The following is a 114,549-nucleotide window of genomic DNA, read 5'->3' on the forward strand; positions in this document are numbered from 1 at the left end:
CGCCCGGCCCCAAGCCCAAATTCAGCGCCCCGCCGCTGAAGCCCTCGCAGATCCCTGTCCGCATCGTCGCCAAGGCCATCGCCTCGGCCATCGAAGCCGGCTGGGAGCCGCTGTCGCGCGGCAAGCCGGTGGTGATCTACGTGGACGAGGAAGGGGCGTAGGGGCTACCGCGCCCGCAGCCCCGCCATCATCACGCTCAGCAGCCGCCGCGCGCTGAGCTCCCAGCCGGGCTGTTCGTAGCCCTGGCTCATCCCGCTCATCATTCGCATCACGTCCTCGAAGCCGATGTCGGGGCGAATGTCGCCTGACGCATTGGCGGCTTCGGTCAGGCGGCGCAGCGCCTCCACCACCGGCGCGCCCGAGGCGGCGTAGATCTTCGAGCCCTCGCCCGGATCGGCGCGCAGGGCCGGCGCGATGACGCGCTTGGTGGCCATGTAGTCGATCAGCAGGTTCAGCCAGGCCTCCAGGGCGTCGCCCGCCGAGCGTTCGGCCAGCAGGGTCTCAGCCGAGGCGGTCAGTTGCTCGACCTCGCGCGCATAGACCGCCGCCAGCAGGGCGTCGCGGGTGGGGAAGTGGCGGTAAAGCGTGCCGATGCCGACGCCGGCGCGGCGGGCGATGTCCTCCAGCGGCGCCTCGGCCCCCGTTTCCGCGAATGCGGCCTTGGCCGCCGTCAGCAGCAGTTCGCGATTGCGCAGGCTGTCGGCGCGCGGCTTGCGGGCGGCCTTTTCCAGGGGGATCGCGGAATCTTCGGGCATGGCTCTTGAAAAACGGAGGGTTCCTCCGAATATGTATCCGGAGCCTTCCTCCATTTAATCCCTCGGAGGGGCCAAGACAACAATCCTCCCCCAAGGAACGAGAGCCATGAGCGAACAATTCGGCGCCAAATCCACCACCGACGACGTCCTGGCCGGCGTCGACCTTACCGGCAAGCGCGTGCTGGTCACCGGCGTTTCGGCCGGCCTGGGCGTCGAGACCGCCCGCGCCCTGGCGGCGCGCGGGGCCAATGTGGTCGGCGCGGCGCGAGACCTGGCCAAGGCCGAGGGCGCGACGACCCTGGTGCGCGTGGCGGCCAAGGCCAGCGGCGGTTCGCTGGAACTGATCGCTCTGGACCTGGCCGATCTCGCCAGCGTCCGCGCGGCCGCCGACGCTTTGGTCGCCGACGGCCGGGCCTTCGATCTGGTCATCGCCAACGCCGGCGTTATGGCCACGCCGCTGGGCAAGACCGTCGACGGCTTCGAGACCCAGTTCGGCACCAATCACCTGGGCCACTTCGTGTTCATCAACCGCATCGCCAGCCTGTTGAAGGCCGGTTCGCGGGTGGTGTCGCTGGCCTCGTCGGGTCACCGCTTCTCGGACGTCAACCTGGACGACCCGAACTTCGAGACCACCGAGTACACGCCGTTCGGCGCCTACGGCCGCTCGAAGACCGCCAACATCCTGTTCGCCGTCGAGTTCGATCGCCGCCACAAAGCGCGCGGCGTGCGCGCGACGGCCGTGCACCCGGGCGGTATCCAGACCGAACTGGGCCGGCACATGACGCCCGAGGCGATGCAGGCCCTGGTTGCTCAGGTCCAGGCCGAAGCCGAGCGGACCGGTGTCCAGGGCTTTGAGTGGAAGACCATCCCGCAAGGCGCCGCGACCAGCGTCTGGGCTGGCGTCGTCGCCCCCGCAGAGGCGGTCGCCGGTCGCTATTGCGAGGACTGCCACGTCGCCGAAACGGTCGAGACCGACTCGATGGTGCGCGCCGACGTGCGTCCCTATGCCTTGGACGCCGCGAACGCCCAGGCCCTGTGGGCTCTGAGCGAACGCCTGGTCGGCGAGACTTTCTAACCCGGCATCCGCTCGAACGTCGTCATGCCTGGGGCCACCGCGTCCCAGGCCTGGCCGCTAGCGGTGAACATCGTCAGTTGCGGACGGTAGCGCTCGGGTTCGTCCAGGCTGCCGGCGTGGATCACGAAGATCTCCGGCATGGTCGGGAAGTTCAGATGGGTCGGTGTCCCGCAGGTCGGGCAGAAGGCGTGGCCCTTCACCGTGCCGAGATCGCCGGTGATCTCCCAGGTCGACGGCGCGCCCGAGACGGTGACCGCCGCGTCCTTGAAGGTGAGGTACGAGCCGTGGCCCGCGCCGCTGCGCTGCTGGCAGTGGCGGCACTGGCAGTCGTTCATGACGATCGGCTCGCCGGCGACGGCATAGCGGATGGCGCCGCAGGCGCAGCCGCCGGTGAAGGGTTTCTGGTCGGACATGGGCATGGGTCTCCCGTGGACCGGCGCGCGTGGCGACGGCCTGGCTTGAGGCGAGTTGTCGGAGAGGCGAGGGGGCTAGTGCTGGGTCTCGTCGCCCAGCAGGCCGTCCAGGCGCTGGACGACGGTCTTCCAGCCGTCGCTCATGTTGCGATAGGCGCTGTCGTTGCGCGGCAGGACGAAGCCGGAGTGGACGAGGCGCACGCGCGTGCCGGCCTCGGTGGGCGACAGGGTCCAGGTGACCACCGTCTCCAGCCGCGAGCCGTAGCCGACATTGGCCGGGTGGCCGCCGGTCCAGGCATAGGCGAAGCGCTGGGTCTCGATCACCTCCAGCACCTGGCAGCGGATGACGCCGTCCCACTCGCCGGCCGGCGTGGTTTTGAACGTGAAGCGCTGGCCCTCGACCGGGGCGAAGTCGGTCGGCGGCATCAGCCAGCGGGCGATCAGGTCGCCGGACGTCAGGGCTTTCCAGACCACCGAAGGCGCGTGCGGGAAGACCTCGTCCAGGACGATGTCGTGGGTGTCTTGCGCGAGGGCCGCGGTGCTCATTGGTCGATGTCCTTGAGAAGGTTGCGCAGGGCGTCGAGGCGGTCGCGCCAGAAGACGCCGTAGAAGCTCATCCAGTCGAACAACGGCGCCAGGCCCTCGGGCTGGGCACGGTAGTAGACCTTGCGGCCCTCGGGGCGCTCGGCGACGAGGCCCGCCAGCTTGAGGGACTTCAGGTGCTGCGAGACCGCGCCCTGGCTGACGCCACTGCCCTCGGTGAGCTCGGCGACGGTGATTTCCTGGGTGCGTGTGATCCGCTCGTAGACGGCCCGCCGCGTCGGGTCGGCGAGGGCGCGCATGACGGTGTCGATGGGGGCGGTGTCGATCATGTGGATCAATTAGCAATGGCTAATTCATTAGTCAATGCTAATGATTTTAGCCAAAGAAAAGGGCGCTCCGGCGAAGGAGCGCCCGTTCACGGCTCGCCCAAGGGAGGGCGAGGTCTACCCGTAGTGGATGTCGTAGCTGCCGGCGCCCGTGCCGACCGTCAGGCCGGTGACGCCGACCAGCTTGACCAGGCCATCCCCGCCGACCGAGATGTCGCCCATGTTCACCCCGACGACGCCGTCCTGGGCGTAGATGTAGGTATCGCCGTTCCAGGTGAAGATCGCGGTGGTGTTGATCGCCGTATGGGCCGAGACGTCGATCACCGCCGCCTGCAGCGAGGTTTTGCCGTCGGCATATTGCTGAACATTGGCGGTCACGGCGTGGATCATGGCGTCCAGCACCAGGTGATCGACACCCTTCTGGAAGCCGATGATCTCGGGCGGCGCGCCCAGGGTGGTCCCGTCCTTGACGTGCAGGTTCGACAGGGTGTTCGTCGAGAACTGCGGCCCGGTGGTCGGGTTCTCCAGGTATTTACCCGCCAGGATCAGGGTGTCGGTCCCGCCGCCCAGATAGATCTTGGTTGGGCTCAGGGTCAGCCAGCCTTGCGTGGCCGCGCCGAAGTTGAGCTTTACCGTGTTGGTCCCGTCGCCCAGGCGCAGCGTGTGCTGATCGACGCTGGAGTCCACCTGGTAGGCGATGGTCAGGTCGCCGGCCTGGGTGGCGTCGATGTTCAGGAACACCGCCAACTGGGCGGTCAGCTTACCGGGGCCGATGATGGTCAGGTTGGGCAGGGCGCCCTTGTAGTTGGGGCCCAGCGCTGAAGAGGTGGACCAGCCGTAGATCCAGCCGGCGGTGCTGTCGCTGTCGACATGTAGGACCAGCGTCCCGTTCGGGTCGTATGGGCCGTCGAACGACGAGAAGTTCTCCATGTAGATCGAGCCGCCAGACGAGGTCTCGGTGGCCAGCGCGCCCTGGAAGTTCTGCAGGTGGACGTCCAGCTTGCGGCCGTCGGCGCGCCCGGTGGTGTAGATGCTGACCGCGTTGGACGTGTCCTTCAGCACCACGATCTCGTTGCCGCGCGCCGAGAGGCTGACCGGGCCGGCATAGTCGGACGCCTTGACGACGTCGTAGATCACCGAGGCGCCGGCGATGGTCGGATTGCCCCCGCCGTGCACATAGACCGTCTGGAAGCCGCTGATCGTCCCTTCGTACGTGCCGCCCGGCTCGACGTGCAGGACGTTGTTCGTGCCCGTGGCCGTCAGGTTGGTCCCGGCGGCCATGCCTTCCTTGAGGGTGACGGTGTTGTTGCCGCCGCCCAGGGTGACGGTTCCGTACTGGGTGGGCACGCCCAGCGTGCCGGTGGTGACGCCCAGGCGACCCAGGACCAGGGTGTTGTTGCCGTCGCCCTCGACGATCTTGCCGTAGATCGTTCCGGTCAGGGTGATCGTGTCGTTACCCGCGCCGCCGTCGATGGTCTGGCTCGCGCCGAGGCCGGCGGTCCCGGTGATGACGTCGTTGCCGGCCGTCGACTTCAGGGCGGTGTTGGCCGAGGTCGGTGACACGGACTGGTCGGCGGTCACCGCGATCGTCGCGCCGGTCGCGCCGGTCGGCTGCGTCCCGTAGCCCGCCAGCAGGCCGCTGCGGAAGCGGGCCACGCCGTCATCGCCGAGGTCGGTCAGGAAGGCGTTGTTGGCCAGGGCATAGCTGCCGATGTTTTCCTTGGCGGCGGCCGAGAGCAGCCAGCCGACCATGGCCGCCTTGGTCCCCTGGCCCTCCAGTCCATCGCCGCCGTACGAGGCGAAGTACTGCTGGCGGGTATAGGTCCCGCCCTTGCCGTCCGGCACCTGGTCGCCCAGCAGCGAGGCGACCTTGGCCGCGTCCGGCGTGATCCCGAAGATCTCGGCATAGGCCTTGGCCACCGCCTGCGACATGGTCAGCGCGCCATAACCGGCCGCGAACGACGCCGCGCCTTCACCGCCCTTGCCCAGGTTGATGGCGAAGTTGATGTAGCGGTTCTCGACGTTGAACGACTGGTAGTAGGCGCTGTTGAGGTTGTTGGCGTTCGAGCCGGTGGTCGAGACCAGATAGTCGAAACCGCCCGCGAACGGCGTGCCGCCCGTGAAGAAGCTGTAGGCCAGGCTGGCGACCGAGGTGGTGTTGATCGCCAGGGCGCGGACCTGGGCCTGGGCGCTGGCCAGGCTGATCGCCCCGCCATCGACCTGGACCGCCAGATTGGCCAGCAAGGTCTGATGCGCCGCCGGGATGTGCGCGAAATCGGATCGCATCACATTGCCGTAGTAGGTCTTCAAGACCAGCTGGGTCGCGGCCATGGCTTACGCTCGCACTGGGTCGGCGACCGTCCCCCCAAAAAAGGAAGAGGAAGCGGCCGCCGATAAGCTGATTATCCGTAGTGAATGTCGAAGGCCCCGGCGCCGGTTCCGACGGAGTAGCCCGTGCCGATCAGCTTGATCAGGCCGTCGCCGTAGTTGGCGCCGTTGTTCATGTTCACCCCGACCAGGCCGTCCTGACTGTAGACGTAGGTGTCGCCGTTCCAGGTGAAGACGGCGGCGGTGTTGGCGGCCGTGTGGGCCGAGACGTCGATGAGCGCAAGCTGCAGCGAAGCCTTGCCGTCGGCGTACTGTTGGACGTTGGCGGTAACGCTGGTGATCACACCGTCCAGCACCAGGTGGTCGACGCCCTTCGAGAAGCCGATGATCTCGGCGGCCGAGCCGATGGTTTCCGAGCCCGCGGCGCCCTTGATGACCAGGTTCGCGAGCTTCCCGCCCGAGAATTGCGGCAACAGGTTGCTGCCCAGCGAGATCGTGTCGACGCCTTGGCCCAGATAGAACTTCGAGGCGTCCGTGGTGCTGCTCGAGGTGGCGGTCGCGAAGACCAGCTTCAGATTGTTGGTCCCGTCGCCCAGTCGGAACGTCGATGCGACCGTGCCGTCGCTTGACATGCCGACCGTGGATTTGCCCACCAGATAGGTCAGGTTCAGGTCGGCCGCCTGGGTCGCATCCACATTGGTGAAGTTGCCGTCGATCTGGGCGGTCAGCTTGCCGGCGCCCAGGATCGTCAGGTTCGAGAGCGCGTATTCCAGCTGGTAGATCACCGAATTGGATGACCAGCCATAGATCAGGCCGGCGGTGCTGTCGGTGTCGACATGCAGATATGCCGTGCCGTTCATCTTGGTCTGATCGGCGCCGGCGCCGACGAAGAACCCGATCGCGCCGCCGTCCACCTTATACAGGCCGAACGATTGCTCGGCTTGGGTCGTCACCGCGCCCTTGAAGTTCTGCAGATGCAGGTGGAGCGTCGCGGCGCCGTTCGCCAGGCCCGCCGTGCTGACGCTGGCGCCGTTCGGCGTGTCCTTCAGGACCACGACCTGACCTTCGCTGACATTGAAGCCAACCCGGCCCGTGTCGGCGGGATTGTCGATGACGCTGTAGTAGGTCGCCGCGCCCGTGACGAGCGGCCCGGAGCCCGACGAGTGGTAGTAGACGGTCTGGAAGCCGCTGACCGTGCCTTGGTAGAACGTGACGTCCGTGGCCCCGGTGCGGTCAATGTGCAGGACGTTGCCGAGACCGGTCGCCGTCAGGCTGGTGCCGGTTTCCATGCTGCCCTTGAGGTAGACGACGTTGTTGTCGCCGGCCAGGGTGACGCTGCCGTACTGGACCGGCACGCCCAGGGTCGGGGTCGTCTTCAGGATGTGGCCCAGGGTTACGGTGTCGCCGCCGTCGCTGGTGACGATCGTCCCGAACGTGCCGCGCGTGACAACGATCGTGTCGCGGCCGGCGCCGGCGTCGATGGTCACGCCGCCGGCGATGTCGCCGGTCACGGTGATGGTGTCGTTGTTGGCGCTGGACTTCAGGGTCACGTCGGTCGCGGTCGGCGAGACCGACTTGTCGCCGGCGACCGTCAGGGTGACGCCGGGCGCGCCGGTGACCGGCGAGCCATAGGCCGCGATCAGGTTCGTGCGGAACGCCGCGACGCCGTCGGCGGCCAGGTCGGCCAGGAAGGCGTTATTGGCCTGGGCGTAGGTCCCGATGTTCTCCTTGGCGGCGGCCGAGAGCAGCCAGCCGACCATGGCGGCCTTGGTGCCCAGGTCGTCGCCGCCGTACGAGGCGAAGTACTGCTGGCGGGTGTAGGTCCCGCCCTTGCCGTCCGGCACCAGGTCACCCAGCAGCGTGTTGACCTTGGCCGCGTCGGGGTTGATCCCGAAGATCTCGAAATAGGCCTTGGCCACCGCCTGGGCCATGCTCAGGCCGCCGTAGTTGGCGTTGAACGCCGCCGCACCCTCGCCGCCCTTGCCCAGGTTGATGGCGAAGTTGATGTAGCGGTTCTCGACGTTGAACGACTGGTAGTAGGCCGAGTTCAGGTTGTTCGGGTTCGAGCCGGTGGTCGACACCAGGTAGTCGAAGCCGCGGCCGAACGGGACCGCGCCCGTGAAGAAGTTGTAGGCAAGGCTGGCCACAGACGTCGTGTCGATCGCCAGCTTCAGCACCTGGGCCTGCGCCGCCGCCAGGGTCAGGCTTCCGCCGTCGACCTGGGTCGAGAGATTGGCCAGCAGCGTCTGGTGCGTCGCCGGGATGTGGGCGAAATCGGCCCGCATCAGGTTGTCGTAATAGGTCTTCAGGGCCTGAAGGGTCGTGGCCATGATACGCGTGCTCCAAATCCCTCGCCTTACCGGCGAAACTCCATCCCCGCGCACCTCCTATATAGAGTTTGCTAAACACCCTCAAGATGAGTTTGCAACCTCCGCGCGTCGGAGGGCGAGAATTACGCTATGAAAATGCGGTGGAGCTTGAAGAAAAAGCGGTGAAGCTTGAGCGGCTTAGACGCCTTGTCGACGTAGGCGCGGGATCGCCAGCGTCTGGGGCGGCGGCTCCAGCTGGCTGGAAACCGGAAACGCCGCTTCGACGATGAAGCGGCTGCCTTCGCCGGGCGTGCTCTCGGCGTCGAGGTCGCCGCCCATCAGCTCGACGATCTGGCGGCTGATGCTGAGGCCCAGGCCCGTGCCGCCTGTGCGGCCCTCGGCGTCGCCCGCCTGTTCGAACGGGCGGAAGATGGCGTCGATGTGGTCCGGCGCGATGCCGACGCCGGTGTCCTCGACCACGAACCGCAGTCGCGCCGTCTCGCCGTCCGTCGCCACGCGGGAGACGCGCAGGGTCACCTGGCCGGCCTCGGTGAACTTGATGGCGTTGCCCAGCAGGTTGATCAGCACCTGGCGCAGGCGCTTCTGGTCGCTGACGATGGCGCGGGGGACCTCGGGCGCGATCTCGATCGCGAAGACCAGGCCCTTTTCGTGCGCGGCCAGGCTGACCATCTCGCCGACCGCCGCGACGCAAGCGTGCAGGTCGAACGGAGCAGGCAGCAGCTCGAACTTGCCGGCCTCGATCTTGGCCACGTCCAGGATGTCGCTGATCATCGCCAGCAGGTGCTCGCCACTGGCCTTGATAGTCCTGGCGGCCTGGCGCTGGCGCGTGTCCAGCGCGGTGCTTTCCAACCAGTAGGCGTAGCCGATGACCGCGTTCAGCGGGGTGCGCAGCTCGTGGCTCATATTGCCGAGGAAGCGCGACTTGGCGGCGCTGGCGGCCTCGGCCTCGCCGTGGGCGACGGCCAGCAGCCGCGCTTCCATCGCTTGGCGACGCTGACGGATCTCGTACTGACTACGGACCTTCAGGAAGCGCTGGACCAGGAAGGCGGCGCTGAGCAGCAGCCACAGGCCCAGGATGATCAGGTAGAACTGCTCCGCCGACAGGTAGTCGCCTTCGAAGACCAGGGCCTCGGCGGTGACCGACATCCGCTCGCCGGCCTTGGCGCCGCTGGTGGTGATGGCGATGGCCGGCACGTGGCGGAAGTCGACGGCGGTCTCCTGGGCCGACAGGCCGTGGGCGTCCACCCACCACTGCTCGGGCGCCAGCTGCTTCAGCGGCAGCCGGACCGTGTTGGCGCCCTGGACGACCGGGAAGTCGGTGGCCAGCGGGATCACCTCGCCCTTGACCCGGTCGCGGATCGCGGCGGCCGGCGCGGCCTTGACCAGCAGGCGCAGGTGGTCGGAGCGGCCGTGATAGGTGAACCGCAGGGTGACCGTCTCGAGGTGCGAGAAGTCCTGGCCCTCGGTCTTGCGACCCAGGTCAAGCTGCAGGCCGTAGCCGCAATAGGGATAGGCCACGCCGCCCTTGATCTCGCAGGACCAGGCCAGCGGCGTCTCGGGATCGGCGGCGATGGTCGAGTGGCCGCCGCTCTCGATGTCGGAGAAAAGATAGGGCTCGAACCGGCCGGACTCTGGAGACAGCAGCAAGGTCTGGCTGGTGATGGCGCTCTTGCCCAGCACGGCGGCGAAGGTGATGGCCACCAGCAGGAAGAGGATCGCCTCGAACCGCAGCTCGGCATAGCTCGGCCAGGACCGGCGACGACGCGGCGCGGCGAGACCCGCGAGCGCGAGCTCCGCCGTGGACGCGCTATGGTCCGGCCTGTTCGCCAATGTCTCTACCCGACCCCTTCTCCCGGAAGCGCTGGGCCTCTCGGGAGTACGCAAGAAATGTCGGCTACCGGATAAAGCGGTCAGGGTTGCCGCCAAGTTTAGCGCTGGGGGCGTGCGACATTCTGCCCCGGCCTAGGCGCCGAACCCCGCCGAGGCGATCGCGCGGCCGACGTCGGCCAGGATGGCGTTGCGGCCGTCGTTGTCGACCTTGGCGCCCGTCAGATAGGTCGCGACCACCACCGGCTTGCGGCCGGGCGGCCAGAGCACGGCGATGTCGTTGGTAGTGTGGCGGCCGTCGCTGCCGGTCTTGTCGCCGACCACCCAGCTCTTGGGCAGGCCCGCGCGCAGGCGGGCGTCGCCGGTTTGGTTGCGGACCAGCCAGTCGACGAAGCGCGTGCGCGACTCCGCCGACAGGGCGTCCCCGACCGCGAGGCTGTGCAAGGTCGTCAGCATGGCGTTGGGGCTGGTGGTGTCGCGCAGGTCGCCGGGCTTGTCGGCGAAGTTCAGCGCGGTCTCGATGCGGTCCAGGCGGGTGACCGTGTCGCCCAGGGCGCGGGCGAAGCGGGTGACGCTGACCGGCCCGTCGACCGCGTCCAGCAGCAGGTTGGCGGCGGCGTTGTCGCTGACCGTCATCACCGCCTCACACAGGGCCCCAACCGTCATGCCGGGGCCGATGTGCTTCTTGGTCTCGGGGGAGTTGGCGACCAGCACTTCGGGACCGTAGGCGATGCGGCGGTCCAGGCGCTCGCGCTTCTGGTCGACGCGGCGCAGGACCAGGCCCGCCAGCACGGCCTTGAAGGTGCTGCACATCAGGAACCGCTCGTCGCCCCGAGCGGCGAAGCGCCGGCCGTCGTGGGTGTCCAGCACCGCCACGCCCAGGCGACCGCCGCAGCGGCGCTCTAATTCGTTAATACGTGAGCTAAGGGCTGTGGGCGGCGTGGCGGCCAGCGAAAGGGCAGGCAGGGCGGCGGGCGCGGCCGCCAGGGCCGTCAGAAGCGTTCTGCGGTCGAGCATTCTTGGGGTCTCCTTGCCCGCGAAACCTGCCGGGGACTGGCCTTGGCCGCAAACGACGATACCTTGGCGGAGCCATTAGCTGAATTTGGGTCTTGTCCATGAGCCGCGCCCAGCTGCCGCTGAACGCCCTGCGCGCCTTCGAGGCCTCGGCCCGGCACCTGTCGTTCACGCGGGCCGCCATCGAGCTGTGCGTGACCCAGGCCGCCGTCAGCCATCAGGTGAAGGGACTGGAAGCGCGTCTGGGCGCGGCGCTGTTCCGCCGTCTGCCGCGCGGCCTGGCCCTGACCGACGAGGGCCTGGCTCTATTGCCGTCGGTGCGGGACTCGTTCGATCGCCTGGGCGACACCCTGGCGCGGTTCGAGGGCGGCCGGGTGCTGGAGGTGCTGAGCGTCGGCGTGGTCGGCACCTTCGCGGTCGGCTGGCTGCTGCCGCGCCTGCCGGCCTTCCGCGAGGCGCATCCGTTCGTCGATCTGCGGCTCTTCACCAACAACAACCGCACCGACCTGGCCGGCGAGGGGCTGGACTGCGCCGTGCGGTTCGGCGACGGCGCCTGGCACGGCACCGAGGCCGCGCCGCTGTTCGAGGCGCCGATGAGCCCGCTGTGCGCGCCGGCCGTGGCCGAGCGGCTGAGCGATCCGACCGCCCTGCTGGCCGAGACCCTGCTGCGCAGCTACCGGGCCGCCGACTGGCCGGACTGGTTCGCCGCCGCCGGCTTGTCGCCGCCGCCCATCCGGGGCCCGGTCTTCGACAGCTCTTGGGTCATGGTCGAGGCGGCCCTCCAGGGCGTCGGCGTGGCCCTGGCGCCGCCGATGATGTTCGAGCGCGATCTACAGCAGGGAAGACTTGTCAGGCCCTTCGCGACAGAGGTCAGCGCGGGGCGTTACTGGCTGACCTGGCTGAAGTCCAAGACGCCGAATCCGGCGCTACGCGCCTTCAAAACCTGGCTTTCAGAGGCTTCCGAGCGATAAAAAAACTTCGGAACCAAATTGATTTCGATGCGTATGCGCGCGGTATAAATGTGTTGAATATCAAAGGTATGGGTGGGCTTCGAAGGGTCTAAATCGCGCCTATCTTTGGCCAAGTTTGACTTGACGAAATGCAGTTGCGAGCGTTGCAGGACGCATCGCATCCCCTACTACGGACGAGACACACCACAATGATATCCACCACCAAGACCATGATGGTCGCCGCCGCTCTGGTCATGGGCGGCCTGTCGGTCTCCGGCTGCGCGACCAAGGACTTCGTCAGGAAGTCGGTTGCGCCGGTCGAGGCCCGGGTCGGCGATAACGAATCCAAGCTCGGCGCCCAACAGGCTCAGCTCGGCGAACTCGACAAGACGGCCCGCGACGCTCTCGAGCGTGCGACCGCCGCTGGCAAGCTGGCCGAAGGCAAGTTCCAGTACGCCCTGGTCCTCAGCGACGACTCCGTGAAGTTCCCGGTCAACGCCGCGACCCTCTCGCCGGAAGCCGAGCAACGCCTCTCGGAGTTCACCGAGAAGCTCAAGGCCGACAACAAGAACGTCTATCTCGAGATCCAGGGCCACACCGACAATTCGGGCGCCCCGGCTTTCAACAACGAGCTGGGCGAGAAGCGCGCCGAAACCGTGCGCAAGTTCCTCAGCATGCACGGCGTGGCCCTGAACCGCATGGCCACGATCTCGTACGGCGAAGACGCCCCCGTGGCGCCGAATGACACGCGCGAAGGCCGGGCTCAGAACCGCCGCGTCGTCGTCATGGTCCTCAGCTAGTTTCGCGTTCCAGGTGGACTTCCGGGCGGCATCAACCCGGAAGAACCATCAGGGCGGACTCGCCGGCGTGGGAGTGAGCGCCTCGCCGGCGAGCTTTCCGCTCTTCAGTAAAAGCGTCCAGTAAGCTTATGCGGCCTTGAACCTGTCAGCCGGGAACCGGCGCGACAGGTTCGGGGCCAGCTTGCCGCGCGCGGCCTGATAGGCGTCCCAGTCGGCCGCATCGGGCAGCGACGGGATCGTCACCAGTTCCCCTTGATCGAAGCCCGAGAGGGCCGCGTCGACCAGGTCGTCGACGTCCATCACCATGTTCGGATCCAGGGCGTTGATGTCGTGGCCGGCCCGCTCCCAGATCTCCGTGCGCGTGGCGCCGGGCAGCACGGCCTGCAGGCGCACGCCGGCGGGCAGTTCCTCGCGCAGGGCCTGGGTCAGATACAGCACGAAGGCCTTGGTTGCGCCGTACACCGGCGAGCGGAACTCGGGCAGCAGGCCCACCACCGAGGCCAGGTTGATGATCGTCCCACGCTCGCGCGGCGCGAAGGCCGAGGCGGCGGCCTGGGCCAGGCGGGTGACAGCCGTGACGTTCAGCTGGATCAGGCGGTCGATCGCATCGCGGTCGCTGGTGGCGAAGCCGGTCTCGCCCGCCGCGCCGGCGTTGTTGACCAGGATGTCGATGGCCGGGTCGCTCGCCAGGCGCTCTTCCAGCGCCACCAGGTCGGCTTTGTTGGTCAGGTCGGTCTTGATCACCTCGACCTTCACGCCGGTCTCGGCGCACAGGCGTTCGGCCAGGGCGTTCAGCCGGGCCTCGTCGCGGGCCGCCAGGATCAGGTCATGGCCGCGCTTGGCCAGGCGATCGGCATAGACCGCGCCGATGCCGGTGGAAGCGCCGGTGATCAGGGCCACGCCCTTGGCGTTCTTCTCGCTCATGGTGGTATTCCTCGTATCCCTCGCCGAGGCCCCTGCGGTCCGGCTTTCCACCTAGCTGGGAAGTAACTTGCAAATCGCAAGTAACTCGCCAAATTATTCTCATGAGCAAGCCCGAACGCCCACCCACCCAATGTCCTGTCGGCCGCACGCTGGAGCGGGTGGGTGACGGCTGGACCTTCCTGATCCTGCGCGACGCCAGCCACGGGCTGACCCGCTTCGACCAGTTCGAGAAGAGCCTGGGCGTGGCGCCCAACATCCTGACCAAGCGCCTGGCGGCTCTGGTCGAGAATGGACTTCTGGAAAAGCGCGCCTACAGCACGCGGCCGCCGCGCTACGAGTATGTGCTGACCGACCTGGGCCGCGACTTCGGCGGGGTGCTGACGGCGATGCTGGCCTTCGGCAATCGCCACTTCGCGCCGGAGGGGGCGGCGGGGCAACTGGTGGATCGCGAGACGGGCAAGGTCGCCGAGCCGATCCTGGTCGACCGGGTCAGCGGCAAGCCGATCACCGAAGCCGGCTTCGCCTATGCGCCTGGGCCGATGGCGGGGCCGGAGGTGCTGAACCGGGTGGCGTTCATCGCCGAGCGGGCCAAGGGCTGATCCGCAGGCGGAAAATGGCTTGCGCGGGGTGAGCGTGACCTGAAACCTGCGCGCCTTGGATTTTCCGTGCTGTCCGGAGCCTGAATGCGCCTGTCCCTAGCCCTCCTCGCCAGTCTCGCGGCGGCCAGCGTCGCCCACGCCGAAGCTCCCGCGCCCTCGACCGACCAGCCGCTGCTGCGGACCATCGCCGCCGATGTCGATCCCAAGGCGCTGGAGAGCACGATCCGCTCGCTCGTCGGCTTCGGCACCCGCCATACCCTGTCGGACACCAAGTCGGACACGCGCGGCATCGGCGCGGCCCGTCGCTGGACCAAGGCGCGCTTCGAGGCGATCTCCAAGGACTGCGGCGGCTGCCTGACCATCGAGACGCCATCGCAGGTGGTCACCGGCCGCCGCGTGCCCAACCCGACCGAGGTCATGGACGTCCTGGCCATCCAGAAGGGCACGAGCGATCCGAACCGGGTGATCATCATCGCCGGCCACATCGACAGCCGCGTCACCGACGTCATGGACTTCACCAGCGACGCGCCGGGCGCCAATGACGACGGCTCGGGCACGGCGGCGGTGATCGAGGCCGCGCGGGTGCTCTCCAAGCACAAGTTCGCGGCCACCCTGGTGTTCGCGGTGCTGTCAGGCGAGGAGCAGGGCCTGCTGGGCGGCAAGGTGCTGGCCGACTACGCCAAGGCCAATGGCTGGAGGGTCGAGGCCGACCTCAACAACGACATCGTCGGCAACAGCCGGGGGATCAGCGGCCTGATCGACAACACCCACGTGCGCATCTTCTCGGAGGGCACCAAGGCGGTCGAGACGCCCGAGCAGGCCAATGGCCGCCGCTACAATGGCGGTGAGGTCGACAGCCCCTCGCGCAACCTGGCCCGCTACATGGACGTGCTGGCCGACCGCTACCTGACCAATTTCGACGTGAAGATGGTCTACCGCACCGACCGCTTCGGACGCGGGGGCGACCAGGTGCCGCTGCTGGAAGCCGGCTTCCCGGCGGTGCGGGTCACCGAGGCCGTCGAGAACTACGACCACCAGCACCAGAACCTGCGAACCGAGAACGGCAAGGTCTACGGCGACACCATCGAGGGGGTGGACTTCACCTACCTGGCCCAGGTCACGCGCCTGAACCTCGTCACCATGGCGACCCTGGCCTCGGCGCCGAAGCCGCCGTCCGACGTCAAGATCGCCGGCGCGGTCGGCGCGGACACCAAGGTCTCGTGGGCGCCGACGCCGGGCGCGGCAGGCCACCGCGTCTGGTGGCGCGGGACCACCGAGCCGAACTGGACGTTCAGCCGCTGGGTTCCGCAAGGCGAGACCGTGACGTTGAAGGACGTGGTGATCGACGACTACTTCTTCGGCGTCTCGTCGATCACCGCCGATGGCTGGGAAAGCCCGGTGGTGTTCCCGGGGCCGAACGGCGCCTTCGAGAACCTGGCGCCCCCGCCGGTTCCGGCGGCTCCGGCCGCGCCGAAGTAACTAGGCGATCAGGTCCGGATCGTTCCGCCGGAGCCAGGCGGCGGCGTAGGAGCAGAGCGGGGTGATCCGCATGCCCTCGGCGCGCGCCGTCTCGGCCACCTTGCTCATCAGCCGTCCGGCGGCGCCGGTGCCACGCAGGGCCATGTCGGCCTCGACGTGCGGGATCACCAGGCGGTGCCCGGCGCGCTGGTAGTCGGCCACGGCCAGCAGGCCATCGACCTCCAGCTCGTAGCGGCTGTGTTCGGGGTTGTGGCGGAAGGTGTCGGTCATGGGGAGGGAACGCGCCTTCAAGGCAAGGGATGCCGATGAGGTGGTCGTTCGGGGCAAGTAGGGCAAGGCCCCGCAAAGCTTGTCATCCCGGGCGAAGCGTAGCGTAGACCCGGGACCGCTACAGGCTCAGAGCTTCCGGCGGTCCCGGCTCGGCGCGCTTCGCGCTTGGCCGGGATGACAGGAGCGTTGAGCTCTAGACCAGCTCGATCGCCATCGCGGTGGCTTCGCCGCCGCCGATGCACAAGGACGCAAGGCCCCTCTTGCCGCCACGCGCCTGCAGCGCCGAGATCAGGGTGCACAGGATCCGCGCGCCCGAGGCGCCGATCGGGTGGCCCAGGGCGCAGGCGCCGCCGTTGACGTTCAGCTTGTCGGGATCGATGCCCAGGTCCTTCTGGGCGATCATGGCGACCACGGCGAAGGCTTCGTTGACCTCGAACAGGTCGACGTCCGAAACCTCCCAGCCGGCCTTCCTCAGCGCCTTGCGCATGGCCGGCACGGGGGCGGTGGTGAAGAGGCCCGGCTCGTGGGCGTGGGCGGCGTGGCCGACCACCTTGGCGACGATGGGCAGGCCCAGGGCCTTGGCGACGCTCTCGCGGGTCATGACCAGGGCGGCGGCGCCGTCGCTGATCGAGGAGCTGTTGGCCGCCGTGATGCCGCCGTCGCGGCTGAAGGCCGGGCGCAGGGTCGGGATCTTGGCCGGATCGGCCTTCAGCGGCTGCTCGTCGGTGTCGACAACCTCGGTCCCCTTGCGCGAGACGACCGTCACCGGGGTGATCTCGGCCTTGAAGGCGCCGCTCTCGATGGCGTGTTTGGCCTTGGCCAGGCCGCGCGTGGCGTAGTCGTCCATGGCCTCGCGGGTGAACTGGTATTCGGCCGCCGTGTCCTCGGCGAACGCGCCCATCAGCTTGCCGGGCGTGTAGGCGTCCTCCAGGCCGTCCAGGTACATGGAGTCCCACATCTGGTCGTGGCCGATGCGGGCGCCAGCGCGGTGCTTGGACATCAGGTAGGGCGCGCCCGTCATGCTCTCCATGCCGCCGGCGACCACGACGTCGACCGAGCCGGCCGCGAGGGCGTCGTGAGCCATGATCGCGGCCTGCATGCCGCTGCCGCACATCTTGTTGACGGTGGTGGCCTCGACCGAGAGCGGCAGGCCCGCGCCCAGCGCCGCCTGGCGGGCCGGAGCCTGGCCAAGCCCGGCCGGCAGCACGCAGCCCATGATGATCTGCTCGACCTTGTCGCCCGCCACACCGGCCCGCTCGATGGCCGCCTTGACCGCCGCCGCGCCCAGGTCGGTCGCCTTCACCCCGCCCAGAGCGCCCTGGAAGCCGCCCATCGGCGTGCGGGCATAGGAAACGATGACGACGGGATCAGCGGACATGGATTGGGCTCCCAGGACAGATTTTGAGGTGAGATAAGCCTTCATCGTCTCGCCATGCGCAAGAGGCTTGCGAGAATGTGATGAGAGAGGGGCGAGGCGTCGCCAACGGGGGATCGTGGGCTCGCCTCGCCAGTTTGCAATAACCGAGAGAGTCAATTGCGAATAAAAACCTACTATGGTTCATCTTCAAACGCAACGGTCTCTTGCTTTCCCTCGCGGAACGCCGCACCTTCGCGAAATGGGCCGCACCGCTGACTATACGAACGAACGTTGCTCGGTCGCCGCCACCCTCGAAGTCGTGGGTGATCCGTGGACCTTGCTGATCCTGCGAGACGCCTTCGCGGGGGTGAAGCGCTTCGAGCAATGGCAGGAGCGTCTGGGCGTGGCCCGCAACGTCCTGGCCGCGCGGCTGAAGACCCTGGTCGGTCACGGGGTCATGGAGACCCGTCGTTACTCCGAGCGCCCGCCGCGTCACGAATACTGGTTGACCCAGAAGGGCTTGGCCCTGTCGCCGGTGCTGCTGACCATGGCCGAATGGGGGGATCGTCACGTCTACGGGCGCGACAAGTCGCCTGTCCTGTTCCGCCACAAGACCTGTGGCTGCGCCTTCCATCCGGTGCTGGCCTGCGAGGAATGCGGCGAGGTCGTGCAGCGCCGCGACCTGGAGCGGGCGTTGCAGGATGAGCCCGTGCCCACGGTCGGCGAGGCCCTGGAAGCGGCCCGTATCGCCGCCGAATAGCGCCTGGAGCGTCGGAAACCGGCACCCAACTTGGGTAGCGAGCCCATGGTTGCGACACTTTGGCGCGAGCCCGGGTAAGGACCTGGAAAGCCGCATGCGCGCGTGATGGGGACGAAAAGCGGCCCTCCCAGCCGTCCTGTCCAGGCGTTCCCATGTTCCTCAAAGACCTGAAGATCTCGCGCAAGCTGATGGCGACCTTCGCCGTGTTGATCGCCGTGTCGGTAATCAGCGACGGCCTCGTGTTCCTGAAGCTGGACCAGATCCATGACGCCGCCCAGAAGAACGACAAGACCTACGACCTGTCGCTGGATGTCGAGGCCATCACCCAGGGCCTGGTCGAGCAGCAGAACGCCATAAGAGGTTACGTCATCGCCGATGACGCCTCGCACCTGGAAGCCTACGAGAAGCACGTCCAGGCGGTAGACAAGGCCCTGGACCGGTTCATCGCCGACACCTCCAGCGTCCGTCAGCGCGAGCGCGCCAAGAAACTGGAAGGGATGGTCGACGCCTGGCGACGCGACTACGCCGACCGTCCGCTGGAACTGGCCAAGCAGGGCAAACACGACGAGGCCGTCGCGCTGATGGGGCAGAACACGCTGCACGAGATGCAGGGCTCGCTGAGCGAGATCGCCGAGGCCCAGCACCTGCTGCAGGACGAGCGGATGGAGTCGCAATCCAGCGCCATCCTGATGGGCAAGGTCTATCTGGTCGGCAGCGCCGTCCTGGCCGTGGTCCTGGCCGCCGCCCTGGCCCTGGCCCTGACCCGCCTGGTGGCCGGTCCGGTCAGCGCCATGACCGCCGTCATGCGTAAGCTGGCCGCCGGCGACAACGGCGTCGCCATTCCGGGCGTCGGCCGCAAGGACGAGATCGGCGAGATGGCCGGCGCGGTGCAGTCGTTCAAGGACGCCGCGATCGAGAAGCTGCGGCTGGAAGGCATGACCGAGGAGCAGCGCCGCGCCGCCGAGGCCGAACGCGCCCGCGTCGAGGCCGCCAAGGCCCTGGCCCAGAAAGAGCAGGCCCTGGTCGTCAGCTCGATCGCCGAGGGCCTGGAGAAGCTGTCGACCGGCGACCTGGTGTTCCGCCTGAAGACGCCCTTCGCCCACGACTACGAAAAGCTGCGCGAGGACTTCAACCGCGCCGTCGAGACCCTGCAGTCGACCATGTCGGTCCTCTCCGATTCCAGTCGCGGCATCCGGGCGGGCACCGACGAGATCAGTCAGGCCTCCAGCGAACTGTCGCGCCGCACCGAGAACCAGGCCGCCAGCCTGGAGGAAGCCGCCGCGGCGCTGGATCAGATCACCGCGACCGTCCGCAAGACCGCCGAGGGCGCCAACCATGCCCACGACATCGTCGGCCAGGCCCGCAACGACGCCGAAAGCTCGCGCCGCGTGGTGGCCGACGCCGTCTCGGCCATGAGCGAGATCGAGGCCTCGTCGCGCGAGATCAACCAGATCATCGGGGTGATCGACGAGATCGCCTTCCAGACCAACCTGTTGGCCCTGAACGCGGGCGTCGAAGCGGCTCGGGCCGGCGAAAGCGGCAAGGGCTTTGCCGTCGTGGCCCAGGAAGTCCGCGCCCTGGCCCAGCGCTCGGCCGAGGCGGCCAAGGACATCAAGCGCCTGATCAACGCCTCGGGCGGCCAGGTCGGGCGCGGTGTCGCGCTGGTCGGCGAGACCGGCGAGGCCCTGACGCGGATCGTCGAGCGGGTCAGTCAGATCAGCGGCGTGGTCGCCACCATCGCCGCGGCCGCCAAGGAGCAGTCCACGGGCCTCGTGGAGGTCAACACCGCCGTGAACCAGATGGACCAGATGACCCAGCAGAACGCCGCCATGGTCGAGGAATCGACCGCGGCCGCCCACGGCCTGGCGCGCGAGACGGCGGAACTCTTCCGCCTGATGACGCGATTCAAGGTCGAGGACGGCGTGGCGGTTCGTCCGGGACGGGCGGCTTAAGGCGGCGGGGCCGACCTCGTCCTTCGACCAGTTCAGGATGAGGACTACTTTTCACGCCAGATCCGTAGAAACCTCACCCTGGGCTGGTCGAAGGACGAGGTTTCGCTAGTCCGCTACCCCGCCGCGCAACGGATCCTCCCCGTCCAGGTCTTCGATGTGCTGCCGCTGGCGCCGAACGCCGTCTGCCGTGGTGTCCGCCTCCGGGGAAGGCGTCATCTCCGGCTCCACGGGCTCCTTGTCCTTGCGTTCCATCATCGCAAGGCTCGCGTGACCAGTTGGGCCGCGCCGACGGTGAGGGCGTCCTCGACCAAGCCGCTCGGGGTCTGGCCGAAACGGCGCAGGGCCTTCATGCGAAGATGGAAGGTCACGTATGCCGCCGCCACCGCAGCGCCGGCCGCGACCGCGCCGCCCAGCAGCATCTGCTTGCGCGGCGCCAGGGCGGCGCCGGCCAGGCCCGCGGTGATGATGCGCGCGGCGATGCCCAGCGGCACGATCCGGTCCGGCGCGGAGGGCAGCTTGTCGCCCCACAGCTCGCCGGCCGCCAGGGCCTTGGAGCCCGCCGCCGCCCAAGGATGGGCCAGAAGGCGCGCCGCCCGGTTATCGTGCGACAGATGGCCGGCGTGAGCGGCCTCGCTGACGGCCGCCAACGGCGTCATGGAACGGGAGCCGGCCGAAAGGCCGATGAGCAGGGACTGGAGCATGCGGGCGTTTCCGTGTTCGGGGTCTCAGAGAGAACCCCGTCCGGACCGCTTCGATCCCCTGGGTGTCAGGTCTGGGCCAGGTCCATCGTTCGGGTCGTGCCGGCGATGAAACCGCCGCCCAGCACCCGCTCGGGATCGGCCGGATCGTAGAGCACGCAGGCCTGGCCCGGAGCCACCCCTTCCTCGGCGCCGTCGAACACGACCGCGATCTGGCCATCCCGCACCGCCAGATGGCCGGCGACGGGTTCACGGGTGGAGCGGACGCGGGCCAGCACGGGCTGGCCGTCCTCGGCGGCGGCTTCCAGGCTGTCCTGGCCGCCCAGCCAGCTGCCTTCTTTCAGCGTCAGGGACGCGGTCAGCAGCGCCTCGCGCGGGCCGACGATGACCTGGCGCTTGTCGGCGTCGATCTTGACCACGAACAGCGGGTCGCCGACGGCGATGTTCAGGCCCCGGCGCTGGCCGATCGTGTAGCGGGTCACGCCCTCGTGGCGGCCCAGCACGCGGCCGTCCAGGTGCACGACATCGCCCGCTTCGGCGCCTTGCGGACGGATGCGGTCGATGACGGTGGTGTACTTGCCCTCGGGCACGAAGCAGATGTCCTGGCTGTCGGGCTTGTCGGCGATCGACAGGCCCAGGCCGAAGGCGACGGCGCGCACGGTCGGCTTGTCCATCCCGCCCAGCGGGAAGCGCAGGAAGTCCAGCTGGTCGCGGGTGGTGGCGAACAGGAAGTAGCTCTGGTCCTTGGCCGGGTCGGCGGCGCGGCGCAGTTGCGGGCGATTGCCGCCACCCGCGAAGGCGCGCTGCACATAGTGCCCGGTCGCCATGGCGTCGGCGCCCAGGTCGCGGGCCACGTCCAGCAGGTCGCGGAACTTAACGGTCTGGTTGCAGCGCACGCACGGGATCGGCGTTTCGCCGCGCAGATAGGCGTCGGCGAAGTCCTCGATGACCTGCTCGCGGAAGCGGCTTTCGTAGTCCAGCACATAGTGCGGGATGCCGATGCGCTCGGCGGCCATGCGGGCGTCCAGGATGTCCTGGCCGGCGCAGCAGGCGCCCTTCTTGGTGATCGCCGCGCCGTGATCGTAGAGCTGCAAGGTCACGCCGACCACGTCATAGCCGGCGCGGGCCAGCAAGGCGGCGGTGACGGTGGAATCCACGCCGCCGGACATGGCCGCGACGATCCGCGCGCCCTCCGGCAGACCGACGGCCGCGCGCACCTGTTCGACGGCGCGCGCGATGAGGGCGTCGGCGTCGTTCGTGGCGGCAGGGGTCAGCAGGTCGGCGTTCATCCGCCGCCATATAGCGGCTGAAGCTCGGTTTTGCGAGGTCGCGGCGGAGCGGCGCTCTGCCGCTCCCCTACTTCAGCACGTTCAGCAGCGACGATTGCTGCAGGCTGGTGAACACCTGGGCCGAGGCCTGGACGGCCAGCTTGGCGGATTCCAGGCGGGTCACGGCGTCGGCCATGTCGACGTCGGTGATGCCGCCGACCATGACCGTCAGGGTGTCGGCCTGGTTCGACAGGTCGGTCTCGGCGCTCTCGAAGCGCTTCTGGGTGACGCCGTTCTTGCCCTGGGTGTCGACCACGCCCTTGTAGGCCGCGTCGAAGGTCGGCAGCAGGCCCTTCAGGAAGCTGACCTGGGTGTCGTCGAGCTTGCCGGTGAACGGGCCGTTGGCGTCGATATAGGCCTGCACCTGCTTGAACGCGTCGAACACGTCCGTGCCCAGGGCGTCGCCCAGCACGCCGGTTTTGGCGTTGGTCTGCTCGTCGATGCGGTTGGTGGTGATGTACTGGTCGTTCTGGAACAGCGAGGCGGTCGACGGCGCGGCCGTCAGGTCGGCCATGCTGGTCGCCGTCGTGGTCGGCGTATCGGTCCTGGCGCCCGAGAAGACGTAGAGCCCGTTGTTCTTGGTGTTCACGCCCTGGACGACCTCGCCGAAATTGGCCGTGAGCTGCTGCATCAGGGTCGTGGCGTTGCCGGCGGCCAGGGCGTTGGCGATGGCGTCGCGGGCGTCCTTGGTCGCGTCGGCGACGCGGCCTATGCCGGTGTCCTGCATCTCCAGGCGGTTGGTCACCAGCTTGGTCTGGTCGAGCAGGCCGTTGATCCGCGTCTGGGTGCCGCGCATGGCGGTCAGCACCTCGGCGTTCTTGGCGTAACCCTTGAAGTCCGTCGCCACCTTCTGGCTTGAGACCTGAGCGCCGACCTCGTTCTGCCGGATCTGCGCCGACATGAGGTTGGACGTCATGATGTTGTAGTTCTGGACGGTCGAGACGCGGGTCATGGCTTACCCCATAATTCCGACGAGCACGTCGAACATGTCCTTGGTCGCCTGGATCAGGCGGGCCGAGGCGTTGAAGGCTTGTTGGTAGGTGGTCAGGTTGATCAGTTCTTCGTCGAGGTTCACGCCCTCTTCGGACTGACGTTGGGCGCTGACTTCGCTGGTCACCGCTTCGGCGGCGTCCTTGCGGCTTTCAGCGGTGTTGGCCTTGCGGCCGATCGAGCCGCCAAAGTCGGAGGCGTAGCGCGAAATGCTCATGCTGACGGCCGAGGCGTCGCCGGCGGCCGAGAAGCTGGTGGTGTTCTCGCTGGCCTTGGCCAGGGCCAGGGCGCCGCGACCGTCGCCGATGGCCAGCGCCGGCAGGCCGCCGACCGTCTGGGCCAGGTCCAGCTTGGCGAAGGGCAGCAGCTTGGGGTCCTGGTCCATCGCCTTGTTGACGAAGAACTTCTCGCCGCGGGTGCTGCGCTCGGCCGGGCCGATGCCGAAGAGTTGGCTGGCCGAGGGGCCGCCGACGCCGCGTTCGGTGGTGTCGGCCACGACCGACATGGTCACCGGCGTGGTGCTGTTCGACGCGAAGCTGATCTGGCCCTTGCCGTTCATCGAGAACTGGCCGTAGAGGCCAACGCCCGAGGCGCGCGAGTTCAGGGCGTCCAGCATGTCCTGCATGTTGCCGCCCACCGGCGGGGTCACGAGAATGTCGCGGATCCGGCCGCCTTCGACGTCGGTCAGGCGGATGGTCATGGCGCCGGACGTGAAGCCGTTGGGATCGCCCGGCTGCAGGCCCGTCTCGTAGGGCGAGAAGCCGTTCGTGCGGACGATGTCGTTCAGGCCGAAATAGTGGCTGAAGCCCTTGCCGGCCTTGATCGACGGCGTGGTCGCGTCGTCCTGGATGGCCACGCCCAGGCCGCCGCTGCCGGTCAGGGTCAGGGCGCCGGTCGAGTAGCCGGCCGTGCCTTGGCCGCCGAGGGCGGTGTTCAGCTTGGAGACGAAGTCGGCCGGGCTGAAGGTCGGGCCCGCGGCGCCGTTGACGGACATGGTCCCGGTGTCGAAGTCGATGTCGATCCGCCGCTGGATGACGCCGCTGCTGTCGGTCAGGGCGATGGTCGTCTTGCCGGTAAAGCCGGTGACCGCCGCTTCCGAGTCCAGGCCGGTGTTGCGGCCCGTCATGATGGAAGGCGCGGGCACCGAGGAGGCGGCGTTGGCGGCCCGGTTGATCTCCTCGGCCGCGCGGGTCGTGAACTCGCCCAGCTGGTCGGACAGGTTGACCAGCTCGATGTTGCGCACATCCAGCAGGCCCTTGATCTCGCCGCTGGAGATGTTCAGCGGCGTGGGCATCACCGAACCATTGGCCAGCTGCACGGTCAGATAGCCCGTGGCGGTCGGCGAGGTCTGGTAGGTGACCCGGGCCGCGCCATCGCCGGCCAGGTTCAGGCCTTCGGTCGAGCGCACGACCACGCCGCCCATGGTGCGCGGCGAGATCTGGACGTTCATGAGCTTGGAGAGCTCGTCGACCAGGCCGCTCTGGACGTTCTCGGCGCCCGTGGCGTCGGCCCCAGCCACGCGGGCGCGGGTGATATCGGTGTTCAGGCCGTCGATCTGGCTGAGCAGGTCGTTGACGCGCTCGACATCGGCCGAGATCCGGGTGTCGGCGTCCTTGCCCAGCTTGGACAGCGACGAGGTGATCCGGCTCGACTCGCTGAGGAAGTCGTCCATGCGCGTGAGCGCCTGGGTGCGCAGCAGAACGGAGGACGGATCGTCCTGGGCCGAGGAGAAGGCCGCGAAGACGTCGTCGAGGGTCGAGAAGAAGCTGGTCTCGCCGCTGGGGTCGCCGAACAGCTGCTGGGCGCTGTTCAGGGTGCTGGCGACGACCGAAGCCGCCCCGCTGTCCGAAGAGGCGTTCAGGGTGGCCGACTGCAGGAAGCGGTCGGTGGCGCGCTTGATGGCGTCGATATTGACGCCGACGCCCATGCCGCCGGACAGCAGGTTCGACTGGGCGATCGTCTTGCGGACGTAGCCCTTGGTGTTGACGTTGGCGATGTTGTCCGACGTGACGCGCAGACCCGTCTGCGCGGCCATCATGCCGGACGTCGCCGTGTTCATGATCGCGTTCAGCGACATGCGGAGACTCCTTCTAGCTCGGCAAACCGCGCAACGCACAGCGCGCCCTTGCCCGGCGAAACTTGCCGAGCGGGGGAGGAGGTCACGCCCCGGATATGAGCCAAGCCATTGAAATTCATGGCGATATGTTCCGACGGTCGGAAATTCGACAACTGACCATGCGCAAGGACGGCGCCAACTGGCCCAGGGGCGCCCTTGCGACGCGCCGACGCGGCAACTCACGTCCTTAACGACCGGAAGGACTCGGCAAAAAGCGCCGCACAAGGCCGATTTTTCTTCGTAAACAAGCCATTAAAATCAATGAAAACAAATGGTTGCTGCGAATTTCCGAGTTGGCCCGACCGTTGCTCTAGGAAGACCCGACCAGGGCGCATTCGTCATGAAGCGCCGCATCAACCGAGCAACGACTGCGAATGACCGCGATCGCCGCATCCACCGCCGCTCTCCCCGCCGCGCCGACCCCGGCCGGTGGCGCCAAGGCGTCCAGCGACGGCTTCGACGCCCTGCTGGCCATCGCCGGCAAGAACGACGATGCGCCCGCGCCCCGCGCCCAATCCTCTTCTCGCACCGAGGCCTCCTCGCGTACGGAGTCCAAGAGCGACGCCCGCGACGACGACCGTGACACCAGGGCCGCCGCCAAGTCGGCCAAGGCTGACGCCAAGAGCGACGCCAAGGCCGCCGCTCGCGCTGACAAGGCCGCCGACAAGGCCGATGACGCCCAGGGCGCCGATCGCGCCGACGCGGCCAAGGACACCAAGACCGACGCCACGACCGACAAGGTCGCGACCGACGGCGACGACAAGGCTTCCGCCAAGGCCGACGCCGATGCGGACGCTCAAGGCGACAAGCCGGCCGCCGAGACGGTCAATGCGACGGACGCCGCCGCTCAGGCCGCCGCCACCCTGATCGCCGCCATGACGGCCCCCGTGCAAACGCCGGTCCAGGTCGTCGCCGACGCCGAACTGACCGTCGAGCCGGCCGCCGTCGCCGTTTCGGCCGACCAGGCCGCTGCCTTCGCCGCCGCCGTGGAAACGGTCGAAGCCGCTCCGGTCGCCGCCGAGCCTGTCGCCGTCGACGCCGCGCCGATCGCCGATGTCGCCCCGACGGCCCAGCCGGTCGAGGTCCTGACGCAGGCTCAGGCGCAAGTTCAAGCTCAGGCGACGGTCCAGACCCAAGCCCAGCCCTTGGCCGCCGAGCCGACCGCTCCGGTCGCCGAGGCCGTTCCGGTCGCCCAATCGCTCAAGACCGATGCTCCAGTCGCCGCGCCGGTGGCGGAAGCCGCGCCGGCCGAGGCCCAATCGATCCCGGTCCCGGTTCAGGCCCCCGTCCAAACGCAAGCCCTTGCGCCGCAAGTCGCCGTCCAGGCCCAAGCGGCCCCGATCGTCGCCGCTCAACCGGCCGTTCAAACCGTCCAGGCCCCGGCCGCCGAAGGCCAGGCCATCGACGCCTCGGCCCTGGAAGCCCTGGCCCAGCTGGCCACGGAAGAGGCCGCGCCGGTCGTCGCCGAGGCTCCGGCCGCGCCGAAGGCCGTCGAGACCAAGACCGCCGACACCGCCCAGCCGGCCGAAGCGCCCAAGGCCGCCGTGGCTCAACAGCCCGCCGCCGCCCCGGCTCCGGTCGCCGCGCCTGTCGCCCAGGCCGCGCCCACTCCGGTCGCTGCTCCGGTCGCCGAAGCCGCGCCCGTCGCCGTCGCTGTCGCCGCCGCCGCTGCTGATGCCGCCGCGGACGTCGCCGTCGCCGCCGAAACGGTCGCGCCGGAAGCGGTCGCCGAGGTCGCCGCCGAAGTTGTCGCCTCGGACGCCAAGCCCGCCGCCAAGACCGCCGAGGCTCCCAAGGCCGCGCCGGCTCCGCTGGCCGCCGAGGTCAAGGCCGCCGACGCCGTCGCCGTCGAGACCGCCCAGGCCGTGACCGCGGTCGCCGCCGGTTCGGGCTCGAACGAGACCAGCACGGACGCCAAGGGTTCGGACGCCGCCGCCATCACCGTCGCTTCGGTCGAGGCGCCGGTCGCCCCGCTCGACACCAACGCCCTGGCCGCTCCGGCCCCGACCGTCCAGGCCCTGGCCGCCAAGGCCGAGGCCCAGGCCGCCGCCCCGGCGCCGGTGCGCGGCTCGCCCGAGACGGTCGCCGCCCTGTCGGCCGAGATCCTCAAGCGCGCCGACAAGGCCACCCGCTTCGACGTCGCCCTGACGCCGGACGGCCTGGGCAAGGTCGACGTTCGCATCGAGATCGGCCGTGACGGCGTCATGACCGCCTCGATGAAGTTCGACACCATCCACGCCGCCCAAGAGCTGCGCGGCAAGGCCAACGAACTGCGCCAGGCCCTGAACGACGCCGGCTTCACGGTCTCCGAGAACGGCCTCTCCTTCGACGTCTCCAGCCAGAACAACGGCCAGAACCAGAACCCCTTCTTCGCCTTCCAGGACTGGAACGACCAAGGTCAGCGCGCCTTCTCCGGCCGCGCTTTCCAGGCCACCCTGACCGGCGAGGAAGAGATCGCCATCACCCCCGAACTGCTGCCCGGCCTGAAAACGGTCGCGGACAGTGGTTTGGACATCCGTATCTAAGGAAGGACCGAGCCATGGCTACCGCCGTCTCGTCGCAGAACACCTCGTCCATCCTCGACAAGATCAACAACTCGCGCACGTCGCTCGCCAACAACGAGCAGACGTTCCTGAAGCTGCTGACCACCCAGCTGAAGAACCAGGATCCGCTGTCGCCGACCGACACGACCCAGATGACCCAGCAGATCACGTCGATGACGGGCGTCGAGCAACAGTTGGTCACCAACGACCTGCTGGCCGCCCTGGTCGGCATGAACACCGGCACCGGCCTGTCGGAAGGCGTCAACATGATCGGCAAGCAGATCACCGCCACCAGCGCCAACTCCACGCTGAAGGACGGCAAGGCCACCTTCTCGTGGACGCAGCCGGGCGCTTCCAGCTCGCTGACGGTCGAAGTCAAGAACCCCGCCGGCAAGGTGGTCCGCACCCTGACGCCGGACGACCAGAAGAGCGGCGATCACACCCTCACCTGGGACGGCAAGGACGACAGCGGGGCCCAGCTGCCCGACGGCGGCGTCTACACCATCAACGTCATCGCCAAGGGCGGCGACGGCAAGGAACTCAAGGCGACGAACGTCAAGGGCCGCACCGAAGGCGTGGTCACGGCGGTCGACAACTCCACCGGCCAACCGCAGGTCGTCGTCAATGGGGTCGCCATCCCCGTCGACAGCGTCATCGGCATCACTTCCGCACCCACCCAGACGGCCCAGGCCGCCTGATCCACCTATCGAACGGGCGCCAGAATGGCGCCGACGCGGTCCCCGGAAGACGGTCTTCCCTCGGACCCAAACGCAAACAGCGCTGAACCCTTCGAACCCCATTTAGAAGCAGGAATTCAGTCATGAGCATCAACAGCGCCATGCTCGCCGGCGTCTCCGGCCTGATCGCCAACTCGTCGGCCCTGGCCGCGATCTCGGACAACATCGCCAACGTCAACACGGTCGGCTACAAGCGCTCGACCTCGAACTTCTCGACCCTGGTCACGTCCGGCAGCAAGAACCAGACGTACAGCGCCGGCGGCGTGAAGGCCCAGACGCACCAGTTCATCAGTCAGCAAGGCCTGACGCAGTCGACGACGTCGAACCTCGACCTGTCGATCTCGGGTTCGGGCTTCTTCGTCACGACCGAGAAGCCGGAAGGCCTGACGGCCACCGACACCCGCTCGTTCACCCGCGCCGGTTCGTACCAGCTGGACAGCCTGGGCTACCTGCGCAACGACGCCGGCCTCTATCTGCAAGGCTGGCTGGCCGATCCGGTCACCGGCACGATCACGCCCGACCCGTCGGACCTGATGCAGCTGTCGTCGATCAACGTCGGCACCGTCGGCGGCACCGCCGAAAAGACGACCCGCGTCGGCGTCAACGCCAACCTGCGCTCGGAGCAGCCGGTGGCCGCGGCCGTGTCGTACAAGGTCGGCGGCGGCACCACCCCGTCGTTCACCAACGTGCCGGACTCGGCCTCGGCGGCCGTGCCGCCCTCGCTGCCGCACAACTACGACGTCGTGTTCAGCTCGACGGGCGTCGCCAATCCGGCCGCCTCGGGCAACAATGAATACCAGGTCGACATCAAGGAAAACGGCGTCGTCGTCGCCACGGGCGTCGTCGGCTACAACCCGGGCACCGGCGTGATCGCGACGTCGACTCTCGACTACAAGGGCTCGCCGACCCCCACCGGTACGCTGACGACGGTGCGGATCAATGCGGCCGGCGACACGGTCAACCTGTCCGCCATCGGCGTCATCGGCGGTACGGTGACGGACCCGACGGACGCCGGTAACGCAAAGGCCGGCAAGCTGTACGACCCGGCCACCTGGTCGATGTCGGACTACGCCCTGGACAACACCAAGGGCGTGAAGCCGGACTTCGAGATCCAGATTCCGCTGTCGGACTCCAAGGGCGGTCAGCGCACCGTCACCGTCTCGCTGCTGAAGGCTCCGGGCCCGAACCAGTGGTACGCCGAACTGCGCGCCAAGCCGGGCGACCTGGCCACCAACGCCAACGGCCTGATCAGCACGGGCACGATCACCTTCACCACCGACGGCAAGCTGGCCAACACCGGCAGCCTGTTCGGCACCACCAGCCCGACCTCGATCACGGTCCAGGCCTCGGGTACGCCGTTCGTCGTCCAGCCGCCGCTGCCCGCTCCGCAGCTGCCGCAGCCGCCGATCTGGGCCGACGCCCTGGGCATCGACACCCAAGACGTCCAGATCGACCTGGCCAGCGCCGCCGGCGGCCTGACCCAGTACAACAGCCAATCGGTCGTCCAGTCGGTCAACACCAACGGTACGGCCTTCGGCAACCTGACCAACATCGAAGTGGATGAAGACGGCTACGTCTCGGCCATCTTCGACAACGGCGTGACCCGCAAGATCGCCCAGGTCGCCATCGCCACCTTCTCGAACCCCAACGGCCTGAAGGGTGTCAACGGCAATGCTTACCGCGTCACCAACGAAAGCGGCACCTACAGCCTGAAGGCTCCGGGCGCTGGCGGCGCAGGTTCGCTGGCTCCTTCGACCCTGGAAGCTTCGACGGTCGACCTGTCGACGGAGTTCACGGGCCTGATCACGACCCAGCGTGCTTACTCGGCTTCGTCGAAGATCATCACGACCGCCGATCAGATGCTTGAGGAGCTCTTGAATATTAAGCGCTAATCATAGGGATTAACGCTCTTTAATTCTTGTGTTTCACACTGAGACACTATGGACTGCTAGGGAGCCATCTTGTTTAGGCCTTTCTTTACTATTGGAATTAAGCCGCTGTTATTAGGCGGCGCCTATAGTGGCCTTCAACAGTGATGGTTGTGGGAAAGGCGTAAAGCCATGTTGCAGCAGCAGCGCACGAACAGCCGGGGTGAGAAGTACGTGATCGGTCCGACCGGCGCGCCTCTGACTCTCTCCGACTTGCCGCCGCCGGAAACCCAGCGTTGGGTGATCCGTCGTAAGGCCGAGGTCGTCGCCGCCGTCCGCGGGGGTCTGCTCTCGCTCGATGAGGCGTGTGATCGTTACAAGCTGACGAACGATGAGTTCCTCAGCTGGCAACAGTCGATCGAACGGCACGGCATGGCGGGCCTGCGGACCACTCGGATCCAGCAGTACCGTTAAGACCGGACAGTGGAGTGTTTCGGGGGTGCGTTAATGTGACCACCCCCTCTCGCTCCAAAAGCCCCGCGAGCCTTGCGCTACAAGGGTTTGAAGACGTTCAGCGGCCGCTCCCGAAAGGGGGCGGCCGCGACGTTTTGGCGCCTCTGCCAGCCCCTCGGAGGGCCAAATATAAACACCCTGTTTACCTTGTACTGGGTAAATCCTGCCTACCGACGGGCGGCTCTCGCTTGTTCGCCGGTCGCTCTCGAAAAGAGCGTTGGGATCAGGGGTGAGGCTTCGTGGAAAGCTTTCTGGCTTCGATTAGGCAGTTTGGCGTGGGCCGGTTGGCCGCGATGCTCGGCGTTGGCGCCGGTGTGGTCGCGGTCCTGGTGGCGCTCGTCATGTTCATGGGCAAAGAGCCCAACGAGCTGCTTTATTCGAACCTGGACCTGAAAGAGGCCTCGGAAGTCACCGCGGCGCTCGACCAGGCCGGCATCAAGTATGAAGCCAAGGGCGACGGCTCGACGATCATGGTGGCGCGCGACAAGGTCGCCAGCGCCCGTCTGATGGTCGCCGGCAAGGGCCTCGTGAGCTCGGGCTCGATCGGTTACGAAATTTTCGACGGCAGCAGCGCCCTGGGTCAGACCGACTTCGTGCAGCAGCTGAACCGTCAGCGCGCCCTGCAGGGCGAGCTGGAACGCACCATCAAGGCCATGCAGGGCGTCAACAGCGTCCGCGTTCACCTGGTGCTGCCCAAGCGCCAGCTGTTCGAGGAAGACGCCGAGCAACCGTCGGCCGCCGTGACGATCGGCGTCGGCGCTCGCGAGCCCTCGTCGGACATGGTCCACGCCATCCAGAACCTGGTGTCCTCGTCGGTCCCGAACATGAAGGCCGAGAAGGTCGCGGTCATCGACCAGCACGGCAAGACCCTGTCGGCCCCGTCGGACGAAAGCCTGGCCGGCAAGGAAGCCCAGGACCGCCGCACCGAGGCCGAAGCCCGCATCGCCAAGACCGTCAAGGACATGATCGAAGGCGTCCTCGGCCCGGGCAAGGCGCGCGTCAACGTCACGGCCGACCTGGACCTGAACCGCGTCACCACCCAGGAAGAGAAGTTCGATCCCGATGGCCAGGTGATCCGTTCGGAAAGCACGAACGAAGCCGGCAACAGCGAAACGAAGAACGACGACACCTCGGGCGTCACCGCGGCCGCCAATGTGCCGGGCGGCCAGGGCGCCAATGGCTTCCAGCAACTGGGCTCGCGTTCGAACCAGAACGAGAGCGTCACCAATTACGAGATCTCCAAGTCGGTCACCACGACCGTCCGCGAGCCGGGCACGATCCGCAAGGTCGCCGTGGCCGTGGCTATCGACGGGATCACCGCTCCCGCCGGCAAGGACGGCAAGCCGGGCGCCTATACCCCGCGCACCGCCCAGGAGATCGCGCAGATCGAAGAGCTGGTGAAGACCGCCGTGGGCTTCGACGCCCAGCGCGGCGACCAGGTCAAGGTCACCAACATCAAGTTCCCGCAGCCCGAGGATCAGGGCCTGGAGAAGCAAGGCCTGCTGTCGGGCTTCGACAAGAACGACATCATGCGCGCCGCCGAACTGGGCGTCCTGGGCGTGGTGGCCCTGCTGATCCTGCTGTTCGCGGTCCGTCCGTTCATCAAGAACCTGTCGGCTCCCGCGCCGGCGCAGATGGCCCTGGCCGGTCCGGGCGGCCCGACGGTGACCCGCATGGTCACCCTGTCGGACGGCACCCAGCAGCAGGTCGTGATCGACGCGGCGGGCGAGCCGATCGCCATCGCCGGCCCGGTCAGCAGCGGCAGCGACATCGACTCCCGTATCGACATCGCGAAGATCGAGGGTCAGGTTAAGGCCTCGTCGATCAAGCGGGTTTCCGAGTTCGTCGAAAAGCACCCCGACGAGTCGGTCGCCATTCTCCGTAACTGGCTGCACGAGTCGACCTGATGGCCATGAAAGCCGCCGTCACCGATATCAAGAACCTCTCGGGGCCGGAAAAGGCCGCGATCGTTCTGCTCGCGCTCGGTGAAGACCACACCAAGATCTGGGAAGCCCTGGACGACGAGGAGATCAAGGAGGTCTCCCAGGCCATGGCCGGCCTCGGCACGATCTCGGCCAGCGTCGTCGAAGAGCTGCTGGTCGAGTTCGTCTCGGGCATGAGCTCGACCGGCGCGATCATGGGTTCGTACGAACAGACCCAGCGCCTGCTGATGTCGTTCATGCCCCAGGAGAAGGTCGACGCCCTGATGGAAGAGATCCGCGGTCCCGCGGGTCGAACCATGTGGGACAAGCTGGGCAACGTGAACGAAGCCGTTCTGGCCAACTACCTGAAGAACGAATACCCGCAGACCGTCGCCGTCGTGCTGTCGAAGGTGAAGTCCGACCACGCCGCCCGCGTGCTGGCCTGCCTGCCGGAAGACTTCGCCCTGGAATGCGTCACCCGCATGCTGCGGATGGAGCCGGTGCAACGCGAGATCCTCGACAAGATCGAGATGACCCTGCGCACCGAATTCATGTCGAACCTGGCGCGCACGTCCAAGCGCGACAGCCACGAGATGATGGCCGAGATCTTCAACAACTTCGATCGCCAGACCGAAGCCCGCTTCATTGCCGCGTTGGAAGAGCGCAACCGCGAGGCGGCCGAACGCATCCGCGCCCTGATGTTCGTGTTCGAAGACCTTTCGAAGCTGGATCCGGGCGGCATCCAGACCCTGCTGCGCGCCACCAGCAAGGAACAGCTGGCCCTGGCCCTGAAGGGCGCCTCGGACAAGCTGCGCGACCTGTTCTTCTCGAACATGTCGGAGCGCGCCGCCAAGATCATGCGCGAGGACATGGAGAGCATGGGCCCCGTGCGCCTGAAGGACGTCGACGCCGCCCAGGTGGGCATGGTGCAGGTCGCCAAGGATCTGGCCGCCAAGGGCGAGATCATGCTGGCCGGCTCCGGCGGCGACGACGAGCTGATCTACTGAGGAGGATGGCATCATGATGGACACCCCTCACCGCAAATTCGGCTTCGACACGGTCTTCGACGACCGCGGCGGGGTCGCCTACACCGCGCCCAAGGTGAAGAAGCACTTCACCGCCGAGGAGGTCGAGGCCGCGCGCCAGCAGGGCTTCCAGGACGGCGAACGCTCGGCCGTGGCCCGCGCCGAGCAGGAAGCCGCCCACGCCCTCAACGAGGTCGCCCAGGCCGTGCACCAAGCCTTCGGCGGCCTGTTGCACCTGGCCCACGAGCACCGCGAAGGCTCGGCGATGCTGGCCCTGGCCTGCGCCCGCAAGATCGCCGACGCGGCCCTGACCTATTTCCCCGAGGCGCCCGTCGCGGCCGCCCTTGAGGCCCTGGCCCGCGAGGTCGAGGCCCAACCGCGCATCTTCGTCCGGGTCTCCCCGGAGCTGGAAGAACGCACGCAAAACGCGCTGGAGCACGTGGCGGCCCAGATCGGCTACCAGGGCCAGATCGTCGCCCGCGCCGACGGCGCCATGGCCCCCGCGGCCTTCACTTTCGACTGGGGCGACGGCCGCGCGGCCTTCGACCCGGAAGGCGCGGCCAACCGCGTCACCGAGGCGCTGGAGGCGGCGATCGCCGCCGAAGGCCTCCACGCCGAACCCATGTTCTCCTGAGAAGGCTGACCGAAGATGTCCGAAGACAATCTGACCCTGGACGAATTCGGAGGCGCGATGCTCGCCTCCGAAATGCCGGTCGAGCTGAGCGACAAGACCGCCTCCGACCTGGCGCCGGTCTTCGACGTACCGGTCAATATCTCGGCCGTGCTGGGCCGCGCGAACATGTCGGTCGCGCAGCTGCTGCAGCTGGGCCAAGGCTCGATCCTGGAGCTGGACCGCAAGGTCGGCGAGGCGATCGACATCTACGTCAACAACCGTCTGGTCGCCCGGGGCGAGGTCGTCGTCGTCGACGAGCGCCTGGGCGTGACCATGACGGAAATCATCAAGGACGGCGACCAGGGCTAAGGCCCCCTGGTCTGAGGGAGTGTAAGAAATGCGTCTTCTGGTCGTCGGAAAACTGAACGGACAGCTCTCGGTCGCCGTGAAAATGGCGATGAACGCGGGGGCGAAGGTCTCGCACGTCGAGTCGACGGAGCAAGCGACCAATGCGTTGCGCGCAGGGCAGGGCGCCGACCTCCTGATGGTCGAGTACTCGCTGGACATCGCGGCGCTGATCGCGGCCAACGAGGCCGAGCGGATGCGGGTGCCGGTGGTGGCCTGCGGCGTCGATGCCGATCCGATGCGCGCGGCCGCCGCCATCAAGGCTGGCGCCAAGGAATTCATCCCGCTGCCGCCGGACGCCGAGCTGATCGCCGCCGTCCTGGCCGCCGTGACCGACGACGAAAAGCCGATGGTGGTCCGCGACCCGGCCATGGAGTCGGTGATCAAGCTGGCCGACCAGGTCGCCCCGTCCGAAGCCTCGATCCTGATCACCGGCGAAAGCGGTTCGGGTAAGGAGGTCATGGCCCGCTACGTCCACGGCAAGTCCCGCCGGGCCAAGGCGCCGTTCATCTCGGTCAACTGCGCCGCTATCCCCGAGAACCTGCTGGAAAGCGAGCTGTTCGGCCACGAGAAGGGCGCCTTCACCGGCGCCATGGCCCGCCGCATCGGCAAGTTCGAGGAAGCCGACGGCGGTACGCTGCTGCTGGACGAAATCAGCGAAATGGACGTCCGCCTGCAAGCCAAGCTGCTGCGCGCCATCCAGGAGCGCGAGATCGACCGCGTCGGCGGCTCCAAGCCGGTCAAGGTCAACATCCGCATCCTGGCCACGTCCAACCGCGACCTCGCTCAGTCCGTGAAGGACGGCGTCTTCCGCGAAGACCTGCTCTACCGCCTGAACGTCGTGAACCTGCGCCTGCCGCCGCTGCGCGAGCGTCCGGGCGACGTGATCAGCCTGTGCGAGTTTTTCGTGAAGAAGTACTCGGCCGCCAACGGGGTGCCGGAGAAGCCGATTTCGGCCGAGGCCAAGCGCCGCCTGATCGCCCACCGCTGGCCGGGCAACGTCCGCGAGCTGGAAAACGCCATGCACCGAGCGGTGCTGCTGTCGACCGGCGTCGAGATCGAGGAATTCGCCATCCGCCTGCCGGACGGCCAGCAACTGGCGCCGGCTCCGGACGTCCAGGTCGCCCGTGGCGCCCAGATGGCCGCCGACGCCGTTTCCCGTACTTTCGTGGGGTCGACCGTGGCCGAAGTCGAACAGCACCTGATCATCGACACCCTGGAGCACTGCCTGGGCAACCGCACCCACGCCGCCAACATCCTGGGCATCTCGATCCGCACGCTGCGCAACAAGCTGAAGGAATATTCGGACGCCGGCGTCCCCGTTCCGCCGCCGCAGGGCGGGGTCGGCGCCGCAGCCTGATCTAACCCTGTTCTCTCGGACGATGTGTCGCGGCGCCGCGACCATCCGTCAGGCTCCGAACATGGCTAATTTTGGTTAAGGACATGGCGGCGGACCGCAAATCGCTCCAAGCGAGGTCCGTACGACATCAACGGTTCAAGGTTCAGAATGGCCGACGCCGCCGCCCCGACCGCGAGTTCCATGCCCAGCGCCAAGTCGCTGCTGGACGGGTTCCTGCGCGGCGAGATGGGCCTGGCCCTGGGCGTTGTCGGCATCATCGTCCTGCTGATCCTGCCCGTTCCGGCCTTCCTGCTGGACCTGCTGCTGTCGGTGTCGCTGACCGGATCCGTGCTGATCCTGATGACGGCGATCCTGATCAAGCGGCCCCTGGAATTCACGTCGTTCCCGACCGTCCTGCTGGTCGCGACCCTGTACCGCCTGGGCCTGAACATCGCCTCGACCCGCCTGATCCTCGGCCACGGCCAGGAAGGCACCGGCGGGGCCGGCGCGGTCATCGAGGCCTTCGGTCACCTGATGATGCAGGGCAACTTCGTCATCGGGGTGATCATCTTCATCATCCTGGTGGTGGTGAACTTCATGGTCGTCACCAAGGGTTCGGGCCGGATCGCCGAAGTCGCGGCCCGCTTCACCCTGGACGCCATGCCCGGCAAGCAGATGGCGATCGACGCCGACCTGTCGACCGGCCTGATCGACCAGGAGATGGCCAAGGTCCGCCGCAAGGAGCTGGAACAGGAAAGCACGTTCTTCGGCGCCATGGACGGCGCCAGCAAGTTCGTGAAGGGCGACGCGATCGCCGGCCTGATCATCACCGGCATCAACATCGTCGGCGGCATCATCATCGGGGTGGTGCAGCACAAGATCCCGATCGGCGACGCCGCGGCGTCCTATACGATCATGACCATCGGCGACGGCCTGGTCAGCCAGATCCCGGCCCTGATCATCTCGATCGCGGCCGGTATGGTCGTCTCGAAGGCCGGCGTCGAAGGCTCGGCCGACAAGGCCCTGATGACCCAGCTGGCCATGAACCCGGTCGGCCTGGGCATGGTCTCGGCCTCGTCGGGCGTCATCGCCCTGATCCCGGGCATGCCGATCATCCCGTTCGCGATCATGTCGCTGGGCGCGGGCGCGCTCGCCTACAAGCGGATCCAGGACGCCAAGAAGCCAAAGCCCATAGACCCTGCCGCGCTCGAGGACGCCGCCGCGCCCGCCGAGGCGGAAGAGGAGCCGATCAGCGCCTCCCTGGCCATCGACGACGTCAAGATCGAGCTGGGCTACGGCCTGCTGACCCTGATCAACGACCTGGACGGCCGCAAGCTGACCGACCAGATCCGCGCCTTGCGCAAGACCCTGGCCGGTGAGTTCGGCTTCGTCATGCCGCCGGTGCGAATCCTCGACAACATGCGCCTGGCCAACCAGGGCTACGCCATCCGCATCAAGGAAATGGAAGCCGGCGCCGGCGAAGTGCGCCTGGGCAGCCTGATGGCCATGGACCCGCGCGGCGGCCAGGTCGAGCTGCCGGGCGAACATGTCCGCGAGCCCGCCTTCGGCCTGCCGGCGACCTGGATCGCCGACGACCTGCGCGAGGAAGCCACCTTCCGCGGCTACACGGTCGTCGACCCGGCCACGGTGCTGACCACGCACCTGACCGAGATCCTCAAGGAGAACATGGCCGACCTGCTGTCCTATGCCGAGGTCCAGAAGCTCCTGAAGGAGCTGCCGGAATCGCAGAAGAAGCTGGTCGACGACCTGATCCCGGGCACGGCCACCGCCGCCACTGTCCAGCGCGTGCTGCAGTCGCTGCTGAAGGAGCGGGTCTCGATCCGCGACCTGCCGCAGATCCTGGAAGGCATCGGCGAGGCCGCGCCGCACACCGCTTCGGTCACCCAGCTCGTCGAGCAGGTCCGCGCCCGCCTGGCCCGCCAGCTTTGCTGGGCCAATCGTGGCGACGACGGCGCCCTGCCGATCATCACCCTGTCGGGCGACTGGGAGCAGGCCTTCGCCGAAGCCCTGATCGGCCCCGGCGACGACAAGCAACTGGCCCTGCCGCCCTCGCGCCTGCAGGACTTCATCCGGGGCGTCCGCGACAGCTTCGAGCGCGCCGCCCTGGCCGGCGAAGCGCCAGTGCTGCTGACCAGCCCGGGCGTCCGCCCCTATGTCCGTTCGATCATCGAGCGCTTCCGCGGCCAGACCGTGGTGATGAGCCAGAACGAGATCCACCCCCGCGCCCGTCTGAAGACGGTGGGGATGGTCTAGGGATCGGAACCGCCTCCCAACTGATTGCGTTTTGCAATCGGATTGAAAGGAGGCCATCCGATGCCCCACTTCGTCACGATCGGATACGGCGACCGCGAAGGCTACGAACGTACGCCCCAGGCGCTGCGCGACGCGGCCCATGCCCAGGACGCCGAACTGCAACGACGCGGCGCCCTGATCGGCGTCGCCGGCCAGCCGACGCAGGTGCGCAACCCCGAAATGGCCGGTGTCGAGAAGACCGACGGCCCCTTCCTCTCATCAGGCCTGCCTATCGCGGGCTTCGCCATCATCGAGGCCGCCGACTTGGCCGAGGCGATCGACCTGGTCTCGAAGTCGCCGTGCGCGGTCTGCCATGGCGTCGTCGAGGTCTGGCCGCTGCAGACACCCTAGATCCGGCTTATCGGGCCCAGCGCTCGGCGTCTTCCGGCGCTGCCATGTAGCCCGTGATCGGCGCGCCGGCGACGGCGGGTGGCGTGGCGCTCCAGCAGGCCTCCAGGCGCTTCTCGGACCGGACCCACCACAGGCTGATCGGGCCGCCCCAGTCGCTGACCCTGACGCTGAACACCCCGTCGGGCGTCGGGGCCGCCGGGCCCGACACCGAGGTCACCGCGACATGGAAGGGCGGCCAGCCGGCCTGTGGCCCCTTGGGCGAGGCCAGCTTCGCGGCGGGCAGGTCGGCGATCTCGGCGATCACGTTGGCGAGGCCCGGACATGTGCGGCCGTCCACCCAGTCGTACGACGCCTGCTGCTCGGCCGCGCGTCTGACATTCAGGCGTCGCTCGGCCACGAAGAAGGTCGGCTTGGCGCCAAAGGTCGGCGAAACCCCGAAGATCAGCGTCGTCTGGCCCTCGCTGCCCATGGGGGAGGCCTGGACCCGCCTGACCACATACGGCGAGGTGCGGCCGAGCTGGGCCTCGGCGGCCGTCACCCAGGCGAGCAGGGCCAGGACCGCGAGGGCGACCCGGCGTCTCATCGCGCCGCCTCCGGGTCGCCGGCTCGGACGGACAGGACCATGTCGATGGCGACCATCATTGCAACCTCCGCTCCACCGAAGGTTTAACCGCGCACGTCGATCGAGCAAGTGTCTCGCCCTGACTGCCGACACTCGCTACCCTGTCACGACCAGCGCCGGGGGGAGCGGGATCATGCGCACGAAAGAAGACGTCCTGGCGGACGTGAACGCCGACTTGCCGGACTTCGACTGGGCGGAAGGGGCGCGGCGGTATCTGGACGGCTTCTTCCAGCGCTATTCGCGTGAACAGATCGAACAGTTCGTGGCCACCAAGCCGCTGGCGGCGATCACGCCGGAAGACCCGGCCGGCAGCCTGGCCGAGATCGTCAGCTACCTCAGCCACTTCAGCAACACGATCCACCTGCTGAAGCTGCCGCGCGGCGCCGCCGTGCTGGACGTGGCCAGCGGGCCGGGCTGGATGTCGCACTGGCTGACGCGACTCGGCTACCGGACGGTGGGCCTGGACATCTCGTCGGAGTTCGTCGCCCTGGCCCGCAAGCGGCTGGCGGACGACCCATGCCTCGACCTGCCGGCGGAGACGCTGGAAGCGATGTTCGACACTGTCGACCTGGAGCGCGAGGTCCTGCCGGAGCGCCTGGTCGGGACGTTCGACGCGGCGATCCTGGAATCGTGCCTGCACCACTTCGTCGATCCGATCTCGGCGCTGGAGAACATCCGGCGCGGGCTCAAGCCCGACGGCGTCGTGCTGATCATCGAGAGCGACAACCGCCAGGGCCCGATCCGCGACGACTACATGCAGGTCATGCTGGAGACCCAGACCCTGGAGCGCCCCTACAGCCGCGCCCAGCTGCTGGAGATCCTGGCGCATGCGGGCTTCCCCGCGGTGGAATTCCTGGGGCCGATCAACGGCTTCTTCCCCGAGAGCGCCCAGCGCGGTCTCGACATGAACTACGACCTGGCCCGGATCACGGCCGACGCCAATATCTGCCTGTGCGCGACGAGCGAGGAGGCCCTGGTGCGCCTGATCCCCTCGCGCGCGCCATCGCCCGAGCCGGTCGCGCCGCCCAATTCCAAGCTGGCGCTGGCGACGCGGTTGCGCGGGGCGACGCCGGCCTGGGTGCGGCCGCTGCTCCGTCCTTTCGGGCGATGGTGGCTGGCGCGCCGCTAGGCCGCCACAGGCTTGGCGCCGCCGGACGGCCGGTACTTCTCCGCGTCGGAGGTGAACTCCGCATGGCCGTAGCGCGCCAGCTGGCGCTTCAGCTTGGCGACCAGGCGGCGGTCAGCGATGTCGGCGACGCCGGGGACGTTCCGCGCCAGGCGATAGGCCAGGAGCTTGCTGGTCACCATCAGGGCGATCAGGCCGAACATCATGAAGTCGCGCGGGCCGATCTCGACACCCATCCGTCGGGCGGCGGCGCGGTCGCCGTTCAGGAAGTTGCGCAGGAAGAACACTTTCGAAAACCGGCGCTCGACCTTGTCGAACAGGCGGTTCTCCGGGCTTTCGTCGGGCGGCAAGTAGGCGTTCAGCGTGGCGCGGACCAGCTCGCCGCAGGTGGCGTCGTCGAAGCCGGCGCGCAGGGTGGCGCTGCGGGCGTTCATGGTGTCGACCACCCCTTGCGGCGTGTCGGCCAGCAGGTCCTCGGGCAGGCCCAGCAGGAAGCAGCGGTAGCGGGCCAACTCGACCCGGGCGCGCTCCTCGGCCGTGAACACGGTCCGGCCCGTGGCGACGATCTTGTAGCTCATCAGGAAGATCGGGATCAGGCCGGCCGGCATCTGGTCGACCTGCGGGATCGGCACGCCGTAGACGCCGACATCCCACTGATCCGAGCGCTTCAGGGCGTTGAACCGCACCATCGAGTGCATCAGCCGGACCATGGCGGCGGCCTTGAAACCCGCCCCGTGACGCTCCAGCGAACCGGGCAGCAGGGTGGTGGTGAAGAAGGTCGCCGTCTCGTTGACCCGTCGGGCGGCGGTGTCGTTCGACAAGGTCCCGGTCAGGGCCATCGGCAGGGCGGCGTACTTGTTCATGAAGGTGGCGATGAACGCGCCCCGGATCGCGAACGGCCCCAGATTGGCGGCGGCGTTGCGGTCCAGGCGCTGGCCCTCGCGCACCAGGTCCATGTCCACCCAGGCGGGCGTGGCCTCCATGTCGCGGATGAAGGCGACCAGTTCCGGCGGCGCGTCCGGCACGGCCTCGAGCCCCTCGTCACAAGCCTTGGTCAGCATGGCGATCAGCGGGCGAAAGCCGTACCTGGGCATCAGGGCCGCATAGGCGTCGCACACGACGTCGCCCAGCATGGTGTAGGCGCGGATCAGGGCGACCTTGTCGGGATCGAGGCCGCTCTTCGCCAAACGCGGCGCGACGCTGGATTTCGGATCGTCCGTGTAGCGCTCCGGCGTGAGGTCGAAGTCGACATCGCCATACAGCGCGGGCAGGGCGGTCTTCTGCGAGGCGACCTTGGCCCGGACCTTCTCCAGCGCGGCGTTCATCTGAAACCTCTCGTAGCGGGAGCCGTGACGCGCCCCGGTCTGGAGTTCTAGGTTAGGCCTCTTAGACTTCCGCGCTACTCGCCTTGCCCGCAAGGCCGGCGCTTCGCAGAGGCCACGCGGCAAGTGACTGAAAAAACGAGGCGAACGCCGCGCCAGCCGCGTTCCGAGGCGACGGTCGAGGCGATTCTCGAGGCGGCCTTTCAACTTTTGGAGCAGGGCGGCGTCGAGGCCCTGACCACCAACCACATCGCCGAGCGGGCCGGGGTCAGCGTCGGTACGCTCTATCAGTACTTCAAGGGCAAGCAGGCGATCCTGGCCGCCCTGGCCCAGCGCCGGGCGGCGGCGGCCCGCGACCGCATCGCCGATATCGTCATGGCGGGACCCGAGCTCGGCGCGGTCCGGATGATCGTCCGCACCCTGACCACGGCCTTCGAAGGCTCGCCCGCCACGCGCAGGGCCCTGCTGGACGCCCTGACCCAGGAGGGCGACGAAGAGCTGGTGATGCGCCATCACCTGATCTTCTTCGACACCATCGCCGGCAAGACCGCCTTCGGCTTCGATCTGTCGCCGGAGGCCGGCTTCGTCCTGACCCACGCGGTGATCGGCCTGCTGCGCGCGGCGACGATCGAGACCGAGCTGGCCCTGGATCCTCAGCGGCTGGAGGACGAGCTGGTGCGGTTGCTGGAGGCCTATATCGCGGCCCTGGTCATGGGGCGAAACGCGCCCCGGTAGAACGCCGCGTCGACTCGCCGACGGAACCGGCGCGGCAAGGTGACGTTGTTTCCGGCAAGGGAGGGGCCCTCGACGGAGAGTTACATGACCAAGCTTGCCCTGCTCGCCGCCGCCGCGTCCCTGACGTTCGCCGGCGCCGCCTTCGCCCAGAGCACCACGACCACCACCACCGCGCCCGCGCCCGCCGGCCCGATGCCGCCGGCCGCCACGACGGCGCCGGCTCAGTCGACGACGACCACCACGACGCCGACCCAGAGCACCACTACGACGCAGACCACGACGCCGCCCTCGGCCGCCACGGCCGATAGCGCCGCCACGCCCAGCTCGGCCACCGTGGCCAGCTTCAAGGTCGGCTCGGCCGTGAAGGACGCCCAAGGCGTTTCGGTCGGCCAGATCACCGGCACCAGCACCGGAGCCGACGGCGCGACCAACGTCATCGTCACCAATGGCGGCGTGAAGTTCGCCCTGCCGGGCAACAGCCTCAGCGCCACCGCCGACGGCGGCGTCCAGACCACGGCCACCAAGGCTCAGATCGATGCCACGGTCGCGGGCGCCAAGCCGCAGTAAGGCGCGCTTGGCTCTGAAGGATTCAACCGCGAGCCCGCCCGGCATTGCCGAGCGGGCTCGTCGCTGGTAGCGATGACCCAAAGGGGCGTTTTCGCCGACTTGGGGTCCAGTATGCCTCCGGCCAAAAAGACAAAGCGCGGGTCCAACTCGCTGCTGTGGGATTTGCTGACGTTTGACCGTCTGGTCACCGGACCAGTGATTCACTTCATCTATTGGGCCGGCCTCGGGGTCGTGGCCCTGTTCGGCTTTTCCGTCGTCGGCGCGGCCGTCGGCCTGGCGCTGAAGGAGCCCGGCCTGGGCTCGCTGCTGCTGGCCTTCCCGGTGCTGATCGCGGGTCTGCTGGTCGCCGGCGCCCTGGTGCTGCTGTGGCGCGCCTTCTGCGAGTTCTATGTCGCCATCTTCCGGATCAGCGAGGACCTGCGGGCCCTGCGCCAGACCAGCGACGCCGACCACGCCGCGCACCGCGCCCGCCAGGCCGCCGCGCAACAAGCCCAGCAGCCGCCTCAGGCCTGATTCCTATTTCGCGACGGTCTTGAGCCGCTCGCGCAGCGTCCCCATCGCCTCCAGCGGCATGTCGAGGGCGCAGAACAGCTTCTCAGGAATGGTCGCCGCCTGCTCGCGCAGGGCGCGGCCCTTGTCGGTCAGGGCGATGATCACCCGTCGCTCGTCCTCGGGATCGCGATTGCGGGCGACGAGGCCGCCGGCCTCCAGGCGCTTGAGCAACGGGGTCAGGGTGCTGGAATCCAGGTCCAGCGCGTCACCCAGGGCCCCGACCGTCCGGGGACTGGCCTCCCACAGCACCAGCATCGCCAGATACTGCGGATAGGTCAGCCCCAGGGCGTCCAGCATCGGCCGGTAGAGCCGCGTCATCCGATTGGCCGCGCCGTAGAGGGCGAAGCACAGCTGGTTGTCGAGGCGCAGGGCCTCGATCGGAGCATCGGACGGCGTGGGCTTCTTCTGGGTCATCGTCTTACTGACTTAGGCGGCCTTCACGGTGATGGCCACGTCGACATTGCCACGGGTGGCGTTCGAATAGGGGCAGACCTGGTGGGCGGTCGCAACCAGGGCCTCGGCGTCGGCTTGGCTCAGGCCTTGGGTTTCGACTTCCAGGGCGACTTCCAGGCGGAAACCGACTTCGGCGGTGGCGAGGCCAACCTGACCGGTCACGGTCGAGCCCGTCAGCGCGATCTTCTGGGTGCGGGCGACGTGGGCCATGGCGCTCTGGAAGCAGGCGGCGTAGCCGGCGGCGAACAGCTGCTCGGGGTTGGTGCCGGTCTCCTTGCCGCCCAGGGCCTTGGGCATCGACAGCTGGACGTCCAGCAGGCCGTCTTCGGTACGGGCGTGGCCTTCGCGGCCGCCAACGACGGTGGCGCGAGTGGTGTAGAGGGTGGTCATCGGGAAGCTCCTTGGCTTGGCGTGATGTGAACGATTTAATCGTGCACGATATAAATGCAAGAGTTGTGCGCAAAAAAGATCGCGCGCGATATGATTTGTTTGCGGAGCCGCATCTCTCCTCCCCCTCGTTGGGGGAGGAGAGAGTACGGCGTCTAGGTTCTAAGCCGCCCAGGCAGCCGCGAAGCGCTTCAGCAGCGAACGCGCCGGGCTCTCGGCGCCGGCTTCGGCGGCTTCCAGGCGCAGGAACAGATCCCCCGCCTTGTGCGCCGCGCGGGCCGGCAAACCCTGCCCCGGCAGGCGGACCAGGCCGCGGGCGGCGGCCTTGGTCGAGATCCAGGCCGGGCGCGGGCCCAGCGGGGTGTCGGCGTCGACGCGGCCGCCCTCGGACAGCACGCGCGGATCGACCTTGCCGGTCAGCCAGATGTCGTCGCCGCGCACCAGGGCGCCGTCCTGCGGACGCAGGCGGACCTCGAACAGCACGCCCTCGACCCGGACCTTGTCGCCCTCGCGCAGACCGGCCGGCAGCTTCAGCCGCAGGTGGCGACCGTCGATCATCAGGTCTTCGGCGCCGCCATCGACGGCGGTGGCGATGTCGATCTCCAGGACCACGCGGTCGACGATCGCGGCCGCGTTGGTCACGGCCGGCGGGAAGCTGGTGGGCTGGTACGGATGGTCCTGCAGCAGGCGATAGGCGGCCAGCACGTCGCGGAACAGCGCCGCGTCGCCGGTGGGGCGATCCGGATGCGCCCGCTTGGCGGCCTCGCGATAGGCCTTGCGCAGCTCGCGCTCGTCCGCGTCGGCGGCCACGCCCAGCAAAGCGCGGGCGGCGGCGAGCGTCAGGGCGGAGGCGCGGGCAGTCATCCGCCGACCCTGCCGTCGGGATGGTCAACGGCGGGTTAAGTTAAGACTTTAGGGGACCGCCCGGATGTGGCCCTGGCGCGGGAGGCGGCCTATATCTGGGACATGAGCGCCGACACGACCCTGATCCCCGCCTCGCCCAGCGAGGACGACTATGTCCGCCAGGTGACCGAGGCGGTCCCGCCGGCCCTGCTGTCGGAGGAGGATCCCTTCGCCCTGTTCGCCGAATGGCTGGAGGAGGCGGGCAAGAAGGAGCCCAACGACCCCAACGCCATGACGGTCTCGACGGTCGACGCCGACGGCATGCCCGACTCGCGGATGGTGCTGCTGAAGGACTTCGATCCGCGCGGCTTCGTCTTCTACAGCAACACCCAGAGCGCCAAGGGCCAGGAGCTCTCGGGCCAGCCCAAGGCCGCTATCCTGTTCCACTGGAAGTCGCTGCGCCGCCAGGTGCGGATCCGGGGCGTGGTCGAGCCCACCACCGAGGCCGAGGCCGACGCCTATTTCGCCAGCCGCGCTCGCCACAGCCAGATCGGCGCGTGGGCCAGCGATCAGTCGCGACCGCTGCCGGACCGCCTGGCCCTGGAAAAGCGGGTCGCCGAGATGGGCCTGAAGTTCGGGCTCGGAAAGGTGCCGCGCCCGCCGCACTGGTCGGGCTATCGCATCGTGCCGGTGACCATCGAGTTCTGGCGCGATCGCCCGTTCCGCCTGCACGAGCGGCTGGTGTTTGAGCGTGCGGAAGGCGGCTGGACGACCAAGCGGCTCTACCCCTGAACATTGTCAAGCTTGGCTCGCCGAGGCGCCTTTCCCCGGATCGAGTAGGGGGCTAAGCCTAGCGCGCTAAACGTTAGCGCGAACGGGCCGTCGACGCGCGTCAGCACCTCATAGCCACAGGGCTCGCCCGACGCGGGCCGACAGGACCGGAGACCGACCCATGTCGTTGCGGATCAATTCCGAGGCGCCGAACTTCACGGCCAAGACCACCCAGGGCGAGATCACCTTCCACGACTGGATCGGCGACGGCTGGGCGATCCTGTTCTCGCACCCCAAGGACTTCACCCCGGTCTGCACGACCGAGCTGGGCTACATGGCCGGCCTGAAGCCCGAGTTCGACAAGCGCAACACCAAGGTCATCGGCCTGTCGGTCGACCCGGTCGAGAACCACGCCAAGTGGGCCGCCGACATCGAGGAGACGCAAGGTCACGCGGTCAACTATCCGATGATCGGCGACACCGAGCTGGCCGTCGCCAAGCTCTATGACATGCTGCCGGAAGGCGCGGGCGACACCTCGGAAGGCCGCACGGCCGCCGACAACGCCACGGTCCGCGCGGTGTTCATCATCGGGCCGGACAAGAAGATCAAGGCGATGCTGATCTATCCGATGACCTCGGGCCGCGACTTCAACGAGGTGCTGCGCCTGCTGGACTCGGTGCAGCTGTCGGCCAAGCACACGGTGGCGACGCCGGTGAACTGGCGTCCGGGCGACGACGTGATCATCCCGCCGTCGGTCAGCGACGAGGTCGCCCGCCAGAAGTATCCGGACGGCTTCAAGACCGTGAAGCCGTACCTGCGCGTGGTCGCCCAACCGAAGTAAGGCCAGAGCTCGGGGGAGCCGACATGATCTTCGAACAAATCGCCACCGGCGGCTGTCGTTCGTACCTGGTCGGCTGCCCCGACACCCTGAGCGCGGTGCTGATCGATCCCGAGATCAGCCAGATCGATCGCTACCGGGCCCTGGCGCTGCAGGACGGCCTGCGGGTCCGATACGTGATCGACACCCACACCCACGCCGACCACTTCTCGGCCGCCCAGAAGGCCGCCGAGCTGTTCGACGCCACCATAGTCATGCACGCCGCCAGCCCCGCGCCGCACGCCAAGCTGCGGCTGGACGACGACGACATGCTGATCGTCGGCAATCTGCGCATTCGCGCCCTGCACACGCCCGGCCACACGCGGGACTCGATGTGCCTGGTGGTCGGCGACCGGGTCTTCACCGGCGACACCCTGCTGATCGGCGGCACGGGCCGCACCGACCTGCCGACCGGCGATCCGGACCAGCTCTATGACAGCCTGTTCGGCAAGCTCCTGAAGCTGGACCCGGCCACGCTGGTCTTCCCGGCTCACGAGTACAAGGACCGCCCGCACACCACGATCGGCGCCGAGATCGAGGGCAATCCGCGCCTGCAGAAGCGCGAGCGGGACGCGTTCGTGCAGATGATGCGCGAGCTGAACCTGGCCGCCCCGACCCACCTGACCGAGGCCCTGCGCACCAATATGAGCGGCGGCAAGACGGTCACCCAGCTGCTGTCCGAGGCCGCCGCCATGGTGCCGCACATCGGCATGGAGGAGCTGAACCAGCGCCTCGCCGGCCGGCCCAACGACCTGATGATCCTCGACGTTCGCGAAAAGGCCGCCTTCGACGCCGGCCACATCCCCGGCGCCAAGCACCTGCCGCGCGGCCAGCTGGAGCTGCGGGTCAACGAGGAGATCCCCGACCCCACGGTGCGCATCGTCACCTGCTGCGAGTTCGGCAAGATCTCGACCCTGGCCGCCGCGACGCTGCGCAGCCTGGGCTTCATGCGCGCGACCGCCTTGGATGGCGGCCTGAAGACCTGGCGGGAAAGTGGGTTTCCGGTCGAGGCCTGACAGGCGAGTTTGCCGTCCAGTTCCGCTTCCCCTGTTTCGAGGATCGACATGAGCGTACTTCAAACCCTCGGCCGTCGCGGCTTTCTGGCCGGCGCAGCAGCGGGCGCGGTCGTCGCGAGCACGCCGGCCTGGGCCAGGCAGGACGGCTTCAGGAAGCTGACCGACGGCATCGCCCTGATCGGTCCGGCCGAGCGCCAGTCGCGGCTGGAGCGCGCCCAGGCGCTGATGGTGAAGCTGGGCCTGTCGGCCATCGTCACCGAGCCGGGCTCGTCGCTCGACTATTTCACTGGCGTGCAGTGGAGCCGTAGCGAGCGGCCGTGCCTGGCGATCATTCCGCGCGAGGGTCAGATCGGCATGGTCGTGCCGAAGTTCGAGGAGCCCTCGATCCGCCAGAGCTTGGGCGTGCCCGCCGAGGTCCGCACCTGGGAGGAAGACGAGAGCCCTTACGCCATCGCCGTCGGCCTGCTGGCCGACCGCAAGCTGGCCTCGGGCAAGATTGGCGTCGAGGAGACGATCCGCACCTTCATCGTCGAGGGGCTGACGGGCGCGCTGACCGGGGCCAAGGTCGTCTCCGGTGCGGCGGCGTTCCGGGGTTGCCGGATGATCAAGACGCCGGCCGAGATCGCCCTGATGCAGGTGGCGGCCGACATCACGGTCGACGCCCTGCGCTACACCCACGCCAAGGTTCGCGCCGGTATGGGGCCGCGCGATATCGCCGCCCTGATGAGCGAACGCACGGCGGCCCATGGCGCGCGGGTCAGCTTCAACCTGATCCTGATCGGCGAGGCCAGCGCCTATCCGCACGGCTCGCGCCAGCCCCAGGTGCTGGGCGAGAGCCAGGTCGTGCTGATGGATTGCGGCTGCAATGTCGGCGGCTACGAGTCGGACATCTCGCGCACCTTCGTGTTCGGCGAGCCCTCGGCCCGCCAGCGCAAGGTCTGGAACGACGTCGCGCGCGGCCAGCAGGTGGCGTTCGAGGCGGCCAGGATCGGGGTCGAGGCCGGCTCGGTCGACCGCGCCGTGCGGGCCTATTACGACAGCCTCGGCTGGGGGCCGCGCTACAAGCTGCCGGGCCTGTCGCACCGCACCGGCCACGGCATCGGCATGGACGGCCACGAGCCGGTGAACTTCGTCATGTCGGAGACGACCAAGCTGGCGCCCGGCATGTGCTTCTCGGACGAGCCCGGCATCTACATTCCCGGCGAGTTCGGCGTCCGGCTCGAGGACTGCCTGCACATGACGCCGGAAGGTCCCAAGTGGTTCAGCGAGCCGCCGAAGTCGCTCGACAAGCCGATGGGGTGACGAGCTAGAGCCCGATCAGGTCGCCGCTCGCGAGGGTGGCGATCCCGACGAACTTCACGGCGAGATCGCCGGTGGGGTCGAAGGCGCCGTTGTGGTTCACGTCGATGAAGAGATAAGTGTCCGGCCCGCCGTGGACGATGGTCGCCCGGCGGGTCACCCCGCCGGCATCCCTGTAGAAGTTGCCGGCGGCGACCAGGGCGTTGAAGCCGGCGAGGTCGGTGACGGTTCCCTTGTCGACCACCACCAGTTCGGCCTGGGTCATGCCCAGCGCCTTGACGTCGATCTTGTCCTGGCCGCTGACGAAGCCGAAGACCGCGTCCATGGTCGAGGTGTTGGCGAACTGCATCGCGCGGCGGGCCGAGCCGGCCTGGCTGTCGTCGCTGAACAGGGAGTCGGTGACGGCCTTGTAGATCAGGGTGTTGATCGGCTTGTGGGTCGCCGCGCCGTTTGCCAGTTCCTCGTTTAGGGGGTCATACAGCCCGCTGCCCAGCAGGATGGCGTCGCCGCCCTTGCCCCCGGTGATGCTCTGGGCCACGGCCGTGGTCGAGAGGCCCGCGATCAGGGTGTCGTTGGCCGAGCCGCCGACGAGGTTGACCGCCACGCCCGCGGCGACCGCCTGGCCGCCGGCCAGGACCAGGCCACCCGTCGCCGCCGTGCCGTCCAGCAGGATGCTGTGGGTGATGGCGCCCGTCACGACGGTCATCGCCTGGGAGCCCGAAACATTGACGATGTTCGGCGCGGTGGCGGCGTTTAGCGCCACGACGTTGTCGCTGCCGACCTTGTCGTTGTTCAGGGAGCCGCCCGAGACCACGTTGAGGATCTCGATCGAACCGGCCACGGCCGTGCCGCCCAGGGTCAGGCCGTTGATGGCCGCGCCGCCGGTGAACGGCAAGGCGCCATTGCCGTAGAGGCCAAGGCTCAGCGTGTCGGTCGCGCCCGAGGCGTCGTGGAGCTGCAGGGTGAGCCCCGCGCCCAGTCCGCCCGTCAGGTTGACGATGGAGCCGGTCGGCAGGTCGACCCGCTGCTGGGCGACCGGCGATCCCGACACATAGACCGGCATGATGCCGCCGCCGACACCCTTGCCATAGGTCGCCGCGCCCGGCGCGTAGGCGGTCAGGATGTTGGCGTTGTAGACGGCGGTGTTGTTGGCGATCGAGGCGTGGTGCTGGTCCAGCGCCAGGGCGTAGGCGCCGACGCCCGCCTTGATCGACTCCTCCAGGATGTAGCCGACGATGATCGCCTTGGTCGCCAGGTCCTGGTTGAAGGTCCCGGCCCGCGCGGCGGCGACCTGCTGGAAGAAGGGGATGGATTCCTGGATCGCGGCCACGGCGGCGGCGACCTGCGAGGCCCCGACCACGGCCGTTCCAACGATCTGCTCGTAGGCCTGGGCGACGGTCGCGGCCAGGCTCAGCGCCCCATAGGCCGACGCGAAGGCGGCGGCGTTGGGGCCCTGGAAGGCCTGACTGATCGCCAGGTTGTAGTAGCGGTTCTCGAGGTTGAAGCCGCCCTCGCTGGGGTTCGAGGCCGTACCCGTCGCGCCGTTGTAATAGGTGGTGTTCAGCCCCGAGCCGGGCGTGTTGAGCAGGTAGTTCAGGCCCGCCTGGCTGGGCGCCGAGCCGTTGAAGTACTGATATACGGCGACGGCGACATCGGTGGTGGCCCGCACCTGAGGGCTCTGCAGCGCCAGGGCCAGCACCTGCTGGTCGGAGATGGCGCCCGAGGCCGCCTGGGCGACCCCCTGGGTGAAGCTCGTCACCGTCGCGGCGTCTGGCGCCTGGCCGAAGTTCGCGGCGGTGTAATAGGCGGTCAGCTGAGCAACGGTATAGGCCACCGGGTCCCCCTTCGTGATCGACGCGCACTGGAAGATCGTCGGGGGCGCGATCGAGAACAGTTTCGATCGCGCGAACGGTAAGCTTGAACTGGCCCTTCGAACTTGAGGGACCGACCTTAACCCTAAGGCAAGGCAGTGCAACGGCTCGCGGAAGGGGCGCGAACCGGGGATGGGTCTGGGGGGCGGCCAGCTTCGGGGGCGCCGGCCCGGATGTGTCTATCCCGCCGCTACGCCATAGCGCGCCAGGAACGTCGTCACCGCGTCCTCGGCGATGTCGCGCACGGGCCGCCGCGACTGCACGTCGTCGCCGGCCGAGAGGCCCAGCACCAGGGTCACGTGATCCAGCATACCCATCAGCTGGCCCGCGGCCCACGAGGGTTTCTCGACCTTCAGCTCGCCGGTCCTGACCAGGTCGTTGATCACCGAGATCGCCGCGCCGCCCAGTTCGTCGCGGGCGCTTTGCAGGAAGTATTCGGCCACGTCCTCGAAGCGGCGGCGCTCGGCCGTCACCATGCGGAACATGGCCCGGGTGTCGGCGCGCGAGAAGAAGGTGGCGTAGGCGATGGCCAGGGCCGTCAGGCGGACGCGGGCGTCGCCCTTGGTCCGCACGGCCTCGCGCACGGGCGCGGCGATGCCGCTGACCGTCTCCATGACGATGGCCTTGAACAGGTCGGCCTTGCTGGGGAAGTAGGCGTAGAGCGTCGCCGTCGAGACCCCGGCCGCGCGGGCCACCACCTCCATGCCGGCGTCGGCGTAGCCCTGGCGTAGGAACAGGTTCCTGGCCGAGCCGAGGATCTCCTCGCGCTTCTGCCCCGACCGTTTCAGACCCGCGCCGACAAGCATGTGACACTCGCACCGATTGGCTTCAATGCAATCTAACCGCGAAAACTTGACCGTAGCAAGGGTTGCGCGAGGCGACTTGTTCGCTTGTTTCGGCTATGCAGCCACCGCGCCGGTTTTCGTGCGTGCAAAGATGGGATTTTCGGCGTGATCAAGGACGCGGAAGCCGCGCGCGAGCAGGAAGTGGCCGCCTGGTTTGGCGAACGGTCGGAAGACACGATCGAGACCTCGTGCGCCCGGGTGTTCCTGGTCGGCGGCTCGGCCTTCAAGGTCAAGCGCCCGGTCGACTTCGGCTTCCTGGACTATTCGACGCTGGAGCTGCGCCGCTGGGCGCTGGAGCGCGAGTTGACCTTCAACCGCGCCGCCGCGCCCGACATCTATCGCGAGGTCCGCCGCCTGACCCGCACCGCCGACGGCGGCATCGAGATCGACGGCGAGGGCGAGATCGTCGAGTACCTGCTGGAGATGCGCCGCTTCGACCAGAACGGCGTGCTGGCCACACAGCCGTGGGCGATCGACGACGAGCTCGAGGATTCGCTGGGTCGCACGGTGGCCCGCTTCCACGCCGGTTCGGACCTGCGCCCGCAGGGCGGCGGCGTCTCGGCCCTGGGCTACACGATCCGCTCGAACGCCAACCTGCTGCGGGGCCTGTCCTCGCGCCTGGGCAAGCAGGCGGTCGAGCGCCTGGTGCATGAGACCGACGTCGCGCTCGAACGTCTCGGCCCGCTGCTGGACGGCCGCACCACGGAGGGCTTCGCCCGCCACTGCCACGGCGACCTGCACCTCGGGAACATCCTGATCGAGAACGGTCAGCCGATCCTGTTCGACTGCATCGAGTTCAACGACACCCTGTCGGACATCGACGTGCAGTACGATCTGGCCTTCCTGCTGATGGATCTGGATTTCCGCCGTCGCCGCGACGCCGCCGGCCGGGTGCTGAACGCCTATCTGGACGAGGCCGCCCGCACGTTCGGCGAAGGCCTGTGGACGGGCCTGGCGGCCCTGCCGCTGATGCTGTCCGTCCGCGCCGCCGTACGCACCCACGTCTGGGCCTATACCGGCGACGACGAGGCCGCGCGGGCCTATCTGAACACCGCCCTGGAGCACCTGGCGCCCAAGCCGGTCAGCCTGGTGGCGGCCGGCGGCCTGTCGGGCTCGGGCAAGTCGACCTTCTCACGCGTCTGCGCGCCGGGCCTGGGCTCGGCCCCCGGCGCGGTCGTTTTGCGCACCGACGAGATCCGCAAGCGCCTGTGGGGCGTGCCGTCCCTGCAGCGCCTGCCGCGCGAGGCCTATACGCCGGAGATGAGCGCCAAGGTCTATGACCAGCTGTTCCACGACGCCGAGCTGTGCCTGAAGGCCAAGCGCTCGGTGGTGCTGGACGCGGTATTCCTGAAACCTGAGGAGCGCGCCCGCGCCGAGGCCCTGGCCAAGGCCTGCGACGTCGGCTTCCTGGGCGTGTGGCTGGAGGCGCCGCCAGAAGTGCTACGCGCCCGCGTCGCCGCCCGGATCAACGACGCCTCGGACGCCGACGTGGCGGTGCTGGAGAACCAGCTGACCCGCGAAACCGGCGAGATCACCTGGCGCAAGGTCGACACGGTCAACGCCTTCGAGGACGAGGCCCGGGCGCTCGCGGAGACGATGGGGTAGGGCTCAGGCCGCGCCCCGCAGCGCATCCTCGTCCGGCGGATCCGGGTTTACGGCCCGGGCGATGGCCATGATCAGGTCCATCGGCTTCACCGGCTTGCCCAGATGGTCGTCGAAGCCCAGGCCCAGGAAACGCTCGCGGTCGCCGGCCATGGCCGAGGCGGTCAGGGCGATGACGGGCAGGGCGGGATGGCTGGTCTGGCCGTTGCGGATGGCCTGCAGGGCGGTGATCCCGTCCATGACCGGCATGTTGATGTCCATCAGCACGCAGTCGAAGCGGCCTTCGTTCATCGCCTTCAGCGCCTGCTCGCCGTTCTCGACCACGGTCAGGGCGACGCCGGCCGGCTCCAGCATGGTGCGAACGACCAACTGGTTGATGGTGTTGTCCTCGGCCATCAGCACGTGGATCTGGTCCAGGGCGTCTTCGTCGACCTGAGCCTCCGGCGCGGGGGCGGGCGGCTCCTCGGTCTCCTGCACGCGGACGCTGAAGACGAAGGTGGCGCCGGTCGGACCGCCGGTGCGCAGCTCCAGGTCGCCGCCCAGCTGACGGGCCAGGGCGCGGGAAATGGCCAGGCCCAGGCCCGCGCCGCCGTGGCGACGCGAAATCGTCTCGTCGGCCTGGGTGAAGCTGTCGAACACGCGCTCGGTCGCGCCGGCCGGTACGCCGGGGCCGGTGTCGGTGACGGCGAACCGGATCATCCAGTCGGTCCCGATCGGCTCGGCGCTGACGGCCACGCGCACGTGGCCCTGGCTGGTGAACTTCACCGCGTTCGAGACCAGGTTTGTCAGCACCTGGCGCACGCGCAGGGGATCGACCCGCACCCAGGCGGGGACCTCGGCGTCGAAGCCGGCAAACAGCGACAGCCCCTTGAACACCGCCGCGTCGCGCCAGGCGTCGACCACGTCGGCGACGATGGCGCGCGGATCGACGGCCTCGGGCGCCAGCTCGACCTTGCCGGTCTCGATGCGCGACAGGTCCAGCACGTCGTTGAGCAGCTGCATCAGGCTGTCGCCCGAGCGGATCATCAGCTCGATCTGCTCGCGCTGGGCCGGATCGAGGTTCGAGCGTTCCAGGGCGTGGGCCATGCCCAGCAGGCCGTTCATCGGGGTGCGCAGCTCGTGGCTGGTGACGGCGATGAAGGTCGACTTGGCGCGGGCGGCTTCCAGGGCGCGCTCGCGCTCCTCGCGCAGGCCGTTGGTCAGCTCGTCCATGCGCCGGGCGGCGGCGCGGTTGGAGATCATGGTGCTGATGGTGTTCAGCGTCAGCAGCAGCAGACCCCAGCGGGCGGTCTCGGGACCCAGGCCGCGGGCGTCGTAGAAGAAGAACGGAAAGACCACCAGGCTGACCAGCGGCACGAACGAGCTGACGGCGACCAGCGGCCACGGCTGGTGGCGATAGTTCTGGGTGAAGACGATCTGGCCCACCCAGACGCCGACGGCGGCCAGCTTCAGGGTGTCGTCGGGCGCCAGCCACAGCATCGTCGCCAGCCAGCCCCAGGCCAGGTTGACCGGCAGGGCGCCCATCACGAAGGCCAGGCGCAGGGCCGGGGTGGCGGCGCGGCCTTTAGTGAACCGGCGGGTGGCGAAGCGGGCGACGCCCTCGGCGAGGAACAGGGCGACCAGCCACGACACCGCCCACTGGGTGTCGAGCGCCCGACCGACCAGGAAAGCGACGATCACGGCCGAGATCAGGCGCGAGGTCAGCAGGCGATGGGTATCCATCGCCACCTCGTCCAGGCGTTCATCGGCCCAAGGTGATCGTAGCCAGCGGAGCATGTCGTCTCGTTCGGGCCAGGTGCGGCCGACCCCCAGACGATACTCCAGTTAAGGCAAACGAGACTTTGACCGGGACTGCGGCGAATTGGCGCGGAGAGCGAGTGGTCGAACGCGGTTCAACCAGACGCTTTGTGCTTCACCCGACATGACTCAGTCCTGGCGAGCGTGGCCGTTTCGCGCCATGGGCGCGTCGCGTTGCGTGTTGCGCCGCACACCGATAGCCTTGCCTGAACAACGATAAGCAACCGGGAGATCAGGTTCCGATGCAGGGGCTGATGCAGCATGGGGCGCTGACCCTCGACAAGGTCATCGACCACGCCGCCAAGTGGCATGGCGGGCGCGAAGTCGTGAGCCGCTCGGTCGAAGGACCGATCGTGCGGACGACCTACGCCCAGATCCACGAGCGCGCCAAGCGGGTGTCGAACGCCCTGTTGGCCCTGGGGATCAAGCCCAGCGACCGCGTCGGCACCCTGGCCTGGAACACCGGCCGCCACATGGAAGCCTGGTACGGCATCATGGGCATCGGGGCCGTCTGCCACACCCTGAACCCGCGCCTGTTCCCCGAGCAGATCGCCTGGATCGCCGACCATGCCGGCGATAAGGTCGTCTTCACCGACCTGACCTTCCTGCCGATCATCGCCGCGATCATCCCGCGCGTGCCGAGCCTGGAGCACGTGGTCGTCTTCACCGACCGCGACCACATGCCGGCCGACTTCGCTCCGGCCGGCGACGCGCCGCACTTCAAGGGCCTGCTCTGCTACGAAGACCTGATCGAGCAGCACCACGCCCAGTGCGCCTGGGGCGGCTTCGACGAGGGTACGGCGGCCGGTCTCTGCTACACCTCGGGCACGACGGGCGACCCCAAGGGGGTGCTCTATTCGCACCGCTCGAACTTCCTGCACACCCTGATCACCCTGCAGCCCGACGTGATGGGCCTGTCGCAGAAGGACGTGATCCTGCCGGTGGTGCCGATGTTCCACGCCAACGCCTGGGGCGTGGCGTTCTCGGCCCCGGGCACGGGCGCCAAGATGGTGATGCCGGGCGCCAAGATGGACGGCGCCTCGATCTTCGAACTGCTGGACACTGAAGGTGTCACGTTCTCGGCCGCAGTGCCGACCGTCTGGCAGATGCTGCTGCAGCACCTCGAGGCCACGGGCGCGACCCTGCCCCTGCTGAAGAAGGTGGTGATCGGCGGGGCGGCCTGCCCCGAGAGCATCATCCGCGCCTTCCAGGAAAAGTACGACGTCGAGGTGGTCCACGCCTGGGGCATGACCGAGACCTCGCCCGTCGGGACCCTGTCGGTGATGACCGACGAGCTTTCCAAGCTGCCCTATGACGAGCAGATGCCCTATCGCCTGAAGCAGGGCCGGCCGCCGCTGGGCGTCGAGATCTGCCTGCGCGACGACGCGGGCGGTCCGCTGCCGCACGACGGCAAGGCGTTCGGTCACCTGAAGATCCGCGGCCCGATCATCGCCGCCGAATACTTCCGGGGCGCCGGCGGCAAGATCCTGGATGACGAGGGCTTCTTCGACACCGGCGACGTGGCCACCATCGACGACCACGGCTTCATGCAGATCACCGACCGCGCCAAGGACGTCATCAAGTCCGGCGGCGAGTGGATTAGCACCATCGAGATCGAGAACATCGCCGTCGGCCATCCCAAGGCCGCCCTGGCGGCGGTGGTCGGCGCGGCGCACCCCAAGTGGGACGAGCGGCCGGTGCTGCTGGTCAAGCTGAAGGAGGGCGAGACCGCGACCAAGGAGGAGTTCCTCGACTACCTCCAGGGCAAGATCGCCAAGTGGTGGACGCCCGACGACGTGCTGTTCGTCGACGACATCCCGCTGGGCGCGACCGGCAAGATCGACAAGAAGGTGATCCGCAAGCAGCTGGTCGAAAGCGGCTATGTCCTGCCGTCCCTCGCGCCGGCCCCGACCCTGGCGGCCGCCGACGGTGGCCAGGCGTCCGTGATCTACGCCCCCGATCCGCCCGAGGAAGTCGAAGCGGAGACGGCGCTGGGGGAGCTCCCGTCGGCCGCTGAGGCGCCTGCCTCGGCGGCCGACGAGGCCCCCATCGAAACCGCCGCGCCTGAAGCCGTCGCTGTCGACCCGACGCCGCTCCTCGGCGTGCTGGCGCCCGTGATCGCGGGCGTGGGCCTGGCCGCATTCGCGAAGCCGGAAGCCGAAGCGCCGGTCTCGGCCGCCGAGGTCGAGGCGCCTGCCGCCTTTGCTGAGCCCGAGCCGGTCGCCGAAGTCGCCGAACTCGAACACGCTGCGGAGGTCGCAGAGACCGAAGTCTCTACGCCTCAGCCGGAACCCGACCCGGTCCTGGAAGCACCCGAGGCTGTCGCCGAAGTCGAGGCTGGGGCCGAGCCCGAGGCGCCGTTGGTTCCGGTGGCCGAAGAGGCGCCGGAAGTCGCCGACGCGCCGTCTCCGGTCTCTGAGATTCCTGCTCTGGTCGTCTCCCCCGAACCTGAAGTGACGGAGGCTGAACCGCCTATCTCCGTCGTCGAAGAGCCGGCCCCTGCGGTCGAGCCAGAACCGACGTCGGAAGTCGCCGAGCTCCAGCCTGAGCCCGAGCCGGTCCCTCCGGTCGCCGAAGCCGAGCCGCCGCTGCGGCTGGCCGAACCGCCGGAACCCCCCGCCGCGTCGACGCCGGAGCCCCTGCCGTTCGCCGCCCCGATATCACCGGTGCGCAAGCCCAAGGCGAAGAAGGCGCTGAACTTCCCGCGTCTCTACCTGGACATCGCCCTGCTGATCGCCCTGACGCCCGCCATCCTGGCCGTCGGCGGCGCCCTGGGCGTGAAGCTGGAGGCGATCGGTCGTCCGCTGGGCTACACGCTGATGACCCTGGACTGGGCGCCGAAGATCGCCTTCGTCAGCATCGCGACCGGCGTGGTCGGGATCATCGTCGCCCTGATCGCCGGCTTCTCGCGCCTGTGGCGCGCGGCCGTGCTGGCCCTGGCGGTGACGCTCGTGACCCTTTTGGTGATGGCCGGCGCCCGGACGCTGAGCGGCGTCACCCCGCCGATCCACGATGTCGCCACCGACTGGGAGACGCCCCTGGCCTTCACCGATGCGGCCCTGGCCGCGCGCGGCGGCTCGGCCGAGGCCATCACCGACGATCCGGCCCTGCCGGTCGGCTCGGACGCCTACGCCGGTCGTCGCATCGCCGACATCAATGCCGAGACCTGTCCGGCCGCCAGGCCGCTGGTGATCTCGAAGGCGCCCAGCGACGCCTACCACGCGGTCAAGACCGCCGTGCTGGCTGCGGGCATGACCGTGGTGACCGACGGTCCCGTGGAGGGGCAGCTGGAGGCCACGGGCAGCACGTTCTGGTACGGCCTGACCGACGACCTGGCCGTGCGCATCCGTCCCGACGCCCAAGGCTCGCGGATCGACATGCGCTCGGTCAGCCGCGACGCCGGCCCCGACCAGGGGCGCAACTGCGAGCGGATCGGCAACCTGCTGGCGGCGGTGAAGCGTTAGAGCCCTTTCCGACCTGATCGAAACGATCAGTCGGATAAAAAGGGCTCTAAATCAAAAATCTGGAGCATTTTGCAGATCCGTTCGGATCGGAAAATGCTCTAGGACGCGAGCCGGTACACGGCGTCCATGCCCTGGCCGTCGGCCAAGACGCGGCCCTCGCGGACCAACTGGAGCATGTGGGCCAGCACCGAGTGGGCCGCGGCTGGGTGCAGGCGCGGATCGACGGCCGCGTAGAGGCTGGGCACCATGGCCTTGATGGACGTGAAGCCCGCGCCCAGAGCCTCGACGATCTGGGCCTCGCGCGCCCGGCGGTGGGCGACATAGGCGTCGATGAACGGCCCGACCTCGCGCACCGGCGCGCCGTGGGTCGGCCACAGCGTGTCGAAGTCCCGAGCCCGCACCTTGGCCAGGCTGGCGAAATAGTCGCCCATGTCGCCGTCGGGCGGCGTGATCACCGTCGTCGACCAGCCCATGATGTGGTCGCCGGAGAAGAAGGCGTTTTCTTCCTTCAGGGCGAAGCAGACGTGGTTGGAGGTGTGGCCCGGCGTGGTCACCGCCTCCAGCGTCCAGCCTGGACCGCTCAGCACGTCGCCGTCGGCCAGGACCACGTCCGGGCGGAAGCGGTCGTCCGCGCCTTCCTCCAAGGCCGGGGCGTCGTTGGCATGGGGCGCGGGGGCGGGGAGGCCGTAGACCTTGGCCCCGAACGCCTGCGCCAGCGGATAGGCGAGGGGGGAGTGGTCCAGGTGATGGTGCGTGACCAGCACGTGGGTCACCCGTTCGCCGGCCAGGGCCGCCTTCAGCGCTTCGAAGTGTTCGGCCAGGTCGGGACCGGGGTCGATCACCGCCACCTCGCCCTGGCCGACGATGTAGACGCCGGTGCCGGTGTAGGTGAACGGCCCGGGATTGCGCGCGATCACCCGCCGGATCAGCGGCGAGACCTGGTCGCAGCGGCCGTACTCGAACTCCAGCTCGCGGACGAAGGGAATCATCGCGGACGCTCCGGAAAGCGCATCGGGCGAAAGTGTGGGCGGTTTCGCCCCCCGCGATGCGCGTGAAGTTAAAGAATGGCGCCGGTCTTGCGCTTTAACCCCTCAGTAACCTTCGGAGGACGGGGCCATGGCGGCGGACGCGGCGATTTTTGTTTCAAAACGGCTCCAGCGCGCGGCCTTCGCGGTCCTCTGTATCATCATGGCCCAGTTCGTCCTGGCCAGCTGCGAGGCCGAACCCACGCCGATGGCGGCGCGCGAAGCGGCCGCCTTCTAGGTCAATCCGACTCAGCCCGGCAGGACGCCTGACAGATCGTATCCCGCTTCGCGGCCCTGGCTGACCAGGGTCTCACGATCTTCTCCCGCCAGCGCCTGGCCGATCGACCAGGTGACGATCGAGCGCGTGCCTGAGCGACAGAAGGCCAGCACCGGGCCGTCCGCGGCCTCGACCGCCGCGCGCACCGCATCGACCTGCTCCTGGGTCGGCCCGCCGCGCACCGGCACATGCAGATAGTCCAGACCCGCGGCGCGGGCCGCCGCCTCGATGGTCGCGGCGGACGGCTGGCTGGGATCCTCGCCGTCGGGGCGATTGTTGATCACCAGCACGAATCCCTCGGCCGCCGCGCGCGCCATGTCGGCCTCGGTGACCTGCGGACTGACGGAAAGAGACTCGGTTACGCGTCGGAAATCGCTCATGGGGCCGCCGAAACTAAAAATCTCGCGGCGCGCTCCGCCGCCGCGGCATCTTCGCGATCAGGCGGCGCCTAGGCAATGGTCACCGGTGTCTAGGACGGTGGCGCAGGAATGGGCGCTGTTGGCGAAAACGTGCTGTGATTGTCCGGAAGATTAAAAAAGTTTTATCCACAAATCGGGTTCAGGGGAATGAAACCTCGGGTGTCAACCGGATGGCGGAAGATCGTCACGAAAATTTCTTCGAGACATGAATTTCAAAAACCATGTTCTTCGTGGTCGAAATAACTCCGCCAAAACAACAGGGTGGTTAAGTTTTGCCCCTGTTGTGCGGGTTACGAGTATCCCGATGGAGCAATGATCTTTCGAAAAGGGGCCGCCCTGTGGCGATTTTGCGACAGGGTCTGGGGATGTCGATTACAAATTTGCAATGACAATTGACCCTTGGCTGCGGCGGCTCCTAACGTCCCGGCAACCGGGGAAATGTTTCCGGGACACCAGTGATCTCACGGCGCTGTTTGGCGGTTTTCCGCTCCAAGTCGGATAAAGTTTCTAGAGGGGTTCTTGTCCGACTTGCCGCCCCGCGCCGTGTTCAGAGGGGATTTGAAGAACATGACTTCCAGCAAAGGCAGCGCCCGCGCGCGCCTCATGACGACGACGCTGCTTGCCGGCCTCGCCGCGATCGCGACGCCCGTGACGATCGGCGTTGTCGCTACGGCGATCCCGACCCTGGCCAGCGCGCAGGACTACACGAGCGGCACCCTGGCCGGTACGGTCGTCAACAGCAGCGGCGCTCCGATCGCCGGCGCTCAGGTGACGGTGAAGTCGACGGCTCAAGGCTTCACCCGCGAAATGACGACCGACAACAACGGTCAGTTCCGCGTGCCGCTGATCCCGCAAGGCGCTTACGCCGTGTCGATCAACAAGGCCGGCTACAAGCCGACCAGCGACGGCGCCCTGGGCGTTCGCGCCGGTGGTGAAAGCAACTACAGCTTCACCCTGACCGCCGCCGACGAAACCGTTTCGGAAGTCGTGATCACCGCGACCGCCAACCCGCAGCTCGACTTCTCGCAGACCACGACGGGTCTGGCGATCGACGTCGAAGACCTGCAGAAGCAAGTGCCGGTCGGCCGCAACATCACCGCCCTGACGCTGCTCGCGCCGGGTACGGTCGAAGGCTCCTCGACCAACTTCCGCGGCCAGACCTCGATCAGCGGCGCCTCGGTCGCTGAAAACGCGTTCTACCTGAACGGCCTGAACATCACGAACTTCGATAACTACATCGGCGGTTCGCGCGTCCCGTTCGAGTTCTACAAGTCGATCGAAGTGAAGACCGGCGGCTACTCGGCCGAATATGGTCGCGCCACGGGCGGCATCATCAACGCCGTGTCGAAGTCGGGTTCGAACGACTTCACCTTCGGCATCCACGGTAACTGGTCGCCGTCCTCGCTGGAAAACGCCCAGAAGGACACCTACCAGGTCCGCGGCAAGCTGCGTGAGAACAACAACAAGGACCTGGTGCTCGAGGCCGGCGGCCCGATCATCAAGGACCGCCTGTTCTTCTACGGCCTGGCTCAGCTGAACGACAACGAATCGCGCAACGCCTCGATCGCCGCCGGTTCGTACAACGTCGACCGCATGAGCGACCCGTTCTACGGCGTGAAGCTGGACGGTTACATCACCGACCGTCAGCACCTGGAATTCACGCTGATCGACACCCAGCGCATCACCAAGCGTGAGAGCTTCAACTACACCTTCGCCAACAACACCGACACGATCGGCACGGCCCTGCCGGGCACGCGCTTCGAAGACGGCGCCACCAGCTACGTCGCGAAGTACACCGGCACGTTCACCGACTGGCTGACCCTGTCGGCCGCCTACGGCCTGAACAAGGACCGCGCCGCGACCAAGTCGTCGCTGTTCGGCTCGCCGCGCGTGCAGTCGTCGATCGCCGCCGGCCCGACGAACTCGACGGCCACCCGTCGCGTCAGCTTCCAGAACACCGCCGTCCAAGACGCGCCACGCAACACGACGCGCGAATTCTACCGCGTCGACGCCGACGTCTACTTCAGCCTGCTGGGCGACCACCACATCCGTGGCGGCTACGACCGTGAAAACCTGACGCTGATCCACCAGACCCAGCGCAACGGCGGCGGCGAGTACGTCTATCGCGAAGGTTCGGCCACCGACCCGCGCGGCGTGCCGGCCGGCCGTTACTACCTCGACGTCCGTACGTTCGTCGGCGGTGGTTCGTACGCCTCGCGCAACCAGGCGATCTACGTGCAAGACTCGTGGGACGTCCTGCCGACCCTGACCCTGAACCTGGGCGTTCGTCGCGACCAGTTCCAGAACCGCGGCATCGACATCGCCGGCAACAAGGGTCCGGTCTTCGTCGAGTTCAACAAGGAAATCGCGGCTCGTATCGGCTTCACCTGGGATCCGGGTAACGACGGCACGAACAAGATCTTCGGTAACTACGGCCGCTACTACCTGCCGGTCGCGTCGAACACGGCGTTCCGCCAGGCCTCGGCCATCCTCGACGAAACCTCGTACTTCCTGCTGCCGGCCGGCTTCCAGGTCTACGTCCCGGGCACCACGACGGTGAACACCGCCTTCGTGAACCCGGTCTCGGGCCTGCCGCTGAACGGCCTGGGCACCCAGATCACTGGCTTCGCCAACGCAGGCATCTGTCTGCCGGGCGGCGTCGGCACGGCGGGCGTCCGCGGTTGTACGGTTCGTAACAACGGCACGATCCAGCCCTTCGAAGCCAACGTTTCGAAGAACCTGAAGTCGACCGCCGACGACGAATACATCCTCGGCTACGAGCACCGCTTCGACTCGCTGTGGAAGGCCGGCGTCACGCTGACCTACCGCAAGTCGCTGCGCGCCGCCGACGACGTGTCGGTCGACTACGCCGTCCTGGCGTACTGCAAGGCCAACAACATCGCCCACTGCGATGACACCTTCAGCGGCTTCCACCAGTACACGATCATCAACCCGGGCCTGGCCCAGACGATCACGCTGTCGGACCCGCTGCCGGGTGAGACGACGGTTCGCACCATCAACTTCACCGCTGACCAGCTGAAGTACCCGAAGGTCGACCGCCAATACATCGCCCTGCAGTTCCAGTTCGACCGCGCTTTCGACGGCAAGTGGTCGCTGAACGGCTCGTACACCCTCTCGGAATCGAAGGGTAACTACGAAGGCTACGTGAAGACCGACTACGCTGGCGGTCAGACCGACGCCGGCATCACGGCCGACTTCGACACCCCCGGCCTGACCGAGGGCGCCTACGGCCTGCTCCCGAACCACCGGGCCCACGTGTTCAAGGCCTTCGGTTCGTACCAAGTGTTCGACAGCTTCCTGGTCGGCGCCAACGCGCTGGTCACGTCGGGCCGCAAGTACGGCTGCATGGGCTTCAACCCGAACGACCCGATCCTGAACAACGCCTACGGCGCCCTGTCGCACTACTGCAACGGCCAGATCACGCCGCGCGGCTCGGTGTTCAGCGATCCGTGGACCTACCGCCTCGACCTGTCGGCCCGCTACACGGTTCCGTCGTTCGGCTTCCTGCCGGAAAACGGCCTGACCCTGCGCGCCGACGTGTTCAACGTCTTCAACACCCGCAAGACGGTGGAAACCAACGAGTTCGGTCAACTCGACAGCGGTGCGATCAACCAAGACTACCGCAAGTCGCTGTCCTACATGCCGCCGCGTTCGGTGCGTCTGGGCTTCGACCTGGTCTTCTAATTCGAAGATCCGATCGCCTAAAAGGAAGGGCGGGCCGCAAGGCCCGCCCTTTTTCTTTGCTGGCCTAGCAGCCCAGAATGGCTACGGCCAGGGGTGGTAAGGATCGGGATCGTACTCGCAGAGCCTGCTCTCGACGACGATCCAATAAGGGGAGGTGTGGCCGATCACGACTGGCTCGCCAGCGCAGTAGCTCGCGAATTCGCCCACCTCCTCCGTGTATGTCGCGTCGCTGTAGTAGATGACGTATCGCTCGTAGTGGGGCTGGGCGGACGCTAAGGTCGGCACCGTAGCCATGACGATCGCGGCCGAGATCGCGGCCATCTTCACCTGCTTGAGAATGCTCATGGAGACCTCCTTGAAGAGCGTCTCAAGGCTAACTCGTCACGGTCAAGCCTATCAACTAAAACGAGTATTTTTGCATAAGCTACCGTTGATGCCCGTACGCCTCGAAGAACGGGGCCAGGTGCGTCTCGTAACGCTTCCACTGGCCGATCGCCCGCGTGCTGATCGGCTGGCGCACCTGGCTGGAGCTGGACGTGGTGACGGCGCGCTGGGTCAGGTGGAAGTCGCTCAGGTCCTCCTGCGCCGGCAGGCCGCAATGGGCCAGCATCCGGGCGATCCAGGTCTTGGGATCGGCGACCAGGTCCTCGTAGGGCACGGTCAGGATCGCGTCGGGGAACAGGGCCGTCCAGTGCGCGTGCAGGCGGTCTTCCTGGGCCATGTGGTGGCCGATGTCTTCCAGCGACCAGGTCCAGTCCAGCCCGCCCGTGAAATGGCTTCGGAAGGCCGACAGCGCCACGTCGCCGGGCTCGCGGCGCAGCCACACGAAGCGGGCGTTGGGCAGGATGTGGCGGATCAGGCCCACGAAACGCGTGTGGTTCAGGGTCTTGTCCACCACCCGGCCGGTCGGGCCGAAGCGCTCCTCGAGCAGGTGCAGATAGGCCTCGCCGAAACGGGTCCAGACATCGGCCGCGTCGGGGCGGAACGCCATGCGGGTGACGTCGGACGGGGCGTAGCCGCCAAGATCCATGGTGGCCGTGCGGAACAGGTTCAGCTCGGCGCCGTCGACGACGTCGGCATGGCTGGCCAGGATCTGCTCGACCAGGGTCGTGCCCGAGCGCGGCAGGCCCAGCACGAAGATCGGCCGATCGCTGTCGATCCCGCTGGCGGGCAGCTTGGCCAGGGATTCGGCCGTGAAGCCCGAGATGATCTCGTCCACGAAGCGGCGCGAGGGGTTGGGATCGTAGGGGCGCTGGGCGCGGACCTGGCGCGCGCCGCGCGCATACGTCTCGAACGCCCGATCGATGTCGCCGAGGTCGTTATAGGCCTTGCCCAGGGCGTAGAGCAGGGCGCTGGGCGCGCGCTCGCCGAGCTCGGCGGCCAGGGCCTCCATCGCCGCGATGTCCGGGTCTCCGGCCGCGAAGCTCTTCAGGTCGGCGATGGTCAGCCAGGCGACCGCCGCCAGTTCGGGGAACGGGGCCTGGGCGATGGCGGCGCGCAGGTGTTCCTGGGCCGCCTCGGCCTGGCCCAGCTGAGCGTGACAGGTGCCGAGCAGGTGATGCAGGCGGGCGTCGGGCTTGGCGGCGTTGGGCAGGAAGGCTTCGGTCGCCTTGATGGCTCCGGCCACGTGGCCCAGCTGGGCCAGCATAGCGCCATAGGCCAGGCGACGCTCGATGTCGTAGGGCGCGCCGGCCACGTAGCGGCGCATCGCGGCGCGGGCGGCCGAGGCCTCGCCCAGGGTGGCGGCCAGTTGCGCCACCTGGCCCCAGAGATCGCCCAGCGGCGCGTCCTCGGCGGCCAGCTTGACGACGATGGCGGCGGCCCGGGCGCGGTCGCGCGCCTCGAGGCGGCGCACGGCCTGGCTCAACTGGTCGGCGGCGCTGGCGGTCATGGCGAAGAACTCGGATGTCGAAATGAATCGACGGCCGCCGCGCGGGCGCGGCGGCCGTCAGGAGTCGTCAGTCTAGCTAGTGGACGGGGGTGTCCGCCAGCACCGAGGCGCCGCCAGGAGCCGAGCGCAGGCGGGCCTTGGCCATCTCGTCCAGGATCGCCTGCGAGCGCGGATCGCCCAGCACCCAGGCGGCGGCCGCCAGGGTGCGGGCCGAGGTCTCCGAAACGCCCAGCAGCTTCTCGAAGGCCTCGAACGGCGACTTGCCGCCGTCCATGCGCTTGAGGCGAACATCGCCGTCCAGCTTGGCCAGCGCCTTGGCCTTGTCGACGGCGTCGTAGAAGCCGCCCAGCTGATCGACGAGGCCCAGGTCCTTGGCCTGCTCGCCGGTCCAGACTCGGCCCTTGGCGATCTCGCGCACGCGCTCGGGCGGCAGCTTGCGGCCCTCGGCCACGCGGGTGACGAAGCCGGCATAGATGCGATCCATCCAGCCGGCGAACTTGGCGCGTTGCTCGGGGGTGAAGCCGTCGGAACCGAAGGCCTGCGAATAGTCGCCGCCGACATGGACGCCCTTGGTGTCGACGCCGAAGCGGGCCAGGGCGTCGCCCAGGGCGAACTTGCCGCCATAGACGCCGATCGAGCCGGTCAGGGTCGAGGGCTGGGCGACGATCGAATTGGCCTGGCTGGAGATCCAGTAGCCGCCCGAGGCCGCATAGGTCCCCATGCTGACCACCACCGGCTTGCCGGCCGCCTTGGCCGCCTTCACGGAGGCCAGGATCTGCTCCGAGGCCGTGTCCGAACCGCCGGGCGAGGAGACGCGGAAGACGATCGCCTTGACGTCCTTGTCGTCGATGGCGGCCTTGAAGGATTGGGCCACCTCGTCGGAATAGACATTGCTGTCGCCGCCGAACGGGCCGCCGCCGCCGCCCGCGCCGGTGACGATCGCGCCCTCGGCGCCGATCACGGCGATGGCCGGGCCGGTCTTGACCGACGGCGTCTTGGAACGGCTGGCATAATCGTCGAAGTCGACCAGCTTGGCGCCCTTGCCGGCCTTCTCCAGGGCGAAGGCCTGGATGTCGCTGACCTGGCCGACCTTGTCGATCAGGCCGTTGGCCTGGGCTTCCTGGGCGCTGTAGGGGCCGGCTTCCAGCACCTTGGTCAGGGCGGCCGGATCGCGCTTGCGATCGACAGCGGCGCTGGTCAGGGCCGTCTTGTAGACCGAGCCCATCCAAGACAGCGCCGATTCCCGGTGGGCCGGGGTGTAGTCGCTGTAGAGATAGGGGTTCACGGCGTTCTTGTATTCATAGCGCTGCTCGTACTCGGCCTTGACGCCGTACTTGTCGAAGAAGCGCTTGAAGAACATCGACTCCGACGAGATGCCGACCGCCTGGAAGCTCGAGTCCGGCTGCATCCAGAACTCGCTGGTCGCCGCGCCCAGCATATAGGTCGAGGTGACCATGCCGGAGGGATAGAGACCCTGGCTGTGGGCGTAGATCGGCTTCTTGCCGACCTCGCGGAAGTGCTTGAAGGCCAGGCGCAGCTCGTCGGCCGCGGCCGGGGCGACGCCGCCCTCGGGCAGGCGCACCAGCACGCTCTCGACCTTGTCGTCCTTCTCGGCGCGACGCAGCGTGTCGATGATCGACATCACCGAGTCTCCCGAACCGCCGCCCAGGGCCGCGAAGGGGTTCTTGGGATCCTGGTCGGAGAGGCCGCCGCGCAGGTCCAGCTGCAGGACGCTATGGACCGGCACCGGCGCGGGGCGCGTGGCCCCGGCGGCCATCACGATCAGCAGGAAGGGCACTCCGACCACGAACAACAAGAGGCCGACGAAGACGCCGGCGACGGTCAGGAAGAACTGCTTCATCGGAGGTCCTGCAAACGAAAGCGCCGACAACCTAGCCGGTGTTCGGGTTGCGACCAAATGAAGAGGGCGCAACGAATCCGCAAGCTCTGCGCCCATAGGCAAAGCGCCGCTTTCGCGGCGCCTAAGCTTATGTCTTTTTGGAAGTTTTCCCGCCTCTGGTTGGCGGGGAGAAAATGGTCGGAGTGGCAGGATTTGAACCTGCGACCCCTGCGTCCCGAACGCAGTGCTCTACCAGACTGAGCCACACTCCGACTTGGAGGCCGGCCTTATAGGTGGCGGTTTCGGGGGGCGCAAGCGCCTTTTTCGACGTTCGTGCGACAGCCCGAAAAAAGTTCTGAAATGGGATGTTGCATCCATCCGAGTCGTGAGCTATCTCCACCGCCTCGCCGAGCCCTGACGGGTTTCGCCGTTCCTGCTGGGGAATGGTGTAATGGTAACACTGCGGTTTTTGGTACCGTCATTCTAGGTTCGAGTCCTAGTTCCCCAGCCATCTCCTCCTTAACCTGTTGTAGACGTTGAAACCCTTACAGCATAAGGGTTTCCGGAGCTGTATCTGCTACGGACGCCTGCTACGGAATGCGGTTCATGCAGAACGTCTGCACGCGCGGTAAGGGCCGCACATTCTACGTCAAGAAGGACATCCCTTCCGACGTTCGCCAGGCGTTTGGCGGCAAGGCGCAGGTCTGGCGATCCCTCGGCACCGCTAGTAAAGCCGAGGCTCTCCCCAAAGCGGCCGCCATCTTGGCCGAACTTGACGCACGGATCGCCGCAGCGCGTGCTCCGGTTGCAGTTTCGCCGTCGTCCGGCATGGACGTGCCGAAGGTCCCCAACATGTCGCCGGATAGGCCTGCTGTGCGGCGTGAGCAATTGCTTGATGCCATCGAGGCATGGCGAAACGCGACGATCGATGGTGCGCAGGACGCCTTCTTCAACGGCGTAGCCAACACCTTCGAGGATTTTGGCCTGGAGGACTTGGCGCATTCAGAACGCCTCTATCGCCTTCAACAGCGCAAATGGTCCGAAATTGAAGAATTTGATCAGCGCTTGGTTGAAGCTCTGGGCGCGCGCGGCATCGCAATCTCCGTCGATCATCCAGCGATTGCCCATATCCGCAGCGCGTTTGGCGCGGCATGGCATGATGTCGAGACCTTCACGCGGCAATTCCGGCGTGGCGAGTTCGACGGCTGGCCCGAGGATGCGGATGACGCCCCTCAGATTGCTCTACGGGCCCCTGGAGCCGTTACCGCGCCCCTCAGTCCTCCTGCAGAGGTGTTGACCCTCAGCGAACTTGTCGGGCGCTACATTGTCTCCAAGCGCCCACCCAATCCGACGGCGGTGCGGAGTTATGTACGCCGCTTGAGCGAAGCGCTCGATACGCCCCATGTGCATCAGGTGACGTCGGTGCAGATGGACGACTTCGCGGTAGAGCTGCGACGCTTTCCGATTATCAAGCGACCCGCACTCGACAAGCTGTCGTTCCGAAAGGTGCTGGAATGGCAGGTACGGAATCCAAGCGCCCGCTTGTTGTCTAAGAAGACGCAGTGGAAGTGGTTTCTCGTCTACAAGAAGCTGTTCGACTACGCCGTCAGTGTTGGCGTTGTCACCGTGAATCCAGTCACGCCTGTCATGCCTAAGGCTAAGGGCGAGGAGGAGGAGCGGCTGGCGTATGACGTCGAAGACATCGCCCTGATTTTCTCGCGGCCGCTATTCCACGGTTGCGCTCGGACGCACAACAGCACCGGTCAGCTTTGGGGATATCGCGATGAACCGGGCGGCGTGTTGTTGAAGGATGCCTATTACTGGCTTCCGATCCTCGGTCTATGGACGGGTTGCCGCCTTGAGGAACTGGCTGCCGCCAAAGCTGCCGACGTGAAGCAGGATGCCGAGGGGACGTGGTTCCTCGATCTTACGGGCCGCAAGCTCAAGAACCGGCAATCGCAGCGAGCTGTGCCGATCCACAAGGCGTTGATCGAAATAGGTTTCGTGAAACACGCGGTGACTGTGCAGCAGCGCGGTGAAATCCATTTGTTTCCCGAGCTGCCTCACGATCCGGCGCAGATTTTATCGTCGTCCCGAACCTTCACCAAGTGGTGGGGCATGTGGTGCGAACGTAATGGCGGGGAGCGGAGCGGCATTAACGACCCGAACAAGACCTTCCATTCATTCCGGCACTCGTTCAAGCGAGCCTGCCGGGATGCAGGATTGGGCGAGGAAATTCACGATCTCCTGACCGGGCATAAGGGGATGTCCGTGGGGCGCGGCTATGGCCAGGGCGCTGGGCTCAAGGTGTTAGCGGAGGCGATGGGGCGGGTTTCGTATCCGAGCTTCCCGGCGCTGCCCTGATCCTTCGTATGAGCACATAATTGCTTCTCCTCGGAAGATGGATGCGTGGATAGAAGCCAATATGCTGAACACGTTGAGCGCTATCCGAAATAGTGGTGAACACAGGGATGCCGTCTTGGCTTGGGAATTTTCAAGATATACATGGTTAAGATAAAAATAATCTTGCCTTCGAGTTTTTTCTCCGATATATGCGGAAATGTTCGTCGAGGCAGGTTTCGGCGGCGTTTCCTGGGCTGGTTGCCCCGCTCTGCGTAAAGGGTTCGATCCCCTTTCAGGTCACCAACGAACTATCCCGGCGAGGTGTTCTCGTCGCTCCGAGCTAGGCCTTGCAGTGGGCTATGTCGTGGGATTGCCCCAGGTTCGTTGGGGATAAGCTGCAATGACCACCATTATTACTGACGCCCAACGGGCTGCTATTGCGGCCGACTTCGACACAAAGGCCGGAGAAATCCGCATTCTCAGCATTGCGGACGTCACCGCTCACGCCGCCTTCGCTGCGACCAAGACCGATTTCGAAGATAAGAAGCACCGTGACGCCTGGAAAATGACGTCTGGCATCGTGGGACTCTTCCGCGAATTTGGCGATCCGGACAACTTTGGCGCGATCGATGCGGTGTTTGAAAGGCACGGCCTCCTCGGGCCTCGCGCCGGTCAGCGCCCCATCGCTTCATTCTGCACCTTGGCCACGGGCTATCCGGGCGAGAAGATGGTTGAAAGCGCCCGTGGCGGCGGCAAGCTGGTCCGCGAGTGGATCAAGAACCGCAACGGCGAAAAGCTGGTCGATCCATCCGCTGAAATCGTCGTTCGCCTGGATAACGGCGAGGCCATCCCAGACGTAGTCGAGTTCATCAAGAACTACGAAGATCCGGTCACTGGTCGGAAGCACCTCGTTGGTCTGACTGACGCATGGAAGCGCCGCCAATTGGGTGATGAGCCCGAAGCGATGACCTCCAGCGATGAGGTCGCAACCGGCATTATTCACACCGTGGCGAGCGCCGAAACGCTCGCGACCATTGACGTCAAAGATCTTCCGTCCGGCTTGGCTCTGAACTGTGTCTCGGAAGTCCTGGCCATCATCGGTGACGACGGCATGGTGCGTTTCCAGCTTTCACCCCGTCAGAACCTCGCAGCTGTTAGCGCCGGGCTGGGCAAGCCTGATGGCTCCAAGGCCGCGCTGCCGATCAAACAGGCGATGGAGCTATTCGCATCATCGGCACTGCTGATGCCGGTCGGCTGGTCCGACCTGCCTCAGAATGAAGGCGACGACCCGTCGGTGCCTGGGACGAAGAAGTTGCCGACGACGCGTCAGCATTTCCTCCTCGACGGCGAATGGACCTCCGCGCTCGCCCGCGACGCAAATCCCGCGCTCTTGCTGATGGCCAAGCCTATTGGGCCCGGCCTTCCGCTCCCTGGCGGTTCGTTCTTCGTGAACGCCGCGCAGCGTGGGCGATTGGAAGAACAGATCATGCCGCTCGACCGGCGCGAATTGTGGGACCGGGTCAGCCAGGACATCTCGGCAACAGGCGTGACCTCCCTGGTTTTCCGCGCGCGTGAAAACACTCGCGTCAAGGACATGAACTTGAGTCTCCAGGTCGTGTCCGAGTTCGGTCAGGGGCGCCGCGAAATGTGGATGTGGCTTCTGGACGAAAAGGTGTTCAAACCGACCGCCTCGTTTGCGGTTCCGGCGGATGCACTGCCGGAACTGGCCAAATCCTTCGTGACAAAGAACGCGGCCAAGGGGACGGGCAGGCACGCGGACGTGGTCGTCACGCGCGACAGCCTGTCGCTTTCGGTGGGCACGGCAACGGCTTTCACCATCGCGGGCGAAGGCTCGGCGGCGGCCAAACTGGTGGTGCTGGCGCGATCTCTGGTGGATACGCTTCGGGTCGTGCTGGCCATGAAGCCCGAGGGGCTGACCTTCCACATCGACCAGGGCGGCGCGTTGGAGATCAACTTCGCGACCGATGCCAACGCATACCGTGTGTTCCTGCCCAAGGCCGTCAAGGCCGACAAGGTCTGGGTCGCCAACCACAGCGGCCGGTTTCGCCGCGTGACGCGCGACGACTTCACCGTCTGACCGGCCGAGACCCTTCCCCGAAATGGTGGGGAAGGGTCACCCATTTCTCGGAAATTCGATCATGATCAACCAACCTCTCGGGCTGGATCGCGCTCAATATGCGCCTGCCCTTCAACATGGCTTCCTAGAAGTCGTGGGAAAGCCGGCCTCCCGCGCCATGCCGCATGGCCTTGAGCCGTCCGAGCTTAATCCCCTCGACCCCCGCGCTCTCGTCTATACGCCCTACGTCTTGGTCAGTGGCGGTCAGTATCTTGGCCGCAGCAATACACCCGCTTGGTTCAAGGGTCGTCCTCACGGCTACTCGACCGTCATCGGTGATAGCGGTGGCTTCCAGTTCATCACCAAGCCGTTCAGCGGCGAGGCCAGCTGTCGCGACAGCCTGGAATGGCTGGAGGCCCATGCCGATATCGGGATCACCCTCGATATTCCGACCCGTGCTATTGGGCCTTACGTCAAAGGCCGCACGACAGGCCAGTTCCTGACTTTCGCGGACGCACTGTCGACATCGCTGGCCAATAACCGGTTTTTCGCCGCCAACCGGGGAGGATCGGTCTCCTATCTCACCGCCCTGCAGGGGCGCGACCGCAAAGAGATCAAAGCTTGGTATGATGCGGTCAGGAATGAGCCTTTTGAGGGTTGGGCGTTCGGCGGTGCGACACGTCAGCTGGCCAACCTTGTCGAGGTCATCTGCTGGCTCCTGCGCGACGGCAAGTTGAACGACCGGCAAAGCCACATCCACGTTCTCGGCACTTCCACCGCCAAAGTCGCGGTGTTGCTGACGGCGGTGCAGAGCGCCTTGCGGACGCGATCGGGCTTGTCCGAACTGCGGATCACGTTCGACACCGCTACGCCATCGCATCTGATGTCGTATAATAAGGTCGCTGGCCCCCTCAGAGCGTCACCACAGGGTCTTGTGGTGTCGTCGCATGTCGCGCCCTGCAATGGCGTTCATATTGGCTCTACGAAGCCCTTTCCCTTCGCTGAGAGCGCCATCGGCAAACGCATCGTGGTAGGCGATCTATGCGTTCCGGGGAGCTATTCAGCCGGAACGGCCTGGGACAGCCTTTCCGGTGCGATGATGGTCAACCATTCCATCGACCGGATGCTGACCGCCTTCGAGCAGGCCAACAGGCTCGCCCAATTAGATCCCGGCAATGTTGCGCTGATCGGCAAGGGTGGGATTAGAGCGGACTATATGCCCGCCAGCCTATCGGCCGATTTGACGACCGTGACGCTCATTCTCTCGGCCATCGATCCTTTGGCCGAATTTGCCAGACGGGGAGGTCATCTGACCGGCTGGACGGTCGGTGCGGACGAGGTCGAGTTCGACGAAGCCGACCATTGAAATTCTCGGCACGATATCGACTGAGCCCCCTGGTCCTGCCAGGGGGCTTTTCGGGTGCCGGGGTCCGGCTGATCATTCTCATCGTGAACCTTTCCGCAGGGGCTCGTATAGGGTCATGTTGGCCTAGCCGCTGCGTTGTGTCGTTCTCAGCCCTTATGCCCCTGTGTGAGCCCTTGGAGGGGCAAGGCGGGTGAGCCTGCCGCAGGTGAGCCCGCGCCCGGTCCGACCGCAGCGCCGTTATTTCTCGACTGGCGTCGCAGACCTCTGGCTGTCCGCAGGACGGAGCGAAGCGACCCGCTGGAGCGGCAGCGACGGCCGAAGGCATCCAGCGGGTGGAAGGCGAAAGCCGTTGAGCAAGTGGATTGCCGAGTGAGCGCGCGAAGACGCGCGGAGCGAAGGCGTAATCCACGCCGGTCTGGCTTTCCTGTGTGGAGTTCGTGGTGGGGAGGTAGTGCCTCAAGGCATCATCTATCTTCGATAGATGGTCTTAAGTTACTGCTTCGCCGTCAGGAAGTCCGTACAGGATTTCCAATATATATGGCGGTCTTAAGTTACTGGTTGGCGAAAATGCCCAAAATAGGCCACCGAAAAATGTCAGGTCATAAATAAAGACGAAGCAGCAGGGGCGAAGTCTGCCGCTTTGGCAGAAAGTTCCTGACCGCTTTCCTCTGAGAAGAAATGCCAGGCCTTGCTGCGCGTCGCCCCCGCGCGGTGGGGCCTTTCTTTTCCGGAGTATCAACATGATGACATACGACGAATATCTGGTGATCTGGCATGGCCGCAGCCGTCGATACCAGTTGGCGAATGGGCGGACCTTCAACCTGACCCTGCTCGAATTTAGCGACCTGATCACGAAGTATCAGAAGGCGATGATTGCCAGTCGCCTCAAGAGCATGGCCGCTGATGACGTTACATTTGAGCGTGTAGGTTACGTGTTGAGTTGGTCTTCACGCGAGGCATATGAGGCGGGTGTGATGGACCGCTCGACCGCCAAGGTTCTAAAATACACGACCAGTCAGAAAATGTTCCGCAAGCGCAAGGGCGACAAACATACCGACGGAGCGCGGGCGCGGATCAGCGCAGCGAAGCGCGGCAGGCCGCAGAGTCGAGAACACATTGAGCGTAGGGCGGCTCAGCAGCGTGGCGTAAAGCGCGGAGCGATGGCCGACGAGACCCGGGCTAAGATCAGGGCCGCTGCGCTTAGGCGCGAGGCCGCGAAACGTGCCCAGGCCGCTTCGTATAGCGTGCGCTCTAGTACGTAGCCCTCAAGGAGATGTGCTCCATCCTTGGCCCGGTCGGCGCGCAGTAATCTCCCGTCGCTTTTGCGGGGGCTTCAGCGCTCAGCCTTGTTTGCCGGGTCTTGCTGCAGCTGGACTTTAGCGCAGGTGCGGCGCGACGCGGGAGGCGAGCGCAACCATGGCGTCTAGACTCGCCATGTACTAACAGTGGAAAGTAGATCAATCCCAATGGGATTGTGACTGGGGTGGAAACGCCATTCGCTTAAGGCCGCGCGCGTGTTGCCGGCGGGGGAGTGGGGAGGCTCGGCCGTTGGACGGCCTGGCCGTTGAGGCCTCGACAAACATTGTGAGTCTTTCCGTAAATTAATTGCGGAAAGCGAGGGAAAGTAATGCTTGGACTGACCTTACGAGAAGAGTTCCGGGGCAGGCGTCTTAAGGGCACAGCGATCGAGCTGTCCAATGATCAGAACACCGGCGCGACCCAGATTGCGGCCAAGCAGTTCCTGGAAATCACCTATCCTACGCATGATCTACTGAAGGCAATCGAAGCTGTCGGCCCCAATCGTGGCCGTCCTGTTGTCGTGATCGGCGAACGCGGTCTCGGCAAGTCGCACATGATGGCTGCGCTCTACCACGCAGTAACAGATCCCGCATCGACCAGAGCTTGGCTCAACAGCTGGGCCAACACGCTCGCTGATCCTAGCATCGGCGAGATCGCGCTTCGCGATGGGATGAATGTCATCGGGGAAAGTCTTCATCGCCATCGTTACAAGTTTCTTTGGGATGTTCTTTTCGAAAATCATCCCCACGGTGTCTACATCAAAGGCATGTGGGAAGGTCAGGGGGCGTCAAAGACCGAAATTCCATCCGACAAACTGATTATTGATTTGCTTGAAAAGCAGCCGACTATGTTGCTTCTGGATGAATTCCAGACGTGGTATGACAGTCTAACTAATACAAAACAGTATCCATGGAAGAACTGGGCATTTAATTTCATCCAGATACTTTCGGAGATCGCTAAAGAGCGCCCCGATCTTTTGGTGCTGGTGATCTCAGTACGGAATGGCGGTAGCGATGCCTATCAGCAGGTGCATCGTGTCGAACCGGTTGGGATTGACTTCAAGGCGGGAGGTAGCGCGGAGCGCATTCAGCAGGATCGTCGCCGGATGCTGTTGCACCGCCTTTTCGACAACCGCCTGCAGATCGCCAACGGCACCATAGAAGCGCTGGTCGCGCGGCATGTCGCAGAGTCCTTCCGTCTGCTCGATGTGCAGCCGGCCGAGCACGACCGTAAGCGCCGCGAGTTCATCGAGTCCTGGCCCTTCGCGCCGCACCTGCTGCGCCTGCTCGAAGAGCAGGTTCTTATCGCTACTGATGCGCAGGAGGCACGCGATCTAATTCGGATCCTCGCCAACCTCTATAAAAGCCGTGGCGAAGTGGTGCCTGTCCTGACTGCAGCCGATTTCAGGCTAGACGATGATACCTCCGGCATCGGAGCGCTGCTCGAAGCCGTTGCTAACCAACATCACCGTACGTTGCGTGAAAAGGCGCAACAAAACATCATCTCAGTGAAGGAAGCGCGGCACGACCACGCTAGCATTACGCCACACCTTCAAGAAGTCGTTGGTGCGCTTTGGTTGCGCTCGATCGCCGTCGGTAACCTTGCCGGCGCTGAACCTGCCACGCTGCAGCTGGACATCACCCGCGACAAGCCGGTCGATGACAATGCATTTCACGTCGAGCTGTCAACTATTGTTGAGAATAGCTTTAACATCCACCAGGAAGGCGCAAAGCTGCTCTTCCGCGAGGAAGAAAATCCCCGCGCTAAATTGATGGCTTATGCGCGCAACGACAAGTTGTTTGCTGATGGTTCCGATCAGGCGCAGCTCGCCAGGCAGGTGAGATACGTCATCGGTGGCAGCGACGAAGTCGCCAAGGCCTTCAGGGTGATCGCGCTGCCGAAGTCGTGGGCCAATGATCCTTGGACACCGCTTGACGATTCCGAGCAACCTGACAAATGGGACGATCGTTTGCCGATCCTTGTCCTGCCTGAAGAGCCGGAAAAGCTCGACGCCGCGCTGGGCCGATGGCTCAAAGACCAATTGCAGAAGCGCCGGAACACCGTTCGCTTCCTGGTTCCGCGTGCGGGCAGCGCCAACGCCTTCTTGGACCGTGACCTACTTATCCTTACCCGCGCCGAGATGAAGGCGCAGGAATGGGCTGGCCACAATCCCGAGTATAAAAAGTTGCACAAGGAGTTTGAGAATACTCTGCGCGACAATCTCAAGAAGCGGTTCGACCGCTTCGCGGTGCTGCAGCGTTGGAATTTTGCAGACCCCACGCAGTGCAAATTTAGCGTCGAGCGCCTCGACAAGCAGGGTGCGCAAATTCCTGAGGCCATTGAAGAGGCTCTGATCAGCGATTTGTTTGTGCCCGAGGAATTCGAGGAGCTGGTCCTCGAATTCGCCAATAATAACGAGTCGGTCGGCAAACTATTGCGCGAGTTGCAGGAGCCGCGCCCTGCCGGACAAGACTGCATTCCATGGTTGGGTGAAACGGCGATGAAGGAACGTCTGGTGCGCCTGTGCGCCAAGGGCAAAGTCGCCATCAATGTACGAGGTATGGAGTACCTGCAAACTCATCCGGGCGAGAATGAGGAAGATGCGTGGCGGCGTCTACGATCCAAGCTCTCGCTTACCGGCCGCCACCTCGAGGACGTGTTCGTGATGCTGCCGTCTGCGGTGCCTGCGACGGGGGGGTCTACGCCGCTCCCGCCGTCACCCGGTGGCGACCTGCTTGAAGGCGGCCCAGCGCCGGGGCCAGGCATGGCCGAACCTGTTCCCGGTGAACCTCCTGTTCCCGCGCCTGCGCCCACGCCGGGCGGCATTTTCGGCGAGGGAACCACCGCGATCAAACCGCGAACCCCGTTATCGAATCCCGCCACGTCGCCGCTCAACCTAATCGGAAAGATCGAAGGTTGGGGCATCGGTCCTGCCACGCGTGTTGCCGAGGTCTCTATCAAGTTGTCTGCCGCCTCGGGTGCGCAGCTCAAAGAGCTGCTCAAGAAGCTGCCCGAAGGCCTGACCTTCGAGCTGAATCTCGAGAAGGAAGACGACTGATGGCCCTGACTGCCGGCACACTGCAATCGCTGACGCAAGGCTCGGACGCTGACGCTTGGCGCGTGATCATCGACCATGCCGTTGAAATCGCCTCCAGGCCCTTGGCTGCAGCCAGCGCGCCAAGTGAGGTCGTTAAGCGCGACCGTGAAATCGGTGAATTGGATTTGTTCCTTTCCTCCAGCGGCTGGGATCTGTGGCCGGCATTAGGCAGCTGTGTCGAGCGTACGTCGGATCATCTAATACGTTGGTGGGCTGAACCCTTCAGCGCCAAGGCAATACTCATTCTCGACGGCCTATCCCTGCGGGAACTACCCTGGTTGTTGCAGGGCGCGCAGGAGCGCGGCTTCACCACGCACAAGGTCAGCGCCAACGCTTCCGAACTGCCCGGCGAAACCAACGAATTTGCTCGCGCACTTGGCTTCGCCAGCCGCAGCAAGCTCCAGAACAACGGCGGTGGCCTCGCGCACAAACTGCAACCGGCGCAAACGGAAACCGTCGATCTGCCGTGGAAGGACTGCGAGGCGCTCGTCGGGAGTTCGCCGAACCAAGTCTTCTGGCATCACTGGCCCGACGCCAAGCTCCATGACGGGTCCGGCGCTGGCCAGGGGCTGGAGCCGTTGACGAAGGATGCGGCCGAGAAACTGAGCGGCGACGACTTCTGGGCTTTCGTCGAACGGCTCGCAACGGGGCGGCGGTTGGTCATCACATCCGACCATGGCTACGCGGCCACAGGTTACTTTCCCGACGCAGACGGTGAAGTCGGCCAGTTTCTGAAGCAGACGTTTTCCAATGGGCGGAGCAAACTAGGCACAGGTGCAACCGGCCCTTTTGTGCCGCCGGTTGCCTTGCAGATTAACAGCCCGCACGGGGCGCACCTTTTGGCCTTAGGCCGCAGGAAGTGGCGCAGCCAGGGCGGCTACCCGACGCTCACCCATGGCGGCCTGTCGCTACTGGAAGTGTTGTCGCCATTCGTCGAGCTGACCAAATAAGGATTACGGTAATAGTGGCCACCCAGAAAGAACAAGTTGCACTAGAGGTCGCCAAGGCCGTCGGCGCAGGCAAGGCTTCCGCGCTAGAAACTGTCGATTTCAGTGACCCAAACCGCCCCAAGACTTGTCTGGAAGTGGATTTCCCGATCCTGCCGGTCAATCAAGTTGCGGTGATCGAGGGCAATGCTGGGAAGCCCATCTACCAGATGTCGAAATGGTGGGCACGGCGGCGCTCCAGCGTGTTCCGCTCGATGCTGATCGCGGCGGCGTCGAAAGCGCCGGAAGACCCCTCACATGCGGCGAAGCTGGTGTGGGACAACTACTACGCCAACCACCAGAAGAAGGGTGCGTTCAAGCATATCAAGGTCGCCGATATCTTCATGGGCGGCGGTACCACGCTGGTGGAAGGCTCTCGCCTCGGAATGGATATGGTCGGAAACGACCTCAATCCGGTGGCCTGGTTCGTCGTCAAGCAGGAACTAGCCGGTGTTGATCTGGAGGAAGTGAAGAAGCTCCTCGCTGACATTGAGGCTGAGGTCAAACCTCAGATAATGCCATACTATTATTGCGATGGCCCAGAGGGTGAGAAAGGCACTTGGACCCATTTACCTAGTAAAAAGGTGATGCCTTCCGCCTTTGATCCTCTCTCCGTTCCCCGCGAGGAGCGTAAGGAATACAAATACGAGGGCCCGGAGCTAATTTATACATTCTGGGATAAGCACGGACCATGTCAGGTCACCGGCTGCGGTCACCGTACGCCGATCATGACGAGCCCGGTAATGGCGGTGAAGGCGATCACCGTCAAACATTGGGAACGGTCATGCGACGCATGCGGTGCCGACTTTCACGTCGAGGAAGAAGCTGCGCGAATGGCGCCAGATGCGCCCCTCTACGTAGCGCCTTCTGAGCATCCGTTTTCCGTTCTCGATAGGAAGATGGGCGTGATCTGCCCGCATTGCGGCCATGCCGCGCTGGTGAACCTGGGTAAAGGCAAGAACAAAAAGGTTGAACTGAGCCTGCTGATGCATCCGCAGTGGCTGGCGGGCGAAGCGAAGCAGGATTCGAACGGCCAGCCCTACGGCGGCTCGGCGCAGGACGGAGTGGCCGCAACCACGCGGTGGGATCAGGCGCGCGCCGCAAAAATTCGTTTGCTTGAAGTGCGTGGTGGGCTGCCAGATGAGGTGACCTGCCCTGAAACGAACATCACCTTCGCCCCGGAGAGCGGCACTGTGCCGAAGAGGTCGCATTACGCCTGCGCGGCCTGCGGCACGGTGCAGGATGTCCTCACGACTATCAAGGCGACAGGTAAGACTGGCCCGACAGCGGCTTACGCCATCCAGGGTTACGCGCCCAAGCGAGATGCTGCGGGCAAGCCCTATGGGGGGCGGTTCTTTACCGGGTTCGATTTGGCGCACGCCCGACAGTACGACGCCGCTCTTGCGGAGTGGGAAGCCCGCAAGGATGCCGACCTCAAGGACTACTGGCCTCGCTCCGAGCTCCCCTTCGGGTTCATGACGCATATGAACAATGGGGGAATTCCCAATCACGGGCACACGCACTGGTGGACGATGTTCAATCCCCGCCAGATGCTTGTTCATACGCAAATTCTGAAGGCCATCACGACTCTGGGGAAATACAAGGATGCCGAACGTGAGTACGTACTAGGGGCATTTCAGCAATATCTTAGAAACCAGAGCCTATTTACACTGTGGAACATACAGGGCGATAAGCTAGAGCCGCAATTTGCGAACAATAACTACCACCCAAAGTCGACAACAGTCGAGAATTGCGTGTTCGCAAAGCTGGGTCGAGGCAATTGGGCGTCGTGCGCGGAGGGTATTCTTGAGGGGCGAGCCTGGGCGATTCAGCCCTGGGAGGCTGTGAGCGTCGAAGGTCTGCGGCGGACAGATGCAACCCTAGCGTCTAACATTGGCGGCAAAAGCGAGAAGGTATTCCCTGGCGATGCCGTTGATGGCGCTCAGGTCTTGTGCGGATCATCGACCGCGCTGGATAGCCTCGCCACTGGCAGTGTCGATTTGGTTATTACGGATCCACCCTTCGGTGGTCTTTTGCACTACTCGGAGTTGGCCGATTTTTTCTACGTTTGGCTTCGTCTTGTGCTAAAAAATAGATATCCAGATTACTTCAGTCCGGAGTATACGCCAAAATCACTTGAGGCAGTTGCCAACCGTGCGCGCGAACCTGAAGATCCGGATGGATTCTATCAACGTCTCCTCACGCAGTGCTGGCGTGAAGCGCACCGCATTTTGAAGCCAGGTGGCATTCTCGCTTTTACGTTTCATCACAGCGAGGACAAGCCTTGGGTAGCGGTTCTGGAATCTCTGTTCGATGCGGGTTATTATCTGGAAGCCACGTATCCGATCCGATCCGACGAAACCAAGGGGGAAGGATCGAAGCCAGGGACTTTCGGCTCTCAGACTATCGAGTACGACATCATCCACGTCTGCCGGAAGCGGACGGAGGAACCCAAGCCAGTAAGCTGGGGCCGAATGCGGCGTGAAGTCATGGCCGACGTACAGCAGCTGCAAGCCATGCTGGAAAATCATGCCAAGGAAGGGTTACCCGCCGCTGACCTTCAAGTCATTCGGCGAGGCAAAGCGCTGGAATACTTCTCCCGTCACTACGGCAAAGTCTATGTTGATGAGGGGAGGGCCATCTCGGTCAAGGAGGCGCTCGTCGGTATCAATCAACTTATCGACGAGGACGCTGACAAGGGGAGGGAAGCGCCGCCGGTCAATGCCGAGCCGATGACACGGCAGTTCCTGCGCACCTTCGGCGACGCGTTGGAGCTGAAGCGCGACCAGTTGCAGAAATTCTTGAAAGGCTCGATCACCACGCCCGACGAATTCGTGCAGCGTGGCTGGTGCACGGAGAAGAACAAGATCTTCACCAGAACAGATCCGCTTGATTTCGCGCGCGAATGGTCCGGCAGGCACCGCCGCCGACTAACTTCCGACCTGGATCAGGCGCTGGTGCTGATCGGCGCGTGCTTCGACGGCAGCGGTATCAATGCGTTGGACACGTTGAAGAACGAGAATTTCAAACCGCACGTGGCGCTGAAGCCGCTGCTGGAATGGCTTCACCGCAACGGCATAGATCAGGCGGCCCGCAATGCGGCCTCGCGAGCTTTATCAATCTACAACGGATGGCAAGCTAGCCAGGCGCCCCGGCCCGCACAGAGATCGTTGTTCGATGACGACGAGGAGTACCAACGATGAGGCAGCTGCTTGACACCGTGTGGCAACGGCGCGGCACCAGTTGGGTGTGGGACGAGGAAGCGCGCAACCAGGTTTGCGAGGCAGGCGAGGTTTGGAGCTTGCGTCAGTTTCTCCGAGCGGCGGGGAAGTGGCCTGACGACCTGCCTAGTAATGACAGCAAGACCCTAGTCGTTGCCGGATTGGACGGCAGCCTCGACCTCTTGGCTCATGCGGATGCGGAGACGTGGCTGAGCGATACGATCAAGCCCGCCATCCTGTCGTTTCAGGACGAGTACGAAGGCGATGCTGCGCTAGTTTTCTGGCTGCCCGGCGGTCACAACCGGATCAAGGCGCAGACGGCTAGCGACGAGGTGAATTGGTTGTGCCACACGCCTCACGGACATCAGATCGACTTCGGTCGCGTTCTGTGGGGGCAGGCCAACGAGTATCCGCAGGAAATTCTACTGCGTGAGAACGGTAAGGCCGCTGGCCTGTTCCATCTGCGGATTACCTGAGGGCAGCGAGTGACGGCAGAATTTCAGTTCCAACCTGGCGAGCGCGTCACCCACCACGAGCACGGTCAGGGCGTCGTTCTTGATCCAGTGCGCGACGGCTATTTGCGCGCGTTCTTCGGCGTTGGTGAACGCCGCGTGCCAGCCGGCTCGCTCCGGCTTGAGCTTACTCGCACCGAACGCATCCTGCGCGCCGTGGATGGCAGCGCGGAGCGCGGGCGCAAGGCGTGGCTCTCTTATGAGGCGAACGCCCTGCCGGTGATGGAAAGCGCCTCGGCGCTGACATCGGCGAAGATCGACCTGTTGCCGCATCAGGTGGTGTTGACGCATCGCATCGCCACCGCTTCTCCGCGGCGCTACCTGATCGCCGACGAAGTAGGCCTTGGCAAGACAATCGAAGCCGCGTTGATCCTTCGGGAGCTAGCCAGTCGAGGCGAGCTGAAACGGGCATTGATGGTTGTGCCCGCCGGCCTCGTGAACAATTGGCATCGCGAATTGAATGAGGTTTTCAATCTCGATTTCGAGGTTTTCGGCTCTGAGGGGGATATTACTGACCGAAAAACTAATGCATTTGCTAAACACGACCGGCTTATTGCCAGTATCGATACGCTAAAGCGCCCGGCGCGCATCAAGCGCTTGCTCGATGCGCCGCGCTGGGACTTGGTGGTATTTGACGAAGCGCATCACCTGACTGCCTATCGTGTTGGCGGTAAGGTTAGAAAAACTGAGAACTACAAGCTCGCCGAAGCGCTCAAGGATCACTCACGCGATCTCGTACTGCTGTCGGCAACGCCGCACCAGGGCAATCATTTCCAGTTTTGGATGCTGGTGCAGTTGCTGAACCCGACGCTATTCGGCAGCCCTGATGAGATGTTGGAAAACCGACACCGCCTGAACACGGTGATGTTCCGTCGCACCAAGGCCGATGCCTGCCAGCCGGATGGATCACCGTTGTTTGCGCGCCGTTGGGTACATACCGAGTCCTTCCTAATGGCGCCGGAAGAACAGCTCTTCTACGAAAAGCTGCGCGAATATCTGGAGGATGGTTTCGACCTCGCTCGTCGTAGGGGCAACCAAGGACGAGCGCTGGGCTTTCTGATGGCCATCTTCCAGAAGATCGCCGCGTCGAGCTTCGCCGCCGTGCGCCGTACCCTCAAACGTCGCCTATTGATGCTGACATTGCACGAGGCGTTGCTGCGCGACAAAGAACTCGACATTGAAGGCCGCGAACGGCTTACGGAGGAAGCGCGTGAGCTGATCCATGAACAGTTCGATTTGCTACGCGACAGCGTGGGCCGTAGCGAAGTGGATCGCGTTCTGGCGGACCTGAAATACCGCCTTGTAAGGAAGTTGGACGAGGAGGCGCTTGAGATGGCCTCGGATCCTTACGACAGCGAATATTCGGCTACACACGCGGAAGAAGCCGTCTCTGCGGTAGTAGACCTACACCTGCCGGAAGAGCGTCTCCGCATAGGCGACCTATTGCGCGTGTTCCCGTCGAACCGTGAAACCAAGATGCAAAAGCTGCTCGACGGTTTGGGCACGCTTTGGCGGCTGAACCCAAGCGAAAAGATCGTCATCTTCGCAACCTACCTCGGCACGGTTGACATGATCGCGCAGGAGATCGAGCAGGCTTTCCCTGGCCAGGGTGTTGCGGTGCTGCGCGGAGGTGACCACGGAGCCAAGTTGGCGGCTGAACGGCGTTTTCGTCAGAAGGATGGCCCGCGTGTGCTCGTTTGCACGGCGGCTGGGCGCGAGGGAATCAATCTTCAGTTCGCCCGCGTCTTGTTCAATTTCGACCTGCCGTGGAATCCGATGGACATGGAGCAACGCATCGGGCGCATCCACCGCTACGGCCAGAGCCACACGGCTCAAGTTTACAATCTCGTGCTCTCGGACACCATTGAAGGTCGCATTTTCCTGCTGCTGGACGAGAAGCTTACTGAGATTGCACGCACGGTCGGCAAGGTCGATGAGCAAGGGAACGTGGCCGAAGATCTGCGCGCGCAGATTCTTGGACAGCTGTCCGAACGGCTGAACTATGACCGGCTGTATCAGGAAGCTTTGTCCGACCCCGAATTGAAGCGCACACAGGTGGAACTCGAAGCGGCGTTGTCGAACTCGCGGGAAGCGCGGCAGGTCGTATTCGACCTGTTCCAAGACCTCAATGGCTTTAGCCTCGACGACTACAAGCCGTTCTCCGACGTATCGTCCAGTCTGGATCGACTGGTGAGCTTCATTTCCGTTGCGGTTGCGGACCGCCAACAGAGATTGGTCAAGATCGACAGCGCCACGTACGACCTCGTCAGTTCGGATGGCATTCGTCGCGTTCGCTTCACCCTGAACCGTGAAGCCGCGACAAGTCAGGACGAGCTGCAACTGTTGGGCTTGGATCACCCGTTGGTGCAGGAGGAATTAGCCCGCTGGCGCAGCCTGCCACCGGAGGAAATCGGTATCTCGGTATCGGGCGATATTCAGGAGCCGGTATTGTTGTCGTTTTGGATGGTGGAGGCGTCGGTCGGCAACGGTGAGCGTCGGGTTGTCCTGCAGCCTATAGCGGTTAAGAGGGATGGCACCCGCGTTCCGACAGTGGAGCGCTTGTGTGAAAAATATCTCCAGTCACCTGCGACGGCGCCAACGTTTCAGTCACAGGAGCGGTGCGACTTGTTCACACAGGTAGTCGAACCGACTTTGCAACGGGAGCTTAGGCACAAAGGTGCAGCCAATGGCGACGGTAGTTATTCGGCGGAATTGATCGGATATGTCGAGATTGTCGCAAGCTCGTAGCCGAATATTTTGTGCCCGAATTAGCTTCGTCATTTTGGGCGTGAGGCTTCTTTAAATAATCTGTAGATACTGGCAGCGGAGCAGTCTAACGAAGCCGCAATCGTGCGCGCTGTCATGCCTTCGCTGTACATCCGCAGGACCGTCGCGCGATCGATAGATGATTTGCGTCCTTTGTAGACACCATTCGCCTTGGCGCTCTCGATGCCTTCGCGCTGGCGCTCCTGCCTAATATCCAGCTCGAACTCGGCCACCGCCGCCAAGATGCCGAGCATAAGTTTGCCGTGGATGGTCGTGGTGTCGATCCCGCACTGCTGTATGCATCGGAAGCCGACACCTTTGGCGGACAACTGTTCGACGGTGCGATGTAGGTCGGCCGCGCTACGGGCGAAGCGGTCGAGGCGCGTCACCACGAACGTGTCTCCCTCGCGGCAGAAGTCGAGGGCGCGCTGCAGTTCAGGTCGGTTGGCGGCGGTCTTGCCGCTACGCTGCTCGCTGAACACCTTCTCGATCCCGGCTTGGGCGAGCTGATCAAGCTGAGTATCCAGGGACTGCTCCGTGGTGCTGACGCGGGCGTATCCGACGAGCATGGCCTTCTCCTTTGGGTCTAAGGCCGTTCGCGATTGTGTCTTATCGGGCTGAAATCAACCTAAATAAGACGCTCGCCGGGGCATTCAGACGAGTCGCGTATAGGTGTACTCAAACAAGACGTGCAGCGGTCCGCCTGCGCGGTCGTATCCCTCCCAAGGCTGTGCCAGCTTCCCCGCTTTTGTGGCGGGGAGATCGAGGATGTGGTTTCGAATTGAGTTTATGTCGCGCGGGAGCCGGCAATGGAGCGGAGCCGGAAGGCTCGCCGGCGAGGCCGGCGCTATCGCTCATGCCATGTCGGTTTGTCGCCGTCCGAACGTGGACCGCGTGCGAGTGGTCGATGAGAACGGTGCTGTGGTGTGGATCAGTTAGGGGGCGAGCAAGCCGCAGCACATTAGGGCTACACCACTATTTCGGAATCGATTCGTGGGCGCGCCTAGCGCCGTACCGGGCCCGTATTGCCTGAAGAACGGGTGAGATCTGTGGTTATGGCGGAAGAATTATTTTTGATCAAAACCAACCAGGCCTGATCGGCCGGTGAAGAACTGCCACAACCGGACCATCGCCCAGGTATCCAATTCGCAGTAGCGTTCAAGCTGCTGCCGAAGCGTCTCGCGTCGGTCCGCTTCTGTCTCGGGCCTAATCGCTTCCAGATACGCCTCCTGCGCCATGCCGCCGTGCTGGACGCCTTCAAGGTCCTGATACCGCAGGTCGGGGGCAATGGCCGGCAGCACGGCCTTGATGCTCCAGCTGCCTTTCTGACTGGGGTGGTAGAAATGCTCCCGCGCGATGGGCAACAAGTCCACCAAGCGCCCCGCGATGCCCCTGAGAGCCCCTGCCAGGGTAGGAAACTGTGCTGCAAGCGCCAGGATAACGCTGCGCTCGAAACCGGCATTGTAGGCGAATATCACACCCTGGCTTCCGCATGCCGCGATCAACGCCTGCGCTAGGCGTTCGGACGGGTTGTCGCCCGTCAGATCCAAAAAGCCGATCTGCTCAAAGGTGCCCTCGTCGGGCGTGATGTGCAGGCTGAACTGGAAGGGGATTTGCTGGAACGGCTTGGTTCCCGTCCAAACCGGAACGGCGAACTGGATGGTCTCGAAGTCGAGGAAGTAGGCCGGAAGGCCATAGGGCTTGAGCGCCGCTGCCGCAGCTGCGGCGTCGAAATAGGTCGTCTGAGAAAGAGTGTGCTGCTTTACCCGCAACTGGCTGGGGTTCAGTAGATTGTCGGGCAGCTCGTCCATAGAACGGACGCCTTGGTCCTCGATGAGAGCCTTGAGAGGGCGCGATGTGACGCGAGGCAGCCAGGCGGATGGAAACTCGGGGTCAGGGTCTAGCTTGGCGCAAAACTCGGCGAAGCCGCATTCGAAGGGCTCTTTACAGTGCCGCCCTCGGCGAACCTCTGGCATTTCGCCATCCAGCACGCCGCCTGCCTGTTCTACCCATGCAGCCACATGCTTTGCGCCATCTCGCGCCTTGGCCGTGACATCACGCTCAACGAGCAGGCCACGGTAATCGCTATCACCGGCGTAGACCCATGATGTGTCGATGTGGGCGACTGACACCGCTTCAAATTCGACGCCTGCTTCGGCAGCGACGAACGCCTGAACCGCGACATCGTCGAGATGGTAGTCCTTGAGGCTGCCCGTCGATTTGACTTCAACCAGACGCCATCCGCGAGCGGTCGTCGGGATGAGGATGTCAGCGGAGAAGAGAGCGCCCCCGGCTGAAAAGCCTGCTTCGAAAATCGGGCGGTCGCCGTCCAGTAGTTCGGCGGTGAGGGCGATGGCGGCCTCATAACCTCCAGTCCGTGCGTCCAGCAGTATGCCGTTGCCGTCAGAGGCGAAGATCGCGCGCGCGATTTCGCCGACCTGGTTCCCGGTCTCGATTAGCTTGGCGCTCGCGTCGGATTGTCCACGGGCCTCTGGCCGGTGGACATCTAGCCAAAGTCGCCGATGGCATTGTCCGAACGCGAGCAGCTTGGACTTAGACAGGACTTCCATTGAGCCTCCCTACGACAGCGGCAGCTTAGCTGGAAAATGGTTCGCTTGCGCCCTGGAGCGCGAGAAGGTCGCGCAGGAGGAAAGCGCGATAATCCTCCGCGATCTCAACCTCGGTGGGCATGCGCCCGAGCTGGGCCCGAAGGCGATCTTGCAGGCGCGGTAAAATTCCCAGAGTGCGGAACAGTAGGTGACGCTTTCGAGCCTCGCGCATCACCCGACAAACCGGCTTCATCCAGTCGTAGTCGGTTGCTGAAAGGCCGGTGGGGGGATGCGGCGCATCCAGATCGTGCTGATCCAGCGGCTCGTATTCCGGCGGCGACAAGACGAAGAGCCGTTGGTGAAATGGCGTGCCGACCGTGGGTCGCACGCTGATCACGAGCAACGAGACCGCCTTGCGGATTGTCGCGGACGTGTAGATGCGAGGGCGCATGTAAAAGCGCGGAGGGCATAGAGAGCGCGTGCCCTCCATGCCCGCTCGCGTCTAGGCCTTGGCCTTGCCCTTGAAATTGCGCTGCCGCTCGACAGCGGCGGCGGCCGCCACTACGTCGAGTTCGCCGGCTTCGACAGCCTGGGTCAGCGTGTCGATCACGGAGGGCAGGGTTTCCAGGTTGTCGACCGAGATCGCGGTCATGCCCTTGGCCAGCTCGAGCGGCTTGGCGCCATAGCGCACGGTGAAGGCCAGGTTGCCGCCGGTGTCGGTGAACCAACCGCGACGGACGTGGCGCGGGGCTTCGACGCGGGTGCGATTGCCGGCCTCGTCCTTGCGGTTGACCGTTCGAGTCGGGTTGTACGCGGGGCCGCCCAGTTGCGCGGCGACGAGGGCCTTCTGATCAGCCAGGTAGCGGATGAGCTTTTCGCGGTTGCGGGTCTTGGCGTCCGACGGAGCGGGCTTGGCGGCGACCAGCTTCAGGGTCTTGAGCATCGACATCGGGAACTCCTCTACGGGGTTGCGGTGTCGCGGCTCTAAAGCCGTCTTCCAAAAGAGCGACCGAAATTCCAAGCCTCATGGTGGAGTAGCGGCAGCGTCTCCGCCCGCCCCGGAGTTCTGATGTAGGTTTGAAATTGAGGCTATCGCTTCGAACTGTTCCAGGTAGTCAGGCTCGTTTTGCGATAGCCAGCGCACCACGCGCGGGCGTGACAACAGCTTTTCCAGATATTTCTTCGCAACGCTCAGTTCGAGATTGTTGACCGCATAGCTCTCCTCGTGTGCTTTTGCCTGGCTCTGGAGGGCCGACAGTTCACGTTCCATGCGGATCATTTGTTCGGCGGTCTGAGCGGTACGAGCCTTAGGTTTGCGTTTTCGGGGATCTACAAGGTCGCTCGACGGCGTTGCCAAAAGTAGGGCCTTTGCGAATTTTACGCTGTAGTTGTTCTGGTCAAGGATCAACTGCGCCGCTTCGACCTGACGCGCCGGTGTCATCTGACGTAGGATCTCGAACCCCAACATCGTGCATGGGGTGTCGCGCAACAGCTCGCTGGCGGCGGTACATATGCCGTCCAGCAATCGGAAGCGCCGCCTGATGCTCGTGACCTCAAGCCCGAGCGCTTCGGCAAGACGCTCTTCCGGGACGCCCCGATCCACGGCTCGACAAATCATCCGGTGTTCTTGCGTCGCCGTTAGGCGATTGATGCGCTTGTTATAGGTGTAGGTGTCGTCCTCGGTTGCGATCAGGCATTCGACCTCGGTCGCACCGATATCTTTGAGGGCCTCTACGCGCAGATGGCCGTCCAGCAGTAAGAACTGACCCTTTTTCGTGGTGTCCCTGATGACAGCTGGCGGCTCGACCACTCCGATGGTGCGAACCGACGCCACGATCTGCTGGTACTTCCTGCTTTCCTTGATGGTCGGGCGCAGTGGCTTGAGCGGGACCAGGTTCGCAAATGGCACGACAACAAGATCTGCCTCGAAATCGAGGCGTACCGCGGGGGATGGTGGCGCTGTCATGCCGATGCCCTCCCGGCGATACGGTCGTCGAGGAGCTTGGGAAGGGTCATGAGACCTTCGGCTCGGAGCAGATTGACGAAATTCTCGTCGGCGAGCAGACCCTTGAAGGCCTGGACAACGATCAGGAGGTTGTCTTCGGCAAATTCGGCTTTTCGGACCAGCGTTCGATGTTTCTCAGCCTCACGCTGGTAGAGGCGCATCAGATCGTCAGCGGTCAAAGGCTTGCGAGCGTGGGTTCTGCCAAAGCCCCCGTCTGAAATCGTCTTCCGACGACGGGACCGGCTATCCAGAAGACGGCGGATAGCGGCGACGTTTTTCCCCTTTATGCGGCCCTGCGCGTAGGCCTCAGTCAAAACTCGCTGGGCGTCCTCGTCGTGAGCGCGGGCGATTTCAACTGCCATCGAAATGGGGATAAGGCCACTTTCGACGCCGGCGACGAGCTTTTCCTCCCCCTTGTCGATCAGCGTCCCGACCATCTGAACCCAGGAAGGGGTAACGCCAATGCGGTTGGCGACCTCGACATCGTTGTAGCCGCGATCACGGAGGTTCCCGATCTCCTGCATGAGATCGATGGGCCGGTGTGAGCGCCGAGCGACGTTCTCGACGAGGCTCATCACGAGGCAATCTGCTTCGCTGCCGTCAACTAGAACCACAGGAACGGTTGTTTGGCCTAGCGCCTTCAGGGCTTCCAGACGCCCTTCGCCGCATACGACCTCGTACCTAAATTCTCCGTCCCCATTGGCCTTGCGGCGAGCAGTCATCGGTCTCTTTAGGCCGATAGCGTCGATGTTCTCGATGATCTCCCGGTGCTGTTTGCGGTTTCGGGTTCGCGGATTGAGAACCGTGACTCTATCGATGGGAACCATTTCGACGTGCGTTGCCATCAAGCGGCCTCCCGAAGTGGTGCGCGGGCTGAAAGGGTATAAAGCGGGGCGAGATCCTCGAACCTGTAGGCGTCCAGCGAGACACCGTTCTCCGCAGCGAGACGCAAATTTGGCGTCGTCATGTCGATCGCTGGGAGCAAATAGAAATCGAGCGGCTTGTTGTTGGATGCGTCCATCCTCACCGCGAGCGTGAGGTCGGGGTGAAGGCTCGTGTCAAAGCGGATCTTCCACCGATGCGAACCGGCCTGAGTGCGAGTGCAGCGGGCGATCACGAGCGACAACGTGAACTCGCCGTTGACCAGCAGCAGGTCGTTCGACGTGTCGCGAATTACATCGCCGCCACCGGATGCAAGGCCGACCAAAATCTCGTCGACCAGACCGGCGTGCAGTTCGCGGAGAACCCGATTGGTTTCGAGGTAGCGGTAGTCCCGGCGCGGGCGAAAGCCCACCAGCGAATATGCTCGAAGGAGGCTGCCGAACCGGTGACGATATGCGCTGCTGGAAGGCAGATCCTCCCGTTCGTCGATCATGACGCCTGACAGCACGCCTTCGGCCTGCAGCAGTGCGGACAGCTTTTGCAAAAGCTCGTCGTCGCTGAACTTTTGCGACCGCTCCTCGACAATCAATCTCGCAGCTGCGAACAGCGCGTGCGGAACGATAGGGGCGAACGCACCGTCGGAGCGCACCCATTTGTCCTCTTCGTTACGAACCCGGTGCTTCTTCAGCTTGAAGGACGTTCGGTTGAACACGTTGCTGCCGACATATTTTTCGTTGGTCAGCACTTGGTGGACCGTCCCGCGTGTCCACGGGCGACCAAGATCGGTAGAGCAGCCCTGCTGGTTCAGCAGGGCGGCAATTCGAGCCTCTGGCAGCTTGTCTTCGACAAACCAGCGGTACATGCGGTTGACGATCTCGATTTCGTCGGGCGGGCCGGGCACGAGGATGACGCGGTCGGTTTGAAGGCTCTTGTGCTGGCCGCGCGTTAGTTCGCCTTTGGCTTCGCCGCGTTCGTCAACGAGAAGCCTCCTAAGTCCAAAGCCGGCGGGGCCTCCCTGACGAAAGCCCAGTTCGATCAGGCGGCATTGACCGATGAAAACCTTGGTGGATAGCTCGCGGCTATATTCCCCCGCCATGGAGCGCTTGAAGCTTTTGGCCAGGGCGGCGAACGGGGTGCCATCGTTCTCGAACTGCTCGGCGCAGTAGTGGATCTGGATGCCTGCGCGCCGGCAGCGGTATTCGTAGTACGCGCTCTCATCTTGGTCCTGAAAGCGCCCCCATCGGCTTACGTCGTAGACCAGGACGGCATCGAAGCCCGGAGGGCCGCGCTCGACATCTTCGATGAGCTGCCGAAGAGCATCGCGACCTTCGATGTTCAGGCCGCTTTTTCCTTCGTCCGCATAGGTGCGGACAATGGTCATGCCCCGATCAAGGGCATACCTCCCGATAATTTCGGCCTGGTTCTCGGTTGAGTACCGCTGATGGTCCGTCGACATACGGACATACTGAGCCACGCGCAGGGGTGTCGGCCCCACGTCACCACGCCGGTCGGGGTACCCACCGTTCTGCATGTGACCAACCGCATTTCTGCGAAGTGGCGAGTGAACCACTATGCCGAGAAGTGTGCAAGTGATCGGACTTGAGGCGGGGCAACTGTAGGTATCTGCAAACTCAAGTTCGGGATGGGTACTCGCGGAAAGCTTGCGCGCAAGTGCAGTTTCTTGCTGTGGTGAAGCTTGGAGGATTGGATGGCCAAGCGAAGTATCACCGACGAGGAAGTCGCTCTCATCAAGGCGATGAAAAAGCGCGGCATGGCCAACAAGGACATCCAGTTCTTTTTCAATCGCCCTGGCAGGGCCGTTAATTCAGGTCGGATCAGCGACATTGGAAAGGGCACATATAGCGATTGCGCGACCATCCAGGCCGCCTCCGATCCAGAACTGGATGGGTTCCTGTCGTCGTTCAATTCGGCAGGGGTAAGCGTCCAGATCCAGGTGCCGGCGGGCTCGTCAGTGGAAACCCCAGAGACGGGGCCGGTCGATCCGAGGGCGATCAATCGGCTGTTTGTGAAGGGGGCTGATGGGATCTGGCGGCTCGCGCATGGCGAAGCAGACGACCTTGAGTGCAAGGCCAACTTTGGTTTCAAGCACTCGCACAATTGGATCAGGGCGATTGCCGCGCTGGCCAACAATCGAGGCGGCTACGTGCTGTTCGGTGTCGCCGACAAAGGGACCATCGGTCCTGCTGGCGAAGATCATAGCCATGCCGTCGTGGGGCTGGGCTCGAAGGACTTCGAGAACGCTGACCCCGCTGACATCACCAATAAGCTGCGTTCCTGCCTGGATCCGACCCCGCGCATTCAGATCCGTACCCATGTGCTGGCAGGGATCACGCTTGGTGTCATCCACGTCGAACAGCACCCGAGCCGGCCCGTCATCGTCACGAAAACCGAAGGTGACAAGATCAAGGAAGGCGATATTTTCTTCCGCTATCCAGGGCAGTCCATCCGCATAAAATACAGCGATCTGCGGGCCATCCTTGATGGGCGTGATGCGGCGGCACGTCGCGAAATCATGCCGGCCGTCGAGCGTCTGCTGACGCTTGGCCCGAGGCGAGCGCTCATCGCGGATTTGGATGAGGGCACGCTTGGCAGCGGTGGAAACCTCATCACGATCGACCCCGAGTTGGTGAAGCAGATTCAGTTCGTGAGGGAAGGGGACTTCAAGCAAGCGGACGGCGCTCCTGCCCTTCGGCTTGTCGGTGATGTGGTCACCGCGACCGCGACGGGCAAAATCGAGAGCCGTGGGGTTGTGACCGACAAAATCCTGCTTCGGAACTTCCTAGCTCGGGAAACCATCGCGAGCCCGACGGAGTACGTGCGATTCGCTACCGAGGGCGCTCACGCGGCCTGGCTCCCGATTTTCTATTTCGCGAACGCGGCAAAGCTCGACCGAGCTGCGTTGGAGGCGTTTGTTGGGAACCTGGATGGCGCGAAGGCAAAAAAGGATCGGCTGCTGAAGCGCATCAAAGGCGATGTCAGCGCATACGAACGATACACGGGTACGCCCGCCACCATCCTCAAGAAGCTCATGGCAGGCGACGACATGACGCCGACAGACGCCAAGGGGGCGATCAACGCCGCCATGGCCGTTTGCGGCCTGAAGGACGGTCACGGACTTGCGGCCGACCAGCTTCTTAGGCTCCTCACGAGCTGCCTTGCCTTGGTGGAGACCACGCCGACAGCGTCTGGGCTAAGTCATGTCCGGCGTGCCGCCTGTCGCCTTGATGAGCTATTTTACCCGCTGTGAGCTCGTTTCAACGATCTGCTTCCCGAGTGCCCCGATCCATGGCTAGGTACCAACTCATACTCGCGATTGGGGCGGTGCTGGGTTGAAGAGCTTTAACCGAAAGCTCGAAGAAATTCGTCGTGTCGGCGACGAGCTAGAGCGCGACAAACAGGAAATCGCGCGGCAGATACGGCGTATGAGCCCGAGCGCAGCGAAAAACGCTTTGATAGCTCGGTGTCTAAGTGACCTGCACATGGATCGCTCAGATTTTGGGCCGGTTCCGAAACAGGCGCGCGCAGACTGGACGCCTCAGCAATGGATCGCGTTGTCGATCGATTTGAAGGCGGAAGCGAGGATATGGAGCCGTGACGGAAGGTTCGATAAGGCTGCGGAATGTGAACGCCTGGCACGTAAAGCCGAGGAGCACTCAAAGCGCTCGGCATCGCGTCAGGCGGTTGCTGCCGCTCCGGTTAGTAGCGGCCGGCGGTAACTCGAATGTGGCGCTTATCCGCTGTGAGGCCCGAGGCGGGCGGGCGAATCAGCAACGATGACCTGCTACGGATGGCTGCCGATTGTTGATGGGGCGCATTTCTCATAACGCATTGCTTTAATTGATATAATTTGTGGAATTTTTGTGCGTGGGCGATAAATCCTAGTTCCCCAGCCACTTCTCTCCCATGAATAGTTGAAGCGCTCTCAGCGCTTGTGCGTGTCCAGGCCCTGGATCAGCGGCGCCGTGGTCTTCGCGCCGGCGTCGCGGTCGATCGAGATCTCGCGATAGAGCGGGCTGTCCAGGAAGGCGCGCGCGGCCGGCTCGTCGTCGAAGGCCAGTAGCACCACCTTGGACCCCTGCCACTCGCCCTCCAGCACCTGCGGCGCCTCGTCGGCGGCGAGCACCTGGCCCGCATGGCCGGCGAAGGCCTCGGGGAAGCGCGCCTGGTACTGGCGATAGCGGGCCTCGTCGGTGAAACTGAGCTGGGCGACAACATAGACGGTCATGAATGCTCCCTCGACACCGGTGGCGGCGCGATGAGCATTCCGTATCGAAGCACTGCCGTGCAACGGCTGAGTCGACCGGAACGCGAACGGGGGCGAGGAGGGGCTTGCTTCTGTCTTCGCATGAGGTCCCGGGAGGACCGCGCCGTATTACCTGTGCCGGCGGCCATGTGATCACAAGTCGAGTTCGCGGTTGCGATATAGAGCGTCGCGCCTAACGGTTTAGCGGCTTGATTCCAGGGGCTGTAACAGCGTTGTCATCGCTATAGTTGACGAAAATTCGCTACGTTGAACGCGCTCGTCGATAGTCAATCGCCGCCAGAATTCACGAATCGAGGCGGAATTCGGATTCCAAGTACTTGTGTTTCTGATGCCAGGGTGTAATTCCGGGAATAACGGGAATGGAGTTGAGATCGTGGAAGACAAAGCGACCCTGATCGAGCTTACCGCTGAAATCGTGGCCAACTATGTGGCCAATAATTCAACGCCCGTTTCGGAACTTCCGGCTCTGATCCGCGCCACGCACGACGCTCTGGCCGGTATTGGCGCTCCGCCGGCTCCGACCGTCGAAGCGGTGACCAAGGCGACGCCCGCCCAGGTCCGCAAGAGCATCACGCCCGAAGCCCTGATCAGCTTCGAGGACGGCAAGCCCTACAAGACGCTGAAGCGCCACCTCACGACGCACGGCATGACCGTGGCCGAGTACAAGGCCAAGTGGGGCCTGCCGAACGACTATCCGACCACCGCGCCGGCCTATAGCGAAGCCCGCTCGAAGATGGCCAAGGCTCTCGGCCTCGGCCAAGGCGGCCGCAAAGGCAAGACGACCCGCGGCCGCAAGGGCTGATATCGGGTTTCAGACCGCGATACGGAATTCAGAAGGGACGCCGAAAGGCGTCCCTTTTTCGTTTGTGCTGGGCGCGGCCCAACCCAACAACCGCCTCCCTAGGCCTTGTGCCTAGGGCCCATCGTTCAGCGGGCATTGATGGAGGCGGAGCGCGCCAACTTCGCCGGTGCTCGATTGGGTGCGTCGAGCCTGGCGGCGCCATGGGTCCTCGCCACAAGGGCGAGGAAGGCTGGGTTCCTTGGAAGCGGTGGCTCTAGGCCACCTGCGCCTCTTCCTCGCCCTCGACGCCCAGCGCCAGCACCTTGGCCAGGGCCTCGACCAGCTTCGGCACCTCGACAGGCTTGGCGACGAGCGCGTCCATGCCGGACTCGGCGTAGAGCGAGCGCTCGTGGGTCAGGACGCTGGCGGTGACGGCGATGATCGGGGTGCGGGGGCGGCCGGTGCGGCGCTCGCCCTCGCGGATGGCCAGGCTGGCCTGGACGCCGTCCATGACCGGCATGTGCACGTCCATGAGGATCGCGTCCCAGCGGTCCTTCTCCCACATGGCCACGGCGTCGCGGCCGTCGACCGCGAAATGGCCGTCGACGCCCAGGTGGCTGAGCAGGGTCAGCAGCACGGCGCGGTTGGTCTGGTTGTCGTCGACGACCAGGATCTTGGGCGCGGTCGCGTCGTCGACCTCGGCCGGGGCGACCTCGCGGGCTGGCGCGGGCGTCGCGGCGGCGGCCACCTCGCGCATCGGCAGGGCGATGGCGAAGCACGCGCCGCCCTCCGCCGGGGCCGAGAAGCCGATGCTGCCGCCCATCAACTCGACCAGGGTCTTGCAGATGGCCAGGCCCAGGCCCGATCCGCCGGCGCGGCGGGTGCTGGAGCTGTCCAGCTGGGCGAACTTGGTGAAGAGGCGCTCGCGCTGGGCCTCGGGGATGCCGACGCCGGTGTCGATCACGCGGGCGGTCAGGGTCTGTTCGTCGCCGTCGACGACCACCCGCACTGCGCCGGCCTCGGTGAACTTCACGGCGTTGGAGATCAGGTTTGACAGCACCTGGCGCAGGCGTTCGCCATCGCCGTGGCGCCAGCCGCTGACCGAGGGCGCGACTTCGAGACTGAAGTCCAGGTCCTTGTCGCGCGCCAGGCCGCCATAGAGCGCGCGCAGGGCGTCCAGCTGGGCCGACAGGTCGAACGGCGCGGCGACGATCTCCATCTTGCCGGCCTCGATCTTGGAGATGTCGAGGATCGCATTGATGACGCTGAGCAGCGACTGGCCCGAGGCGCTGATCGTTTCCAGGCGGCGGCGCTGATCCGGCTCCAGCGCGCCCGAGGACATGATCTGGGCCATGCCCAGCACGCCGTTCAGCGGGGTGCGGATCTCGTGGCTCATGGTGGCCAGGAAATCGGTCTTGGCGCGGTTGGCGGTCTCGGCCGCCAGGGCCAGGCTTTGCGCTTCTGTCTTCAGGCGGCGGTTCTCGGCCAGTTCACGCTCGAGCTCGGCGTTCAGGGTGTCGCTGGCCAGGCGCGCGCGGACCTCGCGGCCGACGACGCCGCGCATCAGGGCCGACATGCCGATCGCCGCGAAGGCGCCGGCCACGCCGACGAAGATGTACTGCTCGACCATCACGCTGGAGGCGTGGCGGATCGTCAGGGCCAGGCCGGCGATGGCGGTGGCCACGCTGACCAGCGACACGCGCCGCGTCGGGGCCGAGGTGGCGAAGACCAGGGCCAGCAGCACGAAATAGACCAGCTTCTGGGGCTCGAAATGCAGGGCGTGGTAGGCCAGGACATTGGCCAGGAACAGGCCGTTCATGCCCAGGATCAGGCCTTCCAGCGGCAGGCCGATGATCTCGCGCCGGCGCAGGGCGATCCAGGCGGCGGCGGCATAGAGGCCGGCCGCGATCGACAGCCCCTCCAGCACCGGCAGCGCCAGACCCGTCTCGTAGAGCGGATGCGATAGACTGATCAGCACATAGTAGATCGCGGCCGCGATCAGGTAGCCGCGCGCGATCGGCACGTAGGCGCGCATCAACGCGACCTTGGCGGGCTGGCTGGCTTCAGTCTTCGCAGCCGTCACGGCGGACCTCGACTATCTATGGTCGAGGAAGGTGCCCGATTATTGGTTAAGCGTTGTTGCGATGAGAATGGTTTATACGCCGCTCAGTGACATTCCGGCCGCATCCGGCTGGGTTTCGCCACCGCCGTTCAGCGAACGCTGCATCCAGACCAGATCGACCCACCGCCCGAACTTGTGGCCCATGTCCGGGAAAACGCCTTTCTTTTCAAAGCCAAGAGCGGCGTGAAGGCCGATCGACGCGGCGTTTCCGCTGTCGCCGATCACCGCGCACATTTGCCGCAGGCCAAGCGTCTCGCAGGCCTCGATCAGGGCGCCCAGGAGCGCCCTTCCGACGCCGTTTCCGACCGCCTTGGGCGAGACATAGACGCTGTCCTCGACCGTGAAGCGATAGGCGGCGCGCAACCTGAACGGGCCGGCATAGCAGTAGCCGACGACCTCGCCGTCCAGCTCGGCGACGAGATAGGGCAGGCCGCGATCCAGGAAGGCCTGACGGCGGCGACCCATCTCGGCCTCGTCCGGGGGGACCTCCTCAAAGGTGCCCAGGCCGTTCAGGACGTTCCAGGCGTAGACGGCGGTGATGGCGGGGAGGTCGGCGTCGGTGGAGGGGCGGATGGTGACGCTCACTTCGACCAGCCCTTCTCGACGGCCCAGACCGCGAAGGCGTAGTCCAGCGCGATCTCCTTGAGGAAGTCGAAGCGGCCCGAGGCGCCGCCGTGGCCGGCCTCCATGTTGATCTTCAGCAGCACCGGGTTGCCGCTGGTCGTCGCCGGCCGCAGCTTGGCGACCCATTTCTCCGGCTCCCAATAGGTGACGCGCGGATCGGAGAGGCCGCCGGTGGCCAGCACGGCCGGATAGGCCTTCGCGCCGACATTGTCGTACGGCGAGTAGCTGGCGATGTAGTCATAGGCCTCCTTGTCCTCCAGCGGATTGCCCCATTCGGGCCACTCCGGCGGGGTCAGGGGCAGGCTCGTGTCGCTCATGGTGTTCACGACATCGACGAACGGCACGGCCGCGATGATGCCGGCGAACAGGTCCGGGCGCATGTTGGTGATCGCGCCCATCAGCAGGCCGCCGGCCGAACCGCCATAGGCCACGGTGTTCGACGGCTTGCCGTAGCCGGCCGCGTGCAGGTGCTCGGCGCAGGCGATGAAGTCGGTGAAGGTGTTCTTCTTCTTGAACTTCTTGCCGTCCAGGAACCAGCCCCAGCCCTTTTCCGAGCCGCCGCGCGGGCAGGCCGTGGCCCAGATCCAGCCGCGGTCCACCAGGCTCAGGTTGCGGATCGAGAAGCTGGGCTCCATCGAGATGCCGTAGCTGCCGTAGCCGTACAGCAGCAGCGGGGCCGAGCCGTCCAGCTTGGTCCCCTTCTTCATCAGGATGAACACCGGCACGTCGGTCCCGTCGCTGGCCTTGGCGTTCAGGCGGCGGGTCTCGTACTGGGCCGGATCGTGGCCCGAGGGGATCTCCTGGGTCTTGCGCAGGGTCCGCGTGCGCGCGGCCATGTCGTAGTCGAACCACTGCCGGGGCGTGGTCATCGAGTTGTAGACGAAGCGCAGGGTGTCGGTATCGTACTCGTAAGAACCTTCGAGGCTCAGCGCGTAGGCGGCCTCGTCGAAGGCGATGGCGTGGTCCACGCCGTCTGGGGTGGTGATGGTCACGCGGTTCAGGGCGTCGACCTTCTCCAGGCGCACGAACCAGCGCTTGAAGGCCATGGTCCCGGAGATCAGGCGGCCCGGCTGGTGGGCGATCCAGTCCTTCCAGTTGGCCTTGCCGGTGGCGGTCTCGGGCGCTGTGACCAGCTTCCAGTCCACTGCGCCGTCGGCGTTGGTGCGGATCACCCAGTGGTCGTTCCAGTGCTCGACCTCGTAGCGGACGCCGACCTCTCGCGGATGGAAGACGACCGGCGCGGCGGTCGGCGTGGCGGCCGGGATGATCAGCGCCTCGCTGGTCTCCTGGTTGCCGCACGAGATGACGACGAACTTCTCCGAAGAGGTGACGCCGACGCCGATGAAGAAGCCTTCGTCCGGCTCATCATAGATCAGCACGTCGTCCTTGGCCGCGCCCTTGGTCGGGCGGCGATAGATCTTGGCCGGACGGCCGTTGTCGTCCCGGAAGGTCCAGAACAGCCACTGGCTGTCGGGCGAGAAGCAGAAGTCGCCGGTGGTGCTCTCGACCGGGCTTTCCAGGACCTTGCCGGTGGCCAGGTCCTTCACATGGACGCGGTAGACTTCCGAGCCCTGCTCGTCGACGGCCCAGGCGTAGAGCTTGTGGTCCGGCGAATGGCTGGCCGCGCCGACCTGGTAGAAGGCCTTGCCCTTGGACTCGGTCTCCTCGTCGAGGAGAATCTCTTCGGCCCCGCCGGGGACAGGCTTGCGGGCGTGGATCGGGTGCTGCGCGCCCTTCTCGAAGCGGGTGTAGTATTCGAAGGGACCATCCTTGGCGGGGACGGAGGCGTCGTCCTCCTTGATGCGACCTTTCATCTCCTCGAACATTTTCGTCTGCAGCGCCTCGGTCGAGGCGAGCATGGCCTTGGTGTAGGCGTTCTCGGCCGTCAGGTGCTCTTTCACGTCCGCCTTGATCAGGGTCGGGTCGCGCAGGACCTTCTGCCAGTTGTCGTCCTTCATCCAGGCATAGTCGTCGACGCGCGTGCGCCCCAGCTGCTCGATGGTCTTCGGGACCTTTTTGGCGACGGGCGGAACAGGGCGAGCGGTGTCAGAGGACATGGCGGATCCGAAAGCTATTCCAGGGAGGACTGTGGGGGATGACGTAAGCGCCGCGACGGCGCGCGTCATCATCTGTCGCCGGTCCATGAGCAGAAAATTCCCCCAACCGTCCTAACGCGCGAGTGCGGCAGAACGACAACTTGCGGCGCGAGAATCCTGTGGTCAAACTCCTCTGCGTGTCGGGCGAGTGATTGCGTATCAAGGGGGCGTCATGCCGTTGGATCTGTCCGTCGACCTGATCAAGGCGACGGTCCAGCTTGAGCAGCCGCTCGGTGACGGCTCGCGCACCGTTGGCACGGGCTTCCTGATTTCCGATCCGGGTCCCGACGGCAAGCCGCGGACCATCCTGATCACCGCCGCCCACGTCTTCGAGAAGATGCCGTCGATGTCGGCCAAGATCGGCTATCGCATTCAAGGCTCGGAAGGCGTCTGGCGCTATGATCCCGAGACGCTGAAGATCCGCGATGGCGACCATCCGCTGTGGACCAAGCACCCGACCCGCGACGTCGCGGCCATGGTGGTCGAGGCCCCGCCGGAGTTCGTCAAGGCGGCCATCCCGATCAACTACCTGGCCCAGGACGACACCTTCAACAAGTGGAACCTCGGCCCCGGCGACGAGATGATGGCGCTGGGCTTCCCGCGCGGCCTGTCGGCCAATCCGGCCGGGTTCCCGATCCTGCGCTCGGGCCGCGTGGCTTCGTATCCGCTGGCCCCGGCGACCAACTTCCCGACCTTCCTGATGGACTTCTCGGTGTTCCCCGGCAATTCGGGCGGGCCGGTGTTCATGGCCGAGGGCGCGCGCCGGCGGCCGGGCGCGACCGAGAGCCAGGAGGTCCAGTTCGTGGCTGGCCTCCTGACCCAGCAGGTCGAGCTGTCGGGCGAGCGCCTGGAGATCGGCATCGTCACCCACGCTAAGTTCATCCGCGAGACCCTGGCCATCCTCGACAAGATCCCTGGTGCGCCGGTGATGCAGGCGCGAGCCGCTAAACCCGAGCCGACCATACCGGGCGCGACGCCTGCCGCGGCGGTGTCGGCGACGGCGATGGGCTCCTCCCGCTAGGCGGGTTTCTCGGAACCAGCCCCACGGCGAACCCGTTTCTTCTGCAACGCAACAACAGCATGCAGGAGCGAGCCATGAGCACCAATCGTGTCGAAGGCGCCATCGACAAGGGCGCGGGCGCCGTGAAGGAAGCCGTCGGCAAGGCCACCGGCAACGAGCGTCTCGAAGCCGAGGGCGTCGCCCAGAAGGCCAAAGGCGACATCCAGAACAAGGTCGGCCAGGTGCAGGACAAGATCGGCGACGCGATCAAGCACTGAACGCCTGCCTATGACTGACGAAGCGGCCGCCGGAGCGATCCGGCGGCCGTTTTGTTTTGGGGGCGCTTACCCTACCAAAAACCCCGATTTCCCCGGCGAATGCCGGGGCCCAGATTCATCCGGAGCGGTTTGGGCTGATCCGAGATGCGTTCCGTCAACTCGGCGAAGATTGGTGAGTTCGATCTGGGCCCCGGCATTCGCCGGGGAGATCGGAAGTTTGTAAGCGTGGGCGTCAGGCCGCCTACTTCACGATCCCATCCACCGTCTGCCGCGTCACCGCATGATACAGCGGCCGGGTCTTCGCATAGAGCCCCTTGGCGATCGGCTGGCCCCAGTCGCCCTGCGCCATCAGGTCCTTGAACAGTGGCGCGACGAACTTGCGGCGCCCCTGTTCGGTCAGGAAGGCCTCCAGCGACGGCACGGCCGGCTGGTAGCGATTGGCCACCGCCAGCTCCAGCCAGACGAAGCGGATCTCGCTGTTGCCCTGCGCCGATAGCCCCAGCGCCTTGTCCAGAGCGGCCAAGCGCTCGTCGGACAGCTTTCGGGGCAGGCTGGCGATGAAGCGCGTGCGCTCGGGCGTGCTCCAGGCCTTCCACTGGGCCAGCGGGGCGGGACCGTCCTTGGCGTAGGCTTCGGCCAGCGCGTCCACGGCCGGGAAGGCGGCCGACTTCACGTGCACCGCGTTGTCCGGCAGCCCGACCTCGTAGACCCATTTGTCGATGCCGATCGCGGCTTCCAGCTTGGGATCGCCCTTGATCAGGTTCTGACGCAGGTCGGCGACGAAGCCCGCCGTGGTCTGGCTCTGGAAGGCGTGGCGGGCGAAATAGCCCTTCAGATAGGCGTCCCAGCGAGCCCGGCCGACGGCCTTCTCGATGGTGCGCAGGAAGGTCGCGCCCTTCTGGTAGGCGATGTCGGTCATGCCGTCGTCGGGATCGCGGCCCGTCAGGTCGAGATGCAGGCGGGTGTCGGCGCTGCTGAGGCCGCCGGCGTCCTTGATCGCGTCCTGCAGGTCGCTCCAGCCCAGATCGGCCAGCATGTCGGCGCGCGGCTTGCCGTAGAGCTTCTCCATGATCCGGTTCTCGAAGTAGTCGGTGAAGCCCTCGTTCAGCCAGAAGTCCGCCCAGGTGGCGTTGTTGACGAGATTGCCCGACCACGAGTGCGCCAGCTCATGCGCCACCAGGCTGACCAGCGAGCGGTCGCCGGCGATGATGGTGGGCGTGGCGAAGGTCAGGCGCGGGTTCTCCATGCCGCCGAACGGGAACGACGGCGGCAGCACCAGCAGGTCGTAGCGGCCCCAGGCATAGGGGCCGTAGAGGCTCTCGGCCGCCGCGACCATCTTCTCGACATCGACCAGCTCGTTGGCGGTCTTCTTCATCACCGACGGTTCGGTATAGACGCCGGTCCGCTTGCCCAGCGGGGTGAAGGTCAGGTCGCCGATCGCGATGGCGATCAGGTAGGAGGCGACCGGCTTGTCCATGCTGAAGCGATAGGCTCGTGATCCATCCTTCAGCGGCTCGCCATCGGGCGTCAGCATCCGGGCGCTCATCACCGCTTTCAGGCCCTTGGGCGCGACGATGCGGGCGGTCCAGGTCTGGCGGATGCCGGGGCTGTCCTGGGTGGGGATCCAGCTGCGGTTCAGGATCGCCTCGCCCTGGCTGAACAGGTACGGGCTCTTCTTGCCGGCGGTCTGGGACGGGGTCAGCCACTGCAACGCCGCGCCGCCGGGGGCGCTGTCATAGCGGACGACGATGCGCTTGGCGCCGTTCAGTTGGACCGTCAGCGGCGCGCCCAGGATCGGGTCGGCCTCGCCCAGGGTCCAGGACAGCGCCTTGCCCTTGGCGTCGGTGACGCCGTGGATCACCAGGCCCTTGCTGTCGAGCACCACCTCTTTCGCATCCGGCGCGGCGGCGATGTCGAGGGCCGCCGTGCCGGTCATCTTCTGGCCGGCGAAGTCGGCGGTCAGGTCGAGGTCGATGTGGGTGACCCGCGCCACCAGCGGTTGGGCGTAGGAGTGGATGTCCCTGGCCTCGGCCGTCTTCAGGATCGCCGGGACCGGCGGGGCCGTCTTGGAAGAGACCTGGGCTGCCGCCGGCAAGGCGGCGCCGCAGAGCAGGAGCGAGAGCAGAACGGCGCGGCCACGGGCTTTGAAGGTCATGGGTCATCCCTGAAGCGAAGGGACGTTTTCTGCGCCCGTGGATCGGCCGACGCAACTCAGTCGTGACCCTTGGCGAACCGCAGAATGTCCCCGTTCAGCCGCTCGATATGGGTGAACATGATTCCGTGCGGCGCGCCTTCGTAGACGATCAGCCTGGCGTTCGGGGCCAGGGCCGCATAGCGCTTGCCGCTGGTCTCCAGTGGGGTCGAGGCGTCCTTGTCGCCCTGGATGACCAGCACCGGGACGCGCACGCGCGGGATGTCGGGCCGGAAGTCGGCGGTGGTGGCCGAGCGGTTGCACTCGACCAGCGCCTTGCTCGTCGTGCCCAGCATCAGGCCCCGGATCCACTCCATCATCTCGCGCGAGGTGGTCGGCGTCACGAACGGCCGGGCGTTCTCCTCCAGCCAGCGCGGATAGTCGCGCATCAGCACGTGGGTGCGGAACTGCTCGAAGGCCTCGGGCGGATAGCCGGTGGGGTTGTCAGGCTTGCGGGCCGGGCAGGGGTCCAGCGGGGCCAGGAACAGCACCTTGGCCACCCGCGCGCCGTCGTGGCGCGTGAAGTAGCGGACCACCTCGCCGGCGGCCATCGAGTGGGCGACCAGCACTACGTCGCGCAGATCCAGCTGCTCCAGCACCGCGGCCAGGTCGTCGGCCAGGGTGTCGTAGTCGTAGCCCTTCCACGGCGCGTCCGAACGGCCATGGCCGCGCCGGTCATAGGCGATGCAGCGCAGGCCCTCCTCCGACAGGGCGGCGGCCTGGTAGGCCCAGCACTCGGACGGCAGGCCCCAGCCGGCCAGGAACACCACGGCGCGGCCCTCGCCCCAGTCGCGGTGGTAGAGGCGGGTTCCGTCGCGAGCAACGATCGAGGCGGGGCGACGAGGCGCGGCGGGCTTCGGCGCGGCCTGGGCCGAGGTGGGCAGGCTGGCGACGAGGGCGCCCAGGCCGGTCATGACGGTCAGGGCGTGACGGCGGGGCAGGGCGGCGGTCATGGCGATGTCTCCGGGCTCGTCATCGAGCCGGCTCAGGATTTCGCCAGCCACGCCCAGCGTCGATTACGCGGGAGGTAATGGCGGCGACGCGCGGGCCGCCCTAGCTTCCATCCCATGAGCACCGCGACCCTCACCGCACCGACCCCCACCGCGACCGTCGGCGAACGCCTGCGCGACTGGCGCCAGAAGCGCCGCCTCAGCCAGATGGACTTGGCCCTCGACGCCGAGATCTCGACCCGGCACCTGTCGTTCCTGGAGACCGGCCGCGCCGCGCCCAGCCGGGACATGGTCCTGCGCCTGGCCGAATGCCTGGAGGTCCCCTTGCGCGAACGCAACGCCCTGCTGCTGGCCGCCGGCTTCGCGCCGGTCTTCCCCGAGCGGGCCTATGACGATCCTGGCCTGGCCGCCGCGCGGACGGCGGTGGAGGCGGTGCTGCACGCCCACATGCCGTTCCCGGCCCTGGCCATCGACCGCCGCTGGATCATGCTGGCCCACAACGCCGGCATCGCGCCGCTGCTGGAGGGCGTCTCGCCCGGCCTGCTAGAAGGTCCGGTCAATGTGCTTCGGGTCAGCCTGCACCCCGAGGGCATCGCGCCGCGCATCGCCAACCTGGCCGAATGGCGCGGCCACATCCTCTCGCGCCTGCGCCGCCAACTGGCCGAGAGCGGCGACGCCGAGCTGGCCGACCTGATCAGGGAGCTGTCGGCCTATCCCGGCGGCGAGGCCCATCCCCGCGCCGGCGAGGGCATGATCGCCGCCCCGCTGCGGCTGAAGTCGCCGGGCGGGGAGCTGTCGTTCCTCTCGGCCACCATGACCTTCGGTTCGCCGCTGGACGTGATGGTCTCGGAACTGGCCATCGAGACCTTCCTGCCAGCCGATGCGGCGACGGCGGCGGCCTTGCACGGTGCGCGCCTGGCCTAGAAGATCGCGCCGGGGAGGATCTCTTCATGCGGGCTCTGGCCGGAATGACGCCGCCGATCGCGGGAAGCTGTCTCTGCGGAGCGGTGACCTATGTCTGCTCGGCCCCGCCGTTCTGGTCGGTGAACTGCCATTGCCGCGCCTGCCAGAAACTGAGCGGCGCGCCGTATGTCTCGGCCTTCTCGGTCCCTTTCGCCGGCTTCGCGTTCGAGGGCGAGACGAAGACCTTCCATCGGTCGTCGGACGCGGGTCACCAGGTGACCAACTGGCACTGCGCGGCCTGCGGGACGCGGATGTTCGCCCAGTCGGCCGGCGGGACCGCGCACATGAACATCTTCGCCGCCACCCTGGCCGATCCCTCGGCCTTCAAGGCGGTGTCGAACGTCTATCTCAGCGAGGCCGCGCCGTGGGTCGAGCCGCCGCCGGCGCGCTTCAATTTCCCGAAGATGCCGGGGCCGCCGGAAGGGTCCTGAGGGGCTAGTCGACCTCTTCGTAGGTCGCCGCGTAGTCGACCGGGAAGTTCACCGAGCGGGCGATGAAGCAGACCTTGTGGATCTGGTGATGCACCGCGTCGGCCTTGGCCAGGTCCGCGCCGCGTTCGACCAGGATGTGGGGCTTGAGCGTCGCGCTCAGGAAGCGGCCGGCGCCGTCGGGCGTGCTCTCGCCGACGCCGATCGGCTGGTCCTTGTAGCCCTTCACCACGATGCCGGCGTTGCTGGCCAGGTGCAGGTACCAGAGCATGTGGCAGGCGGAGAGCGAGGACAGCAGCAGGTCCTCGGGATTGTGCAGCGTCGGGTCGCCGCCCAGCAGCGGGTCGTTCGAGCAATTGACCACCGGCTTGCCAGGCGTGGCGATGTTCCAGGTGCGGTCATAGCCGCGATAGGTCCGCGTGCCGTCGCCCCGGTCGCCGGTCCATTCGATCAGACAGGTGTAGTCGTGCTGCTTGGCCATACGCCTAACGCTCCTCTGGAGGGACATCCTTCAGCCGCGCGGTCATGGCGGCGATCTCGTCACGGCTCCAGCGGCTGTACTTGCGGACGTCGCTGGCCGGATGGAAGCCCAGGCCGAGTGAAATATGCGGATGGTGGTAGGCCTGCTTCGGTCGGATCGGCCGAGGCTGCAGGCCGCCGCCGCAGGTCGGGCAGACGTTCTGCAGGACGTTGTCCGCGCAGTCCGTGCAGTAGGTGCACTCGTAGCTGCAGATGCGGGCGTTCGGCGCGTGCGGCGGCAGGTCGACGTCGCACAGTTCGCAGTTGGGGCGGAGCTGGAGCATGGGACTGGCTAGCTCATGCACCCGTCTACTGAAATGACGAGGATGCCTCGATTCCGGCCAGCGCGTGATCCTCGCCCTTCGACAAGCTCAGGGTGAGGATCAAAATCGGCCGAGTAGGAAACCTCACCCTGAGCCTGTCGAAGGGCGAGGTTTCCGGACCCTCAGGCCCCGTAGATGATCGAGATCGTCTCGGCCACGCAGGCCGGGCGCTCTTCGCCCTCGATCTCGATGGTGCACTCGTTCTTCATCTGCAGGCCGCCGGCCTTGGGCTCGACGGAGACCAGCTTCTGGCGCATGCGCACGCGCTTGCCGACCCGGACCATGCCTGTGAAGCGGACCTTGTCGCAGCCGTAGTTGATGCCGCGCGTGACGCCGGTGACGCGCAGGATGTCCGCGCCCAGCATCGGGATCAGCGACAGCGTCAGGTAGCCGTGAGCGATCGGGCCGCCGATCTCGCGCGTGGCGCGCTCGACGTCGACGTGGATCCACTGGTGGTCGCCCGTGGCCTCGGCGAACAGGTTGACGCGCTCCTGGGTGACCTCGACCCAGTCGGACACCCCGATCTCTTCACCGACCAGGCCGGCGATATCGGCGTAGGCGACTTCCTTCATGACTCATCCTCCCAAACAGTTGTTTGGACAAAAACCAGCCGGCGAAAGCCGGGTCAACCCCGGCTAGACGATCCGGCTCTCGCCCTTGCCCCAGTAGGCGTCGCGGATCAGGCGCTTGTAGAGCTTGCCGGTCGGGTGGCGGGGCAGTTCGGCCATGAAGTCGATGCGGCGCGGCGACTTCACGTGGCTGAGATTGGCGCGGGCGAAGGCCATCAGTTCTTCGGCGAGTGCGGCCTGGTCGTCGGCCGGGTTCATCGGCTGGATGACCGCCACCACCTGTTCGCCCATCTCCTCGTGCGGCGCGCCCACGACAGCGGCGTCGGCGACCTTGGGGTGGGTGATCAGCAGGTTCTCGATCTCTTGCGGATAGATGTTCACCCCGCCCGAGATGATCATGAAGCTCTTGCGGTCGGTCAGGTACAGGTAGCCGTCCTCGTCGGCCCAGCCCACGTCGCCCAGCGTGGTCCAGCCGTGCTTGTTGTAGCTCTCGGCCGTCTTGTCCGGGGCGTTGTGGTAGTTCACCGCCGGGCCGTTGGCGAAGTAGACCGCGCCCTCGGTGCGCGGCGGGACCGGGTCGCCCGCGTCATCGCAGATGCGCAGCTCGCCCAGCACCGCCTGGCCGACGCTGCCCTTGTGGGCCAGCCAGTTGTCGGAATTGATCCAGCAGAAGCCGTTGCCCTCGGTGCCGGCGTAGTACTCGTAGATCACCGGACCCCACCAGGCGATCATCTGTTCCTTGACCGGCACCGGGCAGGGAGCGGCGGCGTGGACCGCCGACTTCATGCTGGAGACGTCGTACTTCGCACGGACCTCTTGCGGCAGCTTCAGCATCCGCACGAAGTGGGTCGGCACGAACTGACCGCAATTGACCTTGTGCTTTTCGATGAGCGCGAGCGCGGCTTCCGGATCGAACTTCTCCAGCACGATCACCGTGCCGCCCAGCTTGTGGGCGGTCATGCACCAGCGCAGCGGCGCGGCGTGATAGAGCGGGGCGGGCGAGATGTAGATGCTGTCGCCACTGAAGCCGAACAGCCCCTGAGCCATCATCTGCAAGGCGTTGGGCGCGTCGATCGGGCCGCCGTTCAGGGCCGGCTTCACGCCCTTGGGGCGGCCGGTGGTGCCGGACGAATAGAGCATGTCCGAGCCGGCGGTCTCGTCGCCGATCGGCGTGGTCGCCTCGGCGTCGCGGGCGTCCTCGAAGCTGGCATAGGCGCCGCTGGGGCCGCCGACCGCGAACAGGGTGAGGTCCGGCACCAGCTTGGCGACCTCGTCGATCAGCGGGCCCATGGCGGTGGAGGTGATGAACACCTTCGCCCCGCAGTCCTTCAGGATGTACTCGACCTCGGCCCCCGTCAGCTTGGTCGAGACGCAGACATAGTAGAGGCCCGCGCGCTGGGCCGCCCAGGCGACCTCGAAGAAGCGGGCGTTGTTCTCCATCAGGATGGCGACGACGTCGCCGTGCTGGAGACCGAGCGAGCGGAACAGATGCGCCCCCTGGTTCGACCGCGCGTCCAGCTGGGCGTAGGTCACGACCTCGCCGGAGCCGGCCATGATGTAGGCCGGCTTGTCGGGCTCGGACTGGGCGTGGAGGTAGGGGTGCATCGCGATACCTCGTCATTTCTCCGCTCATCCCCGCGAAAGCGGGGACCCAAGCGGCGCGTCAGTATGGGTCCCCGCTTTCGCGGGGATGAGCGGGGGAAGGGTTAGGCCGCCACCGCTTCCTTGGCCGCCGCGAGGATCATCGCCGCGCCCTTCTCCCCGATCATGATCGAGGGGGCGTTGGTGTTGCCCGAGATCAGGCGCGGCATGATCGAGGCGTCGATCACCCGCAGGCCCTCGACGCCTCGCACGCGCAGCTGCGCATCGACCACGGCCATCGGACCGGTCCCCATCTGGCACGTGCCGACGGGGTGGTAGAGCGTCGAGCCGGTCTGGCGGGCGAAGTCCAGCAACTGCTCGTCGGTCTGGACGTCCGGGCCGGGGTTCATCTCGTGCTCGACATACTGGGCGATGGCCGGCTGGGACCCGATCTTGCGCGCCCATTTCAGGCCCGCGACCGTGACCTCCTGGTCCAGCGGATCGGCCAGGTAGTTGGCGAAGATCGACGGATAGGTCGCCGGATCGGCCGACTTGATGCGGATATGGCCGCGGCTTTCCGGGCGCAGCTGGCAGGGGGCGATGGTCATGCCCGGCGCGCCTTCCAGCTCCATCTTCTGCTCGTTGAACAGCTTCGCCAGGTCCATGGTGGCCGGCAGGATGTGGAACTGGATGTCCGGTCCCGCCAGGTCCGGGCGCGACTTGCAGAAGGCCGCCACGTGCGCGGCCGACAGGGTCAGCAGGCCCTTGCGGAACAGCAGGTACTTCATGGCCTCGGCGGCCAGGCGTCCGCCCTTGCTCTGTTCGTTGACCGAGACCGTGCCCGACTTCAGGCGATAGCGGGCGGCGACGATGTAGTGGTCCTGCAGGTTCTCGCCGACGCCGGGCAGGTCGGCGACGACCGCGATGCCGTGCTCGCGCAGCAGGGCGCCGGGGCCGACGCCCGACAGCTGCAGCAGCTGCGGCGAGTTGATCGCCCCGCCGGCCAGGATCACCTCGCCCTTGGCTTTCACCACGCGCTTGACGCCGTTCTGGACGAACTCGACGCCGACCGCGCGCCTGCCTTCGAACAGGACGCGGCTGGCGAGAGCATTGGTCTCGACCCGCAGGTTCGCCCGGCCCATGGCCGGATGCAGATAGGCGACGGCGGACGAGCAGCGTGCGCCGTTCTTCTGGGTCACCTGGTACCAGGTCGCGCCTTCCTGGTCGGGGCCGTTCAGGTCGGGATAGCGCGGGATGCCGGCCTGGTCGCAGGCCTCGATCAGGGCTTCGGAGATCGGGTGGGCGTCGCGCATGTCGGCGACGTTCAGCGGCCCGCCGGTGGCGTGCAGGTCGCAGGCGCCGCGCTCCTGGTTCTGGGCCTTGCGGAAGTAGGGCAGGACGTCGTCCCAGGCCCAGCCCTCGCAGCCCAGCTGCCGCCAGCCGTCATAGTCGGCGGCCTGGCCGCGGACATAGAGCATGGCGTTGATCGAGGACGAGCCGCCCAGCACCTTGCCGCGCGGCCAGATGTGGCTGCGGCCGCCGGTCCCGGGGTCGGGTTCGGTGCTGTAGAGCCAGTTGACCTTGGGATCCTTCAGCGTCGACGAGTAGCCGACCGGGATGTGGATCATCAGGTTCGAGGCGAACTGGGAGAGGTTCTTGGTCGGGCGGTCGTCGCCGCCGGCCTCCAGCAGGACGACCTTGAACTTGCCGCCTTCGGACAGCCGGGCTGCGAGCACGCAGCCGGCCGAGCCTGCGCCCACGATCACGTAGTCGGCCTCGATGATCCCGGTCATCGCACTCTCCCTAGGAGCGCGCTTGGCGCGCTCATTTCTTAGTGTTGGAGCCCTTCTTTTCAGAAGGGCTCTGGTCGTCCGCGTGTGACCCGCGTGATCGATGTTCAGTTGGAGGGTGAGCCCAGAAACCGTCGCTACGCAAGTTGCCGTCGCGGCGCCGTTGGCGGAAGGCGGTTCCGGGTTATCGTCGCGTCAAAGAACGGCGTTCAAAGGGACGCCAATTTGGGAGCGTCGCGATGGACCTGATCAGCCAGACAGTGGTGGACGGCAAGGCCGGCCCCGGCGCGCCGCCGACCTATCCGACGCTCAGCGGCGTCGACCTCGCCGACATCTTCCGCTTCACCAAGGGCCAGCCCTGGGCCGACTTCGCGCGGATGCGCACCGACGCCCCGGTCATGTGGCATGCCGAGCCCTATGACGGTCCGGGCTTCTGGGCCCTGACCCGCTATGACGACGTCCAGCGGGTGAACGGCGATCCGGCGACCTTCTCGTCCCAGCGCGGGGGCATCCTGATGGCGATGGGCCCGCCCGATCGCCGACACGCCCTGCTGTTCCGGGCGTCGATGGACACCATGATCAATCTCGACGCGCCGCATCACCTGCAGCTGCGTCGCGAGCACATGCCCTATTTCACCCCGGCCTATCTGCGCGGCCTGACCGAGCGGGTGCGGGCCGAGGTCACCCGGCTGCTGGACGAGATGGAGCCGCTGCTGGCGGACGGCGCCGAGATCGACATGGTCGAGCACTTCAGCTCGATCCTGCCGCTGTTCACCCTGTGCGAAATCCTCGGCGTGCCACCCGAGGACCGGAAGAAGTTCCTGACCTGGATGCACTATCTGGAGCGCGCCCAGGACCTCGCCGTCCAGAACGCCGCCGCGCCGGTCGCCCCGACCCTGGAGCTGATGCAGTTCGTCCAGGACTTCAACAACGGCGTCGAGGAGATGTTCGAGTACGGCCGCACGATGCTGAAGAAGCGTCGCGAGGACCCGAAGGAAGACCTGATGACCGCCATCGCGCGCGCTCAGGTCGATGGCGCCCTGCTGGCCGACGAGTATCTGGACGGCTCGTGGCTGCTGATCGTCTTCGCCGGCAACGACACCACCCGCAATACCCTGTCGGGCGCGATGAAGCTGCTGACCGAGTTTCCGGACCAGAAGCAGAAGCTGATCGACGATCCTTCGCTGCTCTCGGGCGCGGTCGATGAGTTCATCCGCATGGTCAGCCCGGTGATCTACATGCGCCGCACGGCCACCGCCGATGTCGAGGTCAACGGCCAGCTGATCCGCGAGGGCGAGAAGGTCATCATGTACTACGGCGCGGCCAACCGCGATCCGGAGATGTTCCCCGAGCCGGACCAGCTGGACGTCACCCGCGCCAACGCCAACAAGCACATCGCCTTCGGCTATGGCCCCCACACCTGCATCGGCAAGCGCGTGGCCCAGATCCAGCTGGAGGAAGCCTATCGCCAGATCCTGGCCCGGTTCCCGGACCTGAAGTGGACGGGAAACATCGAGATCGCCCCGAACAACTTCGTGCACGCGATCAGCAAGCTGGGCGTGAAGCTGGGCGTGAAGCGGGGGTAGGGGCGGTGGCGAGAGGCGCTTTCCCCAGTTAGGGAATGGCGTACAACTCCTGGCTTCAAGGAGCTTGGCGCCATGCAGAACGGGTACAATGCTTGGGGTTTCTACAACGACCCCAAGGATCCTCGCCTTATTGTGCCGAAGATGAATCCCGTCATGGGCTGGACCGTCAATCTCGCCCATCGAGAGGTGCGAGTGGCCCTGGTCCTGATGGCTGTCCTCATCGCCGCGAGCATCGCGGCATCGGTCCTGTTGCGCTGACCTCGGTCGGGTCCCGCCAGCGCTGTACCCGCCAGGACCGGAACCCGAGCGGCGAACTTTTTGAGCGATAGCGCCGTCGCGGCAGCTTGCGGTCGGGCCTGGTTGTTTGCAACGCTGCGCGGGACATACGATCGTTTGAAAACGACCTCCAGGGAGTCCGCGCCATGTCCAACCCCACCTTCGAGACCATCCTGTACGACGTCGAGGACGGGATCGCGACGATCACCCTGAACCGTCCGGACCGGATGAACGCCTTCACCGCCCGGATGATGAAGGACATGATCGAGGTGTTCGACGTCACCGACGCCGACGACGCGGTGAAGGCCGTGATCATCACCGGCGCGGGCCGGGCGTTCTGCGCCGGGGCGGACCTCGGCGGCGGTGGTGGCACCTTCGACCGCAGCTCGCCCCAGGCGATCGAGCGCGAGGAGGGCAAGGTCGGTGACGTCTATCGTGACGGCGGCGGCCGCGTGACCCTGCGGATGTACGATAGCCTGAAACCCATCATCGGCGCGATCAACGGCGCGGCCGTGGGCGTGGGCGTGACCATGCAGCTGCCGATGGACATCCGCTTGGCCTCGACCGAGGCCAAGTTCGGCTTCGTCTTCGCCCGTCGGGGCATCAATCCGGAAGCCGCGTCCAGCTGGTTCCTGCCGCGCCTGGTCGGTCTGCAGACGGCGCTGGAGTGGTGCTACACCGGCCGCGTGTTCCCGGCTTCGGAAGCGCTGGAGAAGGGCCTCGTTCGTTCGCTGCACGCGCCCGAGGACTTGATGCCCGCCGCCCGCGCTCTGGCCCGCGAGATCGCCGACAACACCGCGCCGGTCTCGGTGGCCCTGACCCGCCAGCTGCTGTGGCGCATGGCCGGCGCCGATCACCCCATGGAAGCCCACAAGGCCGACAGCCGCGCCATCCAGTCGCGTGGCGCCTCGGGCGACGCCAAGGAGGGCGTGACCTCGTTCCTCGAGAAGCGCGCGCCCGTCTATCCGAACAAGGTCTCGACCGACGTGCCGGACATCTGGCCGGAATGGGAGGAGCCGGAGTTCCGGTAGGACCGCGCGGATTTCTCCTCCCCCTTTTGGGGGGAGGGGGACCGCCGAACGGCGGTGGAGGGGATAGCGCCAAAGGCTACGCGCATTGTGCGGCGCCCCTCCGTCTCGCTGCGTATCCGCAGCGATCCACCTCCCCCAGACGGGGAGGAGAGTGTCGTCCTGTCGCGGCCCGTCCTCACCACCCGTTAATCACGATCTGATCTCTTCCGCTGGATGAGTGATCCCGCGCTGACATCGTCGTTCGGAGAGCCGGAGGCCCCCGCGCCCCTGCGGCGTTCGCGCAC

General features: G+C 65.9%; 95 protein-coding genes, 2 tRNA genes and 2 pseudogenes (2 of these 99 cut by a window edge). 51 read left to right on the forward strand and 48 right to left on the reverse strand.

Features of this window, described 5'->3' with window-relative positions; genetic code table 11:
- A protein-coding gene (locus AC07NN_RS10835; RefSeq protein WP_492085788.1) for a hypothetical protein crosses the window boundary here: on the forward strand, positions 1–161 show its 3' end. 172 nt of this gene lie to the left of the window's left edge; 161 of the gene's 333 nt are visible here — the last part of the coding sequence; its start codon lies off the left edge, out of view; the stop codon is at positions 159–161.
- 3 nt (positions 162–164) lie between these two features.
- Here the strand turns inward: AC07NN_RS10835 and AC07NN_RS10840 are convergent, their stop codons facing one another.
- Complete coding sequence (locus AC07NN_RS10840) at positions 165–755, reverse strand: TetR/AcrR family transcriptional regulator (protein WP_494640541.1); 591 nt, start codon at positions 753–755, stop codon at positions 165–167.
- Between the two features lie 106 nt (positions 756–861).
- Between AC07NN_RS10840 and AC07NN_RS10845 the strand changes: the two genes are divergently transcribed.
- Positions 862–1,830, forward strand: a complete 969-nt coding sequence (locus AC07NN_RS10845; protein ID WP_494640543.1) for an SDR family NAD(P)-dependent oxidoreductase — start codon at positions 862–864, stop codon at positions 1,828–1,830.
- On the opposite strand, the gene AC07NN_RS10850 is transcribed toward AC07NN_RS10845, so the two are convergent.
- From AC07NN_RS10850 to bla, 7 genes are all read right to left on the reverse strand, one after another.
- Positions 1,827–2,243: a GFA family protein gene (locus AC07NN_RS10850; protein WP_494640545.1), complete on the reverse strand. Its 417-nt coding sequence runs from the start codon at positions 2,241–2,243 to the stop codon at positions 1,827–1,829. The genes AC07NN_RS10845 and AC07NN_RS10850 overlap by 4 nt on opposite strands.
- A 75-nt stretch (positions 2,244–2,318) precedes the next feature.
- On the reverse strand, positions 2,319–2,789 hold the full coding sequence (locus AC07NN_RS10855; RefSeq protein WP_494640547.1) for an SRPBCC family protein: 471 nt from the start codon (positions 2,787–2,789) through the stop codon (positions 2,319–2,321).
- Entirely contained in the window at positions 2,786–3,115 is a 330-nt protein-coding gene (locus AC07NN_RS10860; protein ID WP_494640549.1) for an ArsR/SmtB family transcription factor, read from the reverse strand. Before AC07NN_RS10860 ends, AC07NN_RS10855 begins: the two co-directional genes overlap by 4 nt.
- Positions 3,116–3,229: 114 nt before the next feature.
- Positions 3,230–5,443 (reverse strand): hypothetical protein, encoded by a 2,214-nt coding sequence (locus tag AC07NN_RS10865; RefSeq protein ID WP_494640551.1) that lies wholly within the window; start codon positions 5,441–5,443, stop codon positions 3,230–3,232.
- Between the two features lie 71 nt (positions 5,444–5,514).
- Complete coding sequence (locus tag AC07NN_RS10870; RefSeq protein WP_494640553.1) at positions 5,515–7,770, reverse strand: hypothetical protein; 2,256 nt, start codon at positions 7,768–7,770, stop codon at positions 5,515–5,517.
- 177 nt (positions 7,771–7,947) lie between these two features.
- Positions 7,948–9,600, reverse strand: a complete 1,653-nt coding sequence (locus AC07NN_RS10875) for a sensor histidine kinase (RefSeq protein ID WP_494640555.1) — start codon at positions 9,598–9,600, stop codon at positions 7,948–7,950.
- A gap of 132 nt (positions 9,601–9,732) precedes the next feature.
- On the reverse strand, positions 9,733–10,614 hold the full coding sequence (gene bla, locus AC07NN_RS10880) for a class A beta-lactamase (protein WP_494640557.1): 882 nt from the start codon (positions 10,612–10,614) through the stop codon (positions 9,733–9,735).
- Between the two features lie 98 nt (positions 10,615–10,712).
- Here bla and AC07NN_RS10885 point away from each other — a divergent pair, with 98 nt between their 5' ends.
- Positions 10,713–11,582, forward strand: a complete 870-nt coding sequence (locus AC07NN_RS10885) for a LysR family transcriptional regulator (RefSeq protein WP_494640559.1) — start codon at positions 10,713–10,715, stop codon at positions 11,580–11,582.
- A gap of 188 nt (positions 11,583–11,770) precedes the next feature.
- Entirely contained in the window at positions 11,771–12,361 is a 591-nt protein-coding gene (locus AC07NN_RS10890; protein WP_494640561.1) for an OmpA family protein, read from the forward strand.
- Positions 12,362–12,487: 126 nt separating this feature from the next.
- Here the strand turns inward: AC07NN_RS10890 and AC07NN_RS10895 are convergent, their stop codons facing one another.
- Positions 12,488–13,285: an SDR family NAD(P)-dependent oxidoreductase gene (locus AC07NN_RS10895; protein WP_494640563.1), complete on the reverse strand. Its 798-nt coding sequence runs from the start codon at positions 13,283–13,285 to the stop codon at positions 12,488–12,490.
- A 101-nt stretch (positions 13,286–13,386) separates the two neighbouring features.
- Between AC07NN_RS10895 and AC07NN_RS10900 the strand changes: the two genes are divergently transcribed.
- Positions 13,387–13,884, forward strand: a complete 498-nt coding sequence (locus tag AC07NN_RS10900; RefSeq protein ID WP_494640568.1) for a winged helix-turn-helix transcriptional regulator — start codon at positions 13,387–13,389, stop codon at positions 13,882–13,884.
- 84 nt (positions 13,885–13,968) lie between these two features.
- Entirely contained in the window at positions 13,969–15,363 is a 1,395-nt protein-coding gene (locus AC07NN_RS10905) for a M28 family peptidase (RefSeq protein WP_494640570.1), read from the forward strand.
- Here AC07NN_RS10905 and AC07NN_RS10910 read toward each other — a convergent pair whose 3' ends face one another.
- Both AC07NN_RS10910 and AC07NN_RS10915 read right to left on the reverse strand, forming a co-directional pair.
- Positions 15,364–15,633: a GNAT family N-acetyltransferase gene (locus AC07NN_RS10910; RefSeq protein WP_494640572.1), complete on the reverse strand. Its 270-nt coding sequence runs from the start codon at positions 15,631–15,633 to the stop codon at positions 15,364–15,366.
- Between the two features lie 193 nt (positions 15,634–15,826).
- Positions 15,827–17,011, reverse strand: a complete 1,185-nt coding sequence (locus AC07NN_RS10915; protein WP_494640574.1) for an acetyl-CoA C-acyltransferase — start codon at positions 17,009–17,011, stop codon at positions 15,827–15,829.
- A gap of 238 nt (positions 17,012–17,249) precedes the next feature.
- On the opposite strand from AC07NN_RS10915, the gene AC07NN_RS10920 reads away from it, so the two are divergent.
- Both AC07NN_RS10920 and AC07NN_RS10925 read left to right on the forward strand, forming a co-directional pair.
- Positions 17,250–17,750, forward strand: coding sequence for a winged helix-turn-helix transcriptional regulator (locus AC07NN_RS10920; protein ID WP_494640576.1), 501 nt, complete (start codon positions 17,250–17,252; stop codon positions 17,748–17,750).
- Between the two features lie 152 nt (positions 17,751–17,902).
- Positions 17,903–19,702, forward strand: a complete 1,800-nt coding sequence (locus AC07NN_RS10925) for a HAMP domain-containing methyl-accepting chemotaxis protein (RefSeq protein ID WP_494640578.1) — start codon at positions 17,903–17,905, stop codon at positions 19,700–19,702.
- A gap of 105 nt (positions 19,703–19,807) precedes the next feature.
- Here AC07NN_RS10925 and AC07NN_RS10930 read toward each other — a convergent pair whose 3' ends face one another.
- From AC07NN_RS10930 to flgK, 5 genes are all read right to left on the reverse strand, one after another.
- Positions 19,808–19,957, reverse strand: coding sequence for a hypothetical protein (locus tag AC07NN_RS10930; protein ID WP_494640580.1), 150 nt, complete (start codon positions 19,955–19,957; stop codon positions 19,808–19,810).
- Entirely contained in the window at positions 19,954–20,403 is a 450-nt protein-coding gene (locus tag AC07NN_RS10935; RefSeq protein ID WP_494640582.1) for a DUF4126 domain-containing protein, read from the reverse strand. The genes AC07NN_RS10930 and AC07NN_RS10935 overlap by 4 nt, the downstream gene beginning before the upstream one ends.
- A gap of 65 nt (positions 20,404–20,468) precedes the next feature.
- Positions 20,469–21,689, reverse strand: coding sequence for a tRNA 2-thiouridine(34) synthase MnmA (mnmA, locus tag AC07NN_RS10940; protein ID WP_494640586.1), 1,221 nt, complete (start codon positions 21,687–21,689; stop codon positions 20,469–20,471).
- A gap of 67 nt (positions 21,690–21,756) precedes the next feature.
- Positions 21,757–22,680: a flagellin gene (locus AC07NN_RS10945; protein ID WP_494640588.1), complete on the reverse strand. Its 924-nt coding sequence runs from the start codon at positions 22,678–22,680 to the stop codon at positions 21,757–21,759.
- A 3-nt stretch (positions 22,681–22,683) separates the two neighbouring features.
- Positions 22,684–24,795, reverse strand: coding sequence for a flagellar hook-associated protein FlgK (flgK, locus tag AC07NN_RS10950; RefSeq protein ID WP_494640590.1), 2,112 nt, complete (start codon positions 24,793–24,795; stop codon positions 22,684–22,686).
- A gap of 413 nt (positions 24,796–25,208) precedes the next feature.
- Here flgK and AC07NN_RS10955 point away from each other — a divergent pair, with 413 nt between their 5' ends.
- The 11 genes from AC07NN_RS10955 to AC07NN_RS11005 all read left to right on the forward strand — a co-directional run bounded on the left by AC07NN_RS10955 (position 25,209) and on the right by AC07NN_RS11005 (position 38,463).
- Entirely contained in the window at positions 25,209–27,359 is a 2,151-nt protein-coding gene (locus AC07NN_RS10955; RefSeq protein ID WP_494640592.1) for a flagellar hook-length control protein FliK, read from the forward strand.
- Between the two features lie 14 nt (positions 27,360–27,373).
- Positions 27,374–28,075 (forward strand): flagellar hook assembly protein FlgD, encoded by a 702-nt coding sequence (locus AC07NN_RS10960; RefSeq protein WP_494640594.1) that lies wholly within the window; start codon positions 27,374–27,376, stop codon positions 28,073–28,075.
- A 122-nt stretch (positions 28,076–28,197) separates the two neighbouring features.
- Positions 28,198–30,006: a flagellar hook protein FlgE gene (gene flgE / locus AC07NN_RS10965; protein WP_494640596.1), complete on the forward strand. Its 1,809-nt coding sequence runs from the start codon at positions 28,198–28,200 to the stop codon at positions 30,004–30,006.
- Between the two features lie 168 nt (positions 30,007–30,174).
- On the forward strand, positions 30,175–30,456 hold the full coding sequence (gene sciP / locus AC07NN_RS10970) for a CtrA inhibitor SciP (RefSeq protein WP_492861463.1): 282 nt from the start codon (positions 30,175–30,177) through the stop codon (positions 30,454–30,456).
- Between the two features lie 278 nt (positions 30,457–30,734).
- Entirely contained in the window at positions 30,735–32,402 is a 1,668-nt protein-coding gene (gene fliF, locus AC07NN_RS10975; RefSeq protein WP_494640598.1) for a flagellar basal-body MS-ring/collar protein FliF, read from the forward strand.
- On the forward strand, positions 32,402–33,424 hold the full coding sequence (gene fliG, locus AC07NN_RS10980) for a flagellar motor switch protein FliG (protein ID WP_494640601.1): 1,023 nt from the start codon (positions 32,402–32,404) through the stop codon (positions 33,422–33,424). The genes fliF and fliG overlap by 1 nt, the downstream gene beginning before the upstream one ends.
- A 13-nt stretch (positions 33,425–33,437) precedes the next feature.
- A complete protein-coding gene (locus AC07NN_RS10985; protein WP_494640603.1) occupies positions 33,438–34,076 on the forward strand; it encodes a FliH/SctL family protein in 639 nt (212 codons plus the stop codon).
- 15 nt (positions 34,077–34,091) lie between these two features.
- Positions 34,092–34,424: a flagellar motor switch protein FliN gene (fliN, locus tag AC07NN_RS10990; RefSeq protein WP_494640605.1), complete on the forward strand. Its 333-nt coding sequence runs from the start codon at positions 34,092–34,094 to the stop codon at positions 34,422–34,424.
- A gap of 28 nt (positions 34,425–34,452) precedes the next feature.
- The gene (flbD, locus tag AC07NN_RS10995) at positions 34,453–35,820 is read left to right on the forward strand and encodes a sigma-54-dependent transcriptional regulator FlbD (RefSeq protein ID WP_494640607.1); all 1,368 of its coding nucleotides are present in this window, start codon (positions 34,453–34,455) and stop codon (positions 35,818–35,820) included.
- Between the two features lie 147 nt (positions 35,821–35,967).
- Positions 35,968–38,073 (forward strand): flagellar biosynthesis protein FlhA, encoded by a 2,106-nt coding sequence (gene flhA / locus AC07NN_RS11000; RefSeq protein WP_494640609.1) that lies wholly within the window; start codon positions 35,968–35,970, stop codon positions 38,071–38,073.
- Between the two features lie 60 nt (positions 38,074–38,133).
- Positions 38,134–38,463, forward strand: coding sequence for a YciI family protein (locus AC07NN_RS11005; RefSeq protein ID WP_494640611.1), 330 nt, complete (start codon positions 38,134–38,136; stop codon positions 38,461–38,463).
- A 7-nt stretch (positions 38,464–38,470) separates the two neighbouring features.
- On the opposite strand, the gene AC07NN_RS11010 is transcribed toward AC07NN_RS11005, so the two are convergent.
- Entirely contained in the window at positions 38,471–39,046 is a 576-nt protein-coding gene (locus tag AC07NN_RS11010) for a hypothetical protein (RefSeq protein WP_494640613.1), read from the reverse strand.
- A gap of 172 nt (positions 39,047–39,218) precedes the next feature.
- On the opposite strand from AC07NN_RS11010, the gene AC07NN_RS11015 reads away from it, so the two are divergent.
- Positions 39,219–40,214, forward strand: a complete 996-nt coding sequence (locus tag AC07NN_RS11015) for a class I SAM-dependent methyltransferase (protein ID WP_494640615.1) — start codon at positions 39,219–39,221, stop codon at positions 40,212–40,214.
- On the opposite strand, the gene AC07NN_RS11020 is transcribed toward AC07NN_RS11015, so the two are convergent.
- Complete coding sequence (locus AC07NN_RS11020; protein WP_494640617.1) at positions 40,211–41,536, reverse strand: oxygenase MpaB family protein; 1,326 nt, start codon at positions 41,534–41,536, stop codon at positions 40,211–40,213. The two genes, AC07NN_RS11015 and AC07NN_RS11020, sit on opposite strands and share 4 nt — an antisense overlap.
- A gap of 123 nt (positions 41,537–41,659) precedes the next feature.
- On the opposite strand from AC07NN_RS11020, the gene AC07NN_RS11025 reads away from it, so the two are divergent.
- From AC07NN_RS11025 to AC07NN_RS11035, 3 genes are all read left to right on the forward strand, one after another.
- Positions 41,660–42,268: a TetR/AcrR family transcriptional regulator gene (locus AC07NN_RS11025; protein ID WP_494640619.1), complete on the forward strand. Its 609-nt coding sequence runs from the start codon at positions 41,660–41,662 to the stop codon at positions 42,266–42,268.
- An 84-nt stretch (positions 42,269–42,352) separates the two neighbouring features.
- Positions 42,353–42,835: a hypothetical protein gene (locus tag AC07NN_RS11030; protein ID WP_494640621.1), complete on the forward strand. Its 483-nt coding sequence runs from the start codon at positions 42,353–42,355 to the stop codon at positions 42,833–42,835.
- A gap of 99 nt (positions 42,836–42,934) precedes the next feature.
- Positions 42,935–43,348: a DUF4282 domain-containing protein gene (locus AC07NN_RS11035; protein ID WP_494640623.1), complete on the forward strand. Its 414-nt coding sequence runs from the start codon at positions 42,935–42,937 to the stop codon at positions 43,346–43,348.
- 3 nt (positions 43,349–43,351) lie between these two features.
- On the opposite strand, the gene AC07NN_RS11040 is transcribed toward AC07NN_RS11035, so the two are convergent.
- The 3 genes from AC07NN_RS11040 to AC07NN_RS11050 form a co-directional block, all read right to left on the reverse strand.
- Positions 43,352–43,801: a MarR family winged helix-turn-helix transcriptional regulator gene (locus AC07NN_RS11040; protein WP_494640625.1), complete on the reverse strand. Its 450-nt coding sequence runs from the start codon at positions 43,799–43,801 to the stop codon at positions 43,352–43,354.
- Between the two features lie 12 nt (positions 43,802–43,813).
- Positions 43,814–44,230, reverse strand: a complete 417-nt coding sequence (locus AC07NN_RS11045) for an organic hydroperoxide resistance protein (protein WP_494640627.1) — start codon at positions 44,228–44,230, stop codon at positions 43,814–43,816.
- 159 nt (positions 44,231–44,389) lie between these two features.
- A complete protein-coding gene (locus AC07NN_RS11050; protein ID WP_494640629.1) occupies positions 44,390–45,091 on the reverse strand; it encodes a J domain-containing protein in 702 nt (233 codons plus the stop codon).
- A gap of 102 nt (positions 45,092–45,193) precedes the next feature.
- Here AC07NN_RS11050 and pdxH point away from each other — a divergent pair, with 102 nt between their 5' ends.
- The 4 genes from pdxH to AC07NN_RS11070 all read left to right on the forward strand — a co-directional run bounded on the left by pdxH (position 45,194) and on the right by AC07NN_RS11070 (position 49,036).
- Positions 45,194–45,862 carry a pyridoxamine 5'-phosphate oxidase gene (gene pdxH / locus AC07NN_RS11055; RefSeq protein ID WP_494641866.1) on the forward strand — a complete coding sequence of 223 codons (669 nt, stop codon included), beginning with the start codon at positions 45,194–45,196 and terminating at the stop codon, positions 45,860–45,862.
- Positions 45,863–46,022: 160 nt separating this feature from the next.
- The gene (locus tag AC07NN_RS11060; protein ID WP_494640631.1) at positions 46,023–46,682 is read left to right on the forward strand and encodes a peroxiredoxin; all 660 of its coding nucleotides are present in this window, start codon (positions 46,023–46,025) and stop codon (positions 46,680–46,682) included.
- A gap of 23 nt (positions 46,683–46,705) precedes the next feature.
- Positions 46,706–47,734: an MBL fold metallo-hydrolase gene (locus AC07NN_RS11065; protein WP_494640633.1), complete on the forward strand. Its 1,029-nt coding sequence runs from the start codon at positions 46,706–46,708 to the stop codon at positions 47,732–47,734.
- Positions 47,735–47,782: 48 nt separating this feature from the next.
- Positions 47,783–49,036 (forward strand): M24 family metallopeptidase, encoded by a 1,254-nt coding sequence (locus AC07NN_RS11070; protein ID WP_494640635.1) that lies wholly within the window; start codon positions 47,783–47,785, stop codon positions 49,034–49,036.
- 4 nt (positions 49,037–49,040) lie between these two features.
- Here the strand turns inward: AC07NN_RS11070 and AC07NN_RS11075 are convergent, their stop codons facing one another.
- The gene (locus AC07NN_RS11075; RefSeq protein ID WP_494640637.1) at positions 49,041–50,867 is read right to left on the reverse strand and encodes a M10 family metallopeptidase C-terminal domain-containing protein; all 1,827 of its coding nucleotides are present in this window, start codon (positions 50,865–50,867) and stop codon (positions 49,041–49,043) included.
- 216 nt (positions 50,868–51,083) lie between these two features.
- A complete protein-coding gene (locus tag AC07NN_RS11080) occupies positions 51,084–51,710 on the reverse strand; it encodes a TetR/AcrR family transcriptional regulator (protein WP_494640639.1) in 627 nt (208 codons plus the stop codon).
- A 144-nt stretch (positions 51,711–51,854) separates the two neighbouring features.
- Here AC07NN_RS11080 and AC07NN_RS11085 point away from each other — a divergent pair, with 144 nt between their 5' ends.
- Positions 51,855–53,354 (forward strand): bifunctional aminoglycoside phosphotransferase/ATP-binding protein, encoded by a 1,500-nt coding sequence (locus AC07NN_RS11085; protein WP_494640641.1) that lies wholly within the window; start codon positions 51,855–51,857, stop codon positions 53,352–53,354.
- Positions 53,355–53,357: 3 nt separating this feature from the next.
- On the opposite strand, the gene AC07NN_RS11090 is transcribed toward AC07NN_RS11085, so the two are convergent.
- The gene (locus AC07NN_RS11090; RefSeq protein ID WP_494640643.1) at positions 53,358–55,073 is read right to left on the reverse strand and encodes an ATP-binding protein; all 1,716 of its coding nucleotides are present in this window, start codon (positions 55,071–55,073) and stop codon (positions 53,358–53,360) included.
- A 317-nt stretch (positions 55,074–55,390) separates the two neighbouring features.
- Here AC07NN_RS11090 and AC07NN_RS11095 point away from each other — a divergent pair, with 317 nt between their 5' ends.
- Positions 55,391–58,612 (forward strand): long-chain-fatty-acid--CoA ligase, encoded by a 3,222-nt coding sequence (locus tag AC07NN_RS11095; protein ID WP_494640645.1) that lies wholly within the window; start codon positions 55,391–55,393, stop codon positions 58,610–58,612.
- Between the two features lie 98 nt (positions 58,613–58,710).
- Here AC07NN_RS11095 and AC07NN_RS11100 read toward each other — a convergent pair whose 3' ends face one another.
- Complete coding sequence (locus AC07NN_RS11100; protein ID WP_494640647.1) at positions 58,711–59,601, reverse strand: MBL fold metallo-hydrolase; 891 nt, start codon at positions 59,599–59,601, stop codon at positions 58,711–58,713.
- A gap of 127 nt (positions 59,602–59,728) precedes the next feature.
- On the opposite strand from AC07NN_RS11100, the gene AC07NN_RS11105 reads away from it, so the two are divergent.
- Positions 59,729–59,875 (forward strand): hypothetical protein, encoded by a 147-nt coding sequence (locus AC07NN_RS11105; RefSeq protein ID WP_494640649.1) that lies wholly within the window; start codon positions 59,729–59,731, stop codon positions 59,873–59,875.
- Between the two features lie 11 nt (positions 59,876–59,886).
- Here AC07NN_RS11105 and AC07NN_RS11110 read toward each other — a convergent pair whose 3' ends face one another.
- Complete coding sequence (locus AC07NN_RS11110) at positions 59,887–60,294, reverse strand: TIGR01244 family sulfur transferase (RefSeq protein WP_494640651.1); 408 nt, start codon at positions 60,292–60,294, stop codon at positions 59,887–59,889.
- Positions 60,295–60,900: 606 nt separating this feature from the next.
- Between AC07NN_RS11110 and AC07NN_RS11115 the strand changes: the two genes are divergently transcribed.
- Positions 60,901–64,038 carry a TonB-dependent receptor gene (locus AC07NN_RS11115; protein ID WP_494640653.1) on the forward strand — a complete coding sequence of 1,046 codons (3,138 nt, stop codon included), beginning with the start codon at positions 60,901–60,903 and terminating at the stop codon, positions 64,036–64,038.
- A gap of 81 nt (positions 64,039–64,119) precedes the next feature.
- Here AC07NN_RS11115 and AC07NN_RS11120 read toward each other — a convergent pair whose 3' ends face one another.
- From AC07NN_RS11120 to AC07NN_RS11135, 4 genes are all read right to left on the reverse strand, one after another.
- Positions 64,120–64,383 (reverse strand): hypothetical protein, encoded by a 264-nt coding sequence (locus AC07NN_RS11120; RefSeq protein WP_494640655.1) that lies wholly within the window; start codon positions 64,381–64,383, stop codon positions 64,120–64,122.
- A 79-nt stretch (positions 64,384–64,462) separates the two neighbouring features.
- Positions 64,463–65,929, reverse strand: coding sequence for a tetratricopeptide repeat-containing sulfotransferase family protein (locus tag AC07NN_RS11125; protein ID WP_494640657.1), 1,467 nt, complete (start codon positions 65,927–65,929; stop codon positions 64,463–64,465).
- A gap of 76 nt (positions 65,930–66,005) precedes the next feature.
- Positions 66,006–67,790 carry a signal peptide peptidase SppA gene (gene sppA / locus AC07NN_RS11130; RefSeq protein ID WP_494640659.1) on the reverse strand — a complete coding sequence of 595 codons (1,785 nt, stop codon included), beginning with the start codon at positions 67,788–67,790 and terminating at the stop codon, positions 66,006–66,008.
- 174 nt (positions 67,791–67,964) lie between these two features.
- Positions 67,965–68,041 (reverse strand) — tRNA-Pro (locus tag AC07NN_RS11135).
- Between the two features lie 165 nt (positions 68,042–68,206).
- Between AC07NN_RS11135 and AC07NN_RS11140 the strand changes: the two genes are divergently transcribed.
- From AC07NN_RS11140 to AC07NN_RS11185, 10 genes are all read left to right on the forward strand, one after another.
- Positions 68,207–68,280, forward strand: a tRNA-Gln gene (locus AC07NN_RS11140).
- Between the two features lie 95 nt (positions 68,281–68,375).
- Positions 68,376–70,133, forward strand: coding sequence for a DUF6538 domain-containing protein (locus AC07NN_RS11145; RefSeq protein ID WP_494640661.1), 1,758 nt, complete (start codon positions 68,376–68,378; stop codon positions 70,131–70,133).
- 379 nt (positions 70,134–70,512) lie between these two features.
- Positions 70,513–72,210, forward strand: a complete 1,698-nt coding sequence (locus AC07NN_RS11150; protein ID WP_494640663.1) for a hypothetical protein — start codon at positions 70,513–70,515, stop codon at positions 72,208–72,210.
- Between the two features lie 61 nt (positions 72,211–72,271).
- The gene (locus tag AC07NN_RS11155) at positions 72,272–73,555 is read left to right on the forward strand and encodes a hypothetical protein (protein ID WP_494640665.1); all 1,284 of its coding nucleotides are present in this window, start codon (positions 72,272–72,274) and stop codon (positions 73,553–73,555) included.
- 740 nt (positions 73,556–74,295) lie between these two features.
- Positions 74,296–74,817, forward strand: coding sequence for a hypothetical protein (locus AC07NN_RS11160; RefSeq protein ID WP_494640667.1), 522 nt, complete (start codon positions 74,296–74,298; stop codon positions 74,815–74,817).
- 365 nt (positions 74,818–75,182) lie between these two features.
- Positions 75,183–77,912: a hypothetical protein gene (locus AC07NN_RS11165; RefSeq protein ID WP_494640669.1), complete on the forward strand. Its 2,730-nt coding sequence runs from the start codon at positions 75,183–75,185 to the stop codon at positions 77,910–77,912.
- On the forward strand, positions 77,912–78,901 hold the full coding sequence (locus AC07NN_RS11170) for a hypothetical protein (protein WP_494640671.1): 990 nt from the start codon (positions 77,912–77,914) through the stop codon (positions 78,899–78,901). The genes AC07NN_RS11165 and AC07NN_RS11170 overlap by 1 nt, the downstream gene beginning before the upstream one ends.
- 14 nt (positions 78,902–78,915) lie before the next feature.
- Entirely contained in the window at positions 78,916–82,140 is a 3,225-nt protein-coding gene (locus AC07NN_RS11175) for a hypothetical protein (protein WP_494640673.1), read from the forward strand.
- Positions 82,137–82,634: a hypothetical protein gene (locus AC07NN_RS11180; protein ID WP_494640675.1), complete on the forward strand. Its 498-nt coding sequence runs from the start codon at positions 82,137–82,139 to the stop codon at positions 82,632–82,634. Before AC07NN_RS11175 ends, AC07NN_RS11180 begins: the two co-directional genes overlap by 4 nt.
- Before the next feature lie 9 nt (positions 82,635–82,643).
- Entirely contained in the window at positions 82,644–85,418 is a 2,775-nt protein-coding gene (locus tag AC07NN_RS11185) for a DEAD/DEAH box helicase (RefSeq protein WP_494640677.1), read from the forward strand.
- A 29-nt stretch (positions 85,419–85,447) separates the two neighbouring features.
- On the opposite strand, the gene AC07NN_RS11190 is transcribed toward AC07NN_RS11185, so the two are convergent.
- The 7 genes from AC07NN_RS11190 to AC07NN_RS11220 form a co-directional block, all read right to left on the reverse strand.
- Positions 85,448–86,005: a recombinase family protein gene (locus AC07NN_RS11190; RefSeq protein ID WP_494640679.1), complete on the reverse strand. Its 558-nt coding sequence runs from the start codon at positions 86,003–86,005 to the stop codon at positions 85,448–85,450.
- Positions 86,006–86,503: 498 nt separating this feature from the next.
- On the reverse strand, positions 86,504–88,006 hold the full coding sequence (locus AC07NN_RS11195; protein ID WP_494640681.1) for a DUF2779 domain-containing protein: 1,503 nt from the start codon (positions 88,004–88,006) through the stop codon (positions 86,504–86,506).
- A 25-nt stretch (positions 88,007–88,031) separates the two neighbouring features.
- Positions 88,032–88,388, reverse strand: coding sequence for a hypothetical protein (locus AC07NN_RS11200; protein WP_494640683.1), 357 nt, complete (start codon positions 88,386–88,388; stop codon positions 88,032–88,034).
- Positions 88,389–88,487: 99 nt separating this feature from the next.
- Positions 88,488–88,934 carry a hypothetical protein gene (locus tag AC07NN_RS11205; RefSeq protein ID WP_494640685.1) on the reverse strand — a complete coding sequence of 149 codons (447 nt, stop codon included), beginning with the start codon at positions 88,932–88,934 and terminating at the stop codon, positions 88,488–88,490.
- A 75-nt stretch (positions 88,935–89,009) separates the two neighbouring features.
- On the reverse strand, positions 89,010–89,951 hold the full coding sequence (locus tag AC07NN_RS11210; RefSeq protein ID WP_494640687.1) for a plasmid partitioning protein RepB C-terminal domain-containing protein: 942 nt from the start codon (positions 89,949–89,951) through the stop codon (positions 89,010–89,012).
- Positions 89,948–90,835, reverse strand: coding sequence for a plasmid partitioning protein RepB C-terminal domain-containing protein (locus AC07NN_RS11215; RefSeq protein ID WP_494640689.1), 888 nt, complete (start codon positions 90,833–90,835; stop codon positions 89,948–89,950). The genes AC07NN_RS11210 and AC07NN_RS11215 overlap by 4 nt, the downstream gene beginning before the upstream one ends.
- Positions 90,835–92,403: a recombinase family protein gene (locus tag AC07NN_RS11220; protein ID WP_494640691.1), complete on the reverse strand. Its 1,569-nt coding sequence runs from the start codon at positions 92,401–92,403 to the stop codon at positions 90,835–90,837. The genes AC07NN_RS11215 and AC07NN_RS11220 overlap by 1 nt, the downstream gene beginning before the upstream one ends.
- 177 nt (positions 92,404–92,580) lie before the next feature.
- Between AC07NN_RS11220 and AC07NN_RS11225 the strand changes: the two genes are divergently transcribed.
- Complete coding sequence (locus AC07NN_RS11225; RefSeq protein ID WP_494640693.1) at positions 92,581–94,140, forward strand: AlbA family DNA-binding domain-containing protein; 1,560 nt, start codon at positions 92,581–92,583, stop codon at positions 94,138–94,140.
- Between the two features lie 675 nt (positions 94,141–94,815).
- Here AC07NN_RS11225 and AC07NN_RS11230 read toward each other — a convergent pair.
- Positions 94,816–95,118, reverse strand: coding sequence for a DUF1330 domain-containing protein (locus AC07NN_RS11230; protein WP_494640695.1), 303 nt, complete (start codon positions 95,116–95,118; stop codon positions 94,816–94,818).
- A 412-nt stretch (positions 95,119–95,530) separates the two neighbouring features.
- On the opposite strand from AC07NN_RS11230, the gene AC07NN_RS11235 reads away from it, so the two are divergent.
- Entirely contained in the window at positions 95,531–95,959 is a 429-nt protein-coding gene (locus tag AC07NN_RS11235) for a Ros/MucR family transcriptional regulator (protein WP_494640697.1), read from the forward strand.
- Between the two features lie 253 nt (positions 95,960–96,212).
- Here the strand turns inward: AC07NN_RS11235 and AC07NN_RS11240 are convergent, their stop codons facing one another.
- The 3 genes from AC07NN_RS11240 to AC07NN_RS11250 form a co-directional block, all read right to left on the reverse strand.
- Positions 96,213–98,021: an ATP-binding protein gene (locus tag AC07NN_RS11240; protein ID WP_494640699.1), complete on the reverse strand. Its 1,809-nt coding sequence runs from the start codon at positions 98,019–98,021 to the stop codon at positions 96,213–96,215.
- Between the two features lie 72 nt (positions 98,022–98,093).
- The gene (locus tag AC07NN_RS11245) at positions 98,094–98,645 is read right to left on the reverse strand and encodes a GNAT family N-acetyltransferase (protein ID WP_494640701.1); all 552 of its coding nucleotides are present in this window, start codon (positions 98,643–98,645) and stop codon (positions 98,094–98,096) included.
- On the reverse strand, positions 98,642–100,828 hold the full coding sequence (locus tag AC07NN_RS11250; protein WP_494640703.1) for a S9 family peptidase: 2,187 nt from the start codon (positions 100,826–100,828) through the stop codon (positions 98,642–98,644). The genes AC07NN_RS11245 and AC07NN_RS11250 overlap by 4 nt, the downstream gene beginning before the upstream one ends.
- A gap of 35 nt (positions 100,829–100,863) precedes the next feature.
- On the opposite strand from AC07NN_RS11250, the pseudogene AC07NN_RS11255 reads away from it, so the two are divergent.
- Positions 100,864–101,801, forward strand: a pseudogene (locus AC07NN_RS11255) (trypsin-like serine peptidase).
- A 59-nt stretch (positions 101,802–101,860) separates the two neighbouring features.
- A pseudogene (locus tag AC07NN_RS11260) lies at positions 101,861–102,072 on the forward strand (CsbD family protein).
- A gap of 227 nt (positions 102,073–102,299) precedes the next feature.
- Here the strand turns inward: AC07NN_RS11260 and AC07NN_RS11265 are convergent.
- Both AC07NN_RS11265 and AC07NN_RS11270 read right to left on the reverse strand, forming a co-directional pair.
- On the reverse strand, positions 102,300–104,213 hold the full coding sequence (locus AC07NN_RS11265; RefSeq protein ID WP_494640705.1) for a M1 family metallopeptidase: 1,914 nt from the start codon (positions 104,211–104,213) through the stop codon (positions 102,300–102,302).
- Between the two features lie 56 nt (positions 104,214–104,269).
- Positions 104,270–105,253, reverse strand: coding sequence for an alpha/beta fold hydrolase (locus AC07NN_RS11270; protein WP_494640707.1), 984 nt, complete (start codon positions 105,251–105,253; stop codon positions 104,270–104,272).
- 63 nt (positions 105,254–105,316) lie between these two features.
- On the opposite strand from AC07NN_RS11270, the gene AC07NN_RS11275 reads away from it, so the two are divergent.
- Together AC07NN_RS11275 and AC07NN_RS11280 are read left to right on the forward strand one after the other, a co-directional pair.
- On the forward strand, positions 105,317–106,123 hold the full coding sequence (locus tag AC07NN_RS11275) for a helix-turn-helix domain-containing protein (protein ID WP_494640709.1): 807 nt from the start codon (positions 105,317–105,319) through the stop codon (positions 106,121–106,123).
- 26 nt (positions 106,124–106,149) lie between these two features.
- Positions 106,150–106,593: a GFA family protein gene (locus tag AC07NN_RS11280; protein ID WP_494640711.1), complete on the forward strand. Its 444-nt coding sequence runs from the start codon at positions 106,150–106,152 to the stop codon at positions 106,591–106,593.
- 4 nt (positions 106,594–106,597) lie between these two features.
- On the opposite strand, the gene AC07NN_RS11285 is transcribed toward AC07NN_RS11280, so the two are convergent.
- The 5 genes from AC07NN_RS11285 to AC07NN_RS11305 form a co-directional block, all read right to left on the reverse strand.
- Complete coding sequence (locus AC07NN_RS11285) at positions 106,598–107,071, reverse strand: OsmC family protein (RefSeq protein WP_494640713.1); 474 nt, start codon at positions 107,069–107,071, stop codon at positions 106,598–106,600.
- A gap of 4 nt (positions 107,072–107,075) precedes the next feature.
- On the reverse strand, positions 107,076–107,393 hold the full coding sequence (locus tag AC07NN_RS11290) for a DUF1272 domain-containing protein (protein ID WP_494640714.1): 318 nt from the start codon (positions 107,391–107,393) through the stop codon (positions 107,076–107,078).
- Between the two features lie 161 nt (positions 107,394–107,554).
- Positions 107,555–108,004 (reverse strand): MaoC family dehydratase, encoded by a 450-nt coding sequence (locus AC07NN_RS11295; protein WP_492858635.1) that lies wholly within the window; start codon positions 108,002–108,004, stop codon positions 107,555–107,557.
- 63 nt (positions 108,005–108,067) lie between these two features.
- Positions 108,068–109,606 carry an acyl-CoA synthetase gene (locus AC07NN_RS11300; protein WP_494640716.1) on the reverse strand — a complete coding sequence of 513 codons (1,539 nt, stop codon included), beginning with the start codon at positions 109,604–109,606 and terminating at the stop codon, positions 108,068–108,070.
- Positions 109,607–109,707: 101 nt separating this feature from the next.
- On the reverse strand, positions 109,708–111,375 hold the full coding sequence (locus AC07NN_RS11305) for a GMC family oxidoreductase (protein ID WP_494640718.1): 1,668 nt from the start codon (positions 111,373–111,375) through the stop codon (positions 109,708–109,710).
- Between the two features lie 236 nt (positions 111,376–111,611).
- Between AC07NN_RS11305 and AC07NN_RS11310 the strand changes: the two genes are divergently transcribed.
- From AC07NN_RS11310 to AC07NN_RS11325, 4 genes are all read left to right on the forward strand, one after another.
- The gene (locus AC07NN_RS11310; RefSeq protein ID WP_494640720.1) at positions 111,612–112,958 is read left to right on the forward strand and encodes a cytochrome P450; all 1,347 of its coding nucleotides are present in this window, start codon (positions 111,612–111,614) and stop codon (positions 112,956–112,958) included.
- Between the two features lie 72 nt (positions 112,959–113,030).
- Complete coding sequence (locus AC07NN_RS11315; protein WP_494640722.1) at positions 113,031–113,216, forward strand: hypothetical protein; 186 nt, start codon at positions 113,031–113,033, stop codon at positions 113,214–113,216.
- 164 nt (positions 113,217–113,380) lie between these two features.
- Positions 113,381–114,265, forward strand: coding sequence for a crotonase/enoyl-CoA hydratase family protein (locus AC07NN_RS11320; protein ID WP_494640724.1), 885 nt, complete (start codon positions 113,381–113,383; stop codon positions 114,263–114,265).
- A 213-nt stretch (positions 114,266–114,478) separates the two neighbouring features.
- Positions 114,479–114,549: the 5' portion of a DUF2336 domain-containing protein gene (locus AC07NN_RS11325; protein WP_494640726.1), read on the forward strand. It continues 1,153 nt past the right edge of the window; 71 of the gene's 1,224 nt are visible here — the first part of the coding sequence; the start codon lies at positions 114,479–114,481; the stop codon falls past the right edge of the window.

The organism is Caulobacter sp. GW821-FHT09H08 (assembly GCF_059415885.1).

What these genes read in the sequence shown, in the direction of transcription:
- AC07NN_RS10840 (WP_494640541.1), bottom strand. Translation starts at nt 755, where the DNA reads ATGCCCGAAGATTCCGCGATCCCCCTGGAAAAGGCCGCCCGCAAGCCG.
- AC07NN_RS10845 (WP_494640543.1), top strand. Translation starts at nt 862, where the DNA reads ATGAGCGAACAATTCGGCGCCAAATCCACCACCGACGACGTCCTGGCC.
- AC07NN_RS10850 (WP_494640545.1), bottom strand. Translation starts at nt 2,243, where the DNA reads ATGTCCGACCAGAAACCCTTCACCGGCGGCTGCGCCTGCGGCGCCATC.
- AC07NN_RS10855 (WP_494640547.1), bottom strand. Translation starts at nt 2,789, where the DNA reads ATGAGCACCGCGGCCCTCGCGCAAGACACCCACGACATCGTCCTGGAC.
- AC07NN_RS10860 (WP_494640549.1), bottom strand. Translation starts at nt 3,115, where the DNA reads ATGATCGACACCGCCCCCATCGACACCGTCATGCGCGCCCTCGCCGAC.
- AC07NN_RS10865 (WP_494640551.1), bottom strand. Translation starts at nt 5,443, where the DNA reads ATGGCCGCGACCCAGCTGGTCTTGAAGACCTACTACGGCAATGTGATG.
- AC07NN_RS10870 (WP_494640553.1), bottom strand. Translation starts at nt 7,770, where the DNA reads ATGGCCACGACCCTTCAGGCCCTGAAGACCTATTACGACAACCTGATG.
- bla (WP_494640557.1), bottom strand. Translation starts at nt 10,614, where the DNA reads ATGCTCGACCGCAGAACGCTTCTGACGGCCCTGGCGGCCGCGCCCGCC.
- AC07NN_RS10885 (WP_494640559.1), top strand. Translation starts at nt 10,713, where the DNA reads ATGAGCCGCGCCCAGCTGCCGCTGAACGCCCTGCGCGCCTTCGAGGCC.
- AC07NN_RS10890 (WP_494640561.1), top strand. Translation starts at nt 11,771, where the DNA reads ATGATATCCACCACCAAGACCATGATGGTCGCCGCCGCTCTGGTCATG.
- AC07NN_RS10895 (WP_494640563.1), bottom strand. Translation starts at nt 13,285, where the DNA reads ATGAGCGAGAAGAACGCCAAGGGCGTGGCCCTGATCACCGGCGCTTCC.
- AC07NN_RS10900 (WP_494640568.1), top strand. Translation starts at nt 13,387, where the DNA reads ATGAGCAAGCCCGAACGCCCACCCACCCAATGTCCTGTCGGCCGCACG.
- AC07NN_RS10905 (WP_494640570.1), top strand. Translation starts at nt 13,969, where the DNA reads ATGCGCCTGTCCCTAGCCCTCCTCGCCAGTCTCGCGGCGGCCAGCGTC.
- AC07NN_RS10910 (WP_494640572.1), bottom strand. Translation starts at nt 15,633, where the DNA reads ATGACCGACACCTTCCGCCACAACCCCGAACACAGCCGCTACGAGCTG.
- AC07NN_RS10915 (WP_494640574.1), bottom strand. Translation starts at nt 17,011, where the DNA reads ATGTCCGCTGATCCCGTCGTCATCGTTTCCTATGCCCGCACGCCGATG.
- AC07NN_RS10920 (WP_494640576.1), top strand. Translation starts at nt 17,250, where the DNA reads ATGGGCCGCACCGCTGACTATACGAACGAACGTTGCTCGGTCGCCGCC.
- AC07NN_RS10925 (WP_494640578.1), top strand. Translation starts at nt 17,903, where the DNA reads ATGTTCCTCAAAGACCTGAAGATCTCGCGCAAGCTGATGGCGACCTTC.
- AC07NN_RS10930 (WP_494640580.1), bottom strand. Translation starts at nt 19,957, where the DNA reads ATGATGGAACGCAAGGACAAGGAGCCCGTGGAGCCGGAGATGACGCCT.
- AC07NN_RS10935 (WP_494640582.1), bottom strand. Translation starts at nt 20,403, where the DNA reads ATGCTCCAGTCCCTGCTCATCGGCCTTTCGGCCGGCTCCCGTTCCATG.
- mnmA (WP_494640586.1), bottom strand. Translation starts at nt 21,689, where the DNA reads ATGAACGCCGACCTGCTGACCCCTGCCGCCACGAACGACGCCGACGCC.
- AC07NN_RS10945 (WP_494640588.1), bottom strand. Translation starts at nt 22,680, where the DNA reads ATGACCCGCGTCTCGACCGTCCAGAACTACAACATCATGACGTCCAAC.
- flgK (WP_494640590.1), bottom strand. Translation starts at nt 24,795, where the DNA reads ATGTCGCTGAACGCGATCATGAACACGGCGACGTCCGGCATGATGGCC.
- AC07NN_RS10955 (WP_494640592.1), top strand. Translation starts at nt 25,209, where the DNA reads ATGACCGCGATCGCCGCATCCACCGCCGCTCTCCCCGCCGCGCCGACC.
- AC07NN_RS10960 (WP_494640594.1), top strand. Translation starts at nt 27,374, where the DNA reads ATGGCTACCGCCGTCTCGTCGCAGAACACCTCGTCCATCCTCGACAAG.
- flgE (WP_494640596.1), top strand. Translation starts at nt 28,198, where the DNA reads ATGAGCATCAACAGCGCCATGCTCGCCGGCGTCTCCGGCCTGATCGCC.
- sciP (WP_492861463.1), top strand. Translation starts at nt 30,175, where the DNA reads ATGTTGCAGCAGCAGCGCACGAACAGCCGGGGTGAGAAGTACGTGATC.
- fliG (WP_494640601.1), top strand. Translation starts at nt 32,402, where the DNA reads ATGGCCATGAAAGCCGCCGTCACCGATATCAAGAACCTCTCGGGGCCG.
- AC07NN_RS10985 (WP_494640603.1), top strand. Translation starts at nt 33,438, where the DNA reads ATGATGGACACCCCTCACCGCAAATTCGGCTTCGACACGGTCTTCGAC.
- fliN (WP_494640605.1), top strand. Translation starts at nt 34,092, where the DNA reads ATGTCCGAAGACAATCTGACCCTGGACGAATTCGGAGGCGCGATGCTC.
- flbD (WP_494640607.1), top strand. Translation starts at nt 34,453, where the DNA reads ATGCGTCTTCTGGTCGTCGGAAAACTGAACGGACAGCTCTCGGTCGCC.
- flhA (WP_494640609.1), top strand. Translation starts at nt 35,968, where the DNA reads ATGGCCGACGCCGCCGCCCCGACCGCGAGTTCCATGCCCAGCGCCAAG.
- AC07NN_RS11005 (WP_494640611.1), top strand. Translation starts at nt 38,134, where the DNA reads ATGCCCCACTTCGTCACGATCGGATACGGCGACCGCGAAGGCTACGAA.
- AC07NN_RS11010 (WP_494640613.1), bottom strand. Translation starts at nt 39,046, where the DNA reads ATGAGACGCCGGGTCGCCCTCGCGGTCCTGGCCCTGCTCGCCTGGGTG.
- AC07NN_RS11015 (WP_494640615.1), top strand. Translation starts at nt 39,219, where the DNA reads ATGCGCACGAAAGAAGACGTCCTGGCGGACGTGAACGCCGACTTGCCG.
- AC07NN_RS11020 (WP_494640617.1), bottom strand. Translation starts at nt 41,536, where the DNA reads ATGAACGCCGCGCTGGAGAAGGTCCGGGCCAAGGTCGCCTCGCAGAAG.
- AC07NN_RS11030 (WP_494640621.1), top strand. Translation starts at nt 42,353, where the DNA reads ATGACCAAGCTTGCCCTGCTCGCCGCCGCCGCGTCCCTGACGTTCGCC.
- AC07NN_RS11040 (WP_494640625.1), bottom strand. Translation starts at nt 43,801, where the DNA reads ATGACCCAGAAGAAGCCCACGCCGTCCGATGCTCCGATCGAGGCCCTG.
- AC07NN_RS11045 (WP_494640627.1), bottom strand. Translation starts at nt 44,230, where the DNA reads ATGACCACCCTCTACACCACTCGCGCCACCGTCGTTGGCGGCCGCGAA.
- AC07NN_RS11050 (WP_494640629.1), bottom strand. Translation starts at nt 45,091, where the DNA reads ATGACTGCCCGCGCCTCCGCCCTGACGCTCGCCGCCGCCCGCGCTTTG.
- pdxH (WP_494641866.1), top strand. Translation starts at nt 45,194, where the DNA reads ATGAGCGCCGACACGACCCTGATCCCCGCCTCGCCCAGCGAGGACGAC.
- AC07NN_RS11060 (WP_494640631.1), top strand. Translation starts at nt 46,023, where the DNA reads ATGTCGTTGCGGATCAATTCCGAGGCGCCGAACTTCACGGCCAAGACC.
- AC07NN_RS11065 (WP_494640633.1), top strand. Translation starts at nt 46,706, where the DNA reads ATGATCTTCGAACAAATCGCCACCGGCGGCTGTCGTTCGTACCTGGTC.
- AC07NN_RS11070 (WP_494640635.1), top strand. Translation starts at nt 47,783, where the DNA reads ATGAGCGTACTTCAAACCCTCGGCCGTCGCGGCTTTCTGGCCGGCGCA.
- AC07NN_RS11080 (WP_494640639.1), bottom strand. Translation starts at nt 51,710, where the DNA reads ATGCTTGTCGGCGCGGGTCTGAAACGGTCGGGGCAGAAGCGCGAGGAG.
- AC07NN_RS11090 (WP_494640643.1), bottom strand. Translation starts at nt 55,073, where the DNA reads ATGGATACCCATCGCCTGCTGACCTCGCGCCTGATCTCGGCCGTGATC.
- AC07NN_RS11095 (WP_494640645.1), top strand. Translation starts at nt 55,391, where the DNA reads ATGCAGGGGCTGATGCAGCATGGGGCGCTGACCCTCGACAAGGTCATC.
- AC07NN_RS11100 (WP_494640647.1), bottom strand. Translation starts at nt 59,601, where the DNA reads ATGATTCCCTTCGTCCGCGAGCTGGAGTTCGAGTACGGCCGCTGCGAC.
- AC07NN_RS11105 (WP_494640649.1), top strand. Translation starts at nt 59,729, where the DNA reads ATGGCGGCGGACGCGGCGATTTTTGTTTCAAAACGGCTCCAGCGCGCG.
- AC07NN_RS11110 (WP_494640651.1), bottom strand. Translation starts at nt 60,294, where the DNA reads ATGAGCGATTTCCGACGCGTAACCGAGTCTCTTTCCGTCAGTCCGCAG.
- AC07NN_RS11115 (WP_494640653.1), top strand. Translation starts at nt 60,901, where the DNA reads ATGACTTCCAGCAAAGGCAGCGCCCGCGCGCGCCTCATGACGACGACG.
- AC07NN_RS11120 (WP_494640655.1), bottom strand. Translation starts at nt 64,383, where the DNA reads ATGAGCATTCTCAAGCAGGTGAAGATGGCCGCGATCTCGGCCGCGATC.
- AC07NN_RS11125 (WP_494640657.1), bottom strand. Translation starts at nt 65,929, where the DNA reads ATGACCGCCAGCGCCGCCGACCAGTTGAGCCAGGCCGTGCGCCGCCTC.
- sppA (WP_494640659.1), bottom strand. Translation starts at nt 67,790, where the DNA reads ATGAAGCAGTTCTTCCTGACCGTCGCCGGCGTCTTCGTCGGCCTCTTG.
- AC07NN_RS11145 (WP_494640661.1), top strand. Translation starts at nt 68,376, where the DNA reads ATGCAGAACGTCTGCACGCGCGGTAAGGGCCGCACATTCTACGTCAAG.
- AC07NN_RS11150 (WP_494640663.1), top strand. Translation starts at nt 70,513, where the DNA reads ATGACCACCATTATTACTGACGCCCAACGGGCTGCTATTGCGGCCGAC.
- AC07NN_RS11155 (WP_494640665.1), top strand. Translation starts at nt 72,272, where the DNA reads ATGATCAACCAACCTCTCGGGCTGGATCGCGCTCAATATGCGCCTGCC.
- AC07NN_RS11160 (WP_494640667.1), top strand. Translation starts at nt 74,296, where the DNA reads ATGATGACATACGACGAATATCTGGTGATCTGGCATGGCCGCAGCCGT.
- AC07NN_RS11165 (WP_494640669.1), top strand. Translation starts at nt 75,183, where the DNA reads ATGCTTGGACTGACCTTACGAGAAGAGTTCCGGGGCAGGCGTCTTAAG.
- AC07NN_RS11170 (WP_494640671.1), top strand. Translation starts at nt 77,912, where the DNA reads ATGGCCCTGACTGCCGGCACACTGCAATCGCTGACGCAAGGCTCGGAC.
- AC07NN_RS11180 (WP_494640675.1), top strand. Translation starts at nt 82,137, where the DNA reads ATGAGGCAGCTGCTTGACACCGTGTGGCAACGGCGCGGCACCAGTTGG.
- AC07NN_RS11190 (WP_494640679.1), bottom strand. Translation starts at nt 86,005, where the DNA reads ATGCTCGTCGGATACGCCCGCGTCAGCACCACGGAGCAGTCCCTGGAT.
- AC07NN_RS11195 (WP_494640681.1), bottom strand. Translation starts at nt 88,006, where the DNA reads ATGGAAGTCCTGTCTAAGTCCAAGCTGCTCGCGTTCGGACAATGCCAT.
- AC07NN_RS11205 (WP_494640685.1), bottom strand. Translation starts at nt 88,934, where the DNA reads ATGTCGATGCTCAAGACCCTGAAGCTGGTCGCCGCCAAGCCCGCTCCG.
- AC07NN_RS11210 (WP_494640687.1), bottom strand. Translation starts at nt 89,951, where the DNA reads ATGACAGCGCCACCATCCCCCGCGGTACGCCTCGATTTCGAGGCAGAT.
- AC07NN_RS11215 (WP_494640689.1), bottom strand. Translation starts at nt 90,835, where the DNA reads ATGGCAACGCACGTCGAAATGGTTCCCATCGATAGAGTCACGGTTCTC.
- AC07NN_RS11220 (WP_494640691.1), bottom strand. Translation starts at nt 92,403, where the DNA reads ATGCAGAACGGTGGGTACCCCGACCGGCGTGGTGACGTGGGGCCGACA.
- AC07NN_RS11225 (WP_494640693.1), top strand. Translation starts at nt 92,581, where the DNA reads ATGGCCAAGCGAAGTATCACCGACGAGGAAGTCGCTCTCATCAAGGCG.
- AC07NN_RS11230 (WP_494640695.1), bottom strand. Translation starts at nt 95,118, where the DNA reads ATGACCGTCTATGTTGTCGCCCAGCTCAGTTTCACCGACGAGGCCCGC.
- AC07NN_RS11250 (WP_494640703.1), bottom strand. Translation starts at nt 100,828, where the DNA reads ATGGACCGGCGACAGATGATGACGCGCGCCGTCGCGGCGCTTACGTCA.
- AC07NN_RS11265 (WP_494640705.1), bottom strand. Translation starts at nt 104,213, where the DNA reads ATGACCTTCAAAGCCCGTGGCCGCGCCGTTCTGCTCTCGCTCCTGCTC.
- AC07NN_RS11275 (WP_494640709.1), top strand. Translation starts at nt 105,317, where the DNA reads ATGAGCACCGCGACCCTCACCGCACCGACCCCCACCGCGACCGTCGGC.
- AC07NN_RS11280 (WP_494640711.1), top strand. Translation starts at nt 106,150, where the DNA reads ATGCGGGCTCTGGCCGGAATGACGCCGCCGATCGCGGGAAGCTGTCTC.
- AC07NN_RS11285 (WP_494640713.1), bottom strand. Translation starts at nt 107,071, where the DNA reads ATGGCCAAGCAGCACGACTACACCTGTCTGATCGAATGGACCGGCGAC.
- AC07NN_RS11290 (WP_494640714.1), bottom strand. Translation starts at nt 107,393, where the DNA reads ATGCTCCAGCTCCGCCCCAACTGCGAACTGTGCGACGTCGACCTGCCG.
- AC07NN_RS11295 (WP_492858635.1), bottom strand. Translation starts at nt 108,004, where the DNA reads ATGAAGGAAGTCGCCTACGCCGATATCGCCGGCCTGGTCGGTGAAGAG.
- AC07NN_RS11300 (WP_494640716.1), bottom strand. Translation starts at nt 109,606, where the DNA reads ATGCACCCCTACCTCCACGCCCAGTCCGAGCCCGACAAGCCGGCCTAC.
- AC07NN_RS11305 (WP_494640718.1), bottom strand. Translation starts at nt 111,375, where the DNA reads ATGACCGGGATCATCGAGGCCGACTACGTGATCGTGGGCGCAGGCTCG.
- AC07NN_RS11310 (WP_494640720.1), top strand. Translation starts at nt 111,612, where the DNA reads ATGGACCTGATCAGCCAGACAGTGGTGGACGGCAAGGCCGGCCCCGGC.
- AC07NN_RS11315 (WP_494640722.1), top strand. Translation starts at nt 113,031, where the DNA reads ATGCAGAACGGGTACAATGCTTGGGGTTTCTACAACGACCCCAAGGAT.
- AC07NN_RS11320 (WP_494640724.1), top strand. Translation starts at nt 113,381, where the DNA reads ATGTCCAACCCCACCTTCGAGACCATCCTGTACGACGTCGAGGACGGG.